Source organism: Streptomyces sp. NPDC038213, from assembly GCF_055600495.1.
In genome coordinates, this window is the sequence record NZ_JBVJYM010000001.1 from 1 (window position 1) to 113,501 (window position 113,501).

General features: G+C 72.9%; 98 protein-coding genes (1 of these 98 running past the window's edge). 39 read left to right on the forward strand and 59 right to left on the reverse strand.

Annotated elements, in window-relative coordinates; genetic code table 11:
• Positions 1-116: 116 nt before the first annotated feature.
• Complete coding sequence (locus ACZ7JZ_RS00005; protein ID WP_470931470.1) at positions 117-896, reverse strand: hypothetical protein; 780 nt, start codon at positions 894-896, stop codon at positions 117-119.
• Positions 897-1,112: 216 nt separating this feature from the next.
• Here ACZ7JZ_RS00005 and ACZ7JZ_RS00010 point away from each other — a divergent pair, with 216 nt between their 5' ends.
• The 3 genes from ACZ7JZ_RS00010 to ACZ7JZ_RS00020 all read left to right on the forward strand — a co-directional run bounded on the left by ACZ7JZ_RS00010 (position 1,113) and on the right by ACZ7JZ_RS00020 (position 4,266).
• Positions 1,113-2,384, forward strand: a complete 1,272-nt coding sequence (locus tag ACZ7JZ_RS00010; RefSeq protein ID WP_470931472.1) for a magnesium transporter MgtE N-terminal domain-containing protein — start codon at positions 1,113-1,115, stop codon at positions 2,382-2,384.
• A gap of 172 nt (positions 2,385-2,556) precedes the next feature.
• Entirely contained in the window at positions 2,557-3,063 is a 507-nt protein-coding gene (locus ACZ7JZ_RS00015; RefSeq protein WP_470932387.1) for a DUF1003 domain-containing protein, read from the forward strand.
• A gap of 69 nt (positions 3,064-3,132) precedes the next feature.
• The gene (locus ACZ7JZ_RS00020) at positions 3,133-4,266 is read left to right on the forward strand and encodes an Mrp/NBP35 family ATP-binding protein (protein ID WP_470932389.1); all 1,134 of its coding nucleotides are present in this window, start codon (positions 3,133-3,135) and stop codon (positions 4,264-4,266) included.
• A gap of 97 nt (positions 4,267-4,363) precedes the next feature.
• Here ACZ7JZ_RS00020 and ACZ7JZ_RS00025 read toward each other — a convergent pair whose 3' ends face one another.
• From ACZ7JZ_RS00025 to sigE, 5 genes are all read right to left on the reverse strand, one after another.
• Complete coding sequence (locus ACZ7JZ_RS00025; RefSeq protein ID WP_470932391.1) at positions 4,364-4,936, reverse strand: hypothetical protein; 573 nt, start codon at positions 4,934-4,936, stop codon at positions 4,364-4,366.
• Between the two features lie 542 nt (positions 4,937-5,478).
• The gene (locus ACZ7JZ_RS00030; protein WP_470931473.1) at positions 5,479-5,904 is read right to left on the reverse strand and encodes a sec-independent translocase; all 426 of its coding nucleotides are present in this window, start codon (positions 5,902-5,904) and stop codon (positions 5,479-5,481) included.
• 115 nt (positions 5,905-6,019) lie between these two features.
• Positions 6,020-7,594: a S1C family serine protease gene (locus ACZ7JZ_RS00035; protein WP_470931475.1), complete on the reverse strand. Its 1,575-nt coding sequence runs from the start codon at positions 7,592-7,594 to the stop codon at positions 6,020-6,022.
• 344 nt (positions 7,595-7,938) lie between these two features.
• Entirely contained in the window at positions 7,939-8,694 is a 756-nt protein-coding gene (locus ACZ7JZ_RS00040; protein WP_470931477.1) for an anti-sigma factor family protein, read from the reverse strand.
• On the reverse strand, positions 8,691-9,455 hold the full coding sequence (gene sigE / locus ACZ7JZ_RS00045; RefSeq protein ID WP_470931478.1) for an RNA polymerase sigma factor SigE: 765 nt from the start codon (positions 9,453-9,455) through the stop codon (positions 8,691-8,693). Before sigE ends, ACZ7JZ_RS00040 begins: the two co-directional genes overlap by 4 nt.
• A 143-nt stretch (positions 9,456-9,598) precedes the next feature.
• Between sigE and ACZ7JZ_RS00050 the strand changes: the two genes are divergently transcribed.
• Positions 9,599-10,261 carry an O-methyltransferase gene (locus ACZ7JZ_RS00050; protein ID WP_470932393.1) on the forward strand — a complete coding sequence of 221 codons (663 nt, stop codon included), beginning with the start codon at positions 9,599-9,601 and terminating at the stop codon, positions 10,259-10,261.
• Between the two features lie 118 nt (positions 10,262-10,379).
• Here the strand turns inward: ACZ7JZ_RS00050 and ACZ7JZ_RS00055 are convergent, their stop codons facing one another.
• Positions 10,380-10,547 carry a DUF3117 domain-containing protein gene (locus ACZ7JZ_RS00055; protein ID WP_226735082.1) on the reverse strand — a complete coding sequence of 56 codons (168 nt, stop codon included), beginning with the start codon at positions 10,545-10,547 and terminating at the stop codon, positions 10,380-10,382.
• Positions 10,548-10,888: 341 nt separating this feature from the next.
• On the opposite strand from ACZ7JZ_RS00055, the gene chcB reads away from it, so the two are divergent.
• On the forward strand, positions 10,889-11,689 hold the full coding sequence (chcB, locus tag ACZ7JZ_RS00060; RefSeq protein ID WP_470931480.1) for a 2-cyclohexenylcarbonyl CoA isomerase: 801 nt from the start codon (positions 10,889-10,891) through the stop codon (positions 11,687-11,689).
• A gap of 237 nt (positions 11,690-11,926) precedes the next feature.
• Here the strand turns inward: chcB and ACZ7JZ_RS00065 are convergent, their stop codons facing one another.
• Both ACZ7JZ_RS00065 and ACZ7JZ_RS00070 read right to left on the reverse strand, forming a co-directional pair.
• Positions 11,927-12,499: a DNA-3-methyladenine glycosylase I gene (locus ACZ7JZ_RS00065; protein ID WP_470931482.1), complete on the reverse strand. Its 573-nt coding sequence runs from the start codon at positions 12,497-12,499 to the stop codon at positions 11,927-11,929.
• Positions 12,496-12,936 carry a DivIVA domain-containing protein gene (locus tag ACZ7JZ_RS00070; protein WP_470931484.1) on the reverse strand — a complete coding sequence of 147 codons (441 nt, stop codon included), beginning with the start codon at positions 12,934-12,936 and terminating at the stop codon, positions 12,496-12,498. The genes ACZ7JZ_RS00065 and ACZ7JZ_RS00070 overlap by 4 nt, the downstream gene beginning before the upstream one ends.
• Positions 12,937-13,059: 123 nt before the next feature.
• Here ACZ7JZ_RS00070 and folP point away from each other — a divergent pair, with 123 nt between their 5' ends.
• The gene (gene folP, locus ACZ7JZ_RS00075; protein ID WP_470931485.1) at positions 13,060-13,920 is read left to right on the forward strand and encodes a dihydropteroate synthase; all 861 of its coding nucleotides are present in this window, start codon (positions 13,060-13,062) and stop codon (positions 13,918-13,920) included.
• Positions 13,921-13,990: 70 nt separating this feature from the next.
• Here folP and ACZ7JZ_RS00080 read toward each other — a convergent pair whose 3' ends face one another.
• Entirely contained in the window at positions 13,991-14,746 is a 756-nt protein-coding gene (locus ACZ7JZ_RS00080) for an LOG family protein (protein WP_470931487.1), read from the reverse strand.
• Positions 14,747-14,811: 65 nt separating this feature from the next.
• Positions 14,812-15,891 (reverse strand): succinyl-diaminopimelate desuccinylase, encoded by a 1,080-nt coding sequence (gene dapE / locus ACZ7JZ_RS00085; protein ID WP_470931489.1) that lies wholly within the window; start codon positions 15,889-15,891, stop codon positions 14,812-14,814.
• Positions 15,892-16,032: 141 nt separating this feature from the next.
• On the opposite strand from dapE, the gene ACZ7JZ_RS00090 reads away from it, so the two are divergent.
• Both ACZ7JZ_RS00090 and ACZ7JZ_RS00095 read left to right on the forward strand, forming a co-directional pair.
• Positions 16,033-16,992: a VldE C-terminal domain-containing protein gene (locus ACZ7JZ_RS00090; protein ID WP_470931491.1), complete on the forward strand. Its 960-nt coding sequence runs from the start codon at positions 16,033-16,035 to the stop codon at positions 16,990-16,992.
• Positions 16,993-17,524: 532 nt separating this feature from the next.
• Positions 17,525-18,034 carry an ATP-binding protein gene (locus ACZ7JZ_RS00095; RefSeq protein ID WP_470931493.1) on the forward strand — a complete coding sequence of 170 codons (510 nt, stop codon included), beginning with the start codon at positions 17,525-17,527 and terminating at the stop codon, positions 18,032-18,034.
• 174 nt (positions 18,035-18,208) lie between these two features.
• Here the strand turns inward: ACZ7JZ_RS00095 and dapC are convergent, their stop codons facing one another.
• Both dapC and fdxA read right to left on the reverse strand, forming a co-directional pair.
• Complete coding sequence (gene dapC / locus ACZ7JZ_RS00100; protein ID WP_470931495.1) at positions 18,209-19,306, reverse strand: succinyldiaminopimelate transaminase; 1,098 nt, start codon at positions 19,304-19,306, stop codon at positions 18,209-18,211.
• Positions 19,307-19,472: 166 nt separating this feature from the next.
• On the reverse strand, positions 19,473-19,802 hold the full coding sequence (gene fdxA, locus ACZ7JZ_RS00105) for a ferredoxin (protein WP_226735074.1): 330 nt from the start codon (positions 19,800-19,802) through the stop codon (positions 19,473-19,475).
• A 117-nt stretch (positions 19,803-19,919) separates the two neighbouring features.
• On the opposite strand from fdxA, the gene ACZ7JZ_RS00110 reads away from it, so the two are divergent.
• Both ACZ7JZ_RS00110 and ACZ7JZ_RS00115 read left to right on the forward strand, forming a co-directional pair.
• Positions 19,920-20,975: a GNAT family N-acetyltransferase gene (locus ACZ7JZ_RS00110; RefSeq protein WP_470931497.1), complete on the forward strand. Its 1,056-nt coding sequence runs from the start codon at positions 19,920-19,922 to the stop codon at positions 20,973-20,975.
• A gap of 56 nt (positions 20,976-21,031) precedes the next feature.
• Positions 21,032-21,787, forward strand: coding sequence for a transglutaminase family protein (locus tag ACZ7JZ_RS00115; RefSeq protein ID WP_470932395.1), 756 nt, complete (start codon positions 21,032-21,034; stop codon positions 21,785-21,787).
• Positions 21,788-21,905: 118 nt separating this feature from the next.
• Here the strand turns inward: ACZ7JZ_RS00115 and ACZ7JZ_RS00120 are convergent, their stop codons facing one another.
• From ACZ7JZ_RS00120 to ACZ7JZ_RS00135, 4 genes are all read right to left on the reverse strand, one after another.
• Positions 21,906-23,966 carry a peptidoglycan binding domain-containing protein gene (locus tag ACZ7JZ_RS00120; protein ID WP_470931499.1) on the reverse strand — a complete coding sequence of 687 codons (2,061 nt, stop codon included), beginning with the start codon at positions 23,964-23,966 and terminating at the stop codon, positions 21,906-21,908.
• Between the two features lie 196 nt (positions 23,967-24,162).
• Complete coding sequence (locus ACZ7JZ_RS00125; protein WP_470931501.1) at positions 24,163-24,567, reverse strand: DUF6113 family protein; 405 nt, start codon at positions 24,565-24,567, stop codon at positions 24,163-24,165.
• Positions 24,564-25,475 carry an N-acetyl-1-D-myo-inositol-2-amino-2-deoxy-alpha-D-glucopyranoside deacetylase gene (mshB, locus tag ACZ7JZ_RS00130; RefSeq protein ID WP_470931503.1) on the reverse strand — a complete coding sequence of 304 codons (912 nt, stop codon included), beginning with the start codon at positions 25,473-25,475 and terminating at the stop codon, positions 24,564-24,566. Before mshB ends, ACZ7JZ_RS00125 begins: the two co-directional genes overlap by 4 nt.
• Positions 25,476-25,573: 98 nt before the next feature.
• Positions 25,574-25,768, reverse strand: a complete 195-nt coding sequence (locus tag ACZ7JZ_RS00135) for a hypothetical protein (protein ID WP_470931505.1) — start codon at positions 25,766-25,768, stop codon at positions 25,574-25,576.
• A gap of 643 nt (positions 25,769-26,411) precedes the next feature.
• Here ACZ7JZ_RS00135 and ACZ7JZ_RS00140 point away from each other — a divergent pair.
• On the forward strand, positions 26,412-26,972 hold the full coding sequence (locus tag ACZ7JZ_RS00140) for a hypothetical protein (protein ID WP_470931507.1): 561 nt from the start codon (positions 26,412-26,414) through the stop codon (positions 26,970-26,972).
• 32 nt (positions 26,973-27,004) lie between these two features.
• Here ACZ7JZ_RS00140 and ACZ7JZ_RS00145 read toward each other — a convergent pair whose 3' ends face one another.
• The 13 genes from ACZ7JZ_RS00145 to ACZ7JZ_RS00205 form a co-directional block, all read right to left on the reverse strand.
• Entirely contained in the window at positions 27,005-28,165 is a 1,161-nt protein-coding gene (locus tag ACZ7JZ_RS00145; RefSeq protein WP_470931509.1) for an ABC transporter ATP-binding protein, read from the reverse strand.
• On the reverse strand, positions 28,158-29,141 hold the full coding sequence (locus ACZ7JZ_RS00150) for an ABC transporter ATP-binding protein (RefSeq protein WP_470931511.1): 984 nt from the start codon (positions 29,139-29,141) through the stop codon (positions 28,158-28,160). Before ACZ7JZ_RS00150 ends, ACZ7JZ_RS00145 begins: the two co-directional genes overlap by 8 nt.
• Positions 29,142-29,154: 13 nt before the next feature.
• On the reverse strand, positions 29,155-30,150 hold the full coding sequence (locus ACZ7JZ_RS00155) for an ABC transporter permease (RefSeq protein ID WP_470931513.1): 996 nt from the start codon (positions 30,148-30,150) through the stop codon (positions 29,155-29,157).
• Entirely contained in the window at positions 30,143-31,066 is a 924-nt protein-coding gene (locus tag ACZ7JZ_RS00160; RefSeq protein ID WP_470931515.1) for an ABC transporter permease, read from the reverse strand. Before ACZ7JZ_RS00160 ends, ACZ7JZ_RS00155 begins: the two co-directional genes overlap by 8 nt.
• A gap of 111 nt (positions 31,067-31,177) precedes the next feature.
• Positions 31,178-32,806 (reverse strand): peptide ABC transporter substrate-binding protein, encoded by a 1,629-nt coding sequence (locus ACZ7JZ_RS00165; protein ID WP_470931517.1) that lies wholly within the window; start codon positions 32,804-32,806, stop codon positions 31,178-31,180.
• 153 nt (positions 32,807-32,959) lie between these two features.
• Complete coding sequence (locus tag ACZ7JZ_RS00170; RefSeq protein WP_470931519.1) at positions 32,960-33,883, reverse strand: GNAT family N-acetyltransferase; 924 nt, start codon at positions 33,881-33,883, stop codon at positions 32,960-32,962.
• A 131-nt stretch (positions 33,884-34,014) separates the two neighbouring features.
• Positions 34,015-35,055 (reverse strand): ABC transporter ATP-binding protein, encoded by a 1,041-nt coding sequence (locus tag ACZ7JZ_RS00175; RefSeq protein ID WP_470931521.1) that lies wholly within the window; start codon positions 35,053-35,055, stop codon positions 34,015-34,017.
• A complete protein-coding gene (locus ACZ7JZ_RS00180; protein ID WP_470931523.1) occupies positions 35,048-36,100 on the reverse strand; it encodes an ABC transporter ATP-binding protein in 1,053 nt (350 codons plus the stop codon). The genes ACZ7JZ_RS00175 and ACZ7JZ_RS00180 overlap by 8 nt, the downstream gene beginning before the upstream one ends.
• A gap of 11 nt (positions 36,101-36,111) precedes the next feature.
• The gene (locus ACZ7JZ_RS00185) at positions 36,112-37,059 is read right to left on the reverse strand and encodes an ABC transporter permease (RefSeq protein ID WP_470931525.1); all 948 of its coding nucleotides are present in this window, start codon (positions 37,057-37,059) and stop codon (positions 36,112-36,114) included.
• Positions 37,052-37,978, reverse strand: coding sequence for an ABC transporter permease (locus ACZ7JZ_RS00190; protein ID WP_470931527.1), 927 nt, complete (start codon positions 37,976-37,978; stop codon positions 37,052-37,054). The genes ACZ7JZ_RS00185 and ACZ7JZ_RS00190 overlap by 8 nt, the downstream gene beginning before the upstream one ends.
• Positions 37,979-38,072: 94 nt before the next feature.
• A complete protein-coding gene (locus ACZ7JZ_RS00195) occupies positions 38,073-39,704 on the reverse strand; it encodes a peptide ABC transporter substrate-binding protein (RefSeq protein ID WP_470931529.1) in 1,632 nt (543 codons plus the stop codon).
• 424 nt (positions 39,705-40,128) lie between these two features.
• A complete protein-coding gene (gene typA / locus ACZ7JZ_RS00200; RefSeq protein ID WP_470931531.1) occupies positions 40,129-42,027 on the reverse strand; it encodes a translational GTPase TypA in 1,899 nt (632 codons plus the stop codon).
• A 451-nt stretch (positions 42,028-42,478) separates the two neighbouring features.
• Entirely contained in the window at positions 42,479-44,857 is a 2,379-nt protein-coding gene (locus ACZ7JZ_RS00205) for an ABC transporter substrate-binding protein (protein WP_470931533.1), read from the reverse strand.
• Positions 44,858-45,201: 344 nt separating this feature from the next.
• On the opposite strand from ACZ7JZ_RS00205, the gene ACZ7JZ_RS00210 reads away from it, so the two are divergent.
• The 4 genes from ACZ7JZ_RS00210 to ACZ7JZ_RS00225 all read left to right on the forward strand — a co-directional run bounded on the left by ACZ7JZ_RS00210 (position 45,202) and on the right by ACZ7JZ_RS00225 (position 49,015).
• Positions 45,202-45,432: a hypothetical protein gene (locus ACZ7JZ_RS00210; RefSeq protein ID WP_470931535.1), complete on the forward strand. Its 231-nt coding sequence runs from the start codon at positions 45,202-45,204 to the stop codon at positions 45,430-45,432.
• A 76-nt stretch (positions 45,433-45,508) separates the two neighbouring features.
• Positions 45,509-46,330 (forward strand): hypothetical protein, encoded by an 822-nt coding sequence (locus ACZ7JZ_RS00215; protein WP_470931537.1) that lies wholly within the window; start codon positions 45,509-45,511, stop codon positions 46,328-46,330.
• A 1-nt stretch (position 46,331) separates the two neighbouring features.
• Entirely contained in the window at positions 46,332-48,239 is a 1,908-nt protein-coding gene (locus tag ACZ7JZ_RS00220; protein WP_470931539.1) for a fumarate reductase/succinate dehydrogenase flavoprotein subunit, read from the forward strand.
• On the forward strand, positions 48,236-49,015 hold the full coding sequence (locus ACZ7JZ_RS00225; protein ID WP_470931541.1) for a succinate dehydrogenase/fumarate reductase iron-sulfur subunit: 780 nt from the start codon (positions 48,236-48,238) through the stop codon (positions 49,013-49,015). The genes ACZ7JZ_RS00220 and ACZ7JZ_RS00225 overlap by 4 nt, the downstream gene beginning before the upstream one ends.
• A gap of 59 nt (positions 49,016-49,074) precedes the next feature.
• Here ACZ7JZ_RS00225 and ACZ7JZ_RS00230 read toward each other — a convergent pair whose 3' ends face one another.
• Positions 49,075-49,314: a hypothetical protein gene (locus tag ACZ7JZ_RS00230; protein WP_470932397.1), complete on the reverse strand. Its 240-nt coding sequence runs from the start codon at positions 49,312-49,314 to the stop codon at positions 49,075-49,077.
• A 224-nt stretch (positions 49,315-49,538) separates the two neighbouring features.
• Here ACZ7JZ_RS00230 and ACZ7JZ_RS00235 point away from each other — a divergent pair, with 224 nt between their 5' ends.
• Both ACZ7JZ_RS00235 and ACZ7JZ_RS00240 read left to right on the forward strand, forming a co-directional pair.
• The gene (locus tag ACZ7JZ_RS00235; RefSeq protein WP_470932399.1) at positions 49,539-51,638 is read left to right on the forward strand and encodes a TPM domain-containing protein; all 2,100 of its coding nucleotides are present in this window, start codon (positions 49,539-49,541) and stop codon (positions 51,636-51,638) included.
• A gap of 50 nt (positions 51,639-51,688) precedes the next feature.
• Positions 51,689-52,408: a PspA/IM30 family protein gene (locus ACZ7JZ_RS00240; RefSeq protein WP_470931543.1), complete on the forward strand. Its 720-nt coding sequence runs from the start codon at positions 51,689-51,691 to the stop codon at positions 52,406-52,408.
• A gap of 199 nt (positions 52,409-52,607) precedes the next feature.
• Here ACZ7JZ_RS00240 and ACZ7JZ_RS00245 read toward each other — a convergent pair whose 3' ends face one another.
• From ACZ7JZ_RS00245 to ACZ7JZ_RS00265, 5 genes are all read right to left on the reverse strand, one after another.
• Positions 52,608-55,223: a SpoIIE family protein phosphatase gene (locus ACZ7JZ_RS00245; protein WP_470932401.1), complete on the reverse strand. Its 2,616-nt coding sequence runs from the start codon at positions 55,221-55,223 to the stop codon at positions 52,608-52,610.
• A gap of 394 nt (positions 55,224-55,617) precedes the next feature.
• On the reverse strand, positions 55,618-56,064 hold the full coding sequence (locus tag ACZ7JZ_RS00250; RefSeq protein ID WP_470931545.1) for an ATP-binding protein: 447 nt from the start codon (positions 56,062-56,064) through the stop codon (positions 55,618-55,620).
• Positions 56,065-56,351: 287 nt separating this feature from the next.
• Complete coding sequence (locus ACZ7JZ_RS00255; RefSeq protein WP_470931547.1) at positions 56,352-56,753, reverse strand: (deoxy)nucleoside triphosphate pyrophosphohydrolase; 402 nt, start codon at positions 56,751-56,753, stop codon at positions 56,352-56,354.
• A 57-nt stretch (positions 56,754-56,810) separates the two neighbouring features.
• Entirely contained in the window at positions 56,811-56,996 is a 186-nt protein-coding gene (locus ACZ7JZ_RS00260) for an SPOR domain-containing protein (protein ID WP_470931549.1), read from the reverse strand.
• A 299-nt stretch (positions 56,997-57,295) separates the two neighbouring features.
• Positions 57,296-58,048, reverse strand: coding sequence for a GntR family transcriptional regulator (locus tag ACZ7JZ_RS00265; protein ID WP_470931551.1), 753 nt, complete (start codon positions 58,046-58,048; stop codon positions 57,296-57,298).
• Positions 58,049-58,302: 254 nt separating this feature from the next.
• On the opposite strand from ACZ7JZ_RS00265, the gene ACZ7JZ_RS00270 reads away from it, so the two are divergent.
• The gene (locus tag ACZ7JZ_RS00270) at positions 58,303-59,658 is read left to right on the forward strand and encodes a glycoside hydrolase family 18 protein (protein WP_470931553.1); all 1,356 of its coding nucleotides are present in this window, start codon (positions 58,303-58,305) and stop codon (positions 59,656-59,658) included.
• 136 nt (positions 59,659-59,794) lie between these two features.
• On the opposite strand, the gene ACZ7JZ_RS00275 is transcribed toward ACZ7JZ_RS00270, so the two are convergent.
• Positions 59,795-61,354, reverse strand: a complete 1,560-nt coding sequence (locus ACZ7JZ_RS00275; protein WP_470931555.1) for a S8 family peptidase — start codon at positions 61,352-61,354, stop codon at positions 59,795-59,797.
• Between the two features lie 337 nt (positions 61,355-61,691).
• Between ACZ7JZ_RS00275 and ACZ7JZ_RS00280 the strand changes: the two genes are divergently transcribed.
• Both ACZ7JZ_RS00280 and ACZ7JZ_RS00285 read left to right on the forward strand, forming a co-directional pair.
• Entirely contained in the window at positions 61,692-62,555 is an 864-nt protein-coding gene (locus ACZ7JZ_RS00280; protein WP_470931557.1) for an isocitrate lyase/PEP mutase family protein, read from the forward strand.
• A gap of 146 nt (positions 62,556-62,701) precedes the next feature.
• Positions 62,702-63,754 (forward strand): EamA family transporter, encoded by a 1,053-nt coding sequence (locus tag ACZ7JZ_RS00285; RefSeq protein ID WP_470931559.1) that lies wholly within the window; start codon positions 62,702-62,704, stop codon positions 63,752-63,754.
• Between the two features lie 29 nt (positions 63,755-63,783).
• On the opposite strand, the gene ACZ7JZ_RS00290 is transcribed toward ACZ7JZ_RS00285, so the two are convergent.
• The 4 genes from ACZ7JZ_RS00290 to ACZ7JZ_RS00305 form a co-directional block, all read right to left on the reverse strand.
• Positions 63,784-64,665, reverse strand: coding sequence for a trypsin-like serine peptidase (locus ACZ7JZ_RS00290; protein ID WP_470931561.1), 882 nt, complete (start codon positions 64,663-64,665; stop codon positions 63,784-63,786).
• Between the two features lie 41 nt (positions 64,666-64,706).
• Positions 64,707-65,807 carry an alpha/beta hydrolase gene (locus tag ACZ7JZ_RS00295; RefSeq protein WP_470931563.1) on the reverse strand — a complete coding sequence of 367 codons (1,101 nt, stop codon included), beginning with the start codon at positions 65,805-65,807 and terminating at the stop codon, positions 64,707-64,709.
• A gap of 107 nt (positions 65,808-65,914) precedes the next feature.
• Complete coding sequence (locus tag ACZ7JZ_RS00300; RefSeq protein WP_470931565.1) at positions 65,915-67,330, reverse strand: alpha/beta hydrolase; 1,416 nt, start codon at positions 67,328-67,330, stop codon at positions 65,915-65,917.
• Between the two features lie 117 nt (positions 67,331-67,447).
• The gene (locus ACZ7JZ_RS00305) at positions 67,448-67,972 is read right to left on the reverse strand and encodes a GNAT family N-acetyltransferase (protein WP_470931567.1); all 525 of its coding nucleotides are present in this window, start codon (positions 67,970-67,972) and stop codon (positions 67,448-67,450) included.
• 160 nt (positions 67,973-68,132) lie between these two features.
• Here ACZ7JZ_RS00305 and ACZ7JZ_RS00310 point away from each other — a divergent pair, with 160 nt between their 5' ends.
• A complete protein-coding gene (locus ACZ7JZ_RS00310; RefSeq protein ID WP_470931569.1) occupies positions 68,133-68,714 on the forward strand; it encodes a Uma2 family endonuclease in 582 nt (193 codons plus the stop codon).
• Positions 68,715-68,811: 97 nt separating this feature from the next.
• Here ACZ7JZ_RS00310 and ychF read toward each other — a convergent pair whose 3' ends face one another.
• A complete protein-coding gene (gene ychF / locus ACZ7JZ_RS00315) occupies positions 68,812-69,900 on the reverse strand; it encodes a redox-regulated ATPase YchF (protein ID WP_470931571.1) in 1,089 nt (362 codons plus the stop codon).
• A 174-nt stretch (positions 69,901-70,074) separates the two neighbouring features.
• On the opposite strand from ychF, the gene ACZ7JZ_RS00320 reads away from it, so the two are divergent.
• Positions 70,075-70,689, forward strand: a complete 615-nt coding sequence (locus ACZ7JZ_RS00320) for a DUF6542 domain-containing protein (protein ID WP_470931573.1) — start codon at positions 70,075-70,077, stop codon at positions 70,687-70,689.
• 44 nt (positions 70,690-70,733) lie between these two features.
• Here the strand turns inward: ACZ7JZ_RS00320 and ppgK are convergent, their stop codons facing one another.
• Together ppgK and ACZ7JZ_RS00330 are read right to left on the reverse strand one after the other, a co-directional pair.
• Positions 70,734-71,483 (reverse strand): polyphosphate--glucose phosphotransferase, encoded by a 750-nt coding sequence (gene ppgK / locus ACZ7JZ_RS00325; RefSeq protein ID WP_470932403.1) that lies wholly within the window; start codon positions 71,481-71,483, stop codon positions 70,734-70,736.
• 81 nt (positions 71,484-71,564) lie between these two features.
• Positions 71,565-72,557 (reverse strand): 4-hydroxy-3-methylbut-2-enyl diphosphate reductase, encoded by a 993-nt coding sequence (locus tag ACZ7JZ_RS00330; RefSeq protein WP_470931575.1) that lies wholly within the window; start codon positions 72,555-72,557, stop codon positions 71,565-71,567.
• 103 nt (positions 72,558-72,660) lie between these two features.
• Between ACZ7JZ_RS00330 and ACZ7JZ_RS00335 the strand changes: the two genes are divergently transcribed.
• The 4 genes from ACZ7JZ_RS00335 to ACZ7JZ_RS00350 all read left to right on the forward strand — a co-directional run bounded on the left by ACZ7JZ_RS00335 (position 72,661) and on the right by ACZ7JZ_RS00350 (position 76,483).
• Positions 72,661-74,103 carry an APC family permease gene (locus ACZ7JZ_RS00335; protein ID WP_470931577.1) on the forward strand — a complete coding sequence of 481 codons (1,443 nt, stop codon included), beginning with the start codon at positions 72,661-72,663 and terminating at the stop codon, positions 74,101-74,103.
• A gap of 33 nt (positions 74,104-74,136) precedes the next feature.
• The gene (gene xseA / locus ACZ7JZ_RS00340) at positions 74,137-75,351 is read left to right on the forward strand and encodes an exodeoxyribonuclease VII large subunit (protein ID WP_470931579.1); all 1,215 of its coding nucleotides are present in this window, start codon (positions 74,137-74,139) and stop codon (positions 75,349-75,351) included.
• 73 nt (positions 75,352-75,424) lie between these two features.
• On the forward strand, positions 75,425-75,694 hold the full coding sequence (locus tag ACZ7JZ_RS00345; protein WP_470932405.1) for an exodeoxyribonuclease VII small subunit: 270 nt from the start codon (positions 75,425-75,427) through the stop codon (positions 75,692-75,694).
• 198 nt (positions 75,695-75,892) lie between these two features.
• Positions 75,893-76,483 (forward strand): malonic semialdehyde reductase, encoded by a 591-nt coding sequence (locus ACZ7JZ_RS00350; protein WP_470931581.1) that lies wholly within the window; start codon positions 75,893-75,895, stop codon positions 76,481-76,483.
• A gap of 78 nt (positions 76,484-76,561) precedes the next feature.
• Here the strand turns inward: ACZ7JZ_RS00350 and ACZ7JZ_RS00355 are convergent, their stop codons facing one another.
• On the reverse strand, positions 76,562-77,080 hold the full coding sequence (locus ACZ7JZ_RS00355) for a DUF4245 domain-containing protein (RefSeq protein ID WP_470932407.1): 519 nt from the start codon (positions 77,078-77,080) through the stop codon (positions 76,562-76,564).
• Between the two features lie 190 nt (positions 77,081-77,270).
• Between ACZ7JZ_RS00355 and glpX the strand changes: the two genes are divergently transcribed.
• Positions 77,271-78,302 carry a class II fructose-bisphosphatase gene (gene glpX, locus ACZ7JZ_RS00360; RefSeq protein WP_470931583.1) on the forward strand — a complete coding sequence of 344 codons (1,032 nt, stop codon included), beginning with the start codon at positions 77,271-77,273 and terminating at the stop codon, positions 78,300-78,302.
• Positions 78,303-78,469: 167 nt separating this feature from the next.
• Here glpX and ACZ7JZ_RS00365 read toward each other — a convergent pair whose 3' ends face one another.
• On the reverse strand, positions 78,470-78,859 hold the full coding sequence (locus ACZ7JZ_RS00365) for a WhiB family transcriptional regulator (protein ID WP_470931585.1): 390 nt from the start codon (positions 78,857-78,859) through the stop codon (positions 78,470-78,472).
• Between the two features lie 199 nt (positions 78,860-79,058).
• On the reverse strand, positions 79,059-79,778 hold the full coding sequence (locus ACZ7JZ_RS00370; protein ID WP_470931587.1) for a DUF1707 SHOCT-like domain-containing protein: 720 nt from the start codon (positions 79,776-79,778) through the stop codon (positions 79,059-79,061).
• A gap of 149 nt (positions 79,779-79,927) precedes the next feature.
• Between ACZ7JZ_RS00370 and ACZ7JZ_RS00375 the strand changes: the two genes are divergently transcribed.
• Positions 79,928-81,589, forward strand: a complete 1,662-nt coding sequence (locus tag ACZ7JZ_RS00375) for a fumarate hydratase (RefSeq protein ID WP_470932409.1) — start codon at positions 79,928-79,930, stop codon at positions 81,587-81,589.
• A 48-nt stretch (positions 81,590-81,637) separates the two neighbouring features.
• Here the strand turns inward: ACZ7JZ_RS00375 and ACZ7JZ_RS00380 are convergent, their stop codons facing one another.
• A complete protein-coding gene (locus tag ACZ7JZ_RS00380; RefSeq protein ID WP_470931589.1) occupies positions 81,638-82,129 on the reverse strand; it encodes a hypothetical protein in 492 nt (163 codons plus the stop codon).
• A 125-nt stretch (positions 82,130-82,254) separates the two neighbouring features.
• Between ACZ7JZ_RS00380 and ACZ7JZ_RS00385 the strand changes: the two genes are divergently transcribed.
• Positions 82,255-83,085: an arylamine N-acetyltransferase family protein gene (locus tag ACZ7JZ_RS00385; RefSeq protein WP_470931591.1), complete on the forward strand. Its 831-nt coding sequence runs from the start codon at positions 82,255-82,257 to the stop codon at positions 83,083-83,085.
• A gap of 38 nt (positions 83,086-83,123) precedes the next feature.
• Here ACZ7JZ_RS00385 and ACZ7JZ_RS00390 read toward each other — a convergent pair whose 3' ends face one another.
• The 3 genes from ACZ7JZ_RS00390 to ACZ7JZ_RS00400 form a co-directional block, all read right to left on the reverse strand.
• Complete coding sequence (locus tag ACZ7JZ_RS00390) at positions 83,124-83,612, reverse strand: hypothetical protein (RefSeq protein ID WP_470931593.1); 489 nt, start codon at positions 83,610-83,612, stop codon at positions 83,124-83,126.
• A 19-nt stretch (positions 83,613-83,631) separates the two neighbouring features.
• Positions 83,632-89,721, reverse strand: coding sequence for an RHS repeat-associated core domain-containing protein (locus ACZ7JZ_RS00395; RefSeq protein WP_470931595.1), 6,090 nt, complete (start codon positions 89,719-89,721; stop codon positions 83,632-83,634).
• Between the two features lie 485 nt (positions 89,722-90,206).
• Positions 90,207-91,748 carry a ricin-type beta-trefoil lectin domain protein gene (locus ACZ7JZ_RS00400; protein ID WP_470931597.1) on the reverse strand — a complete coding sequence of 514 codons (1,542 nt, stop codon included), beginning with the start codon at positions 91,746-91,748 and terminating at the stop codon, positions 90,207-90,209.
• Positions 91,749-91,853: 105 nt separating this feature from the next.
• On the opposite strand from ACZ7JZ_RS00400, the gene ACZ7JZ_RS00405 reads away from it, so the two are divergent.
• The 3 genes from ACZ7JZ_RS00405 to ACZ7JZ_RS00415 all read left to right on the forward strand — a co-directional run bounded on the left by ACZ7JZ_RS00405 (position 91,854) and on the right by ACZ7JZ_RS00415 (position 96,699).
• Positions 91,854-93,257, forward strand: coding sequence for a class II fumarate hydratase (locus tag ACZ7JZ_RS00405; protein WP_470931599.1), 1,404 nt, complete (start codon positions 91,854-91,856; stop codon positions 93,255-93,257).
• Between the two features lie 131 nt (positions 93,258-93,388).
• The gene (fomD, locus tag ACZ7JZ_RS00410) at positions 93,389-94,081 is read left to right on the forward strand and encodes a cytidylyl-2-hydroxypropylphosphonate hydrolase (RefSeq protein ID WP_470931601.1); all 693 of its coding nucleotides are present in this window, start codon (positions 93,389-93,391) and stop codon (positions 94,079-94,081) included.
• Between the two features lie 251 nt (positions 94,082-94,332).
• Positions 94,333-96,699: a SpoIIE family protein phosphatase gene (locus ACZ7JZ_RS00415; protein ID WP_470931603.1), complete on the forward strand. Its 2,367-nt coding sequence runs from the start codon at positions 94,333-94,335 to the stop codon at positions 96,697-96,699.
• Positions 96,700-96,824: 125 nt separating this feature from the next.
• Here ACZ7JZ_RS00415 and ACZ7JZ_RS00420 read toward each other — a convergent pair whose 3' ends face one another.
• Positions 96,825-99,101: a transglycosylase domain-containing protein gene (locus tag ACZ7JZ_RS00420; RefSeq protein ID WP_470931605.1), complete on the reverse strand. Its 2,277-nt coding sequence runs from the start codon at positions 99,099-99,101 to the stop codon at positions 96,825-96,827.
• Positions 99,102-99,328: 227 nt separating this feature from the next.
• Between ACZ7JZ_RS00420 and ACZ7JZ_RS00425 the strand changes: the two genes are divergently transcribed.
• The 5 genes from ACZ7JZ_RS00425 (at position 99,329) to ACZ7JZ_RS00445 (ending at position 104,946) form a co-directional block, all read left to right on the forward strand.
• A complete protein-coding gene (locus ACZ7JZ_RS00425) occupies positions 99,329-100,276 on the forward strand; it encodes an SPFH domain-containing protein (RefSeq protein WP_470931607.1) in 948 nt (315 codons plus the stop codon).
• On the forward strand, positions 100,273-100,632 hold the full coding sequence (locus tag ACZ7JZ_RS00430; protein WP_470931609.1) for a type II toxin-antitoxin system antitoxin: 360 nt from the start codon (positions 100,273-100,275) through the stop codon (positions 100,630-100,632). Before ACZ7JZ_RS00425 ends, ACZ7JZ_RS00430 begins: the two co-directional genes overlap by 4 nt.
• Positions 100,633-101,291: 659 nt before the next feature.
• Positions 101,292-101,825: a PadR family transcriptional regulator gene (locus ACZ7JZ_RS00435; protein WP_470931611.1), complete on the forward strand. Its 534-nt coding sequence runs from the start codon at positions 101,292-101,294 to the stop codon at positions 101,823-101,825.
• Positions 101,822-102,508, forward strand: coding sequence for an ABC transporter ATP-binding protein (locus ACZ7JZ_RS00440; RefSeq protein ID WP_470931613.1), 687 nt, complete (start codon positions 101,822-101,824; stop codon positions 102,506-102,508). Before ACZ7JZ_RS00435 ends, ACZ7JZ_RS00440 begins: the two co-directional genes overlap by 4 nt.
• A 128-nt stretch (positions 102,509-102,636) precedes the next feature.
• Positions 102,637-104,946 carry an ABC transporter permease gene (locus tag ACZ7JZ_RS00445; protein WP_470932411.1) on the forward strand — a complete coding sequence of 770 codons (2,310 nt, stop codon included), beginning with the start codon at positions 102,637-102,639 and terminating at the stop codon, positions 104,944-104,946.
• 81 nt (positions 104,947-105,027) lie between these two features.
• On the opposite strand, the gene ACZ7JZ_RS00450 is transcribed toward ACZ7JZ_RS00445, so the two are convergent.
• Positions 105,028-105,975, reverse strand: a complete 948-nt coding sequence (locus ACZ7JZ_RS00450) for a hydrogen peroxide-inducible genes activator (protein ID WP_470931615.1) — start codon at positions 105,973-105,975, stop codon at positions 105,028-105,030.
• Between the two features lie 144 nt (positions 105,976-106,119).
• Here ACZ7JZ_RS00450 and ACZ7JZ_RS00455 point away from each other — a divergent pair, with 144 nt between their 5' ends.
• Complete coding sequence (locus tag ACZ7JZ_RS00455; RefSeq protein WP_470931617.1) at positions 106,120-106,674, forward strand: peroxiredoxin; 555 nt, start codon at positions 106,120-106,122, stop codon at positions 106,672-106,674.
• 2 nt (positions 106,675-106,676) lie between these two features.
• Positions 106,677-107,213: an alkyl hydroperoxide reductase gene (locus ACZ7JZ_RS00460; protein WP_470931619.1), complete on the forward strand. Its 537-nt coding sequence runs from the start codon at positions 106,677-106,679 to the stop codon at positions 107,211-107,213.
• Between the two features lie 84 nt (positions 107,214-107,297).
• Here the strand turns inward: ACZ7JZ_RS00460 and ACZ7JZ_RS00465 are convergent, their stop codons facing one another.
• From ACZ7JZ_RS00465 to ACZ7JZ_RS00490, 6 genes are all read right to left on the reverse strand, one after another.
• A complete protein-coding gene (locus ACZ7JZ_RS00465; RefSeq protein ID WP_470931621.1) occupies positions 107,298-108,083 on the reverse strand; it encodes a hypothetical protein in 786 nt (261 codons plus the stop codon).
• 49 nt (positions 108,084-108,132) lie between these two features.
• Positions 108,133-108,945, reverse strand: coding sequence for a hypothetical protein (locus ACZ7JZ_RS00470; RefSeq protein ID WP_470931623.1), 813 nt, complete (start codon positions 108,943-108,945; stop codon positions 108,133-108,135).
• Positions 108,929-110,242: an AI-2E family transporter gene (locus tag ACZ7JZ_RS00475; protein ID WP_470931625.1), complete on the reverse strand. Its 1,314-nt coding sequence runs from the start codon at positions 110,240-110,242 to the stop codon at positions 108,929-108,931. The genes ACZ7JZ_RS00470 and ACZ7JZ_RS00475 overlap by 17 nt, the downstream gene beginning before the upstream one ends.
• Before the next feature lie 112 nt (positions 110,243-110,354).
• Positions 110,355-111,041, reverse strand: a complete 687-nt coding sequence (locus ACZ7JZ_RS00480; protein ID WP_470931627.1) for an aggregation-promoting factor C-terminal-like domain-containing protein — start codon at positions 111,039-111,041, stop codon at positions 110,355-110,357.
• 440 nt (positions 111,042-111,481) lie between these two features.
• Positions 111,482-112,798 (reverse strand): PhoH family protein, encoded by a 1,317-nt coding sequence (locus ACZ7JZ_RS00485; protein ID WP_470931629.1) that lies wholly within the window; start codon positions 112,796-112,798, stop codon positions 111,482-111,484.
• Between the two features lie 342 nt (positions 112,799-113,140).
• Positions 113,141-113,501: the 3' portion of an isoprenyl transferase gene (locus ACZ7JZ_RS00490; protein WP_470932413.1), read on the reverse strand. The gene runs 401 nt beyond the window's last position; 361 of the gene's 762 nt are visible here — the last part of the coding sequence; the start codon falls outside the window, past its right edge; the stop codon is at positions 113,141-113,143.

A 113,501-nucleotide genomic window follows, 5' to 3' on the forward strand; every position in this document is an offset into this window, starting at 1 on the left:
ATGCTCCGCGATGGAACCTTCTACGAATCACGCCTCCCCGAAGCGGTCGCCGCATGACCAGCTCAGCCTTGACGAAAGACATAGAGGCACCCCCCGGCCCTTCCGAGGGGGCGCGCCTATCCGCGGGCGGGCAGCTGGCTGCCGTAGTCCACGGTCTCGGACTTGTCGGGGGGCGTGAGGGTGACGGGCCGGTCCCAGTCGGCCAGCTCCACCACGCCCGCCCCGCCCGCCCGCTCCAGGCGCAGCGGGTACGGGGTGCCGATGAGCGCCACGTCGAGGCGGCCGCCCGCGCCCTTGTCCGCGGTGACCTGGATGGTGCGGGCCGCGCCGACCTTCCGGTAGGCGCCCTTCTCCAGCTTCCCGTGCAGGCCCAGCAGCCCGTCGAGCAGCACGTCCATGTCGGTGAACCCGCGCAGCTGCTTGTACGAGGGGTCGCCCTGGGGCACCTTCACGTACTTGTCGCCGAGCTTGTCGGCCGCGGCCGCGCCGTCCTCGGTGGACCCCTCCGGCTCCGGCTCCCCGCCGCCGGCCGGCTCGTCCTCGTGGTCCCAGAAGCCGGCGTCCGCCTTCAGGAAGAGCTCGTCGCCCACCCGCAGCAGCTCGAAGGTGCTCCCCGCGGCCTTCACCCGGCCCTCGCCGCCGCCCGAGGTGAGCTTCATGTCGAGGGTGAAGGACTTGCCCGCCGTCACCACCGTGCCCGACAGGCGTACCGCGTCGGCCGCCGTGGCCGCCGCCCGCGCCTTGGCCTCGATCTTCTCGGCGGACAGCTTGCCCACGCCGTTGGTGCCCTCGTCAGGGTCCTCCCCGCAGCCGGTGGCGGCCGCGGCGAGTGCCGCGCACAGCACGCCGGCGAGGGCGGCCCGGCGGATCCGGACGGCCGGGGGGAAAGCGATCACGGGCGGGCTGCCTCTCCTGGGGGCTCGGTGCAGCAGGCAGCGTACCCGTGCGTACGACGGGCCCCGGCCCCGGTGTGCGGCCCCCGCCCGGAGCCCCTCCCGCCCCGCCGGGCCCGCGCGCGTCCCCCCGCCCGCCCCCCACCAGGGCGGACCGGCGCCGCACGGGCTAGATTGAGTTCCCCACGAGGCGAAACGGTTCACAAGGGAGGCGCAGGGATGGCAGGAGGCGCCCCTCGGATCTTCGTCTCGCACCTGTCCGGAGTGCCCGTCTTCGACCCCAACGGCGACCAGGTCGGCCGGGTCCGGGACCTGGTCGCGATGCTGCGCGTGGGCGCCCGCCCGCCCCGGCTGCTGGGGCTGGTCGTCGAAGTGGTCAGCCGGCGCCGCATCTTCCTGCCGATGACCCGGGTCACGGGCGTGGAGTCCGGCCAGGTCATCACCACCGGCGTGGTCAACATGCGGCGCTTCGAACAGCGCCCCACCGAGCGGCTCGTGCTCGGCGAGCTCCTCGACCGCCGCGTGAAGCTGGTCGCGGACGGCGAGGAGGTCACCGTCCTCGACGTGGCCATCCAGCAGCTCCCGGCCCGCCGCGACTGGGAGATCGACCGGATCTTCGTACGCAAGGGCAAGGGCGGGGCGCTGCGCCGCCGCGGGGAGACCCTGACCGTGGAGTGGTCGGCGGTCACCGGATTCTCGCTGGAGGAGCACGGGCAGGGCGCCGAGAACCTGGTCGCGACCTTCGAGCAGATGCGCCCGGCCGACCTCGCGAACGTCCTGCACCACCTGACGCCCAAGCGGCGCGCCGAGGTGGCCAACGCCCTCGACGACGACCGGCTGGCCGACGTCCTCGAAGAGCTCCCCGAGGACGACCAGATCGAGATCATCGGCAAGCTGAAGGAGGAGCGCGCGGCCGACGTCCTGGAGGCGATGGACCCCGACGACGCCGCCGACCTCCTGTCCGAGCTGCCCGAGCAGGACCAGGAGCGGCTGCTCACCCTGATGCAGCCCGACGACGCCGCGGACGTGCGCCGCCTGCTGTCGTACGAGGAGAACACCGCGGGCGGTCTGATGACCACCGAGCCGATCGTGCTGCGCCCCGACGCCACCGTCGCGGACGCGCTCGCGCGGGTCCGGCAGGCCGACCTGTCCCCGGCGCTGGCGGCGCAGGTGTACGTGTGCCGGCCGCCGGACGAGACCCCCACCGGCAAGTACCTGGGCACGGTGCACTTCCAGCGGCTGCTGCGCGATCCGCCGTTCACGCTGGTCAGTTCGATCGTGGACGCCGACCTGCCGCCGCTGCGCCCCGACGCCCCGCTGGCGGCGGTCACCAGCTACCTGGCCGCGTACAACATGGTCGCGGTGCCGGTCGTCGACGAGAGCGGATCGCTGCTGGGCGCCGTGACCGTCGACGACGTACTCGACCACCTGCTGCCGGACGACTGGCGCGAGAAGGACTTCCACGCCGAGGAGGCCGTCCGTGGGCACTGACCGCAGGCGCGAGCCGGCCCGGGAGCACGGCCGCGAGCACGGGCTCGCGGACCGGCTGGAGGAGCTGGCCGAGCGGGCCCGGGAGCGGGCCGAGCGCGGCGACCGGGGGGACCGGGGCGGGCGCGGCGAGCGCGCGGACCGCGCCAAGGCGGGCGGCAGCACGGCGTCCGGGCTGTCGCGGCCCCGGGTCCGCCTCGACCTGCCCAAGTCGCCGCGCCGGGGGCTGCTGCCGGAGTACGACCCGGAGGCCTTCGGGCGCACCTCGGAGAAGATCGCCCGCTTCCTGGGCACCGGGCGGTTCATCGTCTGGATGACCCTGGTCATCATCGTGTGGGTGCTGTGGAACATCTTCGCGCCCGCCGCGCTGAAGTTCGACGAGTACCCGTTCATCTTCCTGACCCTGGCGCTGTCCCTCCAGGCCTCGTACGCGGCCCCCCTGATCCTGCTCGCGCAGAACCGCCAGGACGACCGCGACCGGGTCAACCTGGAGCAGGACCGCAAGCAGAACGAGCGGTCCATCGCCGACACGGAGTACCTGACCCGGGAGATCGCGGCCCTGCGCATGGGCCTGGGCGAGGTCGCCACCCGGGACTGGATCCGCTCGGAGTTCCAGGACCTCATCAAGGAGATGGACGAGCGGCGGCTGTTCCCGCACGAGAGTGACGAAGGCGACCGCTGACGGGCTTACCGGGCGGGTGCTACCGAGCCGTACCATCGGGTCATGGCTACCGACACACCCTCCGCCGCCGTGCCCGAGCAGGACGCGGTCCTCGAAGCGCTGGCGACGGTCAACGACCCCGAGATCAACCGGCCGATCACCGAGCTCGGCATGGTCAAATCGGTCGAGATCGGCGAGGGCGGCGCGGTGGCCGTCACGGTCTACCTGACGGTGTCGGGCTGCCCCATGCGCGACACGATCACCAGGAACGTGCGCGAGGCCGTGCTGACCGTCCCGGGGGCCACCTCCGTCGAGGTCACCCTCGACGTGATGGGCGACGAGCAGCGCAAGGAGCTCGCCGCGGCACTGCGCGGCGGCACCGCCGAGCGCGAGGTGCCCTTCGCCAAGCCGGGCTCCCTGACCCGCGTGTACGCGGTGGCCTCCGGCAAGGGCGGGGTCGGCAAGTCCTCGGTGACGGTCAACCTGGCCGCGGCGATGGCCGCCGACGGGCTGAAGGTCGGCGTGGTCGACGCCGACATCTACGGGCACAGCGTGCCCCGGATGCTCGGCGTGGAGGGCAAGCCCACCCAGGTCGAGAACATGATCATGCCGCCGATGGCGAACGGCGTGAAGGTCATCTCCATCGGCATGTTCACCCCGGGCAACGCCCCCGTGGTGTGGCGCGGCCCCATGCTCCACCGGGCGCTCCAGCAGTTCCTCGCGGACGTGTTCTGGGGCGACCTGGACGTGCTCCTGCTCGACCTGCCGCCGGGCACCGGCGATATCGCGATCTCCGTGGCCCAGCTGGTGCCCAATGCCGAGATCCTGGTCGTCACCACCCCGCAGCAGGCGGCGGCCGAGGTCGCCGAGCGGGCGGGCTCCATCGCCGTCCAGACCCACCAGAAGATCGTCGGCGTGGTCGAGAACATGTCCGGGCTGCCCTGTCCGCACTGCGACGAGATGGTCGACGTGTTCGGCACCGGCGGCGGCCAGCTGGTCGCGGACGGGCTGACCCGCACCACGGGCGCCACGGTCCCGGTCCTGGGCCAGATCCCCATCGACGTACGCCTGCGCGAGGGCGGGGACAACGGGCAGCCGGTGGTCCTGGCGGACCCGGACTCGCCCGCGGGTGCGGCACTGCGCGCCATCGCGGGGAAGCTGGGCGGCCGCCAGCGCGGCCTGTCGGGCATGTCCCTGGGGATCACCCCGCGCAACAAGTTCTGAGCCCGCGGGGCGGGTACGCCGGAGGGGCCGGGCGCGTGCGCCCGGCCCCTCCGGCGTGTCGTGCGGTCGTCGCCCGCCCGTACGGCGGGCGGGCGGGTCAGGCGTAGGCGCCGAGGTCCGGGACCACCGAGAAGGCGAGCCCGTACGCGCTCATCCCGCGGCCGTACGCGCCGATGTGGACCCCCTCGCGGGTGGTCCCGGCCAGGACCCAGCCGAACTCGGACTCGCGGTAGTGGAAGGGCGTCGGCACCCCGTCCACGGGCAGGGAGAGGGCCGACCAGTCGGGGCCGCCGAGGTCGTCGGCGAGCTCCCAGGCCGTCTCGGTCTGCTGGTCGAGCCAGTCGCTGCGCAGGCCGTGGTCCATCTGGCCCGGCCAGGTGAAGGCGAGCAGCCCGGAGCCGGCCAGCCAGGCCGCGGAGGAGACCGAGGTGGCCTCCAGGACCCCGGTGCCGTCGCCGCTGCGGCGGCTGGGGCTGGCGGCGACCGTGACGACCACGGCGAAGCGCTCGCGCTCGGCGGCGCCGGTGGCCTCGCTGCGGACCGTCGGCTCGTCCCCGTGGCCCACCGAGCCGTGCTCGACCGTGCCGTCCGCGGCGGTGCCGACCTGCATGAGCCAGCGGGGGCCCGTGAAGGCCCCGTCGAGCCCGTACCAGGGGAACCCGGCCCGCAGGTAGCCCTCGGGGGTGCGCCGGGCCGCGGGGACGGCCGGCGCCTCCGTATGGGCCGGTGGGTCCTGTAGGGCCGGTGGGGCGGATTCCGCGGGCGGCGGGGCCTGGGGGGCCTGCGCGGCGGGCTCGGGGGCCGGCGGGCCCTCCGCGGTCCCGGCGGCACGGGCCGCGGCGACCGCCGCGAATCCGCCGACGGGCTGCGCCGCCCCGGACTGGTCGCCGGACTGGTCCTCGGGCTGGTCGTTGAACTCGGGCTGGGGCTGGGTTTCGGGCGCTGCCGCCCCGGGGGCACCGGGTGCGCCCGGGGAGTCGACCGCTCCGGCCGCCTCGGCCGCACCGGGCTGCCGGCCCGGCTCGTCCGGCTGCAGTCCGGCCTGTACGCCTACCCGGCTCGTGGTCTCCATCTGTCCGGCCGCCTCTCGTTCCGTGGGGTCCGGAGTGGCCCTCCCCCGGGCTGTGCCGGGGGACCCCCGCCTTCGGGCGTCTGGGATCCGGACAGATGGAGGATAGCCATCCCGTACCGCCTCTCCCGGAAGGCGAGGGCTCAGGTGGCGTCGATGTCGAAGCGGGCGCGGTCGCCCCCGGCGGGCGGGGAGGGCTTCTTCACCAGGTCGGGGGCGGAGCCGGAGGGCTGCGGCGCGGGCTCGGGCTCCCTGCCGTTGACCGCGTCGGCGACCTCGTTCATCTCCTTGCGGAGGTCGAGGCTGCTGCGGATCTCCTTGAGGTCCTCGTTCTCCCCGAGCTGCTTGCGCAGGAAGGTCTTCGGATTGAGGTCCTCGAACTCGAAGTCCTTGAAATCGGGCCCCAGCTCGGTGCGGATGTCGTTCTTGGCGCTGTCCGAGAACTCGCGGATCTTGCGGATGAAGCGGGAGACGTCCTGGACGACCTTGGGGAGCTTGTCCGGGCCGAAGACGAGCACGGCGAGCACCACGAGCGTCAACAGCTCGAGTGCGCCTATGTCAGTGAACACCTGGGCCGCTCCTTGCTTCCTGCGGGTCTCCTCCTGCGGGGCCCCGACAACGGTACCCGGCGCCCGTCGCGGGCCGGTACCTGCCGGGGGACCCGGACCGGGTTTCACCCGGGCGTCACGATCCGTTCGCCGAACCGAGGACCACGGCCACCGACCGCTCGCGGCCCCCGCGGACCACCGTCAGCGTGAGCGGGTCCCCGGGCCGCCGGGCGCGGATCTTGACGATCAGCTCCTCGGGGCTGTGCACCCGGGTGCCGTCCACGCGGGTGATGACGTCCCCCGGGCGGATGCCGGCCCTGGCCGCGGGGCCGCCGGGGGTGACGGGCGGCTTGCCGCCGCTGCCCGCCGTGCCGACCCTGGCCCCGTTGCCGGAGTACTCCATGTCCAGGGTGACACCGATGACGGGGTGGGAGGCCCTGCCGTCGTCGATGAGCTCCTGGGCCACGCGCCGCGCCTGGTTGACGGGGATCGCGAAGCCGAGGCCGATGGAGCCCGGGCTGCGCTCGGGGGCCTCCTCCCCGCCCTTGCCGTCCCCTTCCCCGTCGCCGCCGTCGCCGCCGGAGCCGTCGTCGGCGGAGCGGATGGCGCTGTTGATGCCGATGACCCGGCCCCTGGCGTCGAGGAGCGGGCCGCCGGAGTTTCCGGGGTTGATGGGGGCGTCGGTCTGGAGGGCGTCGACGTAGCTGATGTCGCTGCCGTCCCCGGCCTTGCCGCCCGCGGTGATCGGACGCTCCTTGGCGCTGATGATCCCGGCCGTGACGGTGTTGGACAGGTCGAAGGGGGCGCCGATGGCCACCACGGGGTCGCCGACGCGGACCCGGTCGGAGTTGCCGAGCGGCAGCGGGCGCAGGCCCCTGACCCCGGTGACCTTGACGACGGCCAGGTCGTAGCCCACGTCGCGGCCGACGATCCGGGCGGGGGCGCTCTCGCCGCCGCTGAAGGTGACCGTTATGCGGCCCGCCTTGGCGGCGGTGTCGACCACGTGGTTGTTGGTGAGGATGTGGCCCTTGCCGTCGAGGACGAAGCCGGTGCCGGTGCCGCCCCCGGTGCCGCCCTCCACGTGCAGGGTGACCACCCCGGGCAGGGCGCGGGCCGCGATCTGCGCCACGCTCTGCGGGGCCCGGCCGCCTTCGCCGCCGCCCCCGTCGGCGCCGGGGTCCCGGGAGTTCCCGTCCCCGGCGTCGGCCAGTTCGAGGGTGGTGGAGGAGGCCCGCTCGGTGTAGCTGCCGATGCCGCCGCCGAGGGCTCCGGAGAGCAGGGCCAGCAGGACGGCCCCCGCGACCAGGGGGGCCCGGCGCCTGCGCGGCCCGGGCGCGTCGGCGTCGACGAGGTGGAGGGGGCGGGCCCAGGGGTCGTAGCGGGGGCCGGGCGCGGGCTGCCCGTACGGGTGCGGCTGCGCGCCGGGCGGCCCGTACGGCTGGGGGTGCGCGCCCGGCTGCCCGTACGGCCGGGGGTGCCCGGGGTGCTGCTGCGGGCCGGCGGGGGCGGGCGGGGCGGGGCGGCTCCACCAGCGGGGGCCCGGGGGCACCTGCACGGGCGCGTCCGCTGCCGGGTCCGCCGCGGGGCCGGCTGCCGCTCCGGCGGGCCCGGGTGCCGCGCCGGCGGCGCTGCCGGTGCCGGGGGCGCTCCACCACGCGGGCGTGCGGGGGCCGGGCACGGACGCCGTTTCGCTCGGACGGCCGTCGTTCATCTGCACTCCCCCGGAGGTTCCCACGCGTGCGCCCCGCCGGACGCTCCCGCGGAGGATTCAACCAGGTCCCCGACTCCCCCGTCAGTACGCGCCCGGGCACGGGCGGATGCGGGCTGGCGCGGGGACGGGTACGCGCGGCGGATGCGGGTAGGCGCGGGTGCGAGAGGCGGGTGCGGGTACGCGCAGGTGCGAGAGGCGGGTGCGGGCAGGCACTAGTACGGGCGCGCGGGTGCGCGCAGATGCGGGTACGGGCGGATGCCAGCCGGCGCGGCGCACGCGCGGTGCCGGTGTGCGGAGACCGCCCGGCCCCGGGGAGGGGCGGGCGGTCCCGGGGTGCGGCCGGGTCAGGGGGCCGGGACGGCGCCGACCCGGCTGCGCTCGGCTGCGGGTGCCTTCACCGGGGGCAGCTGGGCCGGGTAGGGACCCGGCGCGTACGCCGCGCCCGGCGTGGCGAGCACGCGCGGGATGTGGCCGGTGGCCGCCGGGGCGCTGCGGTCGGCGGGGTGCGGGTGGGGGCGGGAGATGCTGTCCGCCACCGAGAAACCGCCCGTGCCCGTCCCCGTGCGCGTCGCCGGGGTGACGGCCGTGCCGCCCTCCCCGCGCGCGTTCGGGTCCACGACGGCCTCCAGGGGGAGGGCGCCGCCGAGGGCGATCGCGGCGAGCGAGACCGCCCCGGCCGCGACGAACGCGAACCGGCGGCCGCGGGCCTGGGCCGCGGCGGGCCTGCCCACCTCGTGTATCCGGAACCCGCGCTCCGGCGCGACCGCGGCCGCAGCGGCCGCAGGCACGTAACCGAAGGAGTCGGGGCCCACCGCCCCGAAGGGGGCGCTGCCGAAGCCGGCGCCCCCCGGGGCGCCGGGATCCCCTCCGGGCAGCCCCTGGAGCCTCGCCAGCAGCCCTTCGGAGGGCGGCGGCGGGGCCGATTCCACGAAAAGGGTCTTCAGCCGCCGCTGGGCGTCGGCCTCGGACTTGCAGCGCGCGCAGGTCGCCAGGTGCGCGAGCACCCGCTCGCGCGCGTCATGACCCAGCTCCCCGTCCACGAGGGCGGCGAGCCGGTCGCCCAGGTGGTGCTCCGCCGGAGACGGACTGACTCCGCTCACTCCACTCCGCCCTCTCCCCCCACGGCCGCGCCGGCCAGCGCACGCTGCTCCGCACGGGCCTCGGGGGACCGGTGCTTGAGCGCCTTGCGCAGGTGCGAGCGGCCTCGGTGGATGCGGCTGCGCACGGTGCCGAGCTTGACCCCGAGCGTGGCCGCGATCTCCTCGTACGACAGGCCCTCGATATCGCAGAGCACGACGGCGGCCCGGAACTCCGGCGCCAGGGTGTCCAGCGCCTGCTGGACGTCGGCGTCGAAATGCGTGTCGTGCAGCACCTGCTGGGGGGAGGGCTCGCGGCTGGGCAGCCGCTCGGCGGCGTCGTCGGCGAGCGCGTCGAAGCGGATCCGCTGCTTGCGGCGGACCATGTCCAGGAAGAGGTTCGTCGTGATCCGGTGGAGCCAGCCCTCGAAGGTGCCCGGCGTGTACGTCGACAGCGAGCGGAAGACCCGGACGAAGACCTCCTGCGTGAGGTCCTCGGCATCGTGCTGGTTGCCCGTGAGCCGGTACGCGAGGCGGTAGACCCTCGCACTGTGCGTGCTGACGATCTCCTCCCACGAGGGAGGGGTCCACGCCTGCTGGCCCGCATCTGCGGCAAAGGTCGCGGTGGTTGCGGTCGCGGTGGTGTGGAAGCGGTCAGCGGTGTCAGTCACGGATTTCGGCTCACCCGCCGACCTGAAGAGGCGTCTGAGGACGCCCCCACGATCCACAGGCGCAGCCGCACCTCCCCTATCGGCTCTGGTGGTGTCCAGTGGAGCCCCTACCATAGCCACCCCGTCCGTCAGCTCTGGATAAGCTTTTTTGCGTGAACTTTGCCGAGGCTGCCGCGCAGGTGCCCGGCAGCGCCCTTCACCCCTCTCAACGCCCGGTCCCATCTGCGGGTTCCCGGAACCAGCGGCTACAGTCACCGTTGCGCCAACTATGGGGACAGGAGAGGGTCATTAGCGGCAACCGGCAGACGAGCTGGGCGTTCGCCGACGTGTTTGTCGCCGAGGACGACGCGCTGCGGTGGGCCCGCGACCGGGCGAGGGAGGCGGGCCTGCGCCCGGTGTCCCCCGGCACCGGGGCCGCCCTGCGCCTGCTCGCCGCCACCGCCGACGCGAAGGCGGTCGCCGAGATCGGCACCGGCACCGGAGTCTCCGGCATCCACCTGCTGCACGGCATGAGGCCGGACGGGGTGCTGACCACCGTGGACCCGGAGGCCGACCGGCAGGCCCTGGCCCGGCAGGCCTTCCGCGCCGCCGGCTTCGCCGGGAACCGCGCGCGCTTCATCCCCGGACGCGCCCTGGACGTGCTGCCGCGGCTCGCGGACGGCGGGTACGACCTGGTCTTCTGCGACGGGGACCCGACCGAGTCCCTCGACTACCTCGCTGAATCGTTGCGCCTGCTGCGACCAGGCGGTCTCGTGTGCTTCGAGGGCGTTTTCGCGGACGGCCGGACCGTGGACTCGGCCGCCCAGCCCGTCGAGGTGCTGCGGGTGCGGGAGCTGCTGCGGACCGTACGGGAGAGCCCGGCCCTGGAGACGGCCCTGCTGCCGGTCGGCGACGGACTGCTCTGCGCGGTCCGCCGCTGAGCCGACCGGGGGCCGCGGGCACGGACCCACGGACCCACGGACCCCGGACGCGCCGATGCCCCGGCCGCCACAGGGGCGTACGGGGCATCGGGCAATCCGTTGCGGTGCGGGTCTTGCGTCAGCCGACGACGTTCTTGAGGGCGTCCGCGAGAGCACCGGCCTCGTCGGGGGTCAGCTCCACGACGAGCCGACCGCCGCCTTCGAGCGGTACGCGCATGACGATGCCCCGCCCCTCCTTGGTGACCTCGAGCGGGCCGTCGCCCGTCCGCGGCTTCATGGCCGCCATGCTCGTTCCCCTTCCTGAAACCAGCTCATCGTCAGCCGACGGCCCCGTTCAGGCGCCTGCTACTCGGCATCGAACACATTGCTTCCCGCCATTATCCCGCATGTCAGGACCCGATGACCAACATCGGCCGGGAACGCTTGCGCAACGCGCTTGGCCAAAACCACTCATTTCGGGGATCCGCCTGCGATACTTCGCCACCGCACCGCGGGGCGGGCAGGGGCCTCGGGGGTTCGTTTGACGCATGTCACATGTCCGGGCGGGGCCCCGTCCGCCATGCTGGCCCGAGTACCGGCCAGTACGGAGCGCTGGCCGGGTCCGCGACGGAGGGGACACCACCTGACATGGCCGACACCGTGCTGTACGACGTGGCCGACGGGCTCGCCACGATCACGCTCAACCGCCCCGACGCGATGAACGCGCTCAACGTGGACGCGAAGGTGGCCCTCCGGGACGCCCTGCGGGACGCGGGCGCGGACACGGAGGTGCGCGCCGTGCTGCTGACGGCGACCGGGCGGGCGTTCTGCGTGGGCCAGGACCTGAAGGAGCACATCGGGAACCTGGCCGCGGCGCGGGAGTCCGGCGGCGGGAACGCGCTGAGCACCGTGAGCGAGCACTACAACCCGATCGTGCGGGCGATCACCGAGATGCCGAAGCCGGTCGTGGCCGGGGTGAACGGGGTCGCGGCCGGGGCCGGGTTCGGCTTCGCCCTCGCCGCCGACTACCGGATCGTCGCCGACACCTCCACCTTCAACACCTCCTTCGCCGGGGTCGCGCTCACCGCCGACTCCGGGGTGTCCTGGACCCTGCCGCGGCTGATCGGCCAGAGCCGGGCGGCGGACCTGCTGTTCTTCCCGCGGTCGCTGTCGGCGCAGGAGGCGTACGAGCTGGGGGTCGTGAACCGGGTCGTGCCGGCGGCGGAGCTGGCGGACGAGGCGGCGGCGGTGGCCCGCAAGCTGGCCTCCGGGCCGACGGTCGCCTACGCGGCCCTCAAGGCGTCGATGGCGTACGGGGCCGGAGCCTCGCTGAGCGCGGCCCTCGACAAGGAGGACGAGCTCCAGACGCTGGCCGGGGCCTCCGAGGACCACGCGATCGCGGTCGCCGCCTTCCTCGCGAAGGAACGGCCGAAGTACCTGGGCCGGTAGCGGGCGGCCCTGCGGGGCTGCTCCCCCACCCGCCCCTTCACCGTTCCCCGGGCGCGCCCTGACCCCTTCGGGGGCTCCGCCCCCGGACCCCCGCGCCTCAAACGCCGGCGGGGCTGGATTTCGGCGCGCCTGGGTCGGACCTGAGCCGGACACCTGCCGCAGCACCATCCAGCCCCGCCGGCGTTTGAGGGGCGGGGTCTGGGGCGGAGCCCCAGGGCCTGGGTGCCGGGCCGGGCGTCAGCGGGACGTGCAGGTGGTCAGGTGGTCGTTCACCAGGCCGCAGGCTTGCATCAGGGCGTACGCCGTTGTCGGGCCCACGAAGCGGATGCCGGACTTCTTCAGGGCCTTGGACAGGGCCGTGGACTCCGGGGTCACGGCCGGTACGTCCGCCAGGGACCGCGGGGCGGGCCCCGGCTCGGGCGCGTGGGACCAGATCAGGGCGTCCAGCTCGCCGGGGGCCCAGCGGGCCAGTTCCTTCGCGTTGGCGAGAGTGGCCTCGATCTTCATGCGGTTGCGGATGATCCCCGGGTCCGCGAGGAGCCGCTCCGCGTCGGCCGGCCCGAACTCCGCCACCGCCGCGATCTCGAACCCCGCGAACGCCGTGCGGAAGCCCTCCCTGCGCCGCAGGATCGTCAGCCAGGACAGCCCCGACTGGAAGGCCTCCAGGCACAGCCGCTCGTACAGCGCGTCGTCCCCGTGGACCGGCCGCCCCCACTCGGTGTCGTGGTACGCCGTGTAGTCCTCGGTCGCCAGCGCCCACGGGCAGCGCAGCAGCCCGTCCGGACCGGCCGCGGCCCCGCCCGCGCTCACGCGCGCGCCCCGTCCTGGCCCTGGTCCCGCGGGGACTGCTGTGCGCCGTCGGCGTCCACGACGGACGGCGGCGCGTCCTCCGGGGAGCCCGGGGAGGGACGCTTGAAGAGGTCCGGGGCGGCCGCCGCGGCCGTACCCGCCGCCCGCGCGCCCGCGAGCACCGCCTCCAGTTCGGCGATCCGCGCATCCCGCTCCGCGAGCTCCGCGCCGAGCCGCTGGAGCACGTCGTCCACCTCGGCCATCCGGTAGCCGCGGGGCGCGACCGGCAGGCGCAGGGCCTCCATGTCCGCGCGCTGCACCGGGCGGGCCAGGGGCAGGGCGTCCGCCACCTGTTCGGGCTCGGCCTCCGGGAGTACGGCCCGTTCGCCGCCGCCCACCACGGCGAGGGTGACCGCGCCGACGACCACGACCAGCGCGATCAGCAAGAACCAGAACACGACCTACCAACTCCCGTGGCCCGCGAAGACTGTCCGGCACGATCGTGCCATGCGCCCGCTGCGGTCCGTGCCGCACCGGCCGGTTAAGGTCGCAGGCGGACGATCAGAGCGAGGAGACAGCGGATGCTGCGGCTGGGCAGGCGTGAGTTCGGCACCCACGAGCCGGTGGTCATGGCCATCGTGAACCGTACCCCCGACTCCTTCTACGACCAGGGCGCGACCTTCCGCGACGAGCCGGCCCTGGCGCGGGTCGAGCAGGCGGTGGCCGAGGGCGCGGCGATCATCGACATCGGCGGGGTGAAGGCCGGTCCCGGCGAGGAGGTCGACGCCGCCGAGGAGGCCCGCCGGACGGTCGGGTTCGTGGCCGAGGTGCGCCGCCGCCACCCCGATGTGGTGATCAGCGTGGACACCTGGCGCCACGAGGTCGGCGAGGCGGTCTGCGAGGCCGGCGCCGACGTGCTGAACGACGCCTGGGGCGGGGTGGACCCGAAGCTCGCCGAGGTCGCCGCCCGCTACGGCGCGGGGCTGGTGTGCACGCACGCGGGCGGGGTGGAGCCCCGTACCCGCCCGCACCGCACCGAGTACGGGGACGTCATGGCCGACATCCTGCGGGTGACGGTGGGGCTGGCCGAACGGGCCGCCGCTCTGGGCGTCCGGCGGGACGCGATCATGATCGACCCCGGCCACGACTTCGGGAAGAACACCCGGCACTCGCTGGAGGCCACCCGGCGGCTGGGCGAGATGGCGGAGACGGGCTGGCCGGTGCTGGTGTCCCTGTCCAACAAGGACTTCGTGGGCGAGACCCTCGACCGGCCGGTCAAGGAGCGCCTGCTCGGCACCCTGGCCACCACGGCCGTATCGGCCTGGCTGGGCGCGCAGGTGTACCGGGTCCACGAGGTGGCCGAGACCCGGCAGGTACTGGAGATGGTGGCCTCGATCCAGGGCCACCGGCCCCCGGCGGTGGCCCGCCGCGGCCTGGCCTGAGCGGCCCGCCCCGCGGCCGCCCGGCCCCGTCCGGCGGCTGCCGGGCGGGGCCGGGCGGGATCGGCGGACGCTACTTGCCGACTTCCTTCGTGACGAGCGCGATCGCCTCGTCCACGTCGTCCGTGACGTGGAAGAGCAGCAGGTCGTGCGCGGAGGCCTTGCCCTGCGCGATCACCGTGCTCTGCAGCCACTCGACCAGGCCGCTCCAGTACTCCGTGCCGAACAGCACGATCGGGAAGCGGGTGATCTTCTGGGTCTGGACCAGGGTCAGCGCCTCGAAGAGCTCGTCGAGGGTGCCCAGTCCGCCCGGCAGGACCACGAAGCCCTGGCTGTACTTCACGAACATCGTCTTGCGGACGAAGAAGTAGCGGAAGTTCAGGCCCAGGTCCACGTGCGGGTTCAGGCCCTGCTCGAAGGGCAGCTCGATGCCGAGGCCGACCGAGATGCCGTTGCCCTCGCGCGCCCCGCGGTTCGCCGCCTCCATCGCACCCGGCCCGCCGCCCGTGATCACCGCGAAGCCCGCGTCCACGAGCGCCCGGCCGATCTGCACGCCCGCCTCGTACTCCGGGGAGTCCGGGGCGGTGCGCGCCGAGCCGAACACGCTGATCGCGGGCGGCAGCTCGGCCAGGGTGCCGAAGCCCTCGATGAACTCCGACTGGATGCGCAGGACCCGCCAGGGATCGGTGTGCACCCACTCGCTCGGGCCGGCCGAGTCCAGCAGGCGCTGGTCCGTCGTACTGCCCGCCTGCACCTGGCCGCGCCTGCGCAGCACCGGCCCGAGCTGCTGCTCCTCGGGCTTGCGCCGCACGCTCTCGGGGTTGCCCATGATGTGCTCCCTCCTGCTGATCGTTCGGATCAGGGTAGGCGCACAAAGGTGACGAGAAGCGGAATTCAGGAGGTCAGCCAGGCGCGGAGTCGCTCCTCGCAGTGGAGGATCGCCTTCGTGTCCACGCGCTCGTCCCGCTTGTGCGCGAGGAGCGCGTCCCCGGGCCCGTAGTTGACGGCCGGCACGCCGAGCGCGCTGAAGCGGGACACGTCCGTCCAGCCGAACTTGGGCATCGCCCGGCCGCCGACCGCCTCCATGAAGGCCGTCGCGGCGGGGTGCGAGAGCCCCGGCAGGGCCCCGCCGGAGAGGTCGTCGACCACGAACTCGACGACTCCGCAGTCCGCGAAGACCTCCTCGACGTGGGCCAGGGCCTCCTCTTCCGTACGGTCGGGCGCATAGCGGAAGTTGACCGTCACCGTGCACTCGTCGGGGATGACGTTGTTCGCGACCCCGCCCTCGATGCGGACGGCGTTGAGGCCCTCGTGGTACTCCAGGCCGTCGATCAGCGGCTTGCGCGGCTCGTACGCGGCCAGGCGGGCCAGGATCGGGCCGGCGGCGTGGATGGCGTTCGAGCCCATCCAGCTGCGCGCCGAGTGCGCCCGCTCGCCCGCCGTCTTCAGCAGGACCCGCAGGGTGCCCTGGCAGCCGCCCTCGACCTGGGCGTTGGAGGGCTCCAGGAGTACGGCGAAATCGCCCTCCAGCCACTCCGGGTGCGCGTCGGCGACGCGGCCGAGGCCGTTGAGGTGGGCCGCGACCTCCTCCTGGTCGTAGAAGACGAAGGTCAGGTCGCGGTTGGGGGCGGTGACGGTGGCCGCGATGCGCAGCTGGACGGCCACCCCGGACTTCATGTCGGTGGTGCCGCAGCCCCACAGCACGCCGTCCTCGTCCAGCCGCGAGGGCACGTTGTCCGCGATCGGGACGGTGTCGAGGTGGCCGGCGAGCACGACGCGCTCGGGGCGGCCGAGGTCCGTGCGGGCGACGACGTTGTTCCCGAGACGGTGCACGGTCAGGTGCGGCAGGGCGCGCAGCGCCTGCTCGACGGCGTCGGCGAGGTACTTCTCGTCGCCGCTCTCGGAAGGGATGTCGACGAGCCGGGCGGTCAGCTCGGCGGCGTCCAGGCTGAGGTCTAGCGCGGATTCGGGCATGGCCACGACCCTAACCCGCCGGGCTGTGACGAGGGCGTGACCGTCCGGCCGCTGGACGCGTCTTCTGTCTCAAGTACGGTGGGCCGCGTGTCCGATCCCAGCCAACGTGCCGCCGGCACGCCAGACCCGGAGGACCCTCCCGTGCCCGCCACCCCACCCGCCTCCGGCCGGCCCGCGCGGCGCACCCGGCGCCGCCGGCCGCTGCGCACGCTGGGCGCGGTGGCCGTGCTGCTCGCGCTGGGCGGGTACTTCGCGGTGCAGCAGGAGTCCAACGGCGGGGCCGGGGCGCCGCACTGCACGGTGCGGGCCGCGGGCGGCGGCAGCGGCGAGGGCACCTCGTACGGGATGTCGCCGGACCAGGCCGCGAACGCCGCGACGATAGCGGCGGTCGGTACGGGCAAGGGGCTGCCGGAGCGGGCGGTGACGATCGGGCTGGCCACGGCCATGCAGGAGTCCGCGCTGCGCAACCTCGACCACGGCGACCGGGACTCCCTGGGCCTCTTCCAGCAGCGGCCCTCGCAGGGCTGGGGGACGCCGGAGCAGATCATGGACCCGGTGTACTCGGCGGGGATCTTCTACGACCGGCTGGCGAAGGTACGGGGGTACTCGCGGCTGCCGCTGACCGTGGCGGCGCAGAAGGTGCAGCTGAGCGGGTTCCCGCAGGCGTACGCGAAGCACGAGCCGGATGCGGTGCTGCTGGCTGCGGCGCTGACCGGGCGGGCTGCGGGCGCGCTGACCTGCACGGGGCCGGTCCCCGTGACCGCCGGGGATCCGGCGCGGATCCAGCGGGAGCTGGTACGGGTCTTCGGGGCCGGGACCTCCGTCCCCGGCAAGCCGGGCGCGCCGCGGGTGGCCGGGAAGGCCGCTGCCGGTGGCGGGATCCGGACCTCCGGACGGGAGGTCGAGGTCGCGGTGGCCGATGAGCGGCAGGGGTGGGAGCGGGCGCACTGGGCGGTGGCGCATGCGGCGCGGCTGGACGTGTCGCGGGTCGTGTACGGGGGGCGGGTCTGGGAGGCGGGTAAGCATCGTGGCGCGTGGCGCGACGCGGAGACGGCCTCCCCGCGCGACCGCGTCCTCCTGACCGCCGCCGCCGGGCTCTGACCGTCCCCGCCCCCGTCCCGCTGCGCGGGGCCTGTTCCCCACCCCGCCCCTTCCCGAAGCGGGGGCTCCGCCCCCACACCCCCGCGCCTCGAACTCCCCCAGACTTCGTCCGGGGGGACCCCCTGGCGGGGCTGGAGTTGGCCGGGGGTGGGTGGGGCGGGTGCGGGTGGGTGAGTGGGTTTCGGGGCTCCGCCCCGGGCCCCGCGCCTCAAGCGCCGGCGGGGCTGGATGTTGCCCGGGTGGGTGGTCGCGTGCGGGTGGGTGCGGGCGGGGGTCCGCCAGGGGCGGGTGGGGGCCGAAGGCCGGCAGGGGTGGACAGGTGTGCGGGGGGTCGCTCGGGGTGGTGGTGGGGCGGGGGCGGTGGAGGGGGGCTGTTCGGCGTTAAGGGCCTGGTCGGCGCGCATTTCATGCGCTCGTCGGCGAAACCGATAATGCGACCCGTCCACGAGATTCCGCTCCGCGGGCCGCAACCTGATCCGCCCCGGCACCGGTTGTCACGGCGTACTCAGCCCGCAACACGCTTAGGAGCACCATGTCTCTCCCCCTGACCCGCCGGATCGCCCGCGCCGCGCTGCTGCTCGCAGCGGGTGCAGCTCCCGTGGTCGGTGCGGCCGGCTCGGCGAGCGCTGCGGACCTCGCGTCCGCACCCCAGCTGGGTTCGCTGACCGCCGTGGACAGCGCCGGCATGGGCCAGGCGGTCGACACCGCTGCCCAGCAGACCACCACCACCGCCGGCAGGATGGGCGCCGGCGCCGTCGAGGCGGGTGTGCCCGCCGTCGGGAAGGCCGGCGGCAGCGCCGTGGCGAAGGGCGCCCCGGCCGCCTCGGACGCCGCGGACGGGCTCACCGACAGCGCGGGCGGCCTGGTCGCGGACACCGCGCAGTCCGCCGCGGGGGCGGGCCTGCCCACCGGCGATCTGACGGACGGTGTGACCGGGTCCCTGCCCGCCGCCCCGGGCGGCCTCCCCGAGGCCACCCAGCTGCCCGCACAGCTGCCGGTCGGCACCCCGCTCCCGGGCGCCGGGCAGCTCCCCCTCGGCTGACCAGCAGGCTCAGAGGTCAGAGGCGCTCGGGCGGCGGCCAGGGCGGCCGCGGCGGCTGGAGCCGTCGGGGCCGCCGGGCCGGCCGGACCTGCGGGCGGGGCCCGGGAGTGCGCGTGCGCTCCCGGGCCCCGTCTGCGTGAGCGGCCCCTCCGGGGAGGCCGGCCCGGTCCGCCGTCAGGCGGCCAGCCGCTTGACCGCCGCCTCGATGCGCTCGTCCGTCGCCGTGAAGGCGACGCGGACGAAGGTGGCGCCCGCCTCGCCGTAGAAGTCGCCCGGCGCGACCAGGATGCCGAGGCCGGCCAGGTAGGCGACCGTCTCCCAGCAGGGCTCGTCGCGGGTGGCCCACAGGTACAGGCTGGCCTCGCTGTGCTCGATGCGGAAGCCGTGGGCCTCCAGGGCCGTGCGCAGGGCGGCGCGGCGGGCGGCGTAGCGCGCCCGCTGCTCGTGGACGTGGACCTCGTCGCCGAGGGCGGCGACGGTGGCGGCCTGCACGGGCGCGGAGGTCATCATGCCGCCGTGCTTGCGGATCTGGAGCAGCTCGCCGAGGACCGCGGCGTCGCCGAGGACGAACGCGGCCCGGTACCCGGCCAGGTTGGAGCGCTTGGAGAGGGAGTAGACGGCCACGACGCCCTCGTACGTGCCCCCGCAGACCTCCGGGTGGAGGACGGAGACCGGGTCGGCCTCCCAGCCCAGCTCCAGGTAGCACTCGTCACTGAAGACGGGGACGCCGTGCTCGCGGGCCCAGGCCACGATCCGGCGCAGCTCCGCGAGCGGGAGGACCTCGCCGGTGGGGTTGGACGGGGAGTTGAGCCACAGCAGCTTCAGGCCGGCCGGGTCGAGCTCGGTCGGGTCGTCGTAGACCACCGGCTCGGCCCCGCACAGCCGGGCGCCGACCTCGTACGTCGGGTAGGCGAGGCGCGGGTAGGCGACCTTGTCGCCGGGGCCCAGGCCGAGCTGGGTGGGCAGCCAGGCGACGAGCTCCTTGGAGCCGACCACCGGCAGGACGTTGGCGTGGGCGACGGAGACCGCGCCGAGCCGGCGCTCCGCCCAGCCGGCGATGGCGTCGCGCAGGGCGGGGGTGCCCCACACCGTGGGGTAGCCCGGGGAGTCGGAGGCCGCGGCGAGGGCCTGGCGGACGAGCCCGGGCACCGGGTCGACGGGGGTGCCGACCGAGAGGTCGACGATGCCGTCCGCGTGGGCGGCGGCCGTCGCCTTGTACGGCTCCAGCTTGTCCCAGGGGAAGACGGGGAGTCGGGACGATACTGCGGCCACGGCGCGGTGCTCACTTTCTCTGGTGCACGGGGTTCGGAGGCCGGCCCAGGTGCTGCCTCGGGTACTGCCTCACAGGCTGCTTCAGGGGCTGCCTCAGGGCTGAAGCGCCTGGAAAACACCGCGGTCCTGTACGACGGGACAGTCGTACAGGACCGGGGTGGAAGCCTCAGTGCTCCGGGTTGATGTCCGCCGGAAGCGCGGCGATGAAGGGGTGGTCCCGCTCGATCAGGCCGAGCTTGGAGGCACCACCGGGCGAACCGAGCTCGTCGAAGAACTCGACGTTCGCCTTGTAGTAGTCCTTCCACTCCTCCGGGGTGTCGTCCTCGTAGAAGATGGCCTCGACCGGGCAGACCGGCTCACAGGCGCCGCAGTCCACACACTCGTCGGGGTGGATGTACAAGGACCGCTGGCCCTCGTAGATGCAGTCGACGGGGCACTCCTCGATGCAGGCCTTGTCCTTGACGTCGACACAAGGCTGCGCGATGACGTAGGTCACGCTCTCGTTCCTCCTCGGTAGGGCTTTCCATATCGCGCGGGAGCGCGGCGTCGTCGATGCCCGCCCCTAGTATCTCCGTTCCCGGGCACGATCCGAACAGGAGGGGCGCAGAGAGCCGTGGAAATCACCGCAGGGGGACGTCTGGAAGTCCGCATCACCCGGGATGACGTGGGCAAACGCGTGTCCGTACGACGCTTGAACAGCACTAGTGGAGAAGCCTCCGGATTCACCGACGCCGTAGGGGTTCTCACATCATGGGACGCCGGTGTGCTGCTGATCACAAGAAAGAACGGGGAATCCGTCCGCATCCCGGAATCCCTGCTGGTGGCGGGCAAGGTCGTACCGGCCGCGCCGGCCCGGCGGCGGGGTCCCGCGGCCGGGTTCGAGGAGCTCACGAGGATCTCTGCACGCGCGTGGCAGCCGGTCGAGGGCGGGACCCTGGGCGGGTGGTCGCTGCGCGCGGCCGACGGATTCACCCGGCGGGCCAACTCGGCGCTGCCGCTGGGCGACCCGGGGGTGCCGCTGGAGGAAGCACTCGCGCGGGTGAAGGCCTGGTACGCGGCGCGGGACCTTCCGGCGTACGTGCAGGCGGGCACCGGGGCCGAGGGGGCGCAGGAGCTGCTCTGCGCGGAGCTGGAGGCGCACGGCTGGGTCCGCGAGGTCTCGGCCGAGGTCCGGATCGCCGCGCTCGCGCCGATCGCGGACGGCGGGGCGGACGTCTCACGGGTCGGACTCTCGCGCGCCTGCGACGCGGCCTGGCTGGGGCGCTACCAGCGCACCGGCGAGGTGCGGCCCGCGGTGGTGCAGGTGCTGTCGTCGGGGCCGTCGGTGTGGTTCGCCCGCATCGATGCGCCCCCGGGAGCCGACCGGGCCGACGGCGCTGACGGCCCCGGCGGGGCGGGTGCGGCGGCCGCGATCGGGCGGCTGGTCGTGGACGGCCGCTGGGCGGGTTTCGCGGCCGTGGAGGTGGCCCCGGAGCACCGTCGGCAGGGGCTGGCGCAGGCCGTGATGACGGCGCTGGCCCGCAAGGCGCTGGAGGAGGGGGCCTCGGCCGCCTGGCTCCAGGTGGAGGCGGAGAACGCGCCGGCCCGTGCGCTGTACGACGGCATGGGCTTCACGACCCACCACGCCTACCACCACTTCCGGGCTCCGGGCGGTGGGGGCGAGCGGTGAGCTTCCGGGAGAGGTTCGCCGAGGAGGCCCGGTCGGAGCGGCCGGACCTGGCGCTGATGTGCCTGCTGCTGGCGGCCGAGGGCGACCCCGGGCTGGACGAGCGGGGCATGGACGAGGCGCAGATCGAGCTGGACCGGCTGGCGGGGATGCTCCCGTACGCGCCGGGCGGGCCCGGGGGCTGGGCCGCCGCGGTGGCCGAACTGCTCGGCGGGCGCTGCGGCTTCCACGGCAGGCCCGCGGACTACGAGCGGCTGGAGTCCTCGCTGCTGCACCAGGTGCTCAGGCGGCGGCGCGGGCTGCCGATCCTGCTGTCCGTGGTGTGGATGGAGGTGGCGCGGCGGGCCGGGGCCCCGGTGTACGGGGTGGCGCTGCCGGGCCGCTTCGTGGTGGGCTTCGGGGATCCGGCCGATCCGGTGCTGGCCGACCCCTTCGGCGGCGGCCGGCCGCTGACGGGGGCGGACGCCGAACTGCTGGTGGTCAGTGCCACGGGGGCGCCGCCGGACCCCTCGCTGATGCGTCCGGCGACGGTCCCGGCGATCGTGCTGCGGATCCTGAACAACATCCGGGCCTGGGCCGCCTCCCGCCCGGAGCACTCGGCGGTGCAGCTGTGGGCCCTGGAGCTGTCGCTGCTGCTGCCCTCGCACCCGGCGCGGCTGCGCTGCGAGCGGGCCCGGCTGCTGGTGCGGCGCGGGGAGTTCCTGCTCGGCGCTGCGGAGCTGGAGGCGTACGCGGAGATCATGGCGCTGGTGGACGCGGACGAGGCCGCCTCGATCCGGCACGAGGCCGCCGCGGCGCGCGCGATGCTGAACTGAGGCCCGCACGGTCGCCGTACGGGGCACGGAAGCGACACGAGCCCCCGTCCGCGGTCGGGACGGGGGCTCGTCGGCCGTACAGGGCCCGGCGGGGCGCCGCGGGGGCGCCCGGCGGGGGTCAGCTCGGGTCGGTGTCGATCTCGACGGTCCGCTCGGCCTCGGTCTTGCCGCGCAGGGCCTTGCCCAGCGCGCCCGCGACGTCCTGCGGGGTGACCGGGGTCCTGTCCCCGGTGCCGCGCATGATCAGCACGCCCTTGAAGGTGTCCCCGTAGAGCTCTTCGAGGGCCTTGAGGTCGTAGGTCTCGACCAGCTTGCCGTCGACGGCCTTCATCCCGAGGATCTTCGGCAGGGAGATGGCCGGCCCGAAGGGGATGGACCCGGCGCCGGCCTTGATGGTGACCTTGCCGGACATCGCGGGCTCCGCGAACTCGGCCATGGCCCGGTCCAGTTCGGCCTGGTCGATGACCGGCTCGCGGTTGGTGACGGGCAGCTCGACGGGCTTGGTCGCACCGGTCTCGATCTGGAGCTTGTACGCCGCCTTGACCGCCTCGACGGCGAGGTCGACGTCCATGCCCTGGCCGGCCTTGCCGGGGACGGCGGTGACCTTGTTCGGCTCGAACTTGATCGTGCCCTCGACGACGGTGCCCACTCCCCCCGCGAGGCCCTGCAGCGCGGCGCGCAGCTTCTCCTCGTCCACGGGGATCTTCGCCTCGGCGGTCCGCGAGTCGCCGAAGAGCGAGCCGATGACCGACATGGGGTTGTAGTCGCTGCCCTGGGCGCCGCGGACGGTCGCCTGGGTGTCGAGCGTCAGACCGGCCTGCTCGGGGCGCAGCTCGACCTGCTTGCCCGCCAGGCTGAGCCGCAGCGGGGTTGCGGCGCGCTTGCCGAAGGCCTGGTCGAGGGTGCTGAGGGCCTCCTCGCGGGTGCCGCCGATGTCCACGCCGAGCACGGTGGTGCCCTTGGGCACGTCGGAGTGGTTCAGCAGCAGGCCGGCGCCGTAGGCGACGCCGAGGAGGGCGGCGACGCCGGTGCCGACGAGCACCAGCTTCGAGCCCTTGCGGACCCCGCCCTTCTTGGGCTCGGGCGCGGGGCGCTGCGGGGGCGCCGCGGGCTCGCCGCCCTCGGGGGGCAGTGCGCCGCCGAAGTCGGGTACCTGCTGCACCACCGGCATGCCGGGGCCGGCCGGGCCGGGGCCGCCGGGCATCTCGGGGCCGGGCCACTGGCGGATCGCCGTGGTGTCGTCGTCGTGCCGGGGGGCCGCGACGGGCATGGTGCCGAGCGCGGGGCCGGTGGTGGGCCCGGCGGGGCCGGGGCCCTGCGGGGCGTACGGCATGCCGCCGGGGGCGCCGGGCGCGGGCGGCGGGTACGCGGCGGCACGCGGGCCGGGGCCCGGCGCTCCGGGGCCCTGCGGGCCGGGATACCCCTGACCGGGGGCACCTTGCGCGCCCGGGCCGCCGGGGCCGAAGCCGTTGCCCGCCGTGCGGGCGGCGGGGCCGGGGCCGGCCTGCGGTCCGCCGGCGCCCATGGGCGCGGCGGGGCGGCCGCCGAAGCCGGCCGGGGCCGGGCCGCCGCCGGGGGCCGGGGCCCCGGGCTGGCGGGTCGGCAGGCCCGCACGCGGCGGAAGGGCTGCTGCGGGCCGCGGGCCCGCGCCGGGGCCGCTCTGCGGCCCGGTTCCGGTGTTCATGTCTGTCCCCCCGATGCTGGCGGGGGCCGGGCCCGTACCGGCACCGCCGACGCCCGGCCCGAGGGCGGGCCGTGCGGCAGGTGCGGGCGCGGGCGCGCCCCCCTTGCGCGGAGCGAACCAGTCGCTCTGCTGGTCCCCCTTCGGCCCGTCGGCCGGCGCCGGAGCCGCGGACGGCTCCGCGGGATTCGACGCCTCGCCCGGGCCCTGCGGTTCCTGGTCCTCCGACCCGGACACGGGCTTGCGCACGACGACCGGCGGGATCGGCCGCGAACCCGGGATGTTGATCCGGACGCGGGTCGTCAGCGTGGTTTCCGTCTTGCGCTCTTCCGACCCCGGGGAAGGTGAAGGCTTCGTCATCGCTTGCTCCTCCGGAGCGTCCACCGCCTTGTCCGCGGACGGGTTCCGGCGTGATCCGTACGTCGGCGCGCCCGAGGGGAAGGCGGATCCACCGCGCCCCTGGGGCCCGGAGGACGAACTGTCAGTTTCACGACTCAAGGCTGGTTCTCCCGGTTGGCTCCGCCGCCCGTTTCACCTTGCTCGGGCAGCTCGGCGGCCCGTCCACCATACTGGCCGCCGCCGGGGCACAACTGACCGCCGGGGGAAGCGGGGTTCCCGTGCACGCCCTGGGGAGGCGCGGCGGGAGGGCTTCACAACCCCCTGGCGGAGACCCGGCGGTGGCCCGAAGGGTACGTCATCTTCCGCTTCGGGCGGCCGAAACCGGTCGGGCCGGACGACCCTGCAGGGTGGCACACATCACAGCCGCGACGATTCCGACCAGCATGTACACGTACGTCCCGGTCGTGGGGGCGTACAGGTTGTCGCCCTCGGGCCGCGGGGAGACGAAGACCACGAGGACGCCGAGCCAGCCCAGGGCGGTGGCACCGACCCCGACGGGCCCGCCCATCGCGATCCGGCCGCCGAGGAAGCAGCCGGCGCTGCCCGCCAGGGCCAGGAGCAGGCCGAAGGGCTGCCAGGCGCCGAGGACGAGGCCGCCGGCGATCCCGGTGAGGGCGCCGGTGACGGCGAGCAGGAGGAAGAGCCCGATCCGGGCGGGCGTCAGGGGGCGGGGGGCCGTCCCGCCGGGTCCGGCGCTCATGCCCCGGTCCCGGCGAAGAGGTCCCGCTCGCGCTCGCCCGCCGGGGCGCCGGAGCGCCCGCGGACCAGCTCGTAGTACTCGCGGGCGAAGAGCGGCTGCCCGAGGCCGTTGGAGAGGGCGAAGAAGGGGCCGTCCACGGCGACCTGCGTGGCGTGCGCCCGCATGGCGGCCGCCTTGGCCCGCCCGTAGGCCCCGCCCGCCCCGTCGTCCGGTTCCTCGCCGATCTCGGCGGTGATCTGCCCGTCCGGGACCACGCCGGGTACGTCGGCCACCTCGGCGGTCCCCGGGAAGGGCTGGTCCGCGAGGGCGCGCAGCCGGGCGAAGCCCTCCTCGGCCACCGAGCGCGGCACGCGGTTCCAGTACACCTTGGCGACGGCGTGCGGCTCCCCGAGGTCGAGCCGGTACGCGGGCTCGGCGGCGAGGTCGGCTGCGCGCATGGCGACGCGGTGGGCCTGGATGTGGTCCGGGTGCCCGTACCCGCCGTCGGGGTCGTACGTGACCAGCACCTGCGGCCGGACCCGGCGGATCACCGGCACGAGGTGCGCCGCGGCCGTGTCCACGCCGGCGGACCAGAAGGCGCCCTCGCGGTGGTTCTGCGGGGCGCCCATCATCCCCGAGTCGCGGAAGCGGCCGGGCCCGCCGAGGAAGCCGTGGTCGGTGACGCCCAGTTCGGCCATGGCGGCGGCGAGCTCGCCGATCCGGTGGGCGCCCAGGGTGTCCTCGCGGTCGGCCGCCAGGTGGGCGAGGCCGGGCGGGATGACCTCGCCCTCCTCGCCCAGCGTGCAGGTCACCAGCGCGACGTGGGCGCCCTCGGCCGCGTACTTGGCCATGGTGACGCCGTTGTTGATCGACTCGTCGTCCGGGTGCGCGTGCACCAGGAGCAGACGACGGGCGGGAAGACCGTTCATGGGCACAGCCTACGAGGCCGCGTCCGCGCCCCCGCGCCCGCGCCGCGGACCCGCCGGGATCCGCAGGAGACGGCCCGGGGGACGGCCCGGGAGACGGTCTAGAGGTCGATGCCGCCGATCATGCCCGCCACGTTGGTCGTCAGCTCCTTGAGCGTCGGAGCCAGCGAGGAGCTGGAGAGGTAGAAGCCGAGCAGTACACAGACAACCGCGTGTCCCGGCTTCAGTCCTGATTTGCGGACCAGCAGGAAGACGATGATCGCCAGCAGCACCACCGCCGAAATCGAGAGTGCCACGGCGGTTCACCTCCACATCAGTTCGCTTGCCCCGGACGGACTCGAGCACGTGGCGGAGTCATACCCGCATGTGCCGTGCGCTACGGATCATAACTATCCGTGCGGACGCATCCTTCGGTCGCACTGGTGCACCGGGGGGGCGCATGGCGCTCGCGGGACAGGGCGCACGGCCTCTGACGAGGCGCCCCCGCCCGGAGGCGGAGCGGCCGGCCGGGAGGTCTGCACCTCCCGGCCGGCCCACGGCACCCGCACGGCCGTACGCCCCCAGCCTCGCGCGTGCACATATCGGTGTTGCGACGGCGAAGTTGCCTGCGTGTTAACCGAGTTGGCGGCACGGGCGCCCCGGGCGGCCGGCGGACACCCGGCCCGGCCCGGGGCCGCAGGCGCTCCACGGCCCGGCAGGGGCCGTCCGCGGCCGCGGCGCGGCGGGCGGCGGGGGTGCCGTGCGGGGCCGGGCGGCCCCCGCCCCCGGAGCCCTTGCGCCCCGTGCGGAAGTGCAGTCGCGAAGGGTCCGGGCCGGACCGTACGGGCGGGCCTCCGGCAGGCGGGGAATCCGGCCGCGGGGGCGCGGTCCCGCGCGCTCCGCATCGCCCGTCCGTGTGATGCAATGCGCTGAGGAGCGACCCCGGGACGGATGAGGCGGATGAGGATAGTGGTGCCGGCGCTGGCCGGTGTGGTGCTGTTGGGCGCTGCGGCGGCGTTCGCGTACACGGCGTACGGGGACGGCGACGGCGGCGGGGAGGCCCGCGGGGGTGCGCAGTCCGCGCCCGCCTGCGCCGGGGACACCTCGAAGCGCGAGTACCTGACCCACTCCGCCGAGTACGTGGCGCTGGTCAGCGTGGAGCGGCGGGGCGGCTACGAGCGGGCCCCGCAGACCGACAACGCGGGCTGGCTGGCCTCCACCCTGAAGGTGGACCGGACGCTGAAGGGCTCGCTCCCGCCCAGGATCGAGCTGGCCCAGTTCGTCGCGGAGAACGGGGACGGCGGCTCGTACACCACCGGCATCGGCCCGTACGAGCACCTGCTCAAGCCCGGCAGCCGCTACGTCGTCGCCTTCTCGGCGGCGGCCGAGGGCCCGGGCGACTACCGGATGACGGCCGCCGAGCCGGCCAGCGGCAAGCGCTCGGACGCGGCCGAGGCGGCCTGGCGCGCGGCGGTCGCGAGCCCCCGGGCGCAGGGTTCCTGCGCGGGCGGGGGCGCGTAGCTCCGTCCCTTCCGGATCCCGGCGGGTCCGGCTCAGGCCGGATCCGGACCCGGGCCCCCCTCCTGCGCGGCGCCCCCGCCCGGAGTCCCGCCGTCCGCCGGCTCCCCGTACCCGGGGCCGCCGGCCGCGGTGCCGGGCAGGGGCGCGGGCGGGGGCGTGAGCTCGCCCCCCTGCGGGACCACCTGCTTCTCGGCGGCGAAGTGGCAGGCCGAGGGGTGGGCCGCGGGCCCGCCGGTGCGCCGGAACACCTCGGGGACCGCGAGCAGCGGCACCTCCTGCGCGCAGCGCTCCTCGGCCTTCCAGCAGCGGGTGCGGAAGCGGCAGCCCGAGGGCGGGTTGGCCGGCGAGGGGACGTCCCCGGTGAGGATGATCCGCTCGCGGTGGGCGCGGGCCCCGGGGTCGGGGACGGGCACGGCGGACAGCAGGGCCTGGGTGTACGGGTGGGTGGGGTGGTCGTAGATCTCCGTGTCGGTGCCGATCTCCACCACCTTGCCGAGGTACATCACGCCGACCCGGTCGGAGATGTGCCGGACGATCGACAGGTCGTGCGCGATGAACACGTACGACAGGCTGAACTCGGCCTGGAGCCGCTCCAGCAGGTTGACCACCTGCGCCTGCACCGAGACGTCGAGCGCGGATACCGGCTCGTCCGCCACGATGATCTCCGGCTGGAGGGCCAGCCCGCGGGCGATGCCGATGCGCTGGCGCTGGCCGCCGGAGAACTGGTGCGGGTAGCGGTTGATGTACTCGGGGTTGAGGCCGACCACGTCGAGGAGGTCCTGCACCTTGCGGCGCCGGTCGCCCTTGGGGGCCACCTCGGGGTGGATCTCGTACGGCTCCCCGATGATGTCGCCGACGGTCATGCGCGGATTGAGCGAGGTGTACGGGTCCTGGAAGACCATCTGGATGTTGCGGCGTACGGCCTTCAGGGCCCGTCCGGACATCCGGGTGATGTCCTCGCCCTTGTAGGAGATCGAACCGGCCGTCGGCTTCTCCAGGTTGACCAGCATCTTGGCGACCGTGGACTTGCCGCAGCCCGACTCCCCGACGATGCCGAGGGTCTCGCCGGCCCTGAGCTCGAAGGAGACCCCGTCCACCGCCTTGACCGCGCCGACCTGCTTCTTGAAGAGGATGCCCTGGGTCAGCGGGAAGTGCTTGACCAGGTCCTTCACTTCGAGAATGGCCTCAGGCATGGAGGCACTCCTTCCAGAAGAAGCAGGCGCTGCTGCGCGGCACGGGGGATTCCGTCACCTCGGCCAGCGGCGGGACGTCCGTGCGGCAGACCGGCCGGGCCATCGGGCAGCGCGGGTTGAAGGCGCAGCCGGGCGGGATGGCCAGCAGGTTGGGGGGCAGGCCCTTGATCGCGTACAGCTCCTGGCCCTTCTGGTCCAGGCGCGGGATGGAGTCGAGGAGGCCGCGGGTGTAGGGGTGGGCGGGGGCCCTGTAGATCTCGTGGACGGGGGCGGCCTCGACGATCCGGCCCGCGTACATCACGGCGATCTTGTCGGCCACGTCGGCGACCACGCCGAGGTCGTGGGTGATCAGGATCAGCCCCATGTTCAGCTCGCGCTGGAGCTCGGCCAGCAGGTCCATGACCTGGGCCTGGACGGTCACGTCGAGGGCGGTGGTGGGTTCGTCCGCGATGATCAGGGAGGGTTCGAGGGCCAGCGCCATGGCGATCATGATGCGCTGGCGCATTCCGCCGGAGAACTGGTGCGGGTAGTCGCCGACCCGCTGCTTGGCCGCGGGGATCTTCACCCGGTCCATCAGCTCCACGGCCTTGGCCCGGGCGTCCTTGCGGGACATCCCGCGGTGGACCTCGAACATCTCGCCCAGTTGCGCGCCCACGGTCAGGACCGGGTTGAGGGAGGACAGGGCGTCCTGGAAGATCATGGCCATCTCGGCCCCGCGGACCTTGCGGCGCTCGTCCTCCTTCATCTTCAGCAGGTCCCTGCCCTTGAAGAGGATCTCGCCCTGCGGGATCCGGCCGGGGGGCATGTCGAGGATGCCCATCACGGCCTGGGCGGTCACCGACTTGCCGGAGCCGGACTCGCCGAGCACGGCCAGGGTCTCGCCCTCGCCGACCGAGTAGTTGACCCCGTTGACCGCCTTGGCGACCCCGTCCCTCGTCTTGAATTCCACGTGCAGGTCGCGGACTTCGAGCAGCATGGTGCCCAACTCCTCAGCGCAGCTTGGGGTCGAGGGCGTCGCGCACCGCGTCGCCGAGCATGATGAACGCCAGCACGGTCAGGCTGAGCGCCCCGGCCGGGTAGAGGAGCATGTGGGGCGCGTTGCGGATCTGCGGCGCGGCGTTGGAGATGTCGATGCCCCAGGAGACGGTGGGCGGGCGCAGGCCCACGCCGAGGAAGGACAGGGTGGCCTCCAGGGCGATGTACGTGCCCAGGGCGATGGTGGCGACGACGATCACGGGCGCGACGGCGTTGGGCGCGACGTGCCGCAGCAGCATCCGCCCGCTGCCGGCGCCGAGGGCGCGGGCGGCCTGCACGTAGTCGTTCTGTTTGGCGGTGATGACGGAGCCGCGGGCGATGCGGGCGATCTGCGGCCAGCCGAGCAGCACGATGAAGCCGACCACGGGCCAGACGGTGCTGCTGGTGACCACGGACAGGAAGACCAGGCCGCCGAGGACCACGGGGATGCCGAAGAAGATGTCGGCGATCCGGGAGAGCAGCGAGTCCCACCAGCCGCCGAAGAACCCGGCGAGCCCGCCGAGCAGCGAGCCGAGCAGGGCCGCGCCGAGGGTGGCGCAGACGCCGACGGTGATCGAGGCGCGGGCCCCGTAGACGGTGCGGGTGTACACGTCGCAGCCCTGGGTGTCGTACCCGAAGGGGTGGCCGGGCTCGGAGCCCTGCTGGGACTTGGACAGGTCGCACTGGAGGGGGTCGCCGCCGGCGATCAGCTGGGGCCAGATCGAGATGACCACGAGGAAGAGGATCAGCAGCGAGGAGATGATGAAGACGGGGTTGCGGCGCAGCTGGTGCCAGGCGTCGGACCACAGGGAGCGGGGCTTCTCCGTCTTGCCGGCGGGGCCGCCGCCGGGTTCGAGGGACTTCTCCAGGCTCTCGGCCTCCTCCAGCGCCAGGTCCATGACTCCGCCCTGTCCGGTGGGGGCGATGGCCTCGTGCTTGCCGGGCTGCAGCGGGTCGTACGGCTCAGGCATAACGGATCCTCGGGTCCAGGACCGCGTAGAGCAGGTCGACGAGCAGGTTCGCGAGCAGGAAGACGATCACCAGGATGGTGACGAAGCCGACCACGGTGGGGGCGTTGTTGCGCAGGATGCCCTGGTAGAGCTGGTAGCCCACGCCGTGGATGTTGAAGATCCGCTCGGTGACGATGGCCCCGCCCATGAGGGCGCCGATGTCGGTGCCGATGAAGGTGACCACGGGGATCAGGGAGTTGCGCAGCAGGTGGCGGGTGACCACGCGGCGGCGGGGCAGGCCCTTGGCGGTGGCGGTGCGGACGTAGTCGGCCTTCACGTTCTCGGCGATCGAGGTGCGGGTGAGCCGGGTGACGTAGGCGAGGGAGACCAGGGCCAGCACGATGCCGGGCAGGATCAGCTCGTTGAGGGGGGCGTCGGAGGAGACGGTGGGCCGCACCCAGCCCCATTTGACGCCGAGGAGGTACTGGAGCAGGTAGCCGGTGACGAAGGTCGGCACGGAGATCACGATGAGGGTGAGCACGAGCAGGGTGGTGTCGACGGCGCGGCCGCGGCGCAGTCCGCTGACGACCCCGAAGGTGATGCCGATGACGATCTCGAAGAAGATCGCGACCATCGTCAGGCGCAGGGTGACGGGGAAGGCCGAGGCCATCAGCTCGGTGACCTTCTGGCCGTTGAAGGCGGTGCCGAAGTCGCCCTGGAAGATCTGGCCCATGTAGTGCAGGTACTGCTTCCACAGGGGCTGGTCGAGGTAGAGGTCCTTGCGGATGCGCGCGGCGGTGGCCGGGTCGGGGGCCTTGTCGCCGAAGAGGGCCGCGACGGGGTCGCCGAGCGCGTACACCATGAAGAAGATGAGGAACGTGCTGCCGATGAACACCGGGATCATCTGGAGCAGCCGCCGGATCACGTAGCGTCCCACGAGGCCTCCGTGTCGAAGGGGGGCGGAGCTGCCGGGGTGCGCGGGGCCGGGCCGCCGCCGCCCCGGGGGGCGCTGCGGCGGGTCCCGGCTCCGGACGGGGGTCGGGGCGGGTCAGCCGACCTTGATCTGGTCGTACACGGGGACGCTGAACTGGTTCAGGGCCACGTCGGAGAGCCGCTCGGCGTAGCCGGCGCTGCCGTTCTGGTACCAGAGGGGGATGGCCGGCATCTGCTCGGCGAGGATCGCCTCGGCCTGCTGGAACTTGGCGATGGCCGCGGCCGGGTCGCTCTCCTGGTTGGCCTGGTCGATCAGGCTGTCGAACTGCTTGTTGCTGAACTTCCCGTAGTTGGAGGAGGCGCCCGTGTAGTAGAGGGGCTCCAGGAAGTTCTGGATCAGCGGGTAGTCGGCCTGCCAGCCGGAGCGGAAGGGGCCGGTCATCTTGTTGTTGCTGACCTGGTTGCGGAAGTCCGCGAAGGTGCCGACGGGGTTGACCGTGCAGACGGGTCCGGCGCCGAGGGCGTTGTTGATGCTGTTGCAGACGGCGTCCATCCACTCGCGGTGCGAGCCGGTGTCCACGTTGGAGGTCAGGGTCATCTTGCCGCCGGGCAGGCCGCCGCCCTCCTGGATGAGCTTCTTGGCCTCGGCGGGGTTGTACGTGCAGGCCTCGCCGCAGACGGTGTCCTTGTAGCCGCCCTTGTCGCCGAGGGCCGGCGAGGTCCAGTCCTTGGCGGGGGTGCGGGTGTTCTGGAAGATCTGCTTGGTGATCTCCTCGCGGTTGACCGCCATGGAGATGCCGCGGCGGACCTTCTCCATGCCGGCCTTGTTCCAGGCGGGGTCGTACAGCGGGAAGACCACCGTCTGGATGATCAGGGCGGGCTGGTTGATGTACCGGTCGCCGAGGTCGTTCTTGACGTTCTTCAGCTGCTGGGAGGGCACGTCGTCGACGAGGTCGAGGTTGCCCGCGATCAGGTCGGTGTACGCCGTGTTGTTGTCGGTGTAGACCTTGAGGTCGACGCCGCCGTTCTGGGCCTTGTCGGCGCCGGTGTAGCCGTCCCACTTGCGCAGCTTCATGCCGGTGCCCTTGGTGTACGACTCCACCGTGTAGGGGCCGTTGCCGATGGGCTTGTCCAGCCAGGCGGCGTGGTCGGTGAAGAAGGCCTTGGGGAGCGGGGAGTAGGCCTGGTAGCCGAGGGTCTCCGGCCAGGTGGAGAACTTCTCCTTGAGGGCGACCGTGAAGGTCTTGGGGTCCTTGACCACCAGGCCCTTCATCGTCTTGGACTTGGGTTCGCCGGTCTCCGGGTGCACGTCCTCGTAGCCGACGATGTCCGAGAAGAAGGGCGAGTTGTTCTGCTTGTTGCGCACGTCGGCGCCGTAGTTCCAGGCGTCGACGAAGGACTGCGCGGTCACCGCCTCGCCGTTGCTGAACTTCCAGCCGTCCTTCAGGGTGACGGTGAAGTTCTGCTGGTCCGTGGTCTCGATCTTCTCGGCGACCATGTCGAGGGCCTCGCCCGTCTTCGGGTCGTACCTCTTGAGGCCCCGGAAGAGCATGTCGAGGACCTTGCCGCCCTGGACCTCGTTGGTGTTCGCCGGCTCCAGCGGGTTCTGGGGGTCGCCCCACGAAGAGCTCACGATGCCGGCGCCGTCACCTCCGCCGCTGTCGTCCCCGCCGCCGCAGGCCGTCGCCCCCAGGGCGACGGCGACTGCACATGCGGCCCACTTGGCGTGGGTGGCTCCGCGCATGGAGTGCCTCCTCATGGCTCCCAAGTCCTGCTTGGTCGTACTTAGGAGCCAATGTCACCCCAGAACGGGTGGTATCGCACTTTATGCGCGCCCGTGCGGGAGGAGGTATCACCCGGGTGACGGCCGTCCTCGGCGGGGCCGTCCGCGCCGCGCTCAGGTCAGGGTGACCTCCCAGGTGTCCACCCCGTAGTGCAGCCGCATCCCGTGCGCCTCGTACAGCCCGAGGGCCCCGGAGGCGTTCAGCGTGTCCACGCCCAGGCCCAGGGTCTCCCGGCCGCGGGCGGCGTACACCCCGAAGGCGTGCTTGAGGAGGTGGCTGCCGATGCCCTTGCCGCGCAGCCCCTTGCGCACGCCGATGTTGCGCACCCAGGCCATGGAGGCCCGGTCGTCGCGGCTGAGCAGCGCGCCGACGTCGCCGTGCCCCTCCAGGGAGGCGATCCACACCAGGGACCAGTCGAGCCGGCCCCCGTCCAGGTCCGCGAGCCACTGCTCGTAGGTGCGCGGGCTGTGGTCGAAGTGGTCGGCGAAGGCCTCCTGCAGCAGGGCGTGCGCCAGCCGCCGGTCCTCCTCGGCGGTGCAGTCGCGCAGGGTGAGCCCGGCGGGGGGCTCCGGCAGCGGGTCGGCGGCCGGGGACAGGGCCCGGGTCATGACCTGGTGGCGGCGGACCCGGCGCCAGCCGCGGGCGGTGAGCCGCGCCGGCTCGGTGGTGGGCTCGGAGGCCAGGTTGAGGTGGAGCACGGAGCGCTCGGCGCCGCCGGCGCGGGAGCGCTCCAGGGAGCGGGCCTCCAGCAGGGCGAGCAGGTGCTCCCCCGCGTCCTGGTGCTCGGGGAGCACGTAGTGGTCGGAGTCGATGCGCTCCGGGTCCCCGTCGCACCACAGGATGGCGTACGAGACCAGCTTGCCGTCCTGGAAGGCCAGCCAGGAGTCGTTGGCGAGGTCCTGCTCGGGGTGCAGCAGGTCGGACTCGACCTCGTGCAGGTCGGTGTCGGGGCGGCCGATCTCGATCATGTCCACTGCATTGCGCAGGGCGCAGATCTCGGGGGCGTCGGCGGGCCCGGCGGGGCGTACGGTCAGCATCCGCCCACTCTCTTATCCCGGCGGGGGCCGGGGCAATGCGATTTTTCCGGCCGCGCCGCAGGCGGGGGGCGAAAGCGCGAGGGCGCCCGGACCGCGGCTGCGGTCCGGGCGCCCTCGCGCTCATCCGGGGATCAGGCCGACAGGACGGCCCGCTCCTCGGCGAAGTGGCACGCGGACTCGTGCGCGGCCGGCGAGGCCGAGCCCTGGAACCGGGTCGGCACCGCGAGCAGCGGGACCTCGGTCGAGCACTTCTCCTCGGCCTTCCAGCAGCGGGTGCGGAAGCGGCAGCCCGACGGCGGGTTGGCCGGCGAGGGGACGTCGCCGGTGAGGATGATCCGGTCGCGGCCCTCGCGGGCCTCCGGGTCGGGGACCGGGACGGCCGACAGCAGCGCCTGGGTGTAGGGGTGCGTCGGGTGGTCGTAGATCTGCGCGTCCGTACCGATCTCGGCCATCTTGCCGAGGTACATGACGCCCACGCGGTCCGAGATGTGCCGGACGATCGACAGGTCGTGCGCGATGAAGATGTAGGACAGGTTGAACTCGTCCTGGAGCTTCTCCATCAGGTTGATGACCTGCGCCTGGACGGACACGTCCAGGGCGGAGACCGGCTCGTCGCAGATGATGATCTCGGGGTTGAGCGCGAGGCCGCGGGCGATGCCGATGCGCTGGCGCTGACCGCCGGAGAACTGGTGCGGGTAGCGGTTGATGTACTCCGGGTTCAGGCCCACCACGTCGAGGAGGTCCTGCACCTTGCGGCGCCGGTCGCCCTTCGGGGCCACCTCGGGGTGGATCTCGAAGGTCTCGCCGATGATGTCGCCCACCGTCATACGGGGGTTGAGCGAGGTGTACGGGTCCTGGAACACCATCTGGATGTTCCGGCGTACGGCCTTCAGCGCGCGCCCGGACAGCTTGGTGATGTCCTGGCCCTTGTAGAAGATCTCGCCCGCGGTGGCCCGCTCCAGGTTCATCAGGAGCTTGGCGACGGTGGACTTGCCGCAGCCGGACTCGCCCACGATGCCCAGGGTCTCGCCCTGGTACAGGTCGAAGGAGATGCCGTCGACGGCCTTGACCGCGCCGACCTGCTTCTTGAACAGGATGCCCTGGGTCAGCGGGAAGTGCTTGACCAGGTTGCGCACCTGGAGGATCGGCTCGCCCTTGTTCAGGTCAGCCATGGATCGTCTCCTTCCAGAAGTGGCACGCGCTGTTGCGGCCGGGCAGCTCGCGCCCGTCCAGCTCGGTGACCGCGTGGAGCGGGGGCACCTCGGTGCGGCAGATGTCCTGCGCGGCGGTGCAGCGCGGGTTGAAGGCGCAACCGCTCGGGATACGCAGGAGGTTGGGCGGCAGGCCCTTGATCGCGAAGAGCTCCTCGCCCTTGCGGTCGAGCCGCGGGATGGAGTCCAGCAGACCCTTGGTGTACGGGTGCGACGGGCGCTTGTAGATCTCGTGGACCGGGGCGGTCTCGACGATCCGGCCGGCGTACATGACAGCGATCTTGTCCGCGACGTCGGCGACGACGCCGAGGTCGTGGGTGATCAGGATCAGACCCATGTTCATCTCGCGCTGGAGCTCCGCGAGCAGGTCCATGACCTGGGCCTGGACGGTCACGTCGAGGGCCGTGGTGGGCTCGTCGGCGATGATCAGGTCCGGCTCGAGGGCCAGGGCCATGGCGATCATGATGCGCTGGCGCATACCGCCCGAGAACTGGTGCGGGTAGTCGCCGATGCGGGCCTTGGCGGCCGGGATCTTCACCCGGTCCATCAGCTCCACGGCCTTGGCCAGGGAGTCCTTCTTCGACATGCCCTGGTGGACCCGGAACATCTCGCCGAGCTGGTAGCCGACGGTCAGGACGGGGTTCAGCGAGGACAGCGCGTCCTGGAAGATCATCGCGATGTGGCGGCCGCGGATCTTCCGGCGCTCCGGCTCGGACATGGCCAGCATGTCCTGGCCCCGGAACAGGATCTGCCCCTGGGGGATCTTGCCGGGCGGCATGTCGAGGATGCCCATGATCGCCTGGGCGGTCACGGACTTGCCGGAGCCAGACTCGCCGAGGACGGCGAGGGTCTCGCCGGCGCTGACGCTGTAGTTGACTCCGTTGACCGCCTTGGCCACGCCCTCGCGGGTGTGGAACTCGACGTGCAGGTCACGGACTTCGAGCAGCGGACCGGTCTCGCCGCTGCGGGGGGCGGGGACGCCCGCGGTCTCTTCGATGATGGTCACGTACGCCTCCCTCAGCGCAGCTTGGGGTCGAGGGCGTCGCGGACCGCGTCGCCGAGCATGATGAACGCGAGGACGGTGACGCTGACGAATCCCGCCGGGAAGAGCAGCGGGTGCAGCGCCTCGCGGATCCGGCCCAGCGACTGGTTGATCATGACGCCCCAGGACATGGTCGGCTCCTGGATGCCGACGCCGAGGAAGCTCAGCGTGGCCTCGACGGAGATGATCACACCGAGCGACATGGTCACGAGGACGATCAGCGGGGTCATGGCGTTGGGCAGCACGTGGCGGAACATCATGCGCGTGGTGGAGGCGCCCAGCGAGCGGGCGGCCGTCACGTAGTCCGACTCCTTGGCCTGGATGACCGTGGAGCGCATGATGCGCGCCATGCTCATCCAGCCGAGCAGGGTCAGCGCGGTGAGCACGCCCCAGATGCCGCCGGTGCGCACGCCGTCGCCGTCACGGAAGCTGTTGAGGATGACGATGGCGCCGACGAGGAACGGAATACCCATGACGATGTCCGTGCCACGGGATATGACCGAGTCGATCCAGCCGCCGTAGAAGCCGGAGACCAGGCCGAGGATCAGGGCGATGGCCGCCGACCCGAGGGTGGCGAGCACACCGACGGTGATCGAGGTGCGGGTGCCGTGGATGGTGCGCGCGTACACGTCGCAGCCGCGGGCGTCGTATCCGAACCAGGCGTCGGCACTGGGTCCCTGCAGCGAGCGGGAGAGTTCGCACAGCTGCGGGTCGGCGCTCGTGAAGAGCGTCGGGAACGCGGCCATGGCGAGCAGCAGGGCGATGATGCCGGAGGCGATCAGGAACAGCGGCTGGCGCACCAGGTCCCGGAGCGCGTCCTGGAGGAGGCTGCGCGGCTTCGACGCCGAGGCGTCGGCTGCCTTGTCCACGACGGGCGCGGGCTGCCCCGGTTCGAGGACGGAGGTGTTGGTTGCGTCAGGCATAGCGAATCCTCGGGTCGAGCACGGCGTACAGGAGGTCCACGACGAGCGCCATCACCACGTACACGATGACCAGCAGGGTGACGAAGCCGACGAGCGCCGGACCGTCCTCGATCTGGATGGCCTTGAAGAGGTTGTAGCCGACACCGGGGATGTTGAAGATCCGCTCGGTGACGATCGCACCGCCCATGAGGGAGCCGAGGTCGGCTCCGAGGTAGGTGACCACGGGGATGAGCGAGTTGCGCAGCACGTGCACGCCGGTGATGCGCGCGGGCGAGAGGCCCTTGGCCTTGGCCGTGCGCACGTAGTCCATGCGCAGGTTCTCCGCGACCGAAGCGCGGGCGAGACGGGCGATGTACGCGAGCGACACCGATCCGAGCACGAGGCCCGGCAGCATGTAGCTCATGAAGCCCTCGTTGGTCCCGGAGACCGGGAAGACGCCGGCCTTGACGCCCAGGAAGATCTGGGCGGCCTGGCCGAGCACGAAGATCGGCACGGCGATGACGGTCAGCGTGGAGAGCAGCACCACGTTGTCCAGGAACTTGCCGCGCTTCATGCCTGCCATCACGCCGGCGGCCACGCCGATGACCATCTCGAAGACGAAGGCGATGCCCGCGATCTTCAGGGTCTCGGGCCAGGCGTCGGCGATCATTTCGCTGATGGGACGAGAGCCGCTGAGGCTGAGCCCGAAGTCGCCCTGCACCAGGCCGAGCAGGTAGTAGCCGTACCGGACGGGCAGCGATTCGTCCAAGTGGTACTGCGCGGTCAGCGCAGTTCTGACACTCTCCGGTACCGGACGCTCTCCGTACAGGTTCTGTACCGGGTCACCGCCCATGGCGGTGACGAGAGCGAAGACCAGAAAGGTGGTCCCGATGATGACCGGGAGCATCTGGAGCAGCCGTCTGGCGACGTAGCGGCCCATGGTTCCTCCTCGTGGGAACGACGGGGGGCGGCTTGTGAGCCGCCCCCCGCCGTCAAGCCCTGCTGTGGTTCTGCGACGACGACTTAGTCGTCGGTCAGGACTTCTCGACCTTGGTGAGCTCGACCTGGTTGAACAGGTTCAGCTCGACGTTCTTGACCTTGGTCGAGTGACCGAAGACGTTCTTGCCGAAGCGCAGCGGGATCACGGGGACGTCCTTCGCGAGGATGTCCTCGGCGATCTGCCACTTGCCCATGGCCTCAGCCTCGGTGCTCGCCTCGCGGCCCTCCTGGACCAGCTTGTCGAACTCCTTGTTGCTGTAGCCGTAGTAGTTGGAGGAACCACCGGTGGAGTACAGCGGGCCGAGGTAGTTCTCCATGGACGGGTAGTCCATGATCCAGCCCATGCGGAACATGCCGGAGAACTTCTTCTCCTCGACCTGCTTGAGCAGCTCGGCGAACTTCGGGACCGCGGTGCCGACGCACTCGATGCCGAGGTTCTTCTTCAGCTGGTCGCAGGTGGCGTTGATCCACTGCTCGTGACCGCCATCGGCGTTGTGGCCGATGTTGATCTTGTTGCCCTCGATGCCGCCGGCCTCGGTGAGGAGCTTCTTGGCGGCAACCGGGTCGAACTTGCAGGCCTCGCCGCAGGCGCCCTTGCGGTAGCCGCTCACGACCGGGGAGACGAAGGCGTCGGCCGAGGACTGCGAGCCCTGGAAGACGACCTTGATGATCTCGTCGCGGTTGATGGCCATGGAGATGGCCTTGCGCACGCGCGGGTCCGAGAACTTCTTGTCGTACGTCGGGAAGGCGACGAACTGGAAGGTGGACGCCGGCGAGGTCTTGAAGCGGTCGCCCAGCTCGGTGGGCGCGGTGCCCATGACCTCGGTCGGGATCTGGTCCACGACGTCGAGGTTGTTGGCCAGCAGGTCGTTGTACGCGGTGTTCTGGTCCTGGTAGATCCGGAACTCGACGCCGTCGACCTTCGGCTTGTCACCGAGCTTGTAGCCGGGGAACGCCTTGACCTTGATGGCCTTGTCGTGGTCCCACTTGCCGTCCATCTGGAACGGGCCCTGGCCGATGGGGGCTTCCTCGTACTTCTTGATGTCGGCGATCGCAGAGGCCGGCATCGGGTAGAAGACGGTGTAGCCGAGGACGGACTTGTAGCCCGCGAACGGAGCGGACAGCGTGACCTCGATGGTCTTGTCGTCCAGGGCCTTCAGGCCCTTCAGCTCCTTGGCCGTGGGCTCGGGGGCCTTCTTCGGGCCCTCCTCGCCGTCCGGGTCGGCCGGGTTCATGGCCTCGTAGCCGTCGATCGTGGCGAAGAAGTAGTTGCCGTCAGCGGCGTTGGGGCCGTAGGCGCCCCAGTTCCAGGCGGCGACGTAGTCCTTGGCGGTGACCTTGGTGTTGTCGTGCCAGGTCGCGTCCTTGAGCTTGATCGTCCAGACCTTGTTGTCCTTGGTCTCGATGGACTCCGCGGCCGCCAGCACCGGCTGGTTCTTCGCGTCGAACTCGACCAGCGGGGTGAACAGGCCGGAAAGGACCTGCGAACCGCCGGACTCGGTCGCCGACTGGGGGACCAGTCGCTTGGGCTCGGCGATGTTCAGGCTGAAGGTGCCCTTGCCGGCGCCCTCCGGCTTGCTCTCGTCCTTGCTGCCGCCACAGGCGGTAGCGGCCAGGGCGACGACGATCGCGCCCGACACCCACTTGGCGCTCTTGGCACCACGCATGGGTTTCCTCCTCATGAGTCCACTGTTCGACATGAGGGACGTGGACCGTTCGCCGACACCCCTGACGGCGAGTTGGACCGGTGTCCCGAGTGTGCTCGTGAGTCGGCGCTCCCCACAGCGCTTGACCCATTGACCCGAGCTCAATGGAGCCATCCTCGGGGACCGCCAGACCGTAAACCACACTTAAGTGGTCTCGTTTTCACAACATCAATCAGGGGCCGAAAACCGAAATCCGGACATATGGATCACAGACAGACACACCCGAAACGGACGGTTAGCGCACGTTCCGGAGCGTGACGCTCGATAGTCGGACAAGTGAATGCAACAATCCGTTTGACAAACGTGAACAGCCCGCCCCCGGTACGGATCCGTACCGGGGGCGGGCTGTGAGAAGAACAACGCGCGTGCTCGACGCGCGTGCAGCCTAGCGCTTGGCGCGCGAGGCGGTGCGCGAACGCTCCTTCTGGTCCAGGACGACCTTGCGGATGCGCACGGCCTCCGGGGTCACCTCGACGCACTCGTCGTCGCGGCAGAACTCCAGGGACTGCTCCAGCGAGAGCTTGCGCGGCGGGACGATCGCCTCGAAGGAGTCGGCGGAGGAGGAGCGCATGTTCGTGAGCTTCTTCTCCTTGGTGATGTTCACGTCCATGTCGTCGGAGCGCGAGTTCTCGCCGACGATCATGCCCTCGTACACCTCGGTGCCGGGGTCGGTGAACAGCACGCCGCGCTCCTGGAGGTTGGTCATCGCGAAGGCGGTGACCGCACCGGCGCGGTCGGCGACCAGGGAGCCGTTGTTGCGGGTCTGGAGCTGGCCGAACCACGGCTCGTGGCCCTCGTGGATCGAGTGCGCGATGCCGGTGCCGCGGGTCTGGGTCAGGAACTCCGTACGGAAGCCGATGAGGCCGCGGGACGGGACGACGAACTCCATGCGGACCCAGCCGGAGCCGTGGTTGGACATGTTGTCCATGCGGCCCTTGCGGACGCCCATGAGCTGCGTGACCGCGCCCATGTGCTCCTCGGGCACGTCGATGGTCATGCGCTCGACGGGCTCGTGGGTCTTGCCGTCGACCTCGCGGGTGACGACCTGGGGCTTGCCGATGGTCAGCTCGAAGCCCTCGCGGCGCATCTGCTCGACCAGGATGGCGAGCGCGAGCTCACCGCGGCCCTGGACCTCCCAGGCGTCCGGGCGCTCGGTCTCGAGCACGCGCAGGGAGACGTTGCCGATGAGCTCGCGGTCGAGGCGGTCCTTGACCTGGCGGGCGGTGACCTTGCGGTCCTTGACCGCGGCCTTGGCGTCGGCGCCCTTGCCGGTGCCGCCGCGGCCGACCAGCGGGGAGGTGTTGGTGCCGATGGTCATGGAGATGGCCGGCTCGTCCACCGTGATCAGCGGGAGGGCGATCGGGTTCTCCGGGTCGGCCAGGGTCTCGCCGATCATGATGTCGGGGATGCCGGCCACGGCGCAGATGTCACCGGGGCCCGCCACCTCGGCCGGCTTGCGGGTCAGGGCCTCGGTCATCATCAGCTCGGTGATGCGGACGTTGGAGACCGAGCCGTCGCGCTTGATCCACGCGACCGTCTGGCCCTTGCGCAGCTCGCCCTGCTCGACGCGGAGCAGCGCGATGCGGCCGAGGAAGTTGTCGGCGTCCAGGTTGGTGACGTGGGCCTGGAGCGGGGCGGACTCGTCGTACACCGGGGCCGGGACGTGCTCGAGGATCGCCGAGAAGAACGGCTCCAGGTTCTCGCTGTCGGCGGGGACGGTGCCGTCCTCCGGCTTGGTCAGCGAGGCGATGCCGTCACGGCCGCAGGCGTAGACGATCGGGAACTCGATCTGGTCCTCGTCGGCGTCCAGGTCGAGGAAGAGGTCGTACGTCTCGTTGACGACCTCGTCGATCCGGGAGTCCGGGCGGTCCGTCTTGTTGATGCAGAGGATGACCGGCTTGCGCTGCTGGAGGGCCTTGCGGAGCACGAAGCGGGTCTGCGGCAGCGGACCCTCGGACGCGTCCACGAGCAGGACGACCGCGTCGACCATCGACAGGCCGCGCTCGACCTCGCCACCGAAGTCGGCGTGGCCGGGGGTGTCGATGATGTTGATCGTGATGGGCGCCCCGCCGTCCTTGGGGTGGTACTTCACCGCCGTGTTCTTGGCGAGGATCGTGATGCCCTTCTCACGCTCCAGGTCGTTCGAGTCCATCATGCGGTCGTCGAGCTGCTGGTGGGCGGCGAAGGCACCGGCCTGCTTGAGCATGGCGTCGACGATGGTCGTCTTGCCGTGGTCGACGTGGGCGACGATGGCGACGTTACGAATATCGTGGCGCGTGGGCATACTTCGGCGCTTCTCCCGGATCGTGGATTGGCGTCGCGTACGGTCCGGCACGCGAGCCCGCCGGGCGGAAAACCTGCCACGGCCTTACCCCATCGTACGCGTGATGGCGGGAACCGCCTGCCGGGGGGCTGTCAAGAGGCCGGGCGACTGGAGTTTCACCGGGGTGTCGCCGGGTGTTCGCGGCCCGTTGCGCGCGGGTTCGCGGCCCGCGCCCGCCGGGGTCCGGGGAGGTCTCGGGGGGTACGGAGGCGCAGGTCCGGAGGGGTTCCGGGCGGGGGTGGCGCATCCGCCGGCGCGGAGGGGGAGCGGAGGGGCCCGGCGGCAGGAGGGGGCCGCGGACTCCGGGTCAATGGGTGGAACGAACCCTGCCCGCCGGGATCGCCGGCGGGCAAGGATTTTGAGCCACATCTGAGCTTGCCCGGGGAGCCTCCCCGGGGCCTTCACCCCGTCTTCACTGCTTCTGCCCGGCAGGTCCGGCAGACGGCTTCTTCCAGCCGATGTCCTGATAGCGGGGGGTGCCGAGGCCGAAGGCGCCCGCGTTGACCACACCCTTCTTCACCGCGACGATCTCGGGCCGCTGGTAGAGGGGGATGGAGCCGGCCGCCGCCCAGATCCGGGCGTCCGCCTTGCGCATGAGCTCCTTCGACTGCTCCGCGTCCAGCTCCCCGAGGGCCTGGTCGAACAGCTGGTCGATGTGGTCGGTGCCGACCCGGGTGTAGTTCTGCTCCACCAGCAGCGAGCCGTCCGCCGCCGGCTCCGGCTTCGCGAAGATCGGCCGGGCGTCGGTGGCGGGGAAGGCCGAGGCGGGCCAGGAGTACAGCGCCAGGTCGTACTGGCCCGAGGCGATGTGGTCCTTGAAGAAGCTGTCGTCCGCGACCTTGGTCAGCTCCGTGCCGACCCCGATCCGCTCCAGCATCTGCGCGATCCGCTCCCCCACCGCCCGCAGCGGCTCCGAGCCCGGCCCGGACGGCAGGACGAAGCGCAGGGTCAGCGCCTTGCCGTCCTTGGCCAGCCGGGCCCCGGAGGTACGGGACTGGGGGGCGGGCCCGGGGGCCTGGGAGGCCTGCGGGGCGGCGGCCCGCGGGGCCGCGGCCCCCTCGTCGGCCGACTTCTTGCCGTCGTCCAGCGCGCCCCCGTCCAGCGCGCCCCCGGCCAGCTGCGCCGCCTGGTCGCGCAGGGCGCCGCCCTGCGCGGCGGCCAGCGGGGCCGGGACCATCACGGCCGGGCCGCCCCGGCGCTCGGCGGCGGTGTCCGCGTCGACGACCTCGCCGTCGGCGGCGCCGGCCGCGTCCGCGTACCCGTAGGCCTCGCCGTACGGGCCGCCCGACCGGTCCCCGTTGGCGCCGTCCTCGTCGCCGACGATGTACAGCCCGTCGTTCCCGGTGCCGTCGCCGCGCCCGGAGCCGCCCGCCGGGGTCTTCGAATCGTCCCGGGCCGCGGTCTCGGAGCCCGCCCGGGCGTCCTTCGGGGCCGTGGCCAGCGGGGCGCCCCGGCGCCAGCCCGCGTCCGCGAGCAGCGCCTGCGCCGCCCGGGCGTCCTGGCCGCCGAGGGCCCCGCTGTTGTCCGCGTACACCCGCTGGCCCGCCAGGGCCAGGTGGCTGCCCACCGGAGCGGCCGGCAGGCCTAGCGGCTTCAGCACCACCTCGGCCAGGGCCTGCCGGTCCAGGGCCCGGGCCACGGCCCGCCGCACCCGCTCGTCGGCCAGCGGACCGGCGGCCCCGTTGAGCGCCAGCTGCGTGTACGCGGGCTCCAGGGACTTGCGGACCTCGTAGCCGCGCAGGGCGCTCTGCTCGCTCGCGTACCGGCGGGCCGCCTCCGCATTGCGCTTGCGCAGCGCCAGCTCCTGCGCCGCCTGCCCGGGGGCCGAGCCGTGGGCCACGGCCCAGGACCGCAGGGCCTTCGCCGCCGCGCTGCCCGCCGCCGCGCCGCGGGCCGCGGGCGGGCCGGCCGCCGGGCGGCGGGCCTCCCGGGCCGCCGCCGCGATCCGCTCGGCGCCCGCCCGGTCGGTCTCGGCGAGGTCCACGGTCCCGGCGGCGAGGGCGGCGGCGCGCCGCTCCCGCGGGACCGCGGCCAGCACCAGCGTGTCGAGCTTGGCGGGGGCGCCCCACCAGCGCGGGCTGCGGGTCAGGGCGACCGTGGCGTTCTTCTTGTCGGTCGCGCCGAGGGCGAAGGGCCCGGCGGTGACCTTCAGGGCGGTACGGGCCCCCTCGTTGAAGGCCTCGGGGGTGCCGGTGACCTGCTTGGGGTAGAGCGGGGTGAACAGCGACTGCCAGTCGGCGTACGGCTTCGCGAAGGTGACCTTGACCTCCAGGTCGTTCGCCCCGCGCTCGATCTTCTCGATCCGCTCGTAGCCGGCGTTGCGGGCCGTCCAGTACGCCGAGTCCCGGCCGTTCAGGGCCCGCCACTGGGCGACGAAGTCGGGGGCGCCGATCTCCCGGCCGTCGCTCCACACCGCCTGCTGGTTCAGCTTGTACAGCACCACCTGCTGCGGCTCGGTGTCGACGACCTCGGCCTTCTCCAGGTAGTCCGGGTTCGCGACCGGGCGGCCGCGCCGGTCCAGGGTGAACAGGGCCGGCAGCACGGCCCCCGCGATCCGGGAGGTGGTGGCGTCCGCGTCCGCCTGGAAGGCGTTCAGGGTCGGCGGGAGGGAGTCGACCGCCCAGCGGAGCACCCCGCCGTCGGCCACCCGCTCCCGGACCGTGGCCCGGACGTCCTGCGGCGCGGTCACGGGCCCGGCCGAGTCCTCCCCCGAGCCGCAGCCCGCGAGCAGCGGCAGCGCGAGGACTCCCGACGTGAGGAGCGCAAGGGACCTGCGCCTTCGCTGGGGCATGGGGGGCACCTCCGGGCGGGCCGTGCTTGATCACGGATGGCGGTATATGGAGCTGATCACACTGGTGACACCGCCCACTGAAACCGGCCCCCCGCCCCGCCCGCCGGACGTCGCACGCGCCACGCCGCCAAGCCCACCCGTGCGGACCAACCGCCCCCGGTACCGGAGGGACGCCCGGGGCGCTCCCTCACGAGGGGGACGGAAGGGGAGCCGGGAGGGGCGCACGGGACGCGTCTGCACGCCCGGAATCGGTGCACGTCCCTTCACAACCGGGGACGGGAGGCGCGACACTCTCAGGCGCACATGAGCGTTGCCACCGCAACTCGCGGAAGTGAGGGCAAGTCATGTCCCTGCAAGACGATCTGGACGCCGTACACCGCCGTCTCGACGCCCTGGCGCAGAAGGTCGAGCAGCTGGAGCGGGAGGCCGCCCGCCCGGCCCCGCGCCGCCCCGGCGCCCCGCAGCACCCCGGCCCCGCCGTGATGGTCCCCGTACCGGACACCCCGTACGACAGCACCCTGTGGACGGACTCCGACGACGAGGGGCTCGGCGCCCGCGGCCGCCGCGCCCCCTGACCAGCCCCCTGCCCCCGCCCCCTCCCCGCTGCGAACTTCCTGCGCACCCTTCGCCCACTCCTCACCGGAGTCCCACTTGGCCACAGGAACCGAACACCCCGCGCGGCGCACCGGCGTCCACGAGGCCTCCCGGGCCGCCATCGCGGCCCGGCACCTGCGCACGGACCGCTGGTGGCTGGCCCCCGCCGCCACCGCGGCCGGACTACTCGCCTTCGTCGTCTACTCCACCTGGCGGGCCTTCGCCAACGCCGACTACTACGCCGCCCCGTACGTCTCGCCCTTCTACTCCCCCTGCCTGGCGGAGAACTGCGTCCCGATGAAGGGAGGGCCCAACTGGGAGCTCCTCGGCAGCTGGTGGGGCCTGTCCCCCGCCCTGCTGATCCTGGTCTTCCCGCTCGGCTTCCGGCTGACCTGCTACTACTACCGCAAGGCCTACTACCGGGGCTTCTGGGCCTCGCCCCCCGCCTGCGCGGTCGCCGAACCGCACGCGAAGTACACCGGCGAGACCCGCTTCCCGCTGGTCTTCCAGAACATGCACCGCTATTTCTTCTACGCGGCGGTCCCGGTCGCGGCCATCCTCACGTACGACACCGTGCTCACCTTCCGCGATGCACAGTACGCCTGGGGGCACATGGGGCTCGGCAGCCTGGTCTTCCTCGCCAACACCGTGCTGATCTGGGCCTACACGCTGTCCTGCCACTCCTGCCGGCACATCATCGGCGGCCGCCTGAAGCACTTCTCCAAGCACCCCGTGCGCTACCGCCTCTGGGGCTGGGTGGGACGGCTCAACTCCCGCCACATGCAGCTGGCCTGGGCCTCCCTGGTCAGCGTGGCCGCCTGCGACTTCTACGTGTACCTGCTCGCGACCGGAACCTTCACCGACCCGAGGATCTTCTGACATGACCCAAGTCGACCGGCAGCAGTGGGACGTGGTCGTGGTCGGGGCCGGCGGGGCCGGGCTGCGGGCTGCGATCGAGGCCCGCGAGCGGGGCGCCCGTACGGCGGTGATCTGCAAGTCGCTGTTCGGCAAGGCCCACACGGTGATGGCGGAGGGCGGGATCGCCGCCTCGATGGGCAACGTCAACGGCGGCGACAACTGGCAGGTGCACTTCCGCGACACCATGCGCGGCGGGAAGTTCCTCAACCAGTGGCGGATGGCGGAACTGCACGCCAAGGAGGCCCCCGACCGGGTCTGGGAGCTGGAGACCTGGGGGGCGCTGTTCGACCGCACCCCCGACGGGCGGATCTCCCAGCGCAACTTCGGCGGGCACGAGTACCCGCGCCTCGCGCACGTGGGCGACCGCACCGGTCTGGAGCTGATCCGCACCCTCCAGCAGAAGATCACCGCGCTCCAGCAGGAGGACCTGAAGGAGCACGGGGACCACGAGGCCCGGCTGAAGGTCTTCCAGGAGTGCACGGTCACCCGGATCCTCCAGGACGGCGGCGGCCGGGTAGCGGGCGCCTTCTGCTACGAGCGGGAGTCCGGGCGCTTCTTCGTGCTGGAGGCCCCGGCGGTGGTGCTGGCCACCGGCGGGATCGGGAAGTCCTTCAAGACCACCTCCAACTCCTGGGAGTACACGGGCGACGGGCACGCGCTGGCACTGCTGGCCGGGGCCCCGCTGCTCAACATGGAGTTCGTGCAGTTCCACCCCACGGGCATGGTCTGGCCGCCCTCGGTGAAGGGGATCCTCGTCACCGAGTCGGTGCGCGGCGACGGCGGGGTGCTGCGCAACAGCGAGGGCCGGCGGTTCATGTTCGACTACGTCCCGGACGTCTTCAAGGAGAAGTACGCGGAGACGGAGGAGGAGGGCGACCGCTGGTACGAGGACCCGGACCGCAACCGGCGTCCCCCCGAGCTGCTGCCGCGCGACGAGGTGGCGCGGGCGATCAACTCCGAGGTGAAGGCCGGTCGGGGCTCCCCGCACGGCGGGGTGTTCCTCGACGTGTCCACGCGGATGCCGGCGGAGCGGATCCGGCGCCGGCTGCCGTCGATGTACCACCAGTTCAAGGAGCTGGCGGACGTGGACATCACGGCCGAGCCGATGGAGGTCGGGCCGACCTGCCACTACGTGATGGGCGGGGTGGCCGTGGACTCGGAGACGGCGGCCACGGTCGGGGTGCCGGGGCTGTTCGCGGCGGGCGAGGTGGCCGGCGGGATGCACGGCTCCAACCGGCTGGGCGGCAACTCCCTGTCCGACCTGCTGGTCTTCGGCCGCCGGGCGGGGCTGCACGCGGCGCAGCACGCGGCCGCCGCGGGCGGGGCGCGCCCGGCGGCGGCGCAGTCGGCGGTGGACGCGGCGGCCGCGGAGGCGCTGGCCCCCTTCCACGCGGCGGACGGGGCGGAGAACCCGTACACCCTGCACCAGGAGCTCCAGCAGACCATGAACGACCTGGTCGGAATCATCCGGCGGGCCGGGGAGATGGAGCAGGCCCTGGAGCGGCTGGCGGCACTGCGGGTGCGGGCGGCGCGGGCCGGGGTGGAGGGCCACCGGCAGTTCAACCCGGGCTGGCACCTGGCCCTCGACCTGCGGAACATGCTGCTGGTCAGCGAGTGCGTGGCGCGGGCCGCCCTGGAGCGGACGGAGAGCCGGGGCGGGCACACGCGGGAGGACTGCCCGTCGATGGAGCGGTCCTGGCGGCCGGTGAACCTGCTGTGCCGGCCGGTGCTGCCGGTCCCGGCGGACCCTGCGGCGGACCGGATCCGGCTGGAGCGCACCCGTACCGAGCCCGTACGGGCCGATCTGCTGGCCCTGTTCGAGAAGGAAGAGCTGGTCAAGTACCTCGCCGAAGAGGAGCTGTACGGATGAGCGGGTACGAGGCGGGGTTCCGGATCTGGCGCGGCGACACGGAGGGCGGAGAGCTGCGCGACTTCAGGGTGGAGGTGAACGAGGGCGAGGTGGTGCTCGACATCATCCACCGGCTCCAGGCCACCCAGGCCCCGGACCTCGCGGTCCGCTGGAACTGCAAGGCCGGCAAGTGCGGCTCGTGCAGCGCCGAGGTCAACGGCCGGCCGCGGCTGCTGTGCATGACGCGGATGTCGGTCTTCGACCGGTCGGAGACGGTGACGGTGACCCCGCTGCGGGCCTTCCCGGTGGTCCGGGACCTGGTGACCGACGTGTCCTTCAACTACGAGAAGGCGCTGGAGGTGCCGGCGTTCGTGCCGCCCGCGGGGGTGGGTCCGGGTGAGTACCGGATGCAGCAGGTGGACGTGGACCGCTCGCAGGAGTTCCGCAAGTGCATCGAGTGCTTCCTGTGCCAGGACACCTGCCATGTGGTGCGCGACCACGAGGAGAACAAGCCGGCGTTCGCGGGGCCGCGCTTCCTGATGCGGGTGGCCGAGCTGGACATGCACCCGCTGGACGCGGCGCAGGAGGCGGGCCTGGACCGCAAGCGGTCCGCGCAGGAGGACCACGGGCTGGGCTACTGCAACATCACGAAGTGCTGTACGGAGGTCTGCCCGGAGGGCATCAGGATCACGGACAACGCCCTGATCCCGCTGAAGGAGCGGGCGGTGGACCGGAAGTACGACCCGCTGGTCTGGCTGGGCTCGAAGATCAGGCGCCGGGGGGCCGGCGACCCGTAGGTCGTAGGCAGCCACCCCCGGCCGGGCCCGCGCGGGTCCGGCCGGGGGCGCGCCGGGTCTCAGCGGCCCGAGTGGTCGATGACGTTGCCGTTGGAGCAGTTGTTGGCGTGGTCGCCGACCCAGTCGCCCATGGCGGGGGCCACGGCCACCTCCTGGAGGCAGACGGCGGCCGCGGTGAAGTTCCAGTTGTTCGCGGCGTTGACGCCGCCGCCGAAGTTGGAGTCGTTGTCGGCGTGGGCCGGGGAGGCCAGGGCGAGGACGGCGGCGGCGAGGGCGGCGGCCGTGGCGATCTTCTTCATGCCGGGGAAACGATCCGCTCCGGCGCCGGTCACGGCGGTCACACCGGTCACGGCGGTCACGGCGGTCACACCGGTCTCCGGGCACCGGGCACCGGGCACCGGGCACCGGGTCACGGCGGCCCGCCGGCGCCCGCGGCAACTCCGGTCGCCCCCACCCGGCCCCCGCCCGAGGCGGCCGCCTCCGGTCGCGGGCCCCAGAACCGGGTCATACCCTCCGAAATGTGATGCCGCCGAAGAGCCGTACCCGGATCCGGACATCCGCGCGCGCCGCGCTGGCGCTCTCCGCCGCCCTCCTCGCGGCCGGGGGCGTCCAGGCCGCCCAGACCGCCCTGGCCCCGCCCGCGCGGGCCGACGACCCGGTCGCCCTGTCGAAGGACGGGCAGATCACCGACCGCGTCGACGCCCTGGGCGAGCGCCGGCCGCAGGTCGCGGCCGCCCTCGACAAGCTGTACGCCGACCGCAGGATCCAGCTGTACGTCGCCTACGTACGCGACTTCTCCGGCCGGTCCCCGCAGAGCTGGGCCGATGCCACCGCCACCCGCAACGGGCTCGGCCAGGACGACGTCCTGCTGGCCGTCGCCACCGGCGACCGCCAGTACGCCTACTCGGCCGCCTCCGACTCCGGTTTCACCGGGGAGCAGCTCGCGGCCGTGGCCCGCAACGCCGTCGAGCCCGCCCTGCGGCAGAACGACTGGGCCGGGGCGGCGATCGGCGCGGCCGCGGGCTACGACGCGGTGCTCGCCGGACGCACGGTGCCGGTGCCCGCGATCACCCCCGGCGAGGCGGACCCCGGGGGCCCGGCCGGTTCGGAGAGCGGCGCCGGGGACTACGTCCTGCCGGTGGTCGCGGTCGGTGCGGCGGGCGCGCTGGGCGCGTACGCGTACGCCCGCAGCCGCCGCAGGCGCTCCGGCGGCGGTACGGGCTCCCCGGCCGGCTGGGGCGGCGCCCCCGGCGCCCCGCCGCTGTCCGAGCTCGACGCGAAGGCGCGCACGCTGCTCGTCGGGACGGACGACGCGGTGCGCACCAGCACCGAGGAGCTCGGCTTCGCCACGGCGCAGTTCGGCGAGGAGGCCGCGAAGCCCTTCGCCGCGGCCCTCGCGCACGCGAAGGAGGAGCTGGCGCACGCCTTCCGGCTGCGCCAGCAGCTGGACGACGCGTACCCGGAGGACGATGCGGTGCGGCGCCGGATGCTGGAGGAGATCACGGCCCGCTGTACGGAGGCCAACCGGCGGCTGGACGCGGAGGCCGCGGACTTCGACCGGCTGCGGGCCCTGGAGAAGAACGCCCCGCAGGCCCTGGCGGTGGTGGAGGAGCAGTACCGCGAGCTGACCGGGCGCACCGGCACGGCCGCGGCCACCCTGACGGCGCTGGCCCGGCGGTACGCGGACTCGGCGGCCGCCCCCGTGGCCTCGAACGTGGAACAGGCCGAGGACCGGCTGCTGTTCGCCGCGACCGGCCTGGAAGGGGCCCGCGCGGCCCTGGACTCCGGGGACGCCGCCCGCGCCGCCGTGCAGGTGCGGGCCGCCGAGGGGGCCGTGGACCAGGCGGCGATCCTGGTCGCGGCGGTGGAGCGGCGAGCCCTGGAGCTGGCCGAGGCCGCCGGGAAGCTCGACGGCGCCCTCACCGAGACCGACACCGACCTCGCGGACGCCCGCGGTCTGCTGACCGGCACCCCCGAGGGGGTCTCCACCGCCGACCTCCGGGGCCGGATCGGCCGCGCGGAGTCCGTCCTGGCCGACGTACGGCAGGAGCTCGCGGCCGGCCGCCACGACCCCCTCGACGCCCTGCGCCGGGTCGAGGAGGCGGACGCCGCGCTGGACGAGGCCCTGCTCGGGGCCCGGGAGCGGGAGAGCGGCCGGCAGCGCGCCGCCGCCCTGCTCGACCAGGCCGCCCTGACCGCCCGCAGCGCGATCGGCGCGGCGGCCGACTACATCACGACCAGCCGCGGCGCGGTCGGCAGCCGGGCCCGCACCCGGCTCGCGGAGGCCCAGCGCCACCTGGAGCGCTCCGGCGCCCTCGCCGGCCAGGACCCGCAGGGCGCCCTCTCCGAGGCCCAGCAGGCGCACGCGCTGGCCCGCCAGGCCCAGGAGCTGGCCGAGCAGGACGTGGCCGGCTACCGCAACCCGTACGGCCCCGGCCGGCGCGGGGGCGGCGGCGGCATGGGCGGCGCGGTCCTCGGCGGCATCATCCTCGGCGAGCTCATGGGCCGCGGCGGGGGCGGTACCGGCGGCTTCGGTTCGGGCGGCAGCTTCGGCGGGGGATCCCCCGGCTCCTTCGGCGGCGGCGGCACCCGCGGCCGCATGAGCGGCGGCGGCCGCTTCTGACCCACCCTCCTCCCTCAGCCCCTCCCCATCCCTCCCTGGAGAACGCGCACATGAGCAAGCAGACCATCCTCGGCCGGGTCACCCAGCTCGCGAAGGCCAACATCAACGCCCTGCTGGACCAGGCGGAGGACCCGCAGAAGATGCTGGACCAGCTGATCCGGGACTACACGAACAACATCTCGGAGGCGGAGCAGGCGGTGGCCACCACCATCGGCAACCTCCGGATGCTCGAACAGGACCACCAGGAGGACGTGGACGCGGCGGCCGGGTGGGGTACGAAGGCCCTGGCCGCGAGCAGGCGCGCCGACGACCTGCGGGCCGCCGGCTCGGCGGCCGAGGCGGACACCTTCGACAACCTGGCCAAGGTCGCGCTGGGCCGCCAGCTCCAGTCGGAGAAGGAGGCGGCGACGGCGGAGCCGACCATCGCCGCGCAGACCGAGGTCGTGGCCGGCCTGAAGTCCGGCCTGGACTCGATGAGGGCGAAGCTCTCGGAACTCCAGTCCAAGCGCGACGAGCTGGTCGCCCGTGCGAAGACGGCGCAGGCGCAGAACACGATGCTGGACGCGGTGAAGAACATCGACGTCATGGACCCTACGAGCGAACTGCACCGCTTCGAGGACAAGGTCCGCCGCGAGGAGGCCCGAGCGATGGGCCGCACGGAACTGGCGGCCTCGTCCCTGGACGCCCAGTTCGAGTCCCTGGACGACCTGGACCGCACCACGGAGATCGAATCCCGCCTGGCCGCCCTGAAATCCAACCGGGCAGCCTGACCCGCCCACGGCCCGACCGGACCCATCCCTATCCGCCGGGCCGATCCCAGCCCGCCCGGGGCAACCCCAACCCGCCAAAGCCGATACCACCCCGGCCCAATCCAGCCCCGCCGGCGCTTGAGGCGCGGGGGTCCGGGGGCGGAGCCCCCGGGGGCCGGGGGTGCGAGCCCCGGAGGCCGGGGTGCAGGCCGCCCCCCCGTCAGCCGTACATGCTCAGCAGCTGCTCGGCGGACAGCTCCGCCCCCATCTCCGCCGCCCCCGCGGACGGCAACGGCAGCTCGAACCACACCGTCTTCCCCCGGTGCGTCCGCCGCGCCCCCCACCCCGCACTGAGCAGCTGCACCAGCTGCAGCCCCCGCCCGCCCTCGTCCGTGTCCCGGGCCCGCCGCCGCCGCGGCTGCACCAGCCCCGCGTCCCAGACCTCGCACACCAGCGTCCGGTCCAGCAGCAGCCGGAGTCTGATCTCCCCCTCCCCGTACCGCAGGGCGTTGGTGACCAGTTCGCTGACCAGCAGTTCGGTGGTGTCGACCAGCCCCTCCAGCCCCCAGGCGAGCAGCCGGGTCCGGGCCAGCTCCCGGGCCCGTCCCACCGACCGCGCCTCCCTCGGCAACTGCCAGTCGCCGACGGCGTCCGCCGGCAGCCCCTGGATCCGGGCCATCAGCAGGGCGATGTCGTCCTCGCCGTGCCGGGTCTCCAGGCTGTCGAGGACGTGGTCGCACACGTCCTCCAGCGACCGCGCCGGTGCGGCGAGCGCCGCGCGCAGCCCGCGCAGCCCCTCGTCGAGGGTGTACTCGCGGGATTCGACGAGCCCGTCGGTGTAGAGGCCGAGCAGGGCCCCCTCGGGCAGTTCGACCTCCACCTCCTCGAAGGGTTCGCCGCCCACGCCCAGCGGCATCCCGGGCGGCACTTCGAGCAGCAGGGCGCCGCTGCCGCCGGGTTCGGCGAGTACGGGCGGCATGTGGCCGGCGTTGGCGATGGTGCAGCGGCGGGTCACGGGGTCGTAGACGGCGTACACGCAGGTCGCGAGGTAGACCTCGGCCGCGTCGTGCTCGCCCGTACCGCCGCGGCCCGCCCCGCCCCGGCGGCCCGTACCGGCGCCCTCGCGCCCGCCGGTACGGGAGTTCCCGCCGCCGAGCCCGCGGGCCACCTCGTCCAGGGCGGTGAGCACCTCGGCGGGCTCCAGGTCGAGCAGCGCCAGGGTCCGTACGGCCGTCCGCAGCTCCCCCATGGCGACCGCGGCCCGCAGCCCGCGGCCCATGACGTCGCCGACGACGAGCGCCGTGCGGTGGCCGGGCAGCTCGATGACGTCGAACCAGTCCCCGCCGACCTCGGTGGCGGCGTTGCCGGGGAGGTAGCGGCAGGCGATGTCGAGTCCGGCGGCCTCGGGGTCGCCGGGGGGCAGCAGGCTGCGCTGGAGGATCAGGGCGCGCTCGTGCTCGCGCCGGTAGAGGCGGGCGTTGTCGATGGAGACGGCCGCGCGGGAGGCGAGTTCGACGGCCACGGCCCGGTCCCGCTCCCCGAACGGCTCGCTGCCCTTGGTCCGGGAGAACTGGGCGAGGCCGACCACGGTGTCGTGGGCGACCATCGGGACGAGCAGGGTGGACTGGACGAGGTCGTCGGGGCTGCCCGGGACCAGCCGCGGCCGGGCGGTGCGCAGGGCCAGGGCGGCGGGCGAGGTGGCGGGGTGGCGGTGGGTGTCGCCGACGGCCACCGGTCCGGCGCCGGCCGCCGGGCCGCCCGCGGCGCCGCCGCCCGCCCCGGAGAGCGGGGCGTCGGAGACGGCGCTGGCGAAGGCGACCCGGCGCATCTTGGCGGAGGGCAGCCGGGCGCTGCCGCCGCCGCCCGAGAGCCGGGCGGGCGCGCCGGGGCCGCGGACCGGCCGGTCGTCGTCGCCCTGGAGGAGCCCCTGGTAGAGGTCCACGGCGGCGAGGTCGCAGAAGCCGGGGACGGTGACGTCGAGGAGTTCGCGGGCGGTGGTCTCCAGGTCGAGGGAGCTGCCGATGCGGGCCCCGGCCTCGTTGAGGAGGGCCAGGTTGCGGCGGACCCCGGCGGCCTCGCGGGCGGCGAGGTGGCGGCGGGTGACGTCGGTGCCGATGCCGGCGACCCCGATGGGGCGGCCGGAGGCCCCGTGGACGCGGTAGAGGTTGATGGACCAGTGGCGGTGCTCGCGGCTGCCGGGGGCGGCCCCGCTGATCTGGAGGTCGGTGACGGCCTCGCCGGTGTCGAGGACCCGGCGCAGGGCGGCGGTCATGCGGTCGGCCTCGCGGCGCGGGAGGTAGTCGTGGACGGTGCGGCCGCGGTGGTCCTCGGCGGCGCCGCCGAAGACGGTGGCGAAGCGGCGGTTGGCGCGCTGCACGGTGAGGTCGGTGCCGAAGAGCAGGAAGCCGAAGGGAGATTGGCCGAATATGGCTTGGGAAGCGGCAAGGTCGGACTCGATGCTGCGCAGGGCCTGTACGTCGACGACGACGCAGAGCGCGGCCCGCTCGCCCTCCTCGGTCTCGGTGGGCATCACGTAGATCTCGGCCACGGCCTCGGGGCCGGGTGCGGCTCCGGGAGCGGAGGGCATCCGGAAGGGGATCAGGCCCGTCCACTCCTTGCCGTCGAGGATCTCGGCGACCTTGCGGTGCCCGCCCTCGCGCAGTTCCTCCGGCATGAAGGCCTCGACGGGGTCCCGTCCGACGACCAGGGCGGCGGCCAGGCCGAAGAGCTCCTCGGCGCGGCGGCTCCACTGGTCGACGAGCCCGTCGGGTCCGATGGAGAAGGAGGCGACCCGTATGTAGTCGTAGAGGGAGCCGGGCGGACTGCTGTGCCACAGGGCTTCGCGCCAGGGCGCCCCGGGGGCGCCGTCCGCCCGGGGCGCACCGGCCCCCGCGGGCCACCCGGGCCCGCCGGGCCGTACGGGCGCACCGGGCCGTACGGGCGTCCCGGGCGCACCGGGTTCACCAGGCGCTCGGGCCGCTTCGGGCACTTCGGCATGCTGCGCCTGCGCAGGTATCTCGCTCACGCGACCGTCCCCTCCAGCTCACCGCAACCGGACCGGCCATGACCGAAGTATTCAGTACGGCGGCCACGGACGGCACGGCGTCCACGATCACAGCAAGGTCTCGTTCGCCCCTGTGAGGCCACCTCCGCGACCCCCCGGCCGGGGCGGGGTCACGGGCGGTGCCGCGGGGTGCGCCCGCCGTGATCGCCGCCGCGTCTCCACTGTGTTACTCACCAGGCAGGGCCAACTCGAACCACACGGTCTTGCCCGTCTTGCCGTGGCGGGTGCCCCAGCGCTGGGCGGAGACGGCCACCAGGTGCAGTCCGCGGCCGCCCTCGTCATCGGGTGCGGCCACCCGTTCCCGGGGCGGATCCGGAAGGGGATCGGAGACTTCCACGAGCAGGGCGCGCGGCTGCCCGGAGTGTTCCGTGGCCGAATTCTGCCGTACGAGCCGGACCCCGATGGGCCCGGAGGCGTACCGCAGGGAGTTGGTCACCAGCTCGCTGACCAGCAGGACGGTGACATCGCCGACGGCGTCCAGACCCCAGGAGTGCAGGGTGCCGCGGACGGCGTGCCGGGCGGTGCGGACGGCGCCGGGCTCCGCGGGGAAAGCCCATTGGGCGATGTCCGCGCTGTCGGCGCAGTCGGATTCGGAATCGATCACGCCGATCACTTCCCGGGCCAGCAGGCGGACCCCAGTCCGGTTTGTCAGGGGGGCGAGATTGGGATTAATAGCGACATACCCGATATCCGGGGCGCCGTACCGCCCCGCCACCCACCCACCGGCGCACTGTGGCACGAACGGCGTACACCCCCGGTCCCGTGCGCCGCTGACGGCGTACGCCCCGGGCCCGCGCGCCGACCGTGCGCGGGCCGCACGCCGGGTCCGGCGTGCGGGTCGGCGGACGTCGGGCCGTCCGGCCCTGCCGCCGGTCCGCACCCCCGGCGCCGCGGCGGACCTCAGTCCGCCGCGGCGCGCAGCCTGCGGCCGGCCTCCGCCACTGCCGGGCGGTCCTGCTCCAGCCAGTCGACGGAGTCCAGTTCGTCCGGCGCGAGCCAGCGCAGCTCGTCGTGGTCCTCCAGGGCCGCCGGCTCCCCGGCGAGCAGCCGCGCGGTCCACACGTGCAGGACGAGTCCCGGTCTCACGGGCCACTCCCCCGGGATCCGCTCCAGGGCCTCGGTCTCCACGCCCAGTTCCTCGCGGAGCTCGCGGACCAGGGCCTCGGCCGCGGTCTCGCCCGGCTCGGCCTTCCCTCCCGGCAGCTCCCACCGGCCGGCCACCTCGGGCGGGGAGGTGCGGCGGGCGGCCAGCAGCCGCCCCTCGTGGCAGACGGCTCCGCCCACGACCACTCGTTCAGTCATGGGCGGAGCCTATGCCGTGCTCATCGGGGGCGGCGCCGCGCTCCGGCCCCGCCCGTCTCAGTTCGCGGAGGCGGCCTGCCCGAGGCGCTCGACCCAGTACAGCTGGTGGTGTCCGGGCCCTTCGAGGCCGTCGGCCACCTGCTCGGCCTCGGTACGGGTGGCGTAGCGGCCCACCCGGTAGCGGTTGCCGTTGTCGTCGCGCCGTATCACCAGCCACGGAAGCTCGGCACCGCTGTCGTTCATCGCGCTTCACCCTCCGCCGACGTACTCGCCCAGGAAATCGCATGACGCATATGCCTGAGCTTACGCCCGACCTTCACGGAGCGGATACGGGTTTTCACGAAGAGGTACCTGCCGGCGTACGCATTCGGCCATGCGTACGGGCGCGGCGCGCGTGCGCCGTGTGCCGGGGTCGCAAGGGGGGGGCGCACAGCAGCGCCGGGGGTCCGGGAGCTCGGCTGAGCTCCGGGACCCCCGGCGCAGGGGGTGTGCGGGTGCGGCGCGGCGGGCCGGACCGTCCCGGCGGCGGCCTGCGCCGCCGGCTATCTGACGGGCAGGTGGTACGAGACGCGGTAGCGGTCCGCGGGGACGACCACGTCGGCGGTCTCCACGGCGCGGCCCGAGGCGAAGTACGTCCGCCCGATGACCAGGACCACGTGTCCCGGGACCCCGCCGAGCGTGAGGATCTCCTCCGCCAGCCCGGGGCGCGCGCCGACCTCCTCGACCACGTTGTCCACCACGACGTCGATGGCGGCCATCCGGTCCACGACCCCGCAGCCGCCCAGCGGCCCCTCCTCGGGGAGCATCACGGGGGTCCGCCCGGTCACGGACAGCGGCTCCCAGGAGGTGGAGAGCATCATGGCCTCGCCCGCGTCGCGGAAGACGTACCGCGTGCACATCACGCGGTCGCCGGGCTCGATGCCGAGCCGCGCGGCGATGGCCGCCGGGGCCCCGGTCTGCTCGCTGCGGGACTCCCAGGTGCCGCGGGCGGCGCCGTCGGCCTGCTCCTGGCGGAAGGGGGTCGAGGTGCCGCCCGAGCGGTACCCGGAGCGGGCCACCCGGCGGGGCACCGGGCGCTCGCGCACGTACGTGCCCGAGCCGGAGCGGCCCTCCACGAGGCCCTCCGCCATGAGCACCTTGCGGGCCTCCAGCGCCACCGTGTCGGAGACCCCGTACTCCTCGCGGATCCGGGCCTGCGAGGGCAGCCGGGCATGCGGAGGCAGGGAGCCGTCGACGATCTTGCGCCGCAGATCCCCTGCGACGCGCAGGTAGGCCGGCTGCTCACCGAAAGTCACGGGCACTCCCATCAGGTTGACAGACAGCAACAGACTGGCAACCGACGGTTGAGCGCCGCAAGCAAAGGCCAAAGTTTCACTCGAAGTGATGAGCGCCCCCTGCCCAAACCACCGCCGAGGGTACAGCGATCAAGGAATCCGGCCCGCGCGCCCTGCCGCGGCCCGCCCGGGGCTCTTGACCGCCCTGGTCCAGACCAATAGCGTCCGGCGTGCACGAGCCCAACTCCCCGCATCCGCAACCCCAAAGGAAGCCCATGCGCCGCAGCACGCTCGGCAGACTGGCCGTCGCCGCCTGCTCCCTCCCGCTCCTCACCGCCCTCGCCCCCGCCGCGAGCGCGGCCCCGGAGTCCGCCCGTGACTCCGCGTCCGCGGACCGCTCCCACCACGACCGCGCGTACAAGCGCGTCGGCTACTTCACCCAGTGGGGCATCTACGGCCGGGACTTCCAGATCCAGGACATGGACACGAGCGGTCAGGCGGCGAAGCTGACCCACATCAACTACGCCTTCGGGAACGTCAGCGCCGAAGGCAAGTGCATCATGGGCAACATCCCCGGCGAGGCCGACGCCTGGGCCGACTACCAGCGCGGCGTCGACGCCGCGAACTCGGTGGACGGGGTCGCCGACACCTGGGACCAGCCGCTCGCCGGCAACTTCAACCAGCTCCGCGAGCTCAAGGCCAAGCACCCCGGCCTCAAGGCGCTGATCTCCCTGGGCGGCTGGAGCTGGTCGACGCACTTCTCCGACGCCTCCCTCACCCCGGCCTCCCGCAAGGCCTTCGTCTCCTCCTGCATCGACCTGTACATCAAGGGCAACCTGCCCAAGGACGGGGAGCGGGGCGGGCCGGGCGCCGCCGCCGGGGTCTTCGACGGCATCGACCTCGACTGGGAGTGGCCGGGCTCCGCGGGCGACAGCGACACCACGTTCCGCCCGGAGGACAAGAAGAACTTCACCGCGCTGGTGCGGGAGTTCCGCACCCAGCTCGACGCCCTCTCGCGCAGCCAGAAGCGCAAGGCGAAGTACGAGCTGACGGCCTACGTGCCCACGGCCGAGGCGAAGATCGACGCCGGCTTCGAGGTCCGCAAGATCATGCGCGACTTCGACTTCGTGAACCTCCAGGGCTACGACTTCCACGTCTCCGGCGAGGCGCGCACCGCCCAGCAGTCCGCCCTCTACGCCCGCAACGACTACAGCGTGCACGGCACCGTGCAGGCCTGGCTCGACCGCGGCGCCCCCGCCCGCAAGCTCGTGATGGGCATGCCCTTCTACGGGCAGGGCTGGACCGGGGTCAGCGGGGGCGGCAACGGCATGGGCAAGCCCGCCACGGGCCCCGCCCCGGCCACGTACGCCGCCGGGTACGAGGACTACAAGGCCCTGAAGAAGCTGGCCGCCTCCGGTGCCTACAAGGTCCACCGCGACCGCCGCAACGGCCACGCCTGGCTCTTCGACGGCACCACCCTGTGGACGTACGACGACCCGCAGGTCCTCGCCCGCAAGGCCCGCTACATCCGTGAGAACGGCCTGGGCGGCGCCATGTTCTGGTCCATGGACGCGGACACCGCCGACGGCGAGCTGACGGCCGCCGTGGACCGCGGCCTGCGCCGGCACTGACCGGCCCGGGGCCCGCGGGTCCCGGACGGCGCACGAAGGAGGGGCGGCCGCTGTGGCGGCCGCCCCTCCCGTGTCACGTGGTCCGCGCCCTTCCGGTCAGCTGCCCCGGACGGTCACCGGTACCCGCCGGACCCGCTCAGAACTGCAGGGACCAGGCGTCGATCTTGCCGGTGTCGACGTTGGCGTTGTCGTTCACCCGCAGCTTCCAGGTGCCGTTCGCGACCTCGGAGGAGGCGTTGACGGTGTAGCTGCGGATGATGTTGTCCGCGCTGCCGCCGGTGCGGTTGTGCAGGTTGTACAGGGTGCCGTCGGGCGCGACCAGGTCGACCTTGAGGTCACCGATGTACGTGTGCTTGATGTCGACCGCGACGGTCAGCGCGGCCGGGGCGTTGCCGGCGACGCCGCTGACGGTGACCGGGGAGTCCACGGTGGCGTTGTCGTTGATCGCGTAGTCGCCGGTGTTCTCGAACTTCGGGCCGGGCGGGTTGGTGGTGCCGCCGCCGACGCGCAGCAGGCGGTTCGGGGAGCCCGTACCGGGGCTGGTGACCACGTTCGGGGTCGAGGCGCTCACCAGGGCGGCGCTCACCTGGGCCGGGGTGGCCGAGGTGTTCTGGGAGAGCCAGACGGCCGCCGCGCCCGCGACGTGCGGGGAGGCCATCGAGGTGCCCGAGATCGAGTTCGTCGCCGTGTCGTTGGTGTTCCACGCCGAGGTGATCGAGGAGCCCGGGGCGAAGATGTCCAGGATGCTGCCGTAGTTCGAGTAGCTGGCCTTGGCGTCCGTGCTGGTGGTCGCGCCGACCGTGATGGCCTCGGCCACGCGGGCCGGGGACTTGGTGCTGGCGTCCGTGGACTCGTTGCCCGCCGCCACCGCGTAGGTGATGCCCGAGGCGATGGAGTTGCGGACCGCGGTGTCCAGCGCGGAGTCGGCGCCGCCGCCGAGGGACATGTTGGCCACGGCCGGCTTCACGGCGTTCTGGGTGACCCAGTCGATGCCCGCGACGACCTGGGCGGTGGTGCCGGAGCCCTGGTTGTTGAGCACGCGGACGCCGACGATCTTGACCTTCTTGGCCACGCCGTACGCGCCGCCGCCGACGGTGCCGGCGACGTGGGTGCCGTGGCCGTGTCCGTCCTGGGCGACGTTGTCGTTGTCGATGGCGTCGTAGCCGTTGAAGGCGCGGCCGCCGAAGTCGCTGTGGCTGATGCGGACGCCGGTGTCGATGACGTACGCCGTGACACCCTCGCCGGCCTTGTCCGGGTAGGTGTAGCTCTGGTTCAGCGGCAGGTTCGTCTGGTCGATGCGGTCCAGGCCCCACGACGGCGGGTTCGGCTGGGTCGCGTCGATGGTGAAGAGGCGGTTCTGCACCACGGACTTGACCGCCGGGTCGGCTGCGAACTTCCGGGCCTGGGCCTCGGAGAGCTTGATCTCGTAGCCGTTGAGCGCCTTCTTGTACGTGCGGTTGACCTTGGCCCCGTACTTGGCGGCGAGGGCCCGGCCGGCCGCGGAGTCGGCCTTGGCGCCGTCGAGGGTCACGATGTAGCTGCCGGATATCGCGCCGGCGGCGCCTGCGTTCTCGATGAAGCCTTCGGCGGGGGCGGCGGTGGCCGGCAGCGCGGAGACCGCACCGAGCACGAGGGCGACGACGGCGGTCGCGCTGATGCCGGCGATCTTACGGCGTGATGGACGCATCACGGACATCTGAGGGGTCCTCCTCATAGGTGGTGCGTTGCGGGGGGTGAGGCAGACGCGAAGACATGAACATGACAAACAAGAAAGGAGATCCTGCGGCCAACTCCCGTCTGCCACCGAAAGGTTGACGCACGCCACCGAGATCCCACAAGAGTGCGCCCAACGCTTCACAGCCACGCCACACAACGGCCACGAATTGCCGTACCCGCCTCTCGTGCGACGCGTACACGACATACGGCCGCAATGAACAGACGCGTTCCGGGCAGACCCCGGACCCGGCCGCCCCCTGCGCATGCATGTCGGATTTCCGCCAGCGGATTCCCGCCGCGGATGATGGAGTGGCCTCATGACCAGCACCGAACACGCAGCAACCGCAGGGCAGTCGGGGGCCGCTGCCCGCCCCGCCCCCGCCGAACTCGCCCGCGCCTTCCGCGCCCTGCACGTCCCCGGCACCCCCCTGGCCCTGGCCAACGCCTGGGACGCGGCCAGCGCCCGGATCGTCGCCGCCGCCGGCTCCCCCGCCGTGGCCACCACCAGCGCCGGGGTGGCCTGGAGCCTGGGCGCCCCGGACGGGGACGCCATCGCCCGCGACCAGGCCGTGGACCTGGTCGCCCGGATCGCGGCCGCCGTGCCCGTACCCGTCACCGCCGATATCGAGAGCGGCCACGGGTCCACCCCGCAGGAGGTCGCGGAGACCGTGGCCCGGGTGATCCGGGCCGGGGCCGTCGGCATCAACATCGAGGACGGGCGGATCGGCCCCGACGCCCTGGCCGAGCGGATCGCGGCCGCCCGCGCCGCGGCCGACGAGGCCGGCGTCCCCCTCTACATCAACGCGCGTACGGACACCTACCTCTTCGGACTCGGCGAACCCGGCGCGCCCCGGCTGGCCGAGACCCTGGAGCGGGCCGCCCGCTACCTCGCGGCGGGCGCCACCGGCATCTTCGTGCCCGGCACCACCGACCCGGACACCGTGGCCGCGCTGGCCAAGGGCATCGACGCCCCGCTCAACCTGCTCGTCGGTCCCGGCGACCCGTCCGTGGCCGAACTGGCCGCCCTGGGCGCGGCCCGGGTGAGCCTGGGCTCGGCGGTCGCGGAGGCGGCGTACGCGGTGGCGGCGCGGGCGGCCCGCGAGCTGCTGGGCGGGGGAACGTATACGGCGCTCGCGGACGGGCTCCCGTACGGGGAACTGAACGCGCTCCTCAAGGGCTGAACCGGCGGGGTCGGCGGTCCCCGCCCGGGGGCAGGGACCGCCGACCGCCCCTCCACCCCCGCCCCACCCGAGTTCTGCCCGGATCCTGCCCGGTTCCGGGCAGGATCCCTGGCTCCGGGGCCCCGATCTCCCTAGGATCTTGCGTCATGCACCTATCGAAGCCCGCGGACGCGGAAGAAGCGCAGGGAGCGGACGCGGCGGCGGGCGCTCCGGCCGCCGCCACGCCCCCCGCACTGCCCCCCGCACTGCCCCCCGGACCGCCTGCCGGACCGCCCGACTCCGCGGCCGCCGCCCCGGCCGCCTCTCCCGTCCGCCGCGTGACCGGCACGGTCTGGGGCGCCCTCGCGATCGTCTACGTGGTCTGGGGCTCGACGTACCTCGGCATCCGCATCGTCGTCGAGACCATGCCGCCCTTCCTCTCCGCGGGCGCCCGCTTCATCACCGCGGGCCTGCTGCTCGCCGCCCTCGTGGCCTGGCGCCAGGGCCCGCAGTCCCTGCGCCTGAACCGCTCCCAGCTCGGCTCGGTCGTCCTGGTCGGCCTGCTGCTGATCCTCGGCGGCAACGGCCTCGTCGTCCTCGCCGAGCAGCACGTCCCCTCGGGCCTGGCGGCCCTGCTCGTCGCGGCCGTCCCCATGTGGGTGGTCCTGCTGCGGGCGGCGGGCGGGGAGCGGCCGCCGCTGCGCACCTTCGGCGGGGTGGCCCTCGGCATGGCCGGGCTGGGGGTGCTCACCCTGCCGGGCCTGAGCGGCGAGGTCCGGATGTCGGGCGTGGTGATGATCCTGGTCGCGGCCCTGCTGTGGTCCCTGGGCTCGTACTCCTCCGGGCGGCTGCCGATGCCCGCCAACCCCTTCGCGGCGAGCGCGTACGAGATGGTCGCGGGCGGGCTGGCCGCGGTGGCGACCGGCCTGGTCCGCGGCGAGCAGCGGGGGCTCGACCTCGGCGCGGTCTCCGGCCGTTCCTGGACGGCCTTCGCGGGCCTGATCCTCTTCGGCTCCCTGGTGGCCTTCACGGCGTACGTGTGGCTGCTGCACTCGGCGCCGCTCTCCCTGGTCTCGACGTACGCGTACGTCAATCCCGTCGTGGCCGTCCTCCTCGGCGCCCTGGTCCTCGGCGAGGCCCTGACCTGGCCGATCCTGCTGGGCGGCGGGATCGTGGTGGCGGGCGTGTGCGTGATCGTCTCCACGGAGCGCAAGGGCTGAGGGGCCGCCGGGCGGCCCGGCCCGCGTCCTCAGCGGGCGGCGGGAGCGGCGGGTGCGACCGGGGCGGCGGCCGCCGCCCCGTACAGCTTGCGGGCCCGGCCGTCGAAGCGCGCGGCCGTCGAATCCGCGTCGGTGTCCCCGCCGCTGAGCACCCCGATCAGCCGCCCCGGCGAGCCCCCCGCCGTACCGCCGGACCCGCCGGCCTCCCGGTCCGCGATCCACGGGCTGCCGCTGGTGCCCGTCCAGAACCCCGGGCAGTTGATGTACAGCATCCCCGGCTCGCCCTCGGCCGCGGACGTGCGGGTGGTGCAGGACACGGGGTCGTTGTGCGGGTTGTGGCCCTCCTCCGGGTACCCGGCCACCGTCACCTCGCGGACCTCGCCCGAGTCCCAGTCCGGTGCCGGCACCTGCCCGCGGCCCACCGCGTCCTGGAGGCTGCGCCCGGCGGGGTCGGGGGCCACGGTCAGGAAGGCGTAGTCCGCGGTGTCGTCCCCGTACAGCCGCCAGCGGTCGTCCACGTGCACCGAGGTGACCTTCCAGACCCCGAGCGGCCTGCGCCCCTCGCCGCCGCCGGAGAAGCCGGGGGCGAAGGACAGCTCGCCGATGGCCAGCCCGTCGTGGGCCACCTCGCCCGGTTCGCCGTCCTCGCCGGCCGGGGAGACGCAGTGCGCGGCCGTGGCGACGACGTTGCCGTGCGGGCTGTCGACCACGCTCGCCGTGCACCAGTGCCGGCCGTCGGCCATGAGCACGCCGACGGCCGGGAAGGGCAGGTCCGCCGGTTCGGTGCGGCCGCCGAAGGCGTGCGTGTACGTGAAGAGGGCGACGGCCAGCCCCGCGGCGGTCCCGGCGGCGGCCAGCACCGCCCCGCGGCGGCGCAGGCCGCGCGGCTCCGTACGCTCTACGCCGCCCACCGGGGCCCCGTCCCCGCCCGTCAGTCGCTCCTCGCCGCCCATCAGACGTCGGGGGCCGTGGTCCGCCCGGGGGTGGGCAGCGGGTCGGGGGTGGGGGCCAGCATGACCCTGCTGATCCACTCCAGCGAGCCCTCGCGCATCCCGCGGACGTACGACTTGCCGTTGTGCTCGCCGTCGTCGATGACCTGGAGCCGGGTGTGCACGGGCCCCTGCCCGTACGTCCGGATGAACCGCTCCAGGTTCGCCCGGCCGGACTCCCGGGTGCCGATCTGGAAGTTCACGTACACGTCCGGGCCCTTGGCGGCGATCAGGCGCTCCGCCAGCCGCTCCGGGTTGTTCGCGGCCTTCTCCTCGGGGAAGCCCTTCCACAGCGGGGAGTCGGGCACGGTGTCCGGGCCGGAGGCGATCACTGCCTTGAAGCGCTCGGGGTACTGCATGACCTGCTTGAGGGCCACGAACCCGCCCGAGGAGGAGCCCATGAAGGCCCAGCCGTCTCGCGAGGTGAAGGTCCGGAAGTTCGCCTTGACGAAATCCGGTACGTCCTCCGCCATCCAGGTGCCCATGCGGGGGCGGCCGGGGATGTCGGAGCCGTCGTAGTAGAACTTCTTGTCCGGATTCAGTACGGGCATGACGAGGATGAAGGGCAGGCTGGTCCCCGCCTCGACCCCCTCGCTGACCGCCTTCTGCAGTCCGAGGCCCGTGCCCATCCAGTAGTTCTTGGGGTAGCCGCGGCCGCCGGGCAGCGCGACCAGCACCGGGAAGGCGCTGCGGGCGTAGCGCGGGTCCTCGTACTCCTTGGGCACCCAGACCCACACGTCACCCGTGAACCCGGACTTCGCCCCCACCAGGGTGGTGCGGCCGATCTCCGTGCCGTCGGGGAGCCGCGCGGTGCGCACGAAGTCCGCGGCGGGGCCGGTGGGCATCCGGACGCCCGGCCGGTGGGTGCTGCTGACGGGGTTCTGCGGCTTGGCCCGGCCGAAGGACATCGGCTCGCCGTTGTCGGAGAAGAAGTCGGTCTGCCACGCGGCCACGCCGGCGCCGCCCGCGAGCAGCGCGGTCAGCAGCACGCCGACGAGCAGCGCCCGCCGCCGGCGGCGGGGCCGCCCGGGGGGCGGGCTGCCGTGCTGGAGGTTGTCCTTCACCGTGATGTCCGACCGTCCCTACTGGCATATCTACGCATTAACAACCATTGTCCCCGCTCCGGGAGACACCCCGTACCGGCCGACTACCGGGCCACCGGTAGTCCGGGTCACTGGGGGACGGGCTTGGCCATCACCTTGCTGATCCACTCCAGCGAGCCCTCCTGCATCCCGCGGACGTAGTCCCAGCCGTTGTGGTCGCCGCCCTGGATCACACGCGTGGTGATCTTCACGGGGCCCCTGCCGTAGTCCTTCTCGAACTTCTTCAGCCGGGCCAGGTCGGCGGCGCCCTCCTTGGTCCCGATCTGGAAGTTCACGTAGACCTCGGGACCGCTCCCGGCCGCCAGCCTCGCCGCCAGCCGGCCGGGGTCGTTGGCGTCCATCAGCTTCCTGTCCCCCCGCCACAGCGGCGAGTCGGGGGCCGTCTCGCCGCCGCTCGCGATCACCGCCTTGAAGCGGTCGGGGTGCTGCATGACCATCTTGAGCCCGACGAACGCGCCGGAGGAGTTGCCCATGAAGGCCCAGCCGTCGCGGGAGGTGAAGGTCCGGAAGTTGGCCTTGGCCAAGGCGGGCACGTCCTCGGCCATCCACGTGCCCATCCTGGGCTGGCCGGGGATGTCCGAGCCGTCGTAGTAGTTCTTCTCGTCCGGGTTGAGCACCGGCATGACGAGGATGAAGGGCAGGCTGGTCCCGGCCTTGACCCCTTCGCTGACGGCCTTCTGGAGGCCGAGGCTGCGGTCGGCCCAGTAGTTCGCGGGGTAGCCGTTGCCGCCGGGCAGGGAGATGAGCACCGGGAACGCGCTCTTCGCGTACTTCGGGTCCTCGTACTCCTTGGGCACCCACACCCACACGTCACCCGTGAACCCGGACTTCGCGCCGGTCAGCCGGGTCTTGACGATCGAGGTGCCGTCGTCGAGCCGCGAGGTCCGCTTGAACTCGGCGAAGGGCCCGGCCGGCAGGGAGACCCCGGAGGACTCCCCGCCCCCGGCGTCCTTCCCCTCACCCTGCCCTGCCCCCTGCCCCGCGCCCTGCCCGCCGGCCCCGGCGGGCTTGGCGAAGCTGACCGGCTCGCCGTTGTCGTTGAACCAGTCCAGCTTCCACCCGGCCACCCCGACCCCGGCCCCGGCGAGCACGACCAGCGCCACGACCCCGGCAACCACACCCCGCCCCCGCCGACGCCGCCGGGGCGGCTCGGGCACGGGCGGCTGCACGGGCGGCTGCGCGTACTGCTGCTGGTACGGCTGCTGGTACTGCCCGTAAGGCACCTGCTGCCCGTAATGACCCTGCTGGCCCTGCTGGCCCCGCTGATCCGGCTGCACCGGCTGCCCCTGCGGCACCGGGGCCCCCGGCCCCTGGTAGGGCGGCGGGTAGGCCCCTGCGTACGGATCGGCGTACCCGTCGGACTGCGAGCCCCCGTACCGGTACGGGTTCGAAGACTGGTCCGCGTACGGGTACGGGTACGGCTGCTGCCCGTGCGACGCGGGCTGCTCGTCCTCGGGCCGCGGGCGCTGCGGGTACTGGTGCACGGGACTGGCTCCGAACGGTCAGGCCTGCCCCTCAGGACAGGACGGGTTGGTATCCCCGCCCTACCTGATGCACGAACAACCCAGGAGGTTGCAAAAACGACCAAAAACGTGACCGGGCTAGCGCAGCTCGCCTTCCAGCAGCCCCATCGTGAACATGTCGTACCAGCGGCCGTCCCGGCGGAAGACCTGGCGCAGCCGGCCCTCCTCCACGAACCCGACCTTGCGGTAGATGTGGTGCGCGGGCTCGTTCTCGGTGACCACGGTCAGCGTGATCTTGTGGAGGCGCATCTTCTCGAACCCGTAGCGGCACATGGTGCGCAGGGTGTCGGTGGCGTAGCCCTTGCCCCAGTACGCCTTCTCGCCGAGGTAGATGTCGAGCTCGGCGATCCCGGTCTCGGGCTCGGCCCCCCGCAGGCACACCAGCCCGATGAGGGTCCCGTCCTCGATGGACTCGGCCCCGTAGACGACATCGGCGTACGCGTTGCGCTCCCGCTCGGCGAGCCACTTCTCCGTACGGTCGAGGGGCTGCGCGTAGCCGTCGCTCATCCAGCGCATGACCTCGGGGTCGTGGTTCCAGCGCCACAGCGCCTCGGCGTCCCCCACCCGCAGCGCCCGCAGCCGCACCTTGTCACCGAGCACCATTTCCGCCCCCACATCTCAAGATCACACCAACGCCCGCCACCCTCACACACCCATCCCTGCACTTCAAACCCCTTTTCCCGGCCGCCCCCGCACACACTGCCGAACCCCCGGCCCGTTCATCGCCCCTCCGGCCCGACCCCCGGGCCGCTACCGTGATGCCATGACCGCGCTGCCCGACTGGATGCGCCCGCCTCGCGCGGAAGGCTGGTTCGCGGAGGACCTGGACCGCCTCCCCGAGGCACCCCGCCACACCGAGCTGATCGACGGATCCCTCGTCTTCATGCTGTCGCCCCAGAGGTGGTGGCACGGCCACCTCGTCACCATGCTCACGGTCGCACTCATGGCACAGGTACCCGCAGGCACCAGAGTCGGCCGCGAGATGACCATCAAGCTCGACCCGCGCAACCGTCCCGAACCGGACCTGCTCGTCACAACGGCCGATTTCGACGCAGACCGCACCTGGTTCGCGCCGGAGGACGTCCAGCTCGTCGTCGAGGTCGTCTCGCCCGAGTCCGCCCACCGCGACCGCACGGTGAAACTCCGCAAGTACGCGGAGGCCGGCATCCCGCACTACTGGTGCATCGAGGACGAGGACGGGGCCCCCGTGATCCACGTCTACGAGCTCGACGAGCCGACCGGCGCCTACGCCCCCGCCGGGATCTTCCGCGGCACCCTCCAGCGCCCGGTGCCCTTCGAGATCACCCTGGACCTCGACACGCTCACACCACCGCGCACCAGCTGAAGATCCGGTACTGCGGCAGCGCGGGAACGCAGGAGGGGCCGGACTCGATCGATCGAGTCCGGCCCCTCCTGGTCTGCCGAGTACGGCAGCGGAGCCGCTACACGTTGAAGCGGAACTCCACCACGTCGCCGTCCTGCATGACGTAGTCCTTGCCCTCCATGCGGGCCTTGCCCTTGGAGCGGGCTTCGGCTACCGAGCCGCAGGCGACCAGGTCGGCGAAGGAGATGACCTCGGCCTTGATGAAGCCGCGCTGGAAGTCGGTGTGGATGACGCCGGCGGCCTCGGGGGCGGTGGCGCCCTGCTTGATGGTCCAGGCGCGGGTTTCCTTCGGGCCGGCCGTCAGGTAGGTCTGCAGGCCCAGGGTGGCGAAGCCGACACGGCCGAGGGTGGCGAGGCCGGGCTCCTCCTGGCCGACGGACTGGAGGAGTTCGAGGGCCTCCTCGTCGTCCAGCTCGGCGAGGTCCGCCTCCAGCTTGGCGTTGAGGAAGATCGCCTCGGCCGGGGCCACCAGGGCGGACTGCTCGGCCTTGAAGGCCTCGTCCGTCAGCTCGTCCTCGTCCACGTTGAAGACGTAGAGGAAGGGCTTGGTGGTGAGCAGGTGCAGCTCGTGGAGGAGGTCGCCCTGCTCCGTGCCCTTGGTGATGCCCTTCGAGAACAGGGTGTGGCCCTCTTCGAGGATCTTGCGGGCCTCGACGACCGCCGCCAGGACCGCGACCTTGTCCTTCTGGAGGCGGGACTCCTTCGTCAGGCGCGGCTCCGCCTTCTCGATGGACTGGAGGTCGGCGAGGATCAGCTCGGTGTTGATCGTCTCGATGTCGTCCTTGGGCGAGACCTTGCCGTCCACGTGGATGACGTTCTCGTCCTTGAAGGCGCGGATGACCTGGCAGATCGCGTCCGACTCGCGGATGTTCGCCAGGAACTTGTTGCCCAGGCCCTCGCCCTCGCTCGCGCCGCGCACGATGCCGGCGATGTCGACGAAGTCGACGGTGGCGGGCAGGACGCGCTCCGACTTGAAGATCCCGGCGAGGACCGCGAGGCGGGGGTCCGGGACGCCGACGACGCCGACGTTCGGCTCGATCGTGGCGAACGGGTAGTTGGCCGCCAGCACGTCGTTCTTGGTCAGGGCGTTGAACAGGGTCGACTTGCCGACATTCGGCAGGCCGACGATTCCGATCGTGAGCGACACGTTGGCGACTTCCCGTGAGCTGGAGGTGGGGCGGCCCGAGGTCAGGCCGTCCTACAGTTTACGGCCCCCGGGCCCGGGCCCCGTCGGCGCCCGGGAGGGACCGGTCTCGGTCAACTGTGGGAAAACGCGTGTCCATGGGGCGGTTCGGGGCGCCGCTCGACCTACTTTGGTCGCGTGGAGCAATACAGGACGCGTTCGCCGCATCACCCCGAGCGACGCCCGCGGGCGACGCCGGGCCACCGCACCGCCCTGCCCGCCCAGGGCCGCACCCCGCGCCCGCGGCCGGGGGCCCGCGGCGGCACCCGGCCGGTGCCGCTGCTGCGCCGGCTGCCGGCGCCGCGGCTGACCGGGCTGGGCGGCGGGCTGTTCGCCTGCGCGGCGATGCTGCTGGCCGCGGGGGTGGCGTGGCTGCTCTTCGACGGTTCGGTGGTCGCGTACGGGGTGCTGTTCGTCCCCGTGGCGGCGGCGACCGCGCTGTGGGTGCGCCCCGCCGACCTGATCACCGCCCCCGTCTCCGCCCCGATCGCCTTCGCCACCGGGGTCTGGCTGATCGCCGGGGGCTCGGGCGGCTTCGGCGGCCAGGTGATGGGCGTGGTCACCGAGCTGTCCCTGCACGCGGGCTGGCTGTACGGGGGCACGCTGCTGGCCGCCCTGATCGTCGTCGTGCGCAAGGCCGTGCTGATCGGCAGGCGCCGCGCGGCGGGCGCCGGGCGCGCCCCGTCGGAGCGGGCTCCGGCGGGGGCGGCCCGGGTGGTGCCGGGCGGCCGGGTACCCCGCCGCGCCGCCTGACCCGAGGGAAGGGGCGGGAGCGGCTTCCGCCCCGGCGCGAAGCGCTACGCGCCCGCCGCCGCGCGGGACGCCATCGCGGCGCCGACGATGCCCGCGTTGTTCTGGAGCTGTGCCGGGACGATCTCGGCCGCGATGCCCTCGATGAGGGGGAGGAACTTCTCCGGCTTGCGGCTGACGCCGCCGCCGATGACGAACAGTTCCGGCGAGAAGAGCATCTCCACGTGCGCGAGGTACCGCTGGACCCGGCGGGCCCAGCGCTCCCAGCTGAGGTCGTGGTCCTCCTTGGCCTTCACCGAGGCGCGGGTCTCCGCGTCGTGGCCGTGGAGCTCCAGGTGGCCCAGTTCGGTGTTGGGGACGAGGCGGCCGCCGGTGAAGAGGGCGCTGCCGATGCCCGTACCCAGGGTGAGGACGAGGACCGTGCCCGTGCGGCCGCGGCCGGCGCCGTACGTCATCTCGGCGACCCCGGCCGCGTCGGCGTCGTTCAGGACCGTGACCGGCAGGCCGCCGAGGGCCCCGGAGAGCAGGGTGCGGGCGTCGGTGCCGACCCAGGACGGGTCCATGTTGGCCGCCGTACGGATGGTGCCGGCCGTGACCACGCCGGGGAAGGTGACGCCCACGGGGCCCTGCCAGTCGAAGGCGCGGACCACCTCGGCAACGCAGCCGGCGACCCCCTCGGGGGTGGCCGGCTGCGGGGTGAGGACCTTGTGGCGCTCGGTCGCCAGGTCGCCGCGCTCCAGGTCGACCGGGGCGCCCTTGATGCCGGAACCGCCGATGTCCACGCCCATGATCTGCATCGTCTGCATGGTTTCACGGTACGGAAGGCGGGGCGCGTCGACTACTCGTCCCGCCCGGGACCTCGGCGGCCGGGGGCGGGCCTACTTCTCGGCGAGCAGGGTCGCCGCCTCCGCGCGCAGGTCGCGGCGCAGCTCCTTCGGCAGCGAGAAGACGATGGACTCCTCGGCGGTCTTGACGATCTCCACGTCCGCGTAGCCGCGGGCCGCGAGCCACTCCAGGACCTCCTCGACCAGGACCTCCGGCACGGAGGCGCCCGAGGTCAGGCCGACCGTGGTGACGCCCTCCAGCCAGGCCTCGTCGATCTCGCTCGCGAAGTCGACCAGGTAGGCGGCGCGCGCGCCCGCGTCGAGGGCGACCTCGACCAGGCGGATGGAGTTCGAGGAGTTCTTGGAGCCGACGACGATGACCAGGTCGGCGTCCGCGCCCATGGCCTTGACGGCCGCCTGGCGGTTGGAGGTGGCGTAGCAGATGTCGTCGCTCGGCGGGGAGACCAGCAGCGGGAACCTGGTCTTCAGGGCGTCGACGGTCTCCATGGTCTCGTCCACGGAGAGGGTGGTCTGGGAGAGCCAGACGACCTTGGACTCGTCGCGGACGGTGACCTTGTCCACGTCGTGCGGGCCGTCCACGATCGTGATGTGGTCGGGGGCCTCGCCGGAGGTGCCGATGACCTCCTCGTGGCCCTCGTGGCCGATGAGGAGGATGTCGAAGTCCTCGTTGGCGTAGCGGACGGCCTCCTTGTGCACCTTGGTGACCAGGGGGCAGGTCGCGTCGATCGTCGCGAGCCTGCCGCGGGCCGCCTCCTCGTGCACCACCGGCGCGACCCCGTGCGCGGAGAACATCACGATGCTGCCCTCGGGGACCTCCGCCGTCTGCTCGACGAAGATCGCGCCCTTCTTCTCCAGGGTCTGTACGACGTACTTGTTGTGCACGATCTCGTGGCGGACGTAGATCGGCGCCCCGTACTGCTCGAGGGCCTTCTCCACGGCGATCACGGCACGGTCGACGCCCGCACAGTAGCCGCGGGGGGCAGCGAGCAGGACACGGCGGGATGCGGAGGCAGTCATGCCGTCCATCGTACGGCGGAGCGGCGGAGGCCGGAGATCGCGCCCGTCCTTCAGACTGGGTCGAAATCACGTACGCGCAGCGAAGGAACGCACACACCACGGAGGGGGCCGTATGTCCGGCGGTCGAACCGACGGAGTGGAGGGTTCCGGCGGGGCCCTCCGGCGGGATCTCGGCTTCCGGGACCTGGTGGTGTACGGGCTTCTGTTCATCGCCCCCATGGCCCCCGTCGGGGTCTTCGGCACCCTCGACGCGAAATCGCACGGCGCGGTCGCCCTCGTCTACCTCGTCGCCACCGTCGCGATGGCCTTCACGGCCTTCAGCTACGCGCAGATGGTCCGGGTGGCCCCGCAGGCCGGCTCGGTCTTCACGTACGCGCGGAAGGGCCTCGGAGAGGGAGCGGGACTGATCGCCGGGTGGATGGCGATGCTGGACTACCTGCTGATCCCGGCGGTCGCCTACCTGTTCTCGGGGATCGCGATGAACGCCCTGGTGCCGGAGGTCTCCCGGTGGGTGTGGACGGCCCTGGCGGTGGTGGTGACCACCCTGCTGAACCTGTGGGGCGTACGGGCGGCCGCCCGCGTCGGCTTCGCCGTGCTCGCCATGGAGATCGCCGTCCTGCTGGTCTTCCTGGTGTCGGCGGTGACCGTACTGGCCAGGGACGGGGCGCAGCGCGGCTGGCTGTCCCCGCTGACCGGCGACGGCTCGCTCGGCTTCTCGCTCGCGGCCGTGCTCGGCGCGGTCTCGGTCGCGGTGCTCTCGTACCTGGGCTTCGACGCGATCGCCTCCTTCGCGGAGGAGGTCACGGGCGGTTCGGCGAAGGTGGCCAGGGCGGTGCTGTTCTGCCTGGCGCTGACCGGGGTGCTGTTCCTCGCGCAGACGTACCTGGCGGCCCTGCTCACCCCCGTCAGCTCGGCGGAGCTGGCCGCCGACCCGGCGAAGCAGGGGCCCGCCTTCTACGACGCGGTGGACGCGTCGGTGGGCGGCTGGCTGCACGACCTGGTGGCCGCCAGCAAGGCGGTCGGCGCCGCCTTCGCGGCCCTGGCCGGGCAGGCGGCGGCCGGGCGGCTGCTGTTCGCGATGGCGCGGGAGCGGCGGCTGCCGAAGGCCCTGGCGCGTACGAGCGGGGGCACCCCGCGCCCGGCGCTGCTGGTGGCGGCGGCGGTGACGCTGGTGGCGGCGGTGTGGGCGGCGCGGCGCGACGACGGGCTGGACCACCTGGTGTCGGTGGTGGACGTGGGGGCGCTGACGGCCTTCACCCTGCTGCACGCCTCGGTGGTGGGCTGGTTCGTGGTGCGGCGGATGGCCGGCCCGCCCGTCTGGTGGCGGCACCTGGTCGTACCGGTGCTGGGCGCGGCGGTGACGGTGGCGGTCATCGTGGAGGCCTCGGCGGCGGCCCAGGCGGTCGGGGCCGTATGGCTGGCGGCGGGCCTGGCGGTACTGGCGGCCCAGCGGGGGCGGCGGGGGGCCGGGGGCGGTACGGGCGGCCATCCCGGCGGCGGGCCCCTCAGCGGTACGGGCGGCGGTACCGGCGCCCCCGGCGGGCGTCGTGCCTGAGACGGTGTCAGCGCGGCCGGATAGCCTGCGGGCATGGGTCTGAATACGTCCGCCGAGGCGCCGCTGCCCGTGGGCCGGGTGTCCCGGCTCATCGGGGGCTGGATCGAGCGGCTCGGGCAGGTGTGGGTGGAGGGGCAGATCACCCAGCTGTCGCGGCGGCCGGGCGCGGGGGTGGTCTTCCTGACCCTCCGCGACCCGTCGCACGACATCTCGGTGAGCGTGACCTGCTTCCGGCAGGTCTTCGACGAGGTCGCGGACGTGGTCTCGGAGGGCGCGCGGGTGGTGCTCCTGGCCAAGCCCGAGTGGTACGCGCCGCGCGGCCAGCTGTCCCTGCGGGCCACGGAGATACGGCCGGTGGGCGTCGGGGAGCTGCTGGTGCGGCTGGAGCGGCTGAAGCGGTCGCTGGGGGCCGAGGGCCTGTTCGACGCGGACCGCAAGAAGCCGCTGCCCTTCCTGCCGCAGCTGGTGGGCCTGGTCTGCGGCCGGGCCTCGGCGGCCGAGCGCGACGTGCTGGAGATGGCGCGCCGCCGCTGGCCGGCGGTCCGCTTCGAGGTGCGCAACGTCGCCGTGCAGGGGGTGCACTCCGTACCGCAGGTGGTGGCGGCGGTGCAGGAGCTCGACGCGCTGCCCGAGGTGGACGTGATCATCGTGGCGCGGGGCGGCGGGAGCGTGGAGGACCTGCTGCCGTTCTCGGACGAGCAGGTCGTACGGGCCGTGGCGCAGGCCCGGACCCCGGTGGTCTCGGCGATCGGGCACGAGCCGGACTCCCCGCTGCTGGACCTCGTCGCCGACCTGCGGGCGTCCACGCCCACGGACGCGGCGAAGAAGGTGGTCCCGGACGTGGGCGAGGAGCTGGAGCGGGTCCGGTTGCTGCGCGAGCGGGCGCTGCGGTCCGTACGGGGCCTGCTGGACCGGGAGGAGCGGGGCCTGGCGCATGCGCTGGGCCGGCCGGTGTTCGTGCACCCGCAGCGGATGGTGGAGACCCGGGAGGCGGAGCTGGAGGCCCTGCTCGGGCGCAGTCGGCGGACCCTGAAGCACCTGCTGGACCGGGCCGACTCGGAGCTCGCGCACACCCTGGCGCGGGTGGTGGCGCTGAGCCCGGCGGCCACCCTGGAGCGGGGGTACGCGGTGCTCCAGCGGGCGGACGGGCACGTGGTGCGCTCCGCTTCGGAGGTCGCGCCGGGGGACGAGCTGCGGGCCCGGGTGGCTGAGGGCGGGTTCGCGGTGCGGGTGGCGGAGTCCCCCTGAGCACGGGCGGGGCCCGCCGGGGTTTCATGCGCGCGCAATATTCCTTTCGTACGACACACAGAGGGTGGAACTGATGGCCGGTACGGATGCGGCGGCGGACGCCGCGCTGGGCTACGAGCAGGCGCGGGACGAGCTGATCGAGGTGGTGCGCCGCCTGGAGGCGGGCGGGACCACGCTGGAGGAGTCGCTGGCCCTGTGGGAGCGGGGCGAGGAGCTGGCTCAGGTCTGCCGCCGCTGGCTGGAGGGGGCCCGGGCGCGGCTGGACTCGGCGCTGGCGGGCGGATCCGGCGGCGGGGACGCGGGGGGCGCGGGTTCCCAGGGGTCCGCTGAGGACGGGGAGTAGGCCGGGGATCGGGCCGGGCCCGCAGACTGTCCGCCGGGGCCGGGAATAGGCGCAGGTCCGGGCCGGTTACGAGGTTCGTTGACTGCTCAACGACGTGTGATCCCGACCACCGCGGGGCCAGATAGTTGAAATTTCATCTATTTCTGCCCTAGAGTCGGAGACACCGCACAGCCCGCACCACTTGGAAGGCGCCCGCCGATGTCCCTCGTTCTCGACTCCGCCGCACAGGACCTGCTCTTCCGCGAGGCCCGCACCGCCAACACCTTCTCCGACGAGCCCGTCACCGACGAGCAGGTGCAGGCGATATACGACCTGGTCAAGTTCGGCCCCACGGCCTTCAACCAGACCCCGCTGCGCATCACGCTGGTCCGCTCCCCCGAGGCCCGCGAGCGCCTGGTGAAGCACATGGCCGAGGGCAACCAGGCCAAGACCGCCGCCGCCCCCCTGGTCGCGATCCTGTCCGCGGACAACGAGTTCCACGAGGAGCTCCCGCAGCTGCTCCCGCACTTCCCGCAGGCCAAGGACATGTTCTTCGCCGAGCGCCCGGTCCGCGAGGGCTCCGCCCTGCTGAACGCCGCCCTCCAGGCCGCGTACTTCATCGTGGGCGTCCGCGCCGCCGGCCTGGCCGCGGGCCCGATGACCGGTGTGGACTTCGCCGGGATCCAGAAGGAGTTCCTGGACGCCGACCACACCCCGCTGATGGTGGTCAACATCGGCAAGCCGGGCGAGGACGCCTGGTTCCCCCGCTCCCCGCGCCTGGCGTACGACGAGGTCGTCACCACCGTCTGAGCCCGTACGCGCGAGAAGAGGCCGGCCCCGGCAGTTCCGGGGCCGGCCTCTTCTCGCATGTCCGTATCCGTACGGGCCTCAGCCCTTCTTCATCTCCAGCGCCGCGGCCATCTCGGCGAGCCGCTCGAAGGAGGCCGTGCCTGTGACCACGGTGGTCACGCCCTGCTCCTTGCGCACCAGCCCGTCGTACTTCGGGCCCTCCCAGCGCGTCCAGGTCAGGTCCCCGGCGCGCTCCGTGCCCGGGGTCTCCACGGCCTGGTGCGTCACCTTGCGCACGTAGTTGTCCGGGGAGGCGTCGGTGGACTGCTCCACCGCCACGTACTCCCCGTCCGGGTCGAGGAAGCCCAGGTGCCAGGAGTTGGCGTTCTTCCGCTCGAAGGTCACCGAGGTGGCCCGCCACTCCGCGGGGAGCCCCACCGGGGCCGCCACCGGGTACGGGGCCGCCCGGCGCGCCGTCAGGGTCTCGACGCGGTAGTCGACGACCCTGGTCGGGTCGGCGTCCTCGTCGTGCGGGATGAACACGTAGATGAGGGCGACGAGAGCGCCGATCACCGCCAGTGACCGCACCATGTCCTGGACCGTCTGCTTGCCTTTCATACCTGCCACGCGACCCATCGTCCCTCATGGCCGCGGGAGGCCGTCGCCAGGGTCGCCCGGAAGGACGCGGATGGCGATATGCCGCTCATACGTGACCCCCTCTGCTCAATTTGTCGACCTGACGATAGAGTTCCAGCACCCTCCTTAACGGCCGTCGTCGTGCCGTCGTCGTACAGAAAGGTGCGCTCCGATGACCGAGCACAACCTGCCGCCCCAGCTCGAGGTCTCTCCCGAGGCCCCCGACCGGAACCTCGCCCTGGAACTCGTCCGCGTGACCGAGGCGGCGGCCATGGCCGCCGGCCGCTGGGTCGGCCGCGGTGACAAGATCGGCGCCGACGGCGCGGCCGTACGGGCCATGCGCACCCTCGTCTCCACCGTCTCGATGAACGGCGTCGTCGTCATCGGCGAGGGCGAGAAGGACGAGGCCCCGATGCTCTTCAACGGCGAGCGGGTCGGCGACGGCACCGGCGCCGAGGTCGACATCGCCGTGGACCCGATCGACGGGACCACCCTCAACGCCAAGGGCATGCCGAACGCCATCGCCGTGCTCGCCGCCGCCGACCGCGGCGCCATGTTCGACCCGTCCGCGGTCTTCTACATGGACAAGCTCGTCACCGGCCCCGAGGCCGCCGACTTCGTGGACATCAACGCGCCCGTCGCGGTGAACATCCGCCGGGTCGCCAAGGCCAAGGGCATGGCCACCGAGGACGTGACCGTGGTCATCCTCGACCGCCCGCGGCACGAGGGCATCGTCAAGGAGATCCGCGAGACCGGCGCCCGCATCAAGTTCATCTCCGACGGCGACGTGGCCGGCTCGATCATGGCCGCCCGCGAGGGCACCGGCGTCGACCTGCTGCTCGGCATCGGCGGCACCCCCGAGGGGATCATCTCCGCCTGCGCCATAAAGTGCCTGGGCGGCGTGATCCAGGGCAAGCTGTGGCCCAAGGACGAGGCCGAGCGCCAGAAGGCCCTCGACGCGGGCCACGACCTGGACCGCGTCCTGCACACCGGCGACCTGGTCTCCGGCGACAACGTCTTCTTCGTCGCCACCGGCATCACCGACGGCGAACTGCTGCGCGGCGTGCACTACCGCTCCGAGACCGCGACCACGTCCTCGCTGGTCATGCGCTCCAAGTCCGGCACCATCCGCCAGATCGACTCCACGCACCGCCTGTCGAAGCTGCGCGCCTACAGCGCCATCGACTTCGACCGCGCCCAGTAGGGGCGAGGCGGTACGGACGGACCCGAGGGGCGCTCCCCGTGTGCGGTGGGAGCGCCCCTCGGGTGCGTCCGGGTGCGGGCGGCCGGGCCCGGCGGATCCGGGCGGGCCGTACGGTCCGGGCGAGCCGGGAGGCCGTACGGGCCGGGTGCGGGCGGCGGTACGGGGCCTCAGCCCGCCGCCGCGATCGAGCCCGCGGCCGCCGTGCCCTGGCGCAGTTCGGCGGCGCGCCGGCGCCGCCGGGCCAGCACCACGCGGCGCTCGGCCGCGGTCAGCCCGCCCCACACCCCGTACGGCTCGGGCTGGAGCAGCGCGTGCTCGCGGCAGGCGACCATGACCGGGCAGCGGGCGCAGACCCGCTTGGCGGCCTCCTCGCGCGAGAGCCTGGCAGCCGTCGGCTCCTTGGAGGGAGCGAAGAACAGTCCCGCCTCGTCCCGGCGGCAGACCGCGTCCGCATGCCAGGGGCCGTCCTCTTCCCTGACCGGCAGCCGGGGGGCCGGGATACCCGGAAGGGCCTGTACTGCGGCTGCCTGCAAGGACTGATGCGGCGGTTGCTGCACGGTCTACTCCTGACGACGTATTCGCGAGCGAGAGACGATGCAGCTGTCTCTACCCGCTGAACGCAGGCCTATGCACTGCCTTCCACTTCAGGGAACTTCGACCGAATTCCGCCCCCGCCGCACTCCGCTTCCGGCCGGGCCGGACAAGGCCGGGGGGCGGACCGGATCCGGGCTCCCGCGGCCGCGGGAGCGCCGCAGGTCAGGGCCTGCCGGCCTTGCGCAGCCTGGCCGCGAGGTCCACGAGGCGGGCCCCGGTCTTGCCGCGCGCCTCGATATTGCCGAGCAGCGCAAAACCTCGGACGATCACCACAGGGGCCTGCGGATCGGCTTGATCGGCACTGTTCGGAACCACTTCGAAATTGCCGAGAACACCGTTGCCGAATCCCCGGACCGTGACGTTTTCCGGCACGAGGATTTCCACATTGCCGAGCACGGAGACGACATTGATCTCGGTGAGCTGCTGCTCGAACACGGCCTGGGTGAGGTCGATGCTCACGTCCCCCATCACGGCCACCGCGCGGGTCCGCGCCCGGGGCCGCCAGCTGCCCCGCCGGGAGGCGCTGCCGCACACCGCGAGCACCTGGTCCGGCTCCCCGGCGTACCCGCCCCGGCCGGTCCAGGGCGCATCGGCGGCCGCCGCACCCGCTGCGGAGGCCGCGGATGCGGGAGGCGCGTACGGCGTACGGGCGCCTGCGGGCAGGTCCGCGACGAGCCGGTCCAGCTCGGCGACCGTCTTGTGCGCGTAGAGGGCGTCCAGGCGCTCGGCGTGCTCCTCGGAGCTGAGGCGGCCCTCGGCGAGGGCGTCCCCGAGGACGTGCGCGATGCGGTCGCGGTCGGCGTCGGAGGCCCGCAGGGCGGCGGGCGCGGCGGGCGGCCCTGCGGCCGCGTGCGGGTCGGGCGCGTGCTTGTCGAGGTCCACGGCCCCAGTCTAACGAGACACGATAGATCGCGATAGGGCTGAGTGAGCCTTACCTCACAGACACGGCCCCCCGTCCGGGGCCTACCCTGGTTGACTGCGCTGCCAAATGGTCGCCAGCGCTGTCTGCCGAGTGAGGAATGGCTACCCACATGCCGGAGTTCGCGTACACCGACCTTCTCCCCCTGGGAGAGGACCAGACTCCCTACCGACTGGTGACGTCCGAGGGCGTGTCCACGTTCGAGGCTGACGGCCGTACGTTCCTCAAGGTCGAGCCGGAGGCGCTGCGGAAGCTGGCCGAGGAGGCCATCCACGACATCCAGCACTTCCTGCGCCCGGCCCACCTCGCGCAGCTGCGCCGCATCATCGACGACCCCGAGGCCTCCGCGAACGACAAGTTCGTCGCCCTCGACCTGCTGAAGAACGCGAACATCGCGGCGGCCGGCGTGCTCCCGATGTGCCAGGACACCGGCACCGCGATCGTCATGGGCAAGCGCGGCCAGAACGTCCTCACGGAGGGCGGCGACGAGGCGGCCCTGTCGCGCGGCATCTACGACGCGTACACCCGGCTGAACCTCCGCTACTCGCAGATGGCCCCGCTGACCATGTGGGAGGAGAAGAACACCGGCTCGAACCTGCCCGCGCAGATCGAGGTGTTCGCGACCGACGGCGGCGCGTACAAGTTCCTCTTCATGGCCAAGGGCGGCGGCAGCGCCAACAAGTCCTTCCTGTACCAGGAGACCAAGGCGGTCCTCAACGAGGCCTCCATGATGAAGTTCCTGGAGCAGAAGATCCGTTCGCTGGGCACGGCCGCCTGCCCGCCGTACCACCTCGCGATCGTGGTGGGCGGCACCTCCGCCGAGCACGCGCTGAAGACCGCCAAGCTGGCCTCGGCCCACTACCTGGACGAGCTGCCCACCGAGGGCTCGGCGCTCGGCAACGGCTTCCGGGACACGGACCTGGAGGAGAAGGTCTTCGAGCTGACCCAGAAGCTGGGCATCGGCGCGCAGTTCGGCGGCAAGTACTTCTGCCACGACGTGCGCGTGGTGCGCCTGCCGCGGCACGGCGCGTCCTGCCCGGTCGCCATCGCCGTCTCCTGCTCCGCGGACCGCCAGGCCGTCGCGAAGATCACCGCCGAGGGAGTCTTCCTGGAGCAGCTGGAGCGCGACCCGGCCCGCTTCCTGCCGGAGACCACCGAGGACCACCTGCCGGGCGGCGAGGTCGTGTCGGTGGACCTCAACCAGCCCATGGACGAGATCCTCGCCGAGCTGTCCAAGCACCCGGTCAAGACCCGGCTGTCCCTGACCGGCCCGCTGGTCGTCGCCCGCGACATCGCGCACGCGAAGATCAAGGAGCGGCTGGACGCGGGCGAGGAGATGCCGCAGTACCTCAAGGACCACCCGGTCTACTACGCCGGCCCGGCCAAGACCCCCGAGGGCTACGCCTCCGGCTCCTTCGGCCCGACCACGGCCGGGCGGATGGACTCGTACGTCGAGCAGTTCCAGGCGGCCGGCGGCTCGAAGGTCATGCTGGCCAAGGGCAACCGCTCGCAGCAGGTCACGGACGCCTGCGGCAGCCACGGCGGCTTCTACCTCGGCTCCATCGGCGGCCCCGCGGCCCGCCTGGCCCAGGACTGCATCAAGAAGGTCGAGGTCGTCGAGTACGAGGAGCTCGGCATGGAGGCGGTCTGGAAGATCGAGGTCGAGGACTTCCCCGCGTTCATCGTGGTCGACGACAAGGGGAACGACTTCTTCCAGAACCCGGCCCCCGAGCCGACGTTCACGCACATCCCGGTCCGCGGCCCGGGCCTCTGACCGCGGTGGGAGGGCGGGCGTACGGCCGGCCCTCCCACCGCGCTCGCGCTACCTGCTCAGCCGGAAGTCGAGGCGGCTGTAGTCCCCGTCCGGGGTGGAGCGGACGTACCCGGTCACGTTCTTGAAGTCGCCCGTACCGCCGGTGACGGAGATGTCGAAGGCGGCGGGCGCCTGGTCGGAGGCGGCGAACTCCAGCAGGGCCTGTCCGGCCACCTGCCCGCCGGGCCCGCCGGTCAGCACGTACGAGCCCACGCAGTGCAGGTCGCCGGGGTCCCCGGTGCGCACGACCGTGCAGGTCACCCCGCCGCGGCCGATCTTCTCCCCGCCCTTCTCGCGGTACAGGTCCTCGGCGAAGGCGAAGGTGTCGCCGACCGCGGGCGGCGCCTCGCTGGCACTCTCGTCGGTCGGCAGTTCCTTGGCGTAGACGGTGAAGTTCACGTCCTCGGCGTACGCGGTGCCGACGGCGGCCGGGACGCCGAACGCGACGGCCGCGGCCAGGCAGGCACCGAGCGCGCCCGCCCTCGTTGATCTGCGGGACATGGGCTGCCTCCTGCGGGTTGGCATACCGCCCCCTGGGCCCGTCCCCCATTCTCCGCCGCGCCCCGCGGATCCGCCCGTCAGCCCCCTGGTGTTCCGCGCCTGCAGCCTTGGGCAGACTGGCCCCCATGGACGCCACCGCGCCGACCGCCGGCACCCTCACCGCCCCCCGACTCGACGCCTACCTGCACCGCATAGGCGCGGCACGGCCGGCCCGCCCCGATGGGGAGGCCCTGCGCCAGCTCCACCTGCGGCACCTGCGCTCGGTGCCCTTCGAAAACCTCTCCATCCACCTCGGCGAGGAGATCCCGCTCGACCCGGAAGCCCTCCTCGACAAGCTCCTCGTCCGCCACCGCGGCGGCTTCTGCTACGAACTGAACGGCGCCTTCGCCCTGCTGCTGCGCACCCTCGGGTACGGCGTGGACCTCCTCGAAGCCCGCGTCTTCCCCTCCCCCGACGCGGCCGCGCCGGGCATCCCGTACGACCACCTCGCCCTGCGGGTCACGGACGCGGACGGGGTGGTGTGGCTGGCCGACGTGGGCTTCGGCGACCACGCCCACTACCCGCTGGCGCTGGAGGAGCGGGGCGAACAGAAGGACCCGGCCGGGGTGTTCCGCATCTCCCCCGCCGAGGACGCCCCCGAGGGCGACCTGGACCTCTGGCAGAACGGCGCCCGCCAGTACCGGCTCACGCTCCGCCCCCGCACCCTCGCGGACTTCACCACGGGCGCATGGTGGCACCGCACCTCCCCGGAGTCCCACTTCACCCGGGGCCCGGTCTGCACCCTCCTCACGGAAACGGGCCGCACCACCCTCTCCGACCGCACCCTGACCACCACCACGGCAGCGGGCCGCACGAAGGAACAGCTCACGACGGACGCCGCAGTCCTGTCGGCCTACCACTCCCACTTCGCCATCCCGCTGAACCGCGTCCCGGTCCCCCTCCTCCCCCGCGACTGACCCGCCGGCCGCCCGGGCAGCCGGGCTTCCCAACGGGATCAGGCCAGCTCCTCCTCGGGGCAGAAGAGCGCGTGGAATACCCTCGCCGATCCGATCCCCGGGAGGGCCAGCCCAATGGGAACGTCCAGCTCGGCTTGTGAGAGCACCTTGAAGCCGTGCACCTCCAGACGTCGGAGCATCTCGTACTCGATGTCCTCAGAGCATTGGCGTCTGCCGGACAGCAGCACCGCATCCGCTGAGGGCGAGAGCCGGGCGACCATCGCGTACTTGCCCACCATCGAGAGGCGCACGAGGTACTGGCTGTGGGCCTCGATCAGAAAGGTGAAGCACACCTCACAGTTGATGTCGGTGTCGTCCACCAGGACCGCGTCACCGGCCATTTGCTCCGTCAAGGCACGGTAGGGCTGACGGCTGTCCGCTTCGAGCACGAACTGCCGACTGGGTGCGTCCAGATCCCTGTACGCATTCCGGATCCGAGCCAGCAGCATGTCCCACTCACTCCAGGACCAAGGGTCGTGCGCGCTCATCGTCTTCTCCCGTACCGAACTAGTCGAAGTATTCACGTCCCGCAGGGTGCCCGTGCGTCCGACCGGACTTGTCGATGTGCACGCGAACCTTCGTCTGCCACCCACCACGAGGACCACGCCCCACGGGCTTGCCGTACTCGTAATCGCGGACGTTCGGCCGACCCGGCACAGACGTCCCGTTCTCCCAGGCGTGCCGGGCATAGGCATCCGCTTCGCTGCGGCTACCGAACGCCGACGTCGGCGTACCGAGGTTGATGCGCTCCTCGTATTCCTTGGTCCCGAGAACGTGCTGGTCCTGCTTCTGTCGGGATACGGATACGCAGTTGCTGTTGTGCGTGAGGACCGGAGTCCCACCCGCCACGACGTAGTACGTGTGCAGGCCCTCGACCGTGAGGTTGTAGACCGTGGTGCGGCGGGTGTGGGTGCGGATTGCGGTGAGTTGGACGTGGGTGCCCGATGAGGTGCGGAGCCACTGGCCGGGGCGGAGTTCGCCCGCTTCCGTCCAGGTCGCGGTGGACGGGAGCCAGAAGGGGTGGCCGGTGGTGGCGGTGAGGGTGGCGGAGGTGCCGTCTTCGGCTCGGATCGTCAGGTCGACCAGGGCTTTGTCGCCGTCGCCCTGGATGAGGGCGGTGACCGGGCGCGGTCCCGTTTCGCCGGTTTCCGGGTCGGTGGCGAGGACTTGGTCGCCCACGGCTATGTCCGCGATGCGCTTGCGGGTGCCGTCGGCCATCAGGACGGGGGTGTCGGCGGTGAAGCTGTTCGGGATGCGGATCGGGCACGTGCGGGCCCACTTGGCCGCGCCCCAGGCGCCCAGCATGCCCGCCGCGCAGCCCGTCAGGGCCGAGGTGCCGACCTGGCCCCAGTCGACCTTGCGGCCGGAGAGGCGCTGGAAGCCGTAGTCCAGGATCCCGTCCATCGCAGCTCCGCCCGCGCAGCCGAGCAGCAGCGGGCTGTTGCCCGAGGGGTCGGTGTAGGTGGTCGGGGAGGACAGGGCGTACTGGTAGAGATTGGCGCCGCCCGCGTGGCCGATGGGGTCCTGGGAGATGAACCGGCCGGTCTCGGGGTCGTAGTAGCGGTTGCGGTAGTGGAGGAGGCCGGTGCCGTCGGCCTCGCGGCCGGTGAAGGTCTGGCGGTTGGTGGTGGCGGCTCCGGTGGCGGTGGGCCGGCCGCCGGGGTCGTAGGAGTACCGGGTGGCGATCTTGCCGTCGGGGTCGGCGAGGCCGACGACCGTGCCGAGGGCGTCCGTCAGGTAGACCTGCGTCTTGCCGGCGGCCGTGCGGGTCAGGAACTCGTCGAGGCCGGAGGTGGCGACGGTGGCGGACGTGCCGCCGGAGGCGGTCTGCTCGACGAGGGGGTTGGCTCCGTCGGTCAGGAAGCGGCGGGTGGAGCCGCCGACGGTGAGCTGGTTGCGGCCGCCGAGGGGGTCGTACCCGAAGGAGGACTTCTGGCCGGCTCCCGTGGCCAGCCCGGTGAGCCGGCCGCGTGCGTCCCAGGTGTAGGTGCGCAGGCCGTCGGCGGTGAGCTGTCCCTCCCTGTCGTAGGTGAGCTTGCGGCTGCCGTACTTGGTGAGGCGGTTGTCTGCGTCGAAGGCGGAGTCCCTCTCGGCCGCGGGCAGGGCGACGCGGGCGAGGGTGCCGGTCAGGCCGGTCTGGAGGCCGCGTACGTCGCGGGCGTAGGCGAGGTTCCCGACCTTGGCCGTGCCCTTGGTGTAGGCGATGGCCTTGACCAGGCCGGCCTTGTCGAGGTCGGTGGTGCGGGTGAAGCCGCCGGGGAGCGCGGCCGTGCGCTCCCGGCCTGCGGCGTCGAGTCCGAAGGCGACCTTCTCGGTGCCGGTGGTGAGGGAGGTGAGGACGGAGGACTTGTCGTAGCCGTACGCGGTCGTCACCCCGGCGGCGGTCATGGTCGCGCGCCGGTCGGCCTTGTCGTAGGTGTAGCCGACGGTTCCCGTCGGGCCGGTGGTGGAGCTGAGCCGGTCGAGGGGGTCGTAGGCGAAGGTGCGGGTGCCGGAGCGGCTGTCGGTGAGCTCGGCCAGGAGGTCGGCGGCGCCGTACCCGTACGCGGTGGTGGACTGGGCGATGCCCGTCGGGGCGACCCCGTAGGCCTCGGCGGTCGGGCGGCCCAGGAGGTCGTACGAGGCCGTGGCGACCTCTCCGGCGCGGTTGACGGTCTTCTTGATCCGGCCGGCCGGGTCGTACGCGAAGGTGGCGCGGGCGCCGAGCGGGTCGGTCGCGGAGACGGGGCGGTCGGCCTGGTCGTAGGTCCAGGCGGTCTTGTTCTTGCGGGCGTCGGTGAGGGTGGTGAGGTTGCCGTTGGCGTCGTACCCGTAGGCGAGGGTGTGGCCCAGGGGGTCGGTGGTGCGGGTGGGCTGGTTGAGATGGTCGTACGCGAGGGTGGTGCGGGAGCCCGCGGCGTCGGTGAGGACGGTCGGGCGGCCCGCGGAGTCCGTGGTCCGGGCCGTCACCCGTCCCTCCGGGTCCTTGACCGAGGCCGGGTCGCCGTTGCGGTAGGTGTACGCCGTGACGGCCTTGGCCGGGTCGGTGGCCGTCCTGACCTGGCCCTGCGGGGTGTGGGTGAAGGTGGAGACCCGGCCCGCCGGGTCGGTGGTCTTCACCAGGTTCCCGGCCGTGTCGTAGCCGAGCAGGGTGGTGTTGCCGAGGGCGTCGGTCACCTTGGTCGGCTGGTCGAACGGGCCGTCGTACACGGTGGTTCCGGTGGTGCGGGCGTCCGCCGTGCCGGCCAGTTCCCGGGTGGAGGTGAGGCGGCCGTTCGCGTCGTACGTCATCTCCGTGCGGCGGCCGAAGGGGTCGGTGACCGCGTCGATGCGGTGGTGGGGGCCGCGCTGGAAGACGGTCTTGCGTGCGAGGTCGGTCCCGTACGCCTGGGTTTCGGAGACGGCGAGTCCGGAGCCGTCGAATTCGACCCTCCGCACGGCTCCGCCGGGCTGGGTGACCTGGACGGCCGCGACGCGGCCGGACCCGTTCTCCGTGTAGGCGAAGCGGTAGACGGCCCCTTCGGGGAGGGTCTGCTGCTTGACGCGGCCGTCCGCGTCGTAGGTGGTGGCCAGGTAGGTGATCCCGCGGGCGTCGACGGCCGTCGCGATCCTGTTGGTCGTGCCGTCGTACGTGTAGCGGCTGGTCTTCCCGGCCGGGTCGGTGACGGCGGCCAGGCGGCCGCGGCTGTCGTACGCGTAGCGCGTGGTCCGGCCGGTGTTGTCCTTGGCCTCGCGGACGCGGTGCCGGGCGTCGTACCCGAGGGCGATCCAGCGGCCTCCGGGCGCATCGATACGCGTGATGTCGCCGAAGTCGCCTTGCAGGCGCCGCAGTTTGACGGTGTTCCCGTACCGGTCGCGGATCTCCGTCAGCACGGCCCGGGTGGAGAAGGTCCACACGGCGCCGTCGCGGAAGGTCAGCTCCCAGCCGTGGACGGCAGTGCGGTAGCGGATCTTCGAACCACGGAAATGGGTGGGCGTGTCCCGGGCCTCGAACACGGCGTCGCCGCCGCCGGTCCCGGGCGAGATCCGCGGGTAGTGCACCTTGGACCCGCCGGGCAGGTAGAGGTCCACCTGCTGGTAGTTGCCGGTGGCGGAGTGCAGGAAGGCGTTGTACGAGAGGTCCCGGCCGGTGCCGAAGGCGCGCTGGTGCGGATCGGCCTGCCAGTAGCTGCGGGTGACCTCGGCGGTGCCGAGCGGACCGGAGACGGCCAGGTCGGTGCGGGTGTCCGTGAGCATTCCGGTGGACAGCTCGACCGGGTCGCCGGAGACCCACTCGAAGACGTCCCGGAACCAGCTCAGGAGCCATGCGAGCGGGTTCTTCACGAGGATCGGCCCGCCCAGGGGTGCGGCGGCAGGCCCGGCGACAGCCTGCTGCACACCGGCGGCCCGGGCACCGCGGACGGCGGCGGCCGCGGTGAGGCCGAGGCTGAACGTGCCGGTCGCCAGGGCGGACGGCGCCGCCGTCAGGGTGTACGTACCGGACGCGGGCAGCGCCGGCAGGGCGTACGAGGTGGCGGTGTCGGAGACGTACCGGCCGTCGGCGAGCCAGGTGCCGTCCGGGCGGCGGACGGAGAGCCGCCAGTGGGAGGGCGAGGCGCCGATGTCGAGGACGGGCTTCTGCCCGGCCGTACCGGTGAAGGTGTAGCGGGCGTTCTGCCCGGGGCGGGAGGCCTCGGCGGGGCGGCGCGGGCCGCCGGTCTTCAGCAGCCCGCCCTCGGCGTCGGGGACCAGAGCGGTGGTGATCCTGCCGGCCGCCGGCTTCTCGGGCCGCACGAACACCTGGTGGGTGCCCGCCGCAAGGGGGGCCCGCAGGTCGGTGTCGCCGCTCTCCGCGATGTACTCCTCGGCCGAGTCGGCTGTGGCTCCGGGGGCGCGGACCGCGACCTTGGCGTCGCCGAAGGTCCCGTCGGAGAAGACCAGGCTCGCCCCGTCCCCCGCCGCGGCCTTGACCGCGAACGCCAGCTGCTGGCCGGGGCGGGTGAGGGTGCCCGTCCTCGGGGCGGCCGCGGTCGGCGTACCGGCCGCCACCGGGCTCGACAGCCAGATTGAAGCCGCGCCGAGGGCCGCGTCGGAGGGGGTCAGGAGCAGGGCGTACGTGTCCCCCGGCGTGAGGTCCGCGACGTAGACCGCCCCGTCGGAGCCCGCCCGCACGGTGCCCAGCCACTCGCCCCTGGTGTCGCCGGGGCCGAAGAGGTGGACGTCGCTCTTCGCACCGATGGAGTTTCCGGTGACGGCGAAGCCGAGCCGGCCGCCGGCCGGGGCCTTGAACACCGTGCGGATCCGCTGGCCGGGGCGGGCGGCCTCGGCGCGGGCGGAGGGGCCGTCGAGGACGGCGGCGGCCCGGGTGTCGGCGGACAGGGTCAGCTTCAGGGAGCCGAGCTGCCCGGCGGTGTCGACCACGACGGCGTACGTACCGGCCTCCGGGAGGTCCGGCAGGTCGACGGTGCCCGCCCCGAGGATGGGCGTGTCCGTCACGAGCGGCTTGCCCGCGGGGGTGAGGACGCTGACCCGTACGTTCTCCTTGAACGTGCTGTCCGTGACGGCCAGGGTCAGGCCGGTTCCCTTGCTCGCGGTGAAGGAGCTCTCGGCGTCCTGCCCCGTGCGGGCGACCACAGCGGTCACCGGGGCGCCGGTGGCGGTCAGCCGGGGTACGGCGACGGGCTTCGAGACCGTGATCCGCGCCTGCCCGATGTTGTTCAGGCCGGGGCGCAGGACGAGCGAGTAGCGGCCGGCGGCCGGGAGGTCGCGCATCCCCCAGTGGCTCCTGCCCTCGCCCACGTACCCGCGCTCGCCGACCCGCTTCCCCTGCGGGTCGAGCAGTTCGAGGGAGATGACGGCGTTGAAGGTGGAGTCGGTGAGGCCGAAGCCGACGTCGTCGCCCTTGGCCGCGTCGAACTGGACCCGGCCCAGGTTGCCCGGGGTCAGCACGGGCACCAGCGGAGGGGCCGTGTCGGTGTACGAGGTGACCACCGAGGTCTCGACCGGGCCGTCACCCTGCGGGTCCACGCGGAACGGCGTCCGGAAGGCGCCCGCTCCGTCCGCGGTCACGACCTCCACGGGCCCGGTCGCCGCCCCCGGCGGGACCTTCACCGTCAGTGCCGTGGTGGTGGCCGCGGTGACCTGGGCCGCGATCCCGCCGACCCGCACAGTGTTGGCCGCGGGTGAGGCGGCGAAGCCGGAGCCCTTGATGACGAGGGCGGTGCCCGGCGGCCCGTGAGCGGGCGTCAGGGAGGTCAGCACGGGCGGGGCGGCGGCCGGGGTGAAGGTCTCGGCCGCGTATCCGGTGGCGGAGGCCACCTGTACGGAGACCTTGCCGCCGGCCGCGCCCGCCGGGACGGTGGCGGCCAGGCGGTACTTCGTCGCCGACGCCACCTTGGCGGACTTGCCGCCGATGGTGACCTTGTTGAGCGCGGGCGTGGCGGAGAACCCGGTGCCCGAGAGGGTGATCCGGGCGCCCGCGGCGGCGCGGACGGGGACCACGGAGAGGACGGACAGCTTGCCCGAGGCGTAGCGGTCGATGCCCAGGCGGTTGCCCGCCGCGTCGTAGCGGTAGCGGGCGGTCTGGCCCGCGGGGTCGGTGACCCCGACGAGGCGGCCGGCGGCGTCGTACGCGTACACCGCGTTGTCCGTGGTCGCCGGGGCCGGCGGGGCGACAGGCCCCGCGGGGTCCGGGACGGGCGCCGGCACCGGTGGCGGCGCGGGTGGTGGAGTGCCCTGGAGCACCGCCCGGGCCGGCCGCTCGGGCGGAGGGGATGCCTCCGCCGTGACCGCACCGGCCGCCAGCGCCAAGGCCAGCACACCAATGGTTAAGGAACGCGAACGCCGAAAAGATCTAGCCCCCACCATGCCCTCCCCAGAGCATCACCCGCACCACGACAGGCACGGCCAACTCGCCTTCCCCTGCGAGCATTCCCACCGTACACACGATCGATCGCCACGGGTATCGAATTCACCGGAAGGTGTATTTGCATTTCTTTTCGTGAAGTGAACAGGTCAGAGCGCGGCCGAAACGGGACACCCGGCCGGGCAGGTGCGCCGGCCGGGTGTGGGGGGTGAAGGGGGTAAGCGGGGGCAAAGGGGGCGAAACGGAGGTGGGTGGGGAGTTACGCGAAGCGCTGGTTGGCGGCGCCCGTGCAGGGCTGGAGGCGGGCCTGGTCCTTCGGGGAGGCGAGAGTCAGGCAGAGGGCGGGGGCGGCGGTGGGGCGGAGGGTGGCGCCTTCGCGGACGAACTGCTGGTTCGCGCCGCCGTGGCAGTTCCACAGGATCAGGCCGGCGCCCGCCGTGTAGTTCGCACCCGGTACGTCGAGGCAGCGGTCGTGGGTCAGTTCGATCTTGACGGACTTGCGCGGGGCGTCGTACCACCAGCCCTGGTTGCGGCCGCCGTGGCAGTCCCAGCCGATGACCCGGGTGTTGTTGGCGCTGGCGCCGCCGTTGGCGTCGAGGCAGGTGCCCGAGGCCTCGTTCCGCAGGGGCTTGAAGGCGTCGTCCCAGGCGCCGGGCTGGAGTACGGGGCTGCCGGTGCTGCCGGGGTCGGCACAGCTCGCCTCGGTGAGGCCGGAGGCGTAGAGCTGGGTCAGGCAGGAGGCGAAGGCGCCGTGGCCGCGGTAGTTGGGGTGGAAGGACTGGCGGGCGGTGTTCTCGTCCCAGGGGAAGTGGTCGGCGAGGTCGAGGTAGAGCCCGCGGGCCCAGGCGTCCTCCATGCAGACCTCGTGGCCGTGGAAGAGCCGGGAGTTGTCGAGGTAGACCGCGCCGGAGTTGCGGGCGGCCTCGCGCATCCCCTTCTCGAAGACCGGGACGGCGTAGTTGCGGCCCCAGGTGGCGTCGGAGTCGTAGCCGGCGCAGCCGCCGGGAAGCTTCCCGGGGAAGTTCGGGTTGTCGTTGAAGTCCGGGCCGATGGGGCTCGGGTAGCCCATGACGACGAGCTTGTAGTCGGAGTCGGCGTAGCCGGCGCCGCGCATGACGGTGCGCAGGTCGGCGACGGTGGCCTCGACCTTGGGGCGCAGTCCGTCGACGCGGGCCTGCCAGCCGGGGGCGTACTTGGGCTCGCAGGTGCCCTGGCTGAGGATCCAGCGGGTGACGCAGTCGGTCATGACGGGGCCGAACTGCAGGTCGTCGTTGGCTCCGGCGACGAGGAGGACCATCTTGATGCGGGTGTTGCGGGCTTTGACGGCGAGGCTGTCGCTCTGGACGAGCTCGTCGGCGTACTGCTTGCTGCCGCCGATGCGGATGTTGCCGGTGTAGGCGCCGGAGCAGGCCACGTTGAAGGTGAGGTCGGCGGGGATGCCCGTGCGGTGGATGGCGGTGTCGGGCGAGCGGTGGCACTGGTTGGAGGGGGTGTTGGTGGCGGGGTCGTAGTTCCCGATGCCCTCGCCGGAGATCTCGCTGTCGCCGAGGGAGATCAGGCCGGTCTTGCGTTCGGCCATCGGGCGGATCGCGGGGTCGCCGTAGATCTTCACGGCTTCCGCGGCGCGTACGGCCTCCAGTTCGGGGGGCAGGGGTGTGGCGGCGGCCGTCGCGGCCGCGGGGGTGGCAGCCTGGGCCGCGGGGGTGATCGCGGCGGTGCCGCCGAGGACGGCCGCGAACGCCGCCAGTGCGGCGAGGGACGATCTGAGGGCGGGCTTCGCCCTGGGCTCCGTACGGGCCATGGATACCTCCAGGTCGGGTGTTACCCCCGGTATTTACTGGCCGGTAGCAGACTTGGGAATGCTTCGAACAAGACAATTGCTCAACTTTTCAGGGAGGGCGCGGACATGACGGGCCATCAGGACAAGGACGGCTACCGGACCGAGCACGACTCGATGGGCGAGGTGCAGGTCCCCGCGCAGGCCAAGTGGCGTGCGCAGACCCAGCGGGCGGTGGCGAACTTCCCGCTCTCCGGGCAGCGCCTGGAGCGGGCGCACATCGAGGCCCTGGCCCGGATCAAGGGCGCGGCCGCGGCCGTGAACGCACGCCTCGGCGTGGTGGATCCGGACATCGCGGCGGCCGTGGCGGAGGCCGCCGGGGAGGTGGCCGCGGGCCGCTGGGACGACCACTTCCCCGTGGACGTCTTCCAGACCGGCTCGGGCACCTCCTCCAACATGAACATGAACGAGGTGCTCGCCACCCTCGCCTCCGAGCGCCTGGGCCGCGAGGTCCACCCCAACGACCACGTCAACGCCTCCCAGAGCTCGAACGACGTCTTCCCCTCCTCCATCCACATCGCCGCGACGGCCGCCGTCACCCGCGACCTGATCCCCGCACTGGAGCACCTCGAAGCGGCCCTGGAGCGCAAGGCCGCCGAGTTCGTGCACGTGGTCAAGTCGGGCCGGACCCACCTGATGGACGCCACGCCCGTCACCCTGGGCCAGGAGTTCGGCGGGTACGCGGCCCAGGTCCGCTACGGGGTCGAGCGGCTGCGCGGCGCCCTCCCCCGGCTCGCCGAACTGCCCCTCGGCGGCACCGCCGTCGGTACGGGCATCAACACCCCGCCCGGCTTCTCCGCCGCCGTCATCGCCGAGGTCGCGGCCGGCACCGGACTGCCGCTGACCGAGGCGCGCGACCACTTCGAGGCCCAGGGCGCCCGAGACGCGCTCGTGGAAACCTCGGGCCAGCTGCGGACAATTGCCGTATCTCTCACCAAAATCGCCAACGATCTGCGCTGGATGTCCTCCGGACCGCGCACAGGATTGGCCGAAATCAATCTGCCGGACCTCCAGCCCGGCTCCTCGATCATGCCCGGGAAGGTCAATCCGGTGGTGCCCGAGGCGGTCCTCATGATCGCCGCGCAGGTGACGGGGAACGACACGACGGTGGCCGTGGCGGGCGCGGCGGGCAATTTCGAGCTCAACGTGATGCTGCCCGTCATGGCGCGCAACCTCCTGGAGTCCGTACGCCTGCTCGCCAACGGCTGCCGGCTGCTCGCCGACCGCACCGTGGACGGCATCACCGCCAACGCCGAGCGGGCCAGGGAGTACGCCGAGTCCTCCCCCTCCGTGGTCACGCCCCTGAACAAGTACATCGGGTACGAGGAGGCCGCCAAGGTCGCCAAGCGGGCGCTGGCCGAGCGCCGGACCATCCGCGAGGTGGTCCTCGCCTCGGGGTACGTCGAGCGGGGCGACCTCACCCTCGAACAGCTCGACGAGGCCCTGGACGTGCTGCGCATGACCCGTCCGTGAGCTCCGGGGACCGCCCGCACGCCCCCGCCCCCTTCCGGCCGGCCCGCCGGAAGGGGGGTCGGATTTCGGCCGATTCTCTCCCGTGACCTGCACCGCAGCCGCCCCGCGGACCTCAGCCCTAAGATCTGCGCATGACAGGTACGGCCAGCGCTGCGCACGGGACGCAGGAGACGCACTGGGCGCCCGGGGAGCACATCCTCTGGCGCTACCTCGACAACGCCCCCGACCTGAAGGGGCACGTCCACATCTGCCGCCCGGTGACCGTCGTCCAGGACACCGCCGACCTGCTGGCCGTGTGGATGGCCCCCGGCACCGAGTGCGTCAAGCCCGTCCTCGCCGACGGCACCTCCGTGCACGAGGAGCCCCTCGCCACCCGCTACACCGCCCCGCGCACCACCGCCCGCTCCCGCTGGTTCGGCACCGGCGTGCTCAAGCTGGCCCGGCCCGAAGACCCGTGGTCGGTCTGGCTGTTCTGGGAGCCGGGCTGGCGGTTCAAGAGCTGGTACGTCAATCTGGAGGAGCCCCGCCGCCGCTGGGCGGGCGGGGTCGACTCCGAGGACCACTTCCTCGACATCTCCGTCTACCCGGACCGCACCTGGAAGTGGCGCGACGAGGACGAGTTCGCGCAGGCCCAGCGCTCGGGGCTGATGGACCCCGGGCAGGCCGGACGGGTCCGGGACGCGGGGCTCGCGGCCGTGGACCTGATCAGGGCCTGGGGTGCGCCGTTCTCCTCCGGGTGGCAGGACTGGCGGCCCGATCCGAGCTGGAGGATTCCGGTTCTGCCCGAGGACTGGGACCGCACTCCGGCGCATATGACCTCATGAGACCCTTGATGCGCCCCCGGGGTCCAACCGTAGGATCGTCCTCCGCAAGGCTCCGTGCGCAGCTTCCGCAATCACAGTTCCGCAATCCGGTGGCAGTGGGCGAGACTTGACCGAGGATCAGGGGGGAGTCCCGGGCGAAGTTCGGGTAAGGCGTGCCCGGGGCGAAGGTGCCCCCGGGCCTGAGCGGGTATACCGCGACTGACCGAGTTGAGTGCAGCGCACATCGAGCGCAAACGGACGGAATTCCACGCGTGACGGAGTACCCCATCTCCCACGAGGGCCCGCAGCCGGGAGCCGGGGCCACGGCAGGCGCCGCGGCGGCCCCGCCTCCGGGCGGCTCCGACGTGCCGTCGCAGCCCCGTACGGCCGGGCGCGGCGCCGCCCGCAGGCTGCCCCGCACCGGCGCCGCGTCCGCGGCAGCCGCCGCAGGACCCGAGGCCGGGCTGTCGGACGGGCACGGGAAGACCCCGCCCGCCTCCGGCCAGGCCACCCGCGGCCAGGGCCCCGGCCAGGACGGTCCGGCCCGCGCCGGCGAGAAGGTCCCCGGCGCCCGCCGCGAGCACGGTGCGGCGGGCTCCCGCACCCGCGACGAGGAGGCCGCCCGCTCGGCGGCCGCGGCAGGTGCAGCCGGTACGGCGGGTGCGGCCGGTACGACCGGTGCAGCGGGTACGGCGGGCGGCTCCGGCGCGCCCGCAGCCGCCGGAGCCTCCGGAGCGGGTACGGCGGCGGCCCCGGCAGCCGGTACGGCGGTCACCGCGGGCGCAGGAGGCTCAACGGGCGCAGCAGCCGGTACGGGCATACCCGGCGGCCCGGCCGAGACCGCGTCCGCGGCCCGCCGCGAGGGGGACCGGCTGCGGTTCGTGGGGGCCGCCACCCGCCGGATCGCCCGCGGCATCGACCTCGACGAGATCGTGCTGGGCCTGTGCCGGGCCACCGTGCCCACGTTCTCCGACGCCATCCTCGTCTACCTGCGCGACCCGCTGCCGGTCGGCGACGAGCGCCCGGTCGGGCCCGTCGTCTTAAGGCTGCGCCGCACCGACCGGCTCCGCCCGATCGACGACCTCACCGACCTGTCGGCCACCCCGGCGACCGCCCCGGCCGACGCACCGGCACCGGCCGGCCCCGCGGCAGCCGCCGAGACCCTCGACTTCAGCCAGCTGCCCCTGGTCGGCCCCCAGGGCGACCTGCCCGCGGCCGAACTGTGCGAGATCCGCCCCGGCGGAGCCCTGGCCGAGGTGCTGCGCGGCGTACGGCCCGTGTTCGGGTCCTCCGCCGCGGCCCGCGCCGCGCTCCCCGAGCTGCTGGGTGCCGAGCACCCCGTACCGCGCGGTCAGCGGGCCATCCTGGCGCCGCTGCGGGGCCGCCGCCGCGTCATCGGCGCGGCGGTGTTCCTGCGCAGCCCCGAGCGGCCGGCCTTCGAGGCGAACGACCTGCTGGTCGCCGCCCAGCTGGCCACGCACACGGCCCTCGGCATCGACAAGGCGGTGCTCTACGGCCGCGAGGCGTACATCGCCGACGAGCTCCAGCGCACCATGCTGCCGCACAGCCTGCCCCAGCCCACCGGGGTCCGGCTGGCCTCGCGCTACCTGCCCGCCGCCGAGACCGCGCGGGTCGGCGGGGACTGGTACGACGCGATACCCCTGCCCGGCAGCCGGGTCGCGCTCGTCGTCGGCGACGTCATGGGCCACTCCATGACCTCCGCCGCGATCATGGGCCAGCTGCGCACCACCGCGCAGACCCTGGCCCAGCTGGACCTGCCGCCCGCGGAGGTCCTGCACCACCTGGACGAGCAGGCCCAGCGGCTGGGCTCGGACCGCATGGCCACCTGCCTGTACGCCGTGTACGACCCGGTCTCGCACCGGATCACGATCGCCAACGCCGGCCACCCGCCGCCCGTGCTCCTGCACCTGGGCGGCCGGGCCGAGGTGCTGCGGGTGCCGCCCGGCGCCCCGATCGGCGTGGGCGGGGTGGACTTCGAGGCCGTGGAGCTCGACGCCCCGGCCGGTGCCACCCTGCTGCTGTACACCGACGGGCTGGTGGAATCGCGGCTGCGGGACGTGTGGACCGGGATCGAGCTGCTGCGGGAGCGGCTGGCCGCCACGGCCCAGCTGACCGGGCTCGACCACCCGCCGCCGCTGGAGGCCCTCTGCGACGACGTGCTCGACATGCTCGGCCCCGGGGACCGCGACGACGACATCGCGCTGCTCGCGGCCCGCTTCGACGGGATCGCGCCGAGCGACGTCGCGTACTGGTTCCTCGAACCGGAGGAGACCGCCCCCGGGCGGGCCCGCCGCTTCGCCCGCCGGGCGCTGGCCCGCTGGGGGCTGGAGGAGGAGCTGGGCGACTGCCTGGAGCTGCTGGTCAGCGAGGTGGTCACCAATGCCGTGCGGTACGCCGAGCGGCCCGTGACCCTGCGGCTGCTGCGGACCGACGTGCTGCGCTGCGAGGTCGGGGACGACTCCCCGCAGCTGCCCCGGCAGCGGCGCGCACGGGAGACCGACGAGGGCGGCCGCGGGCTGTTCCTGGTCAACCGGATGGCGCGGCGCTGGGGGGCCACGCGGCTCAGCAGCGGCAAGGTGGTGTGGTTCGACCTCCCGCTGCCGCAGCAGCGCCCCTGAGGGCCCGCCGGCCCGCGGGCCGGGGCGCGGACCCATGAAGACGGCGAGGGCCGGGCGGGATCCATCGGATCCCGCCCGGCCCTCGCCGTCACTGCGCTGCGTGCGCCGCCCTCCGTGCCGCGCCGTCAGCTGCGGCCGCCGCGGCCCCCGTCGCCGCCCTCCTCCTCGCCGCCGCCCGGGTCCGGGTCGGCGGTCACCGTGACCGTCGGCGTCGGCGTCGGCGGCTTGGGCTTCTTCGTGGTCTGGGTCGGGGTGGGCTCGGGCGGGTCCACGGTTGCCGAACGCGTCGGCGACGGGTCCGCCGACTTGCTCTTGCTCGGCGTCGGCTCCGCGGGCTCGGTGCTCGGCTTCTTGCTGGGCTTCTTGCTCGGCGTGGCGGTGATCTCGCTCTTGCCCATGTCGGCCTCGGAGAGGTCGAAGCGGCCCGTCTCCTCGCCGTCCAGCGCGGCGAGCGTGTACGCCTTCCAGATCGCGGCCGGGAAGGAGGAGCCGCCGGCCCGGCCGCCGCCCGCGGTGCCCTTCAGGGTGACCTGGCCGTGCGTGACGGGGTCCTCGCCGAACATCGCGACGACCGTGACCAGTTCGGGGGTGTAGCCGGTGAACCAGGCGGCGACGTTCGACTCGGTGGTACCGGTCTTGCCGGCCGCCTCGTACGCGCTGCTGTCCACCTTCGAGCCGGAGCCGTCCTCGACCACGCCGGTGAGCACCTTGGTGACGGTGTCGGCGGTCTCGCGGCTGATGGCCTGGCCGCCGACGCCCTCCCGGGGCTCGTAGGTGCGCGTGACGTGCTTGGCGGAGGCGACGATGGTCGGGCGGACCTTCTTGCCGTGGTTGTCCAGCGAGGCGTACACGGCGGCCATCTCGACGGTGTTGGCGCTCATCGTGCCGAGCGAGGTCGCGGGCCGGTCGGCGGGCCAGCCCGGCCGGTCCTTCATGCCGAGCTCGATGGCCGTCTTCTTGGCGGCGGCGGGGGTGACGTCCACGGTCAGCTGTGCGTACACGGAGTTCACCGAGTAGTTGGTGGCCTTCTGGACGGTGATGTCGCCGTAGTCCTTCTGGTCCTGGTTCTCCGGGCTGAAGGGGGTGTCGCTGCCCTTGACGGGGCGGCCGCTGGTGCCGTCGTAGATCGTGTTCGGCGTGATCGTGCGGCCGTCCTGGGTCTCGGCCTCGTTCTCCAGCGCCGAGGCCAGCACCACCGGCTTGTAGGTGGAACCGGGCTGGTAGTCGGTGCGCAGGGCGTTGCTGGCGTACTTCTCCTGGAGGCCCGTACCGCCGTACATCGCGACGATCTTGCCGGTCTTCGGGTCCACGGAGGTGGCGCCCGCCTGGACCGCGCGGTCGGTCTTGCGGTCCGGGTCGGTGCTCTTGCGCTCGAGCTTGGACTCCAGCTCCTCGTCGACGGCCTGCTCCAGCGCGGCCTGCTTCTTCTTGTCGATGTTGAGCTTGATCGTCCAGCCGCCGGCCTTCAGGGCGGCCTCGTCGAGCTGCCCGCTCGCGACCAGCTCGGCCTCGGCGGCCTGGATGAGGTAGCCCTTCTGGCCCTCCATGCCGGGGGCGGGCTTGGGCTTGTTGGGGGGCGGCAGCTTGATGGTGGCGCGCTTGACGGGGTCGAGCTTGCCGATCTCGACCATGTTGTCGAGGGCCTTGTTGAAGCGGCCGGTGACCAGTCCCTTGGAGACCGGGCCGGCGACGGCCAGGTCGTACTGGCTGGGGGCCTGGAGCAGCGCGGCGAGGTAGGCGCCCTGGCCCAGGGTCAGCTTCTCGGCGTCGACGCCGTAGTAGGCCTGGGCGGCGGCCTGGATGCCGTAGGCGTTGCGGCCGAAGTAGCTGGTGTTGAGGTAGCCCGCGAGGATCTCGGGCTTCTTCATCTCCTGGTCGACCTTGAGGGAGATCACCAGCTCCTTGAGCTTGCGGGTGACCGTCTGGTCCTGGGTCAGGTAGTAGTTCTTGACGTACTGCTGGGTGATCGTGGAGCCGCCCTGCTTGCCGCCGCCGGAGAGGGTGTTGAAGATCCCTCGGGCCATGCCCTTCAGGTCGACGCCGCGGTCCTGCTCGAAGGTCTTGTTCTCCAGGGCGACGAAGGCGTCCTGGACCTCCTTGGGGACGCTGTCGATCGGGATGATGACCCGGTTGACCTCGCCGTCGCGGGCCATGACCGAGCCGTCGGACCACTGGTAGACGTTGGTCTGGAGGGTGGCCTGCTCGTTCTCCCTCGGCACGTCCACGTAGAAGTAGAGGCCGATCAGGGCGGCCATGCCCAGGAGGATCGCGCCGAGGAAGGCGCCGAGGAGCTTCCTCCAGGTGAAGAACCGGCGTATGCCCGCCGGCTGGTTCCTCCGGCGGGCGCGCGGCGCCCGTCGCGCCCCACGCTTCTGCGCGCGTCGCGCTTCTGCTCGGCCCATCGCTCCCACTGCTCCGCTCGTGTGCCCCCCGATGTCAGCTCAGAAAACTAACACCGCGGGAAAGGACAAAGGTCGGCCAATCCGGGCTTTTCCGGACGTGAGAATGAGCACCCACCCCCGAGGAACCGACGCATCCGACCGGCGGAGGGTTGCCGCACGCCAAAAAAGTGATATCACTTTGCTAGGAGCCGCGAACGACGCGGCCCCGGGAACACGGGGGGCACACCATGACCGACCAGCACATCCAGCCCGCGGACACGGCGGTCCGGGCCGGCGGACCGGAGGCCGACGAGCGCGTACGGGAGTTCGCCGCGCACAGCATCGGCGGCGGACTGGCCCTGCTGCTGGGCCTCCTCGGGATCCTCGGCGGCGCGGGGGTCGTCGTGGCCGGGGCGGTCGCCTCCGCCGCCGCGGTGAAGGCCTCGCTGATCGTGCTCGGCGTCCTGCTCGGACTGGTCGCCTTCATCATGCTGTGCGGCCTCAACACGGTGGCGCCCGGCGAGGCCCGCGTGGTCCAGCTCTTCGGCCGCTACCGGGGCACGATCCGCACCGACGGCCTGCGCTGGGTGAACCCGCTGACCTCCCGCGAGAAGATCTCGACCCGGGTCCGCAACCACGAGACCGCCGTCCTGAAGGTCAACGACGCGTACGGCAACCCGATCGAGCTGGCCGCGGTCGTGGTCTGGAAGGTCGAGGACACCGCGCTGGCCACCTTCGAGGTCGACGAGTTCACCGAGTTCGTGGAGACCCAGGCCGAGGCGGCCGTCCGGCACATCGCCATCGAGTACCCGTACGACTCCCACGACGAGGGCGGCCTGTCGCTGCGCGAGAACGCCGAGGAGATCACGCAGAAGCTGGACGTCGAACTCCAGGAGCGGGTCGAGTCGGCGGGCGTACGGATCATCGAATCGCGCTTCACGCACCTCGCGTACGCACCCGAGATCGCGTCCGCGATGCTCCAGCGGCAGCAGGCCGGGGCGGTCGTGGCCGCCCGCCGGCAGATCGTCGACGGCGCGGTCGGCATGGTGGAGCTGGCGCTGACACGGCTGGCCGAGGAGGACATCGTGGAGCTCGACCCGGAGCGGAAGGCCGCGATGGTCTCGAACCTGATGGTGGTCCTCTGCGGCGACCGCGCCGCCCAGCCGGTCGTCAACACGGGCACGCTGTACCAGTGACCCCGCCCGGGCCCCCCTCCGACCCGGCGGACCCGGCCGGTCCGGCCGACCGGACCCCGCCGGGGCGACCCGAACCCGGACCGGCCGCCGCGCCCGCCGGGGCTGCCGCCCCTGACGGACAGCGGGCGGCGGCGGGCCGGAAGCGGTCCGCTGCCGCCGACCGCAAGCAGGTGCTCCTGCGGCTGGACCCGCAGGTGTACGAGGCCCTGTCCCGCTGGGCCGGGGACGAGCTGCGCTCGGCCAACGCCCAGATCGAGTTCCTGCTGCGGCGGGCCCTGGCGGAATCGGGCCGCCTCCCCCGCGAGGCGGGGCCCATCCCCCGCCGGGGCCGCCCCCGGAACACCCCCGACCCCTGACCGAAGCCCCGCGCCGCCACCGCTGCGCGGGGCTCTCCGCTACCCACCCCTCCCCGGAGCGGGGGCTCCGCCCCCACACCCCCGCGCCTCAAACGCCGGCGGGCCTGCAATCGGCCGGTGGGGGCCGGCGGGCCACCGAGTACGGGTAGGCAGGTGGCCGCGTGCAGGTCGGCGGTGGGTCTCGGGGCTCCGCCCCGCACCCCGTTTCCGTGCGCTCCGCACCCGGAGCGCTCAAACGCCGCGCAGGCTTGATCGCCACCCCCTCGGATTCCCTCGCGCGGCTGCACCACAGCCCTGACGCCGCGCAGCAGATCGAGGCCGCGTCCGCCCTTCACCCCGCCCACCCCCGGCGACATCCAGCCCCGCCGGCGTTTGAGGCGCGGGGGTGTGGGGGCGGAGCCCCCGCTTCGGGAAGGGGCGGGGTGGGGAACGGCCCCGCGCAGCGGCTACCCGCGTCAGCCCGGCACCGGCCCCGGCCTCAGACCCGTACTCCGGTACTCAGACCCGTCCCGCCCAGCCCCGCCCGCCCCCCCACCACCGTTCCAAACTGTGACGAACACCCGCTGACCTGCGGAAACAGTCCCCGCCAGGCCCCCGCCCCCCGCGCTATACACACCGCGTATACATCGCAGGTATACACCCCGTGTACAGTCCTCCCCATGTCCATCGGTCCCATCGGTCACACCCTTCTCGGCCTCCTCGAGGCCGGCCCCCGCCACGGATACGACCTCAAGCGCGCCTTCGACGAGAAGTTCGGGCACGACCGCCCCCTCGCGTACGGCCAGGTCTACTCGACCATGTCGAGACTCCTCAAGAACGGCCTCGTCGAAGTCGACGGGATAGAGAGCGGCGGCGGCCCCGACCGCAAGCGGTACGCGATCACCGACGCCGGCGTCACCGATGTCGGGCACTGGCTCGCGCAGCCCGAGAAGCCGGAGCCGTACCTCCAGTCCACCCTCTACACCAAGGTCGTCCTCGCGCTCCTCACCGGCCGCAGCGCAGCCGACCTGCTCGACACCCAGCGCTCCGAGCACCTGCGCCTGATGCGCATCCTGACCACCCGCAAGCGCAAGGGCGACCTCGCAGACCAGCTGGTCTGCGACCACGCCCTGTTCCACCTCGAGGCGGACCTCCGCTGGCTGGAACTGACCGCCGCCCGCCTCGACCAGCTCGCGAAGGAAGTACGCCGATGAACCCCGCCGGCTCCCTGCTCGCCGCCTCCGGCCTCCGGAAGGCCTACGGGCCCACGAACGCCCTCGACGGCGCCGAGTTCTCCATCCACCCCGGCGAGGTCGTCGCCATCATGGGCCCCTCCGGCTCCGGCAAGTCGACCCTGCTGCACTGCCTCGCCGGGATCGTCACCCCGGACTCCGGCTCCATCACCTACGCGGGCCGCGAGCTGACCTCCATGAGCGACACCGAGCGCAGCGCCCTGCGCCGCAGCGAGTTCGGCTTCGTCTTCCAGTTCGGCCAGCTCGTCCCCGAGCTGACCTGCGTCGAGAACGTCGCCCTCCCGCTGCGCCTCAACGGCACCAAGCGCGGCCCGGCCGAGCGCACCGCCCTGGAGTGGATGCGCAAGCTGGAGGTCGACGACCTCAAGGACAAGCGCCCCGGCGAGGTCTCCGGCGGCCAGGGCCAGCGCGTGGCCGTGGCCCGCTCCCTGGTGACCGCCCCGCGCGTGGTGTTCGCGGACGAGCCCACCGGCGCCCTCGACTCCCTCAACGGCGAGCGGGTGATGCAGCTGCTCACCGAGGCCGCCCGGTCCACCAGCGCCGCCGTCGTCCTCGTCACCCACGAGACCCGCGTGGCCGCGTACTCGGACCGCGAGATCGTGGTCCGCGACGGCCGCTCCCGCGATATGGAGCGCGCCATATGAGCTCCTCCCGCGGCGCCGGCACCGGCACCGGCACCCTCAGCACGCCCTCCCGCACCCCCGGCACCCCGGGCCGCGGCAGCGCCCGCCCGGCCCGCACCCCGCTGCGCGTCTGGGTCCAGGACCTCCGCATGGGCGCCCGGTTCGCCTTCGGCGGCGGCCGCGAGGGGTGGACCCGTACGGTCCTGACCGCGGTCGGCGTCGGCCTCGGCGTGGCCCTGCTGCTCGTCACCACGGCCCTGCCGAGCGCCCTCCAGGCCCGCGACGTGCGCGGCGACGCGCGCAGCACCTGGACCGCGCCCACGGCCGAGCACCCCGGCCCCGGCACCCTGCTCGTCGCCGAGGCGGACACCACGTTCCGCGAGTACGACGTGTACGGCCGCCAGCTCCAGCCCGAAGGCCCCAAGGCCCCGCTGCCGCCCGGTCTCAAGGCCTTCCCGGCCCCCGGCGAACTCGCCGTCTCCCCCGCCCTGAAGGAGCTGCTCGGCTCCGCCGAGGGCAGGCTGCTGCGCGAGCGGCTGAACGGCCCGATCACCTCCGTCATCGGCGACGCGGGCCTGACCGGCCCCCACGAACTGGCCTTCTACCAGGGCCAGGACCAGCTGAAGTCCGACGGCGGCCGCATCAAGCGGGTGACCGGTTTCGAGAACAGCGCCGTGCCCGAGCCCCTCGATCCGATCCTCACCCTGCTGCTGACCATGGTCTTCACGGCGCTGCTGATGCCGGTCGCCGTGTTCATCGCCGCAGCCGTCCGCTTCGGCGGGGAGCGCCGCGACCGCCGCCTCGCCGCCCTGCGCCTGGTCGGCGCGGACAGCCGGATGACCCGCCGCATCGCCGCGGGCGAGGCCGCCGCCGGTGCGGCGCTGGGCCTCGGCCTCGGCGCGGTCTTCTTCCTCGTCGTACGGCACTTCGCGGGCGGGATCACGCTCATGCAGCGCAGCGTCTTCCCCGCCGACCTCAACCCGACCCCGTGGCTGGTGGCCGTGGTCGCGCTGGCCGTGCCCGCCGCGGCCGTCGCGGTGACCCTGCTCGCCCTGCGCGGGGTGGTCATCGAGCCGCTGGGCGTGGTCCGCACCGCCAAGCCGGCCAAGCGCCGCATGTGGTGGCGGCTGCTGATGCCGCTGGGCGGACTCGGCCTGCTCGCGCCCATGATGGGCCGCGGCAACGAGAGCGGGAACTTCAACCAGTACCAGGTCATCGGCGGGGTCGTCCTGCTGCTGGTGGGCATCACCGCCCTGCTCCCCTGGATCGTCGAACTGGTCGTCTCCCGGCTGGGCGGCGGCGGGGTCTCCTGGCAGCTGGCCGTACGCCGCCTCCAGCTCGGCAGCGGCGCCGCGGCCCGCCTGGTCAACGGCATCGCCGTGGCCGTGGCCGGGGCCATCGCCCTCCAGATGCTCTTCGCGGGGGTCGAGGGCGAGTACACCAAGAGCACCGGCCAGGACACCCGCCGGGCCGCGCTCTCCGTGCACGTCCCCTCGGGCAGCCGGAGCGCCGGCGACACCGCGGGCCTGGCCCGCGGGCTGGGCGCCATCGAGGGGGTCACCCGGTCGACCCTGCTGCGCACCACCGACGCGGCGGCCAGGGCCAAGGACCCCGAGCAGAGCATCTCCCTCACCGTCGGCACCTGCCAGGACCTGCGCGAGCTGGCCGACCTGCCCTCCTGCCGGGACGGGGACGCCTTCGTCCTCAAGGGCGGCGAGACCTTCGGCGCGGACGAGTCCGAGCTGACCGCGCCCGGCACCCGCCTGTACGCGGCGCCCGCCTACGGCGAGGACACGACCGCGACCGCCGGGACCGTCCGCTGGACCCTGCCCGCCGACGCGCGTCCGGCCCAGTCCCGCAAGGACCCCTCCGGCGTGAAGCGCTCGGGCGTGCTGCTCACCCCGAAGGCGGCCCCGCCGGTCAAGGCCGAGCGCCTGTACGCGACGGTGTACGTGCAGGTGGCGCCCGGCGGGAAGGACGCGATCGAGCGGGTCCGCACCGCGGTCTTCCTGGAGGACCCGATGATGACCTCCTTCACCGCCGTGACCCAGCAGCTGTCGAACCGCTTCGCGACCATCCGCACCGGCCTGTTCATCGGCGCCACCGGCGTGCTGGTCCTGATCGGCGCGAGCATGCTGGTCTCGCAGCTGGAGCAGCTGCGCGAGCGCAAGAAGCTGCTGTCGGCGCTGGTCGCCTTCGGCACCCGCCGCTCCACGCTGAGCCTGTCGGTGCTCTGGCAGACCGCGGTCCCGGTCGGCCTCGGCCTGGCCCTGGCCACCGCCACGGGCGTGACCCTGGGCGCGGTGCTGATGCGGATGACCAACGTGTCCGTGGTCGTGGACTGGAGCTCGGTGGGCTCGATGGCGGCCATCGGCGCCGGGGTCGTGGTCCTGGTGACCGCGCTCAGCCTGCCGCCGCTGCTGCGGCTGATGCGCCCGGACGGGCTGCGCACCGAGTAGCCGCCCCGGCCCGGCCGACACCGCTTGCCGGTGCGACGGCCGGTGCGGCTGACCACCCGACTGCCGGTGCGGCCCGCGGACTCATTCCGCGGGCCACACCGGCAGCGGCCGTACGGCCTCCCGCAGCGCCGCCGCGAACTCGGCGAACTCCTCCTGGCGGGCGGTGCCCGTGCGCATCGCCAGCGCGATCCGCCGCGCGGGCGCCGGTTCGGCGAAGTAGCCCGTGGCCAGGTGCTCGTTGCGGGTGGTCTCCAGGCGCAGCGCGGTGCGCGGCAGCAGGGTCACCCCGAGTCCGCCGGCCACCAGCTGGACGAGGGTGGAGAGCCCGGCGGCGGTGGTCGTGACGTCGGCGCCCTCGGTGCGGCCGGCCTCGCGGCAGATGTCGAGGGCCTGGTCGCGCAGGCAGTGCCCCTCGTCGAGGAGGAGGAGCTGCAGGGAGCGCAGCGCCCCGCGGGGGATGTCCCGGCGGCCCGCCAGCTCGTGGTCCCGGGGTGCGACCAGGACGAAGTCCTCGTCGTAGACGGGAAGTTCGGTGACCCCGGGGACGCCGAGGGGCACGGCGAGCAGCAGCAGGTCCAGCCGCCCGCCGGACAGCCCCTCCAGCAGTGAGGAGGTCTGCTCCTCGTGGACCTGGAGGTCGAGGCGCGGGTAGTGCCGGTGGACGAGCGACAGGACGGTCGGCAGCAGGTACGGGGCGACGGTGGGGATCACCCCGAGCCTCAGGGCGCCGGTGAAGGGGGCCCGTACCGCCTCCGCCTCCTCCAGGAGGGCGCCGACGGAGTCGAGGACGGTCCGGGCGCGGGCCGCGATCTTCTCCCCTGCGGGCGAGAGCAGCACCTTGCGGGTGGTGCGCTCCAGCAGCTGTACGCCGAGGGCCTCCTCCAGGGCGGAGACGGAGCCCGAGAGCGCGGGCTGGCTCATGCCGATGGCCGCGGCGGCGTCGCGGAAGTGCAGGTGTTCGGCGACGGCCGCGAAGGCGCGCAGCTGTGCGAGCGTGGGCTGTTTCGCGCCCTTATGACCCAGAGCCACTGATAGGCACCTCCGATCAGGTCCTTCCATGCTAGCTATTTCTGTAATCAATGCGGCTGTGCCAGCATGTGAGATCAGTCCAACCCCCGCAGAAGACCGCATATGCCCCACAAGGGCGCGGTCTTCGTTCCGCAAGGAGTGCACGTGCTCACTGTCGGTGACAAGTTCCCCACGTACGACCTGACCGCCTGCGTCTCGCTCGAGGCCGGCAAGGAGTTCGGTCAGATCGACCACAAGACCTACGAGGGCAAGTGGCGCGTGGTGTTCTTCTGGCCGAAGGACTTCACCTTCGTCTGCCCGACCGAGATCGCCGCCTTCGGCAAGCTGAACGAGGAGTTCCTCGACCGCGACGCGCAGATCCTGGGCGTCTCCGGCGACTCCGAGTTCGTGCACCACGCCTGGCGCAAGGACCACGCCGACCTGCGCGACCTGCCCTTCCCGATGCTGGCCGACTCGAAGCACGAGCTCATGCAGGCCTGCGGCGTGCAGGGCGAGGACGGCTTCGCGCAGCGCGCCGTCTTCATCGTGGACCAGAACAACGAGATCCAGTTCTCGATGGTCACCGCCGGCTCCGTGGGCCGCAACCCCAAGGAGGTCCTGCGGGTCCTCGACGCCCTGCAGACCGACGAGCTGTGCCCCTGCAACTGGACCAAGGGCGAGGACACCCTCGACGCCGGTGCGCTCCTGGCCGGTGAGTGAGCATGGCGCTCGATGAACTGAAGGCCGCCATACCGGACTTCGCCAAGGACCTGAAGCTCAACCTGGGCTCGGTCATCGGCAACAGCGAGCTCCCCCAGCAGCAGCTGTGGGGCACCGTCCTGGCCTGCGCGATCGCCTCGCGCTCCCCGAAGGTGCTGCGCGAGCTGGAGCCGGAGGCGAAGGCGAACCTCAAGCCCGAGGCCTACGCCGCCGCCAAGTCCGCCGCCGCGATCATGGCGATGAACAACGTCTTCTACCGCACCCGCCACCTGCTCTCCGACCCGGAGTACGGCACGATGCGGGCCGGGCTGCGGATGAACGTCATCGGCAACCCGGGCGTGGAGAAGGTCGACTTCGAGCTGTGGTCCCTCGCGGTCTCCGCGATCAACGGCTGCGGCCAGTGCCTGGACTCGCACGAGCAGGTCCTGCGCAAGGCGGGCGTCGACCGCGAGACCGTCCAGGAAGCCGTCAAGATCGCCTCGGTGATCCAGGCGGTGGGCGTGACCCTCGAGGCCGAGGCCGTCCTCGCGGAGCAGTAGTCCGTCCGTACGGCGGCTCCGGCTGCCGTACGCAGAGCCCCCGGCGCGGTCCCGAGCGCCGGGGGCTCCTGCGTGCCCGCGCGGCTACGGCGAGGCCGTGCCCGAGGGCTCCGCCGGATCCGGGCCCCTGAGGGCGGCCATCAGGGCCCTCATGTCCTCGATCATCGCCGCCTGTACGGCGGTCTCGTCGAACCCGTCCTTCGGGGGGTCGACGTCCGGCTCGCCCCCGCCGTCCCAGACCCAGTTCTCCACGGCCTCGATCACGAAGACCGCCCCGCCGTCGACCACCCGCAGCTGCGGGCCCTCCAGCGGCTCCCCGGTGATCATCACCGCCTGTTCGCCGAGCCCCGGCACCGCCTCCCGCTTGAGCAGCTCGGCGGTGCCGTAGCGCTGGAAGTTCGGCTCGGCGTCGTACTCCGGCTCGGGGTCGGTCGCATGGTGCAGCTTCAGGGAGAGGAGGACCTTCGGGCTGCGCTGCCAGCCCGGCTCGTCCCACTCGTCGGGCACCTGGAGCAGGCAGCTGAACCAGTCCACCGCCGGATGCTCGGCCTCCGCGCGCGCGTTGGCCCCGCGCAGGTTGCCCAGCACCCCCGTCAGCGCCTTCACCTGCGCCACCTCGCAGAGGTTCAGCGGCTTGTAGTAGGCCAGCGGCGGGGCCTGCTCCCCGCCCCTGGAGGCGTACAGCGCCCCGCCCCAGGCCCCCGAGGCCAGCAGGGCCCCGGCCAGCGCCCACACCACGGGCCGCAGCCGGCCGCCGCGCGGCGGCGCCGGCGGGTCCTGCGCCCGGTCGGGGGCCGGCTGTCCGGCCCCCGCCGCACCCCGCCGCTCCGGCGGCAGGAACTCCCCGTCGAGTTCGGGCTCACTGATCACCGCGGTTCCCCCGTCCACTCCGGCTGCCGCGCGCACCGGCCGGCGCGCGCTACTTCCCCGCCGGCTTCCCCACCGACAGCTTGTCCATCAGCCCCCGCATGTCCTCGATCATCGCGGCCTGGAGTGCCGGCCCGTCGGTCTTGGGCGGCTCGCGCGGCGGGACCGAGTCCTCCCCTTCCCTCGCGGAGCCGTTGTAGTCCTGGAAGACCTGTACGCCCACGGTGAAGACCACCCCGCCGTCCAGGACGGACAGCTCCCAGTTGTCGGACGGTGCGTCCGACACCATCAGGGCCCGCTCCCCGAGCTCCGGGATCTCCTCGGTCGAGGTGTCCGAGGCCCAGAGCCGGCCCGCGGTGGTCACCGCCTCGAACTCGGCCCCCGGATCCACCTTCTTGTGCCGCTCCACCTCGACCGTCACCCAGTACTGCCGGACGAAGCCGGGGTGGCCGGGCACGTCGGTGCCGCTCTCGGAGGAGCGGACGCAGGCGCTGCTGTCGTAGACCGCCCCGCGCTGCTCCTTGCGCGGGGCCGGCGTGGTCGCGTTCCCCAGCAGGCGGGTGACCGCCGTCGCCGTGAACCGGTCGCACAGCTTGTCGCCGGCGTCGTAGCGGATCTCCGGGCTGCGGCCCAGGTCCGTGTACGCGTACAGCCCGCCGGCCCACGCCGCCGAGGCCAGCACCATCCCGCCGAGGGCCCACAGCCACGGCAGCCCGCGACGGCCCCCGCGCCCGTCGCCGGCTTCGAGGAGCGCGCCGGGGTACGGGCCCGGGTACGGGCCGCCCGGCCCGCCCCGCGCCGTCAGCTCCTCCGGGTACGGGCCCGCCTGCGCGTGAGCCCCGTCGAGCTCAGGCTCGGATATCACCTGGTGTTTCCCCTTGGTCCGCCGGAGCCGCCGGGAGGGCCGTCGCGCCGTGCGGCGCCGGGCCGATCCTCAGCTCCTGTTCCCGGGAGTACGCCCGCAGGTAGCCGACCACCGTGTTCGTGACCGCCACCAGCGGGACCGCGACCACCGCGCCCCCGATCCCCGCGATCATCCCACCCGCGGCGACCGAGAGCACCACCGCCAGGGGGTGTACGCGCACGGCCCGGCCCAGGATGAAGGGCTGGAGCACGTGCCCCTCGATCTGCTGTACCGCGAGGACGACGAGCAGCACCATCAGCGCGGTGAACAGGCCCTCGGTGACCAGGGCCACCACCACGGCCAGCGCCCCCGAGACCACCGCCCCGACCAGCGGGATGAACGCGAACAGGAAGATGAACACGGCCAGCGGCACGGCCATCGGCACATCGAGGAAGTAGATGCCGAGTCCGATGAACACGGCGTCGATCAGGGCCACGATGACCGTTCCGCGCACGTACGCGGTCAGGGTGCGCCAGGCGCGCGGGCCCGCGCCCGCCACCCCGGCCCGGGCGATGGCGGGGACCAGGCCGAGGGTCCAGTGCCAGATCCGCTTGCCGTCGTGCAGGAGGAAGAGGGTCGAGAACATCGCGAGCAGGATGCCGGTGATCACCTCGACCATCACGGTCACGCCCTGGAGACCGGCCGAGGTGATCTCCTCGGTGTTCGTGCCGATGGTCTCGCTCAGGTTCTTCGCGATGTCGTTGATCTGCTTCTCGGTGACGTGGAACGGGCTGTTCAGCGCCGCCCGCTTCAGCTCGTCGATACCGTCGCGCAGCCGGTCCGAGAGGTCGTCCAGGTTCTCCATGACCTGCCAGACCACGAACCAGCCGACGAGCCCGATGAAGGCGAACCCGAGGATCGCGGTGACGGCCGTGGCCAGCCCGCGCGGCAGCCCGAACCGGCGCAGCCGCACCACGAAGGGCTGGAGCAGGGCGGTGACGAGCATCGCGGCGGCGAAGGCGAGGACCACCAGCCGGACCTCGCTGATCACCCGCATCAGCACCCAGAGCATCCCCGCGAGCAGCAGCAGCCGCCAGCTGACCTCCGCGGCCACCCTGACCCCCCAGGGCACCACGCTCACCGGGTCGGGCCTCGGGCGGTGGGCCGGTCCGGCGGCCCGGGGCGCGGGCGGCGGGGCGGGCGGCTCGAACTCCGCCGCCTCGGCGCGGGCCTGGGCCGCGGCCGCCGCCTTCCGCTCGGGCAGGACCCTGCCGAGCCGCTCGAGCCAGTCGGGCCACTTACCGGGCTCCTCCGACATCTGCTTCCCTTTCCCCCGCCCCCCGTGGACACACCACGCCCGACCGTACACGCGGGAAGCCCCCCGCCGAAGAACGGCGGGGGGCTTCAGGCCGCACGGGTGCGGGTCCGGCCTAGTACCAGCGGTTGGCCTGCCAGAAGCTCCAGGCTCCGCAGGGGCTGCCGTAGCGGCTGTCCATGTACTTGAGACCCCACTCGATCTGGGTGGCGGGGTTGGTGCGCCAGTCGGCACCGGCCGAGGCCATCTTGGAGCCCGGCAGGGCCTGCACGAGGCCGTACGCGCCCGAGGACGGGTTCTGCGCGCGGTAGTTCCACGTGGACTCGTGGTTCACGATGTTGCTGAAGCACTGGAACTGGCTCGCCGGCACCATCTGGCGGGCGATCGCCTTGACCTGGGCCACGGTGTACGAGGCGCGGGGCGCGAAGTCGCCGCCGTCGCGGACGGCGGAGCGGCTGGCCGCTTCCTTCGCCTCGCGCTCCTTCTTGGCCTGGGCCTCGGCGGCGGCCTTCTTGGCCTTCGCGTCCTTCGCGGCCTGCAGGCGGGCGGACTCCTCCATCGCCTTCTTGGCCTCGGCGTCGGCCTGGAAGGCGAGGGCGTCGGCCTGCTGCGTCAGCGAGGCCGTCTGGACCTGCGCCTGCTCGCCGACCGGGATGTCGGTGAGGAGCGTCGTACCGGCCGCAGTCGTCTCGAGGTCGTTCGTGGGCTGGGCGTCGCCCGCGGCGACTCCCACGACGGCGCCGACGGTGGTGACGGCAGTGGCGGAGGCCACGGCGAATCCCCGAACCGAGATCCGGCTCACACGGTTTCCTTCCAGCAACGCCCGCTGGTGACCTCACGGACGCAAGAGTGCCCCTGGCACTGTCCTCCACCAGCCTGCGGTCACTGGAGGCTCGGGCCCGTGGGCAACTCCCCTGCGGGGAGTGCCGCGTGGTACTCGGGCGGCATACGGCGTACGCGTGTTGAGTTGTCGTCCTGCTCTGTGCCCGGGCGGTTCGGCGAACCTCCGGCGGGTACAGCTGTGCCGTATGCGGGGCCTGACGGAAGCAAGACTCTGCCGGACCCGAACAGGCCAAGGCAATTCCGTGCCGAGTGTGAAAGGTCACACCTGCTGCGCGGCAGGAGGATCGGGCAAACCCCTGCACGACGGGACGCCGCCCGGCTAGGCTCTTCGCCTTTGCCGGACGGCGCCAACCCTTCGCCCCTTTCGGGGTGTTCAGCCCTTTCGGGCTTTTGGTGCGGTTATGCCGATTCGAGCATTTCGGTGACGAGGGCCGCGATCGGGGACCGCTCCGAGCGGGTCAGGGTGACGTGGGCGAAGAGCGGATGGCCCTTCAGCTTCTCAACGACGGCGACCACTCCGTCGTACCGGCCGACGCGCAGATTGTCGCGCTGGGCCACGTCGTGGGTCAGAACCACGCGGGAATTGGCCCCGATCCGGGACAGAACGGTCAGGAGGACGTTCCGCTCAAGGGACTGGGCCTCGTCCACGATGACGAACGCGTCGTGGAGCGAGCGGCCGCGGATGTGCGTGAGCGGCAGGACCTCCAGCATCCCGCGCCCGAGCACCTCCTCGATGACCTCGCGCCCGGCCACCGCCGAGAGGGTGTCGAAGACCGCCTGCGCCCAGGGGCTCATCTTCTCGGAGGCGTCCCCCGGCAGGTAGCCGAGGTCCTGCCCGCCCACCGCGTACAGCGGCCGGAAGACCATCACCTTCTGGTGCTGCCTGCGCTCCAGTACGGCCTCCAGGCCGGCGCACAGGGCGAGCGCCGACTTGCCCGTGCCGGCCCGGCCGCCCAGGGAGACGATCCCGACCTCGGGGTCGAGCAGCAGGTCGAGCGCGATGCGCTGCTCGGCGCTGCGACCGTGGATCCCGAAGGCCTCGCGGTCACCGCGGACCAGGCGCACGTTCCCGTCGGGGGTGGTGCGCCCCAGGGCGCGGCCCCGCTCGGAGGTGAGGACCAGGCCCGTGTGAACCGGCAGCTCGGCCGCCTCCGGGACGTGCAGCCGCTCCTCGGAGTAGAGGAGGTCCACCTGCTCCCCGGACAGGGCCAGTTCGCTCATGCCGGTCCAGCCGGCGTCCGTGATGGCGAGCTCGGCGCGGTACTCCTCGGCGAGCAGGCCCACGGAGGAGGCCTTGATGCGCAGCGGGAGGTCCTTCGACACGACGGTGACGTCGTACCCCTCGGCCTGCAGGTTGCGGGCGACGGCGAGGATCCGCGAGTCGTTGTCCCCCAGCCGGAAGCCCGCGGGCAGGATGCCCGGGTCGGAGTGGTTGAGCTCGACGCGCAGGCTGCCGCCCAGATCGCCCAGCGGGATGGGGGCGTCGAGGCGGCCGTACCGGACCCGGAAGTCGTCGAGCAGGCGCAGGGCCTGGCGCGCGAAGTACCCGAGTTCGGGATGGTGCCTCTTGGCCTCCAGCTCCGTGATCACCACGATCGGGAGCACGACCTCGTGCTCGTCGAAGCGGCGGAACGCGTTGGGGTCGGCCAGCAGGACGCTGGTGTCGAGGACGTAGGTCCGCCTGTCGGGCAGGCGGCGCTTTGTGCTGGTCACCACGGAAGGACGTACCCCCTCGGAAGAGGTCGGGCCATGAAGACCGGACCGGTCATCGGCCCCGTGCCAGGGCCGAATTCCGGCCCTCCCACTCCGTCCGTGCGAACCGCACGTGCGTCCTGGTGCAAAGGGCCTCCCGGGCGGACGGCGCCTTTTGCCGCCCGCTGAGACTCGACACCCGTGGTTCGGGCGTCGACCTGACAGGGGTATTCCCTCGAACACGCGCTGCCATGCCTTGGCATATGACGGACGGTCGGTGAAGCCCTGGTGAAGAGCGTGCAGAAGGGAGGGGAAGCCCGGGGAGGGACCGGCGGGGGTACGGGGCCGCCGGGTCCCGGAGTGGTATCAGCTCCCGAAGCGCCGGTGGCGGGCCGCGTAGTCGCGCAGGGCCCGCAGGAAGTCGACCTTCCGGAAGGCGGGCCAGAAGACCTCGCAGAAGTAGTACTCGGAGTGGGCGCTCTGCCACAGCATGAATCCGGACAGCCGCTGCTCGCCGCTGGTGCGGATCACGAGGTCGGGGTCGGGCTGGCCGCGGGTGTAGAGGTGCTCCGAGATGTGGTCGATGTCGAGGATCTCGGCGAGCTCCTCGATCGAGGTGCCCTTCTCGTGGTGCTCCAGCAGCAGGGAGCGGACCGCGTCGGCGATCTCCTGGCGGCCGCCGTAGCCGACGGCGACGTTGACCAGTATCCCGCCGCGGTCGACGGTG

Coding starts and splice junctions, on each gene's coding strand:
- ACZ7JZ_RS00385 (WP_470931591.1), top strand. CDS start 82,255: ATGGACGCCACCGCGCCGACCGCCGGCACCCTCACCGCCCCCCGACTC.
- ACZ7JZ_RS00220 (WP_470931539.1), top strand. CDS start 46,332: ATGACCCAAGTCGACCGGCAGCAGTGGGACGTGGTCGTGGTCGGGGCC.
- typA (WP_470931531.1), bottom strand. CDS start 42,027: ATGCCCACGCGCCACGATATTCGTAACGTCGCCATCGTCGCCCACGTC.
- ACZ7JZ_RS00425 (WP_470931607.1), top strand. CDS start 99,329: ATGACCGACCAGCACATCCAGCCCGCGGACACGGCGGTCCGGGCCGGC.
- ACZ7JZ_RS00115 (WP_470932395.1), top strand. CDS start 21,032: ATGTGCCTGCTGCTGGCGGCCGAGGGCGACCCCGGGCTGGACGAGCGG.
- ACZ7JZ_RS00155 (WP_470931513.1), bottom strand. CDS start 30,150: ATGCCTGAGCCGTACGACCCGCTGCAGCCCGGCAAGCACGAGGCCATC.
- ACZ7JZ_RS00420 (WP_470931605.1), bottom strand. CDS start 99,101: ATGGGCCGAGCAGAAGCGCGACGCGCGCAGAAGCGTGGGGCGCGACGG.
- ACZ7JZ_RS00435 (WP_470931611.1), top strand. CDS start 101,292: ATGTCCATCGGTCCCATCGGTCACACCCTTCTCGGCCTCCTCGAGGCC.
- ACZ7JZ_RS00405 (WP_470931599.1), top strand. CDS start 91,854: ATGACGGGCCATCAGGACAAGGACGGCTACCGGACCGAGCACGACTCG.
- glpX (WP_470931583.1), top strand. CDS start 77,271: ATGACCGAGCACAACCTGCCGCCCCAGCTCGAGGTCTCTCCCGAGGCC.
- ACZ7JZ_RS00080 (WP_470931487.1), bottom strand. CDS start 14,746: ATGGGCAACCCCGAGAGCGTGCGGCGCAAGCCCGAGGAGCAGCAGCTC.
- ACZ7JZ_RS00225 (WP_470931541.1), top strand. CDS start 48,236: ATGAGCGGGTACGAGGCGGGGTTCCGGATCTGGCGCGGCGACACGGAG.
- ACZ7JZ_RS00350 (WP_470931581.1), top strand. CDS start 75,893: ATGTCCCTCGTTCTCGACTCCGCCGCACAGGACCTGCTCTTCCGCGAG.
- ACZ7JZ_RS00010 (WP_470931472.1), top strand. CDS start 1,113: ATGGCAGGAGGCGCCCCTCGGATCTTCGTCTCGCACCTGTCCGGAGTG.
- ACZ7JZ_RS00335 (WP_470931577.1), top strand. CDS start 72,661: ATGTCCGGCGGTCGAACCGACGGAGTGGAGGGTTCCGGCGGGGCCCTC.
- ACZ7JZ_RS00475 (WP_470931625.1), bottom strand. CDS start 110,242: ATGTCGGAGGAGCCCGGTAAGTGGCCCGACTGGCTCGAGCGGCTCGGC.
- ACZ7JZ_RS00310 (WP_470931569.1), top strand. CDS start 68,133: ATGACCGCGCTGCCCGACTGGATGCGCCCGCCTCGCGCGGAAGGCTGG.
- ACZ7JZ_RS00275 (WP_470931555.1), bottom strand. CDS start 61,354: ATGTCCGTGATGCGTCCATCACGCCGTAAGATCGCCGGCATCAGCGCG.
- ACZ7JZ_RS00035 (WP_470931475.1), bottom strand. CDS start 7,594: ATGAACGACGGCCGTCCGAGCGAAACGGCGTCCGTGCCCGGCCCCCGC.
- mshB (WP_470931503.1), bottom strand. CDS start 25,475: ATGAACGGTCTTCCCGCCCGTCGTCTGCTCCTGGTGCACGCGCACCCG.
- fomD (WP_470931601.1), top strand. CDS start 93,389: ATGACAGGTACGGCCAGCGCTGCGCACGGGACGCAGGAGACGCACTGG.
- ACZ7JZ_RS00140 (WP_470931507.1), top strand. CDS start 26,412: ATGAGGATAGTGGTGCCGGCGCTGGCCGGTGTGGTGCTGTTGGGCGCT.
- ACZ7JZ_RS00190 (WP_470931527.1), bottom strand. CDS start 37,978: ATGGGCCGCTACGTCGCCAGACGGCTGCTCCAGATGCTCCCGGTCATC.
- ACZ7JZ_RS00285 (WP_470931559.1), top strand. CDS start 62,702: ATGCACCTATCGAAGCCCGCGGACGCGGAAGAAGCGCAGGGAGCGGAC.
- ACZ7JZ_RS00165 (WP_470931517.1), bottom strand. CDS start 32,806: ATGCGCGGAGCCACCCACGCCAAGTGGGCCGCATGTGCAGTCGCCGTC.
- ACZ7JZ_RS00175 (WP_470931521.1), bottom strand. CDS start 35,055: ATGGCTGACCTGAACAAGGGCGAGCCGATCCTCCAGGTGCGCAACCTG.
- ACZ7JZ_RS00170 (WP_470931519.1), bottom strand. CDS start 33,883: ATGCTGACCGTACGCCCCGCCGGGCCCGCCGACGCCCCCGAGATCTGC.
- ACZ7JZ_RS00445 (WP_470932411.1), top strand. CDS start 102,637: ATGGGCGCCCGGTTCGCCTTCGGCGGCGGCCGCGAGGGGTGGACCCGT.
- ACZ7JZ_RS00355 (WP_470932407.1), bottom strand. CDS start 77,080: ATGAAAGGCAAGCAGACGGTCCAGGACATGGTGCGGTCACTGGCGGTG.
- ACZ7JZ_RS00210 (WP_470931535.1), top strand. CDS start 45,202: ATGTCCCTGCAAGACGATCTGGACGCCGTACACCGCCGTCTCGACGCC.
- ACZ7JZ_RS00260 (WP_470931549.1), bottom strand. CDS start 56,996: ATGAACGACAGCGGTGCCGAGCTTCCGTGGCTGGTGATACGGCGCGAC.
- ACZ7JZ_RS00330 (WP_470931575.1), bottom strand. CDS start 72,557: ATGGACGGCATGACTGCCTCCGCATCCCGCCGTGTCCTGCTCGCTGCC.
- ACZ7JZ_RS00145 (WP_470931509.1), bottom strand. CDS start 28,165: ATGCCTGAGGCCATTCTCGAAGTGAAGGACCTGGTCAAGCACTTCCCG.
- ACZ7JZ_RS00305 (WP_470931567.1), bottom strand. CDS start 67,972: ATGGTGCTCGGTGACAAGGTGCGGCTGCGGGCGCTGCGGGTGGGGGAC.
- ACZ7JZ_RS00380 (WP_470931589.1), bottom strand. CDS start 82,129: ATGTCCCGCAGATCAACGAGGGCGGGCGCGCTCGGTGCCTGCCTGGCC.
- ACZ7JZ_RS00375 (WP_470932409.1), top strand. CDS start 79,928: ATGCCGGAGTTCGCGTACACCGACCTTCTCCCCCTGGGAGAGGACCAG.
- ACZ7JZ_RS00125 (WP_470931501.1), bottom strand. CDS start 24,567: ATGAGCGCCGGACCCGGCGGGACGGCCCCCCGCCCCCTGACGCCCGCC.
- ACZ7JZ_RS00400 (WP_470931597.1), bottom strand. CDS start 91,748: ATGGCCCGTACGGAGCCCAGGGCGAAGCCCGCCCTCAGATCGTCCCTC.
- xseA (WP_470931579.1), top strand. CDS start 74,137: ATGGGTCTGAATACGTCCGCCGAGGCGCCGCTGCCCGTGGGCCGGGTG.
- ACZ7JZ_RS00460 (WP_470931619.1), top strand. CDS start 106,677: ATGGCGCTCGATGAACTGAAGGCCGCCATACCGGACTTCGCCAAGGAC.
- ACZ7JZ_RS00230 (WP_470932397.1), bottom strand. CDS start 49,314: ATGAAGAAGATCGCCACGGCCGCCGCCCTCGCCGCCGCCGTCCTCGCC.
- ACZ7JZ_RS00055 (WP_226735082.1), bottom strand. CDS start 10,547: ATGGCGGCCATGAAGCCGCGGACGGGCGACGGCCCGCTCGAGGTCACC.
- ACZ7JZ_RS00095 (WP_470931493.1), top strand. CDS start 17,525: ATGTCTCTCCCCCTGACCCGCCGGATCGCCCGCGCCGCGCTGCTGCTC.
- dapE (WP_470931489.1), bottom strand. CDS start 15,891: ATGCCCGAATCCGCGCTAGACCTCAGCCTGGACGCCGCCGAGCTGACC.
- folP (WP_470931485.1), top strand. CDS start 13,060: ATGCTGCGGCTGGGCAGGCGTGAGTTCGGCACCCACGAGCCGGTGGTC.
- ACZ7JZ_RS00240 (WP_470931543.1), top strand. CDS start 51,689: ATGAGCAAGCAGACCATCCTCGGCCGGGTCACCCAGCTCGCGAAGGCC.
- ACZ7JZ_RS00280 (WP_470931557.1), top strand. CDS start 61,692: ATGACCAGCACCGAACACGCAGCAACCGCAGGGCAGTCGGGGGCCGCT.
- chcB (WP_470931480.1), top strand. CDS start 10,889: ATGGCCGACACCGTGCTGTACGACGTGGCCGACGGGCTCGCCACGATC.
- ACZ7JZ_RS00150 (WP_470931511.1), bottom strand. CDS start 29,141: ATGCTGCTCGAAGTCCGCGACCTGCACGTGGAATTCAAGACGAGGGAC.
- ACZ7JZ_RS00185 (WP_470931525.1), bottom strand. CDS start 37,059: ATGCCTGACGCAACCAACACCTCCGTCCTCGAACCGGGGCAGCCCGCG.
- ACZ7JZ_RS00390 (WP_470931593.1), bottom strand. CDS start 83,612: ATGAGCGCGCACGACCCTTGGTCCTGGAGTGAGTGGGACATGCTGCTG.
- ACZ7JZ_RS00345 (WP_470932405.1), top strand. CDS start 75,425: ATGGCCGGTACGGATGCGGCGGCGGACGCCGCGCTGGGCTACGAGCAG.
- ACZ7JZ_RS00270 (WP_470931553.1), top strand. CDS start 58,303: ATGCGCCGCAGCACGCTCGGCAGACTGGCCGTCGCCGCCTGCTCCCTC.
- ACZ7JZ_RS00205 (WP_470931533.1), bottom strand. CDS start 44,857: ATGCCCCAGCGAAGGCGCAGGTCCCTTGCGCTCCTCACGTCGGGAGTC.
- sigE (WP_470931478.1), bottom strand. CDS start 9,455: ATGGTAGGGGCTCCACTGGACACCACCAGAGCCGATAGGGGAGGTGCG.
- ppgK (WP_470932403.1), bottom strand. CDS start 71,483: ATGCAGATCATGGGCGTGGACATCGGCGGTTCCGGCATCAAGGGCGCC.
- ACZ7JZ_RS00255 (WP_470931547.1), bottom strand. CDS start 56,753: ATGACTGAACGAGTGGTCGTGGGCGGAGCCGTCTGCCACGAGGGGCGG.
- ACZ7JZ_RS00440 (WP_470931613.1), top strand. CDS start 101,822: ATGAACCCCGCCGGCTCCCTGCTCGCCGCCTCCGGCCTCCGGAAGGCC.
- ACZ7JZ_RS00195 (WP_470931529.1), bottom strand. CDS start 39,704: ATGCGTGGTGCCAAGAGCGCCAAGTGGGTGTCGGGCGCGATCGTCGTC.
- ACZ7JZ_RS00235 (WP_470932399.1), top strand. CDS start 49,539: ATGCCGCCGAAGAGCCGTACCCGGATCCGGACATCCGCGCGCGCCGCG.